The 115,343-nt window shown below is 54.2% G+C and carries 90 protein-coding genes, 8 pseudogenes and 1 riboswitch (2 of these 99 only partly in view); of the genes and pseudogenes, 60 read left to right on the top strand and 38 right to left on the bottom strand.

Translation table 11 applies throughout. The annotated features are described in order from the left end of the window. Together KRAC_RS09080 and KRAC_RS09075 are read left to right on the top strand one after the other, a co-directional pair. Positions 1-1,927 carry the 3' portion of a protein kinase domain-containing protein gene (locus KRAC_RS09080; protein WP_007906274.1) on the top strand. Its footprint begins 71 nt before the window's first position, so 1,927 of the gene's 1,998 nt are visible here — the last part of the coding sequence; its start codon lies off the left edge, out of view; the stop codon is at positions 1,925-1,927. A 114-nt stretch (positions 1,928-2,041) separates the two neighbouring features. Beyond that, positions 2,042-2,335, top strand: coding sequence for a hypothetical protein (locus tag KRAC_RS09075; RefSeq protein ID WP_007906272.1), 294 nt, complete (start codon positions 2,042-2,044; stop codon positions 2,333-2,335). 107 nt (positions 2,336-2,442) lie between these two features. Here the strand turns inward: KRAC_RS09075 and KRAC_RS09070 are convergent, their stop codons facing one another. Further along, positions 2,443-3,048 (bottom strand): YbjN domain-containing protein, encoded by a 606-nt coding sequence (locus tag KRAC_RS09070; RefSeq protein ID WP_007906270.1) that lies wholly within the window; start codon positions 3,046-3,048, stop codon positions 2,443-2,445. 505 nt (positions 3,049-3,553) lie between these two features. Here KRAC_RS09070 and KRAC_RS09065 point away from each other — a divergent pair. Beyond that, on the top strand, positions 3,554-4,585 hold the full coding sequence (locus KRAC_RS09065) for an aminopeptidase (protein ID WP_007906269.1): 1,032 nt from the start codon (positions 3,554-3,556) through the stop codon (positions 4,583-4,585). Between the two features lie 165 nt (positions 4,586-4,750). Continuing rightward, a complete protein-coding gene (locus tag KRAC_RS61150) occupies positions 4,751-6,505 on the top strand; it encodes a serine/threonine protein kinase (protein ID WP_007906267.1) in 1,755 nt (584 codons plus the stop codon). 69 nt (positions 6,506-6,574) lie between these two features. On the opposite strand, the gene KRAC_RS09055 is transcribed toward KRAC_RS61150, so the two are convergent. Further along, complete coding sequence (locus KRAC_RS09055) at positions 6,575-7,936, bottom strand: GNAT family N-acetyltransferase (protein WP_007906265.1); 1,362 nt, start codon at positions 7,934-7,936, stop codon at positions 6,575-6,577. Between the two features lie 266 nt (positions 7,937-8,202). Between KRAC_RS09055 and KRAC_RS09050 the strand changes: the two genes are divergently transcribed. The 7 genes from KRAC_RS09050 (at position 8,203) to KRAC_RS09020 (ending at position 14,275) form a co-directional block, all read left to right on the top strand. Further along, positions 8,203-8,466, top strand: coding sequence for a 4Fe-4S dicluster domain-containing protein (locus KRAC_RS09050; protein ID WP_007906263.1), 264 nt, complete (start codon positions 8,203-8,205; stop codon positions 8,464-8,466). Positions 8,467-8,663: 197 nt separating this feature from the next. Next, complete coding sequence (locus tag KRAC_RS09045; protein WP_007906262.1) at positions 8,664-9,362, top strand: hypothetical protein; 699 nt, start codon at positions 8,664-8,666, stop codon at positions 9,360-9,362. A 254-nt stretch (positions 9,363-9,616) separates the two neighbouring features. Continuing rightward, positions 9,617-9,841, top strand: coding sequence for a hypothetical protein (locus tag KRAC_RS09040; RefSeq protein ID WP_007906261.1), 225 nt, complete (start codon positions 9,617-9,619; stop codon positions 9,839-9,841). A gap of 244 nt (positions 9,842-10,085) precedes the next feature. Then, a complete protein-coding gene (locus KRAC_RS09035; protein ID WP_007906260.1) occupies positions 10,086-10,841 on the top strand; it encodes a Bax inhibitor-1/YccA family protein in 756 nt (251 codons plus the stop codon). A 538-nt stretch (positions 10,842-11,379) separates the two neighbouring features. Next, positions 11,380-11,736: a thioredoxin gene (gene trxA / locus KRAC_RS09030; protein ID WP_007906254.1), complete on the top strand. Its 357-nt coding sequence runs from the start codon at positions 11,380-11,382 to the stop codon at positions 11,734-11,736. 155 nt (positions 11,737-11,891) lie between these two features. Beyond that, positions 11,892-12,635: a GntR family transcriptional regulator gene (locus KRAC_RS09025; protein WP_007906252.1), complete on the top strand. Its 744-nt coding sequence runs from the start codon at positions 11,892-11,894 to the stop codon at positions 12,633-12,635. A gap of 182 nt (positions 12,636-12,817) precedes the next feature. Next, complete coding sequence (locus KRAC_RS09020) at positions 12,818-14,275, top strand: tetratricopeptide repeat protein (protein WP_083814568.1); 1,458 nt, start codon at positions 12,818-12,820, stop codon at positions 14,273-14,275. A gap of 104 nt (positions 14,276-14,379) precedes the next feature. Here KRAC_RS09020 and mntA read toward each other — a convergent pair whose 3' ends face one another. The 3 genes from mntA to KRAC_RS09005 all read right to left on the bottom strand — a co-directional run bounded on the left by mntA (position 14,380) and on the right by KRAC_RS09005 (position 16,173). Then, entirely contained in the window at positions 14,380-15,216 is an 837-nt protein-coding gene (gene mntA / locus KRAC_RS61145; protein ID WP_007906248.1) for a type VII toxin-antitoxin system MntA family adenylyltransferase antitoxin, read from the bottom strand. A 240-nt stretch (positions 15,217-15,456) separates the two neighbouring features. Continuing rightward, on the bottom strand, positions 15,457-15,870 hold the full coding sequence (locus KRAC_RS09010; protein WP_007906246.1) for a molybdenum cofactor biosynthesis protein MoaE: 414 nt from the start codon (positions 15,868-15,870) through the stop codon (positions 15,457-15,459). Positions 15,871-15,900: 30 nt separating this feature from the next. After that, a complete protein-coding gene (locus KRAC_RS09005) occupies positions 15,901-16,173 on the bottom strand; it encodes a MoaD/ThiS family protein (RefSeq protein ID WP_007906244.1) in 273 nt (90 codons plus the stop codon). Positions 16,174-16,574: 401 nt separating this feature from the next. On the opposite strand from KRAC_RS09005, the gene KRAC_RS09000 reads away from it, so the two are divergent. Beyond that, the gene (locus KRAC_RS09000; protein ID WP_007906243.1) at positions 16,575-17,534 is read left to right on the top strand and encodes an ABC transporter permease; all 960 of its coding nucleotides are present in this window, start codon (positions 16,575-16,577) and stop codon (positions 17,532-17,534) included. 113 nt (positions 17,535-17,647) lie between these two features. Here KRAC_RS09000 and KRAC_RS08995 read toward each other — a convergent pair whose 3' ends face one another. The 7 genes and pseudogenes from KRAC_RS08995 to KRAC_RS08965 all read right to left on the bottom strand — a co-directional run bounded on the left by KRAC_RS08995 (position 17,648) and on the right by KRAC_RS08965 (position 25,075). Then, entirely contained in the window at positions 17,648-19,150 is a 1,503-nt protein-coding gene (locus tag KRAC_RS08995; RefSeq protein ID WP_007906242.1) for a leucyl aminopeptidase, read from the bottom strand. 405 nt (positions 19,151-19,555) lie between these two features. Further along, a complete protein-coding gene (locus KRAC_RS79375) occupies positions 19,556-19,792 on the bottom strand; it encodes a transposase (RefSeq protein ID WP_420795794.1) in 237 nt (78 codons plus the stop codon). Further along, positions 19,792-21,029: pseudogene (iscB, locus tag KRAC_RS08985) on the bottom strand (RNA-guided endonuclease IscB). The gene KRAC_RS79375 and the pseudogene iscB (KRAC_RS08985) overlap by 1 nt, the downstream one beginning before the upstream one ends. 330 nt (positions 21,030-21,359) lie before the next feature. Further along, a complete protein-coding gene (locus tag KRAC_RS08980; protein WP_007906240.1) occupies positions 21,360-21,752 on the bottom strand; it encodes a response regulator in 393 nt (130 codons plus the stop codon). A gap of 58 nt (positions 21,753-21,810) precedes the next feature. Then, entirely contained in the window at positions 21,811-23,484 is a 1,674-nt protein-coding gene (locus KRAC_RS61135; protein ID WP_007906239.1) for a sensor histidine kinase, read from the bottom strand. A gap of 464 nt (positions 23,485-23,948) precedes the next feature. Beyond that, entirely contained in the window at positions 23,949-24,542 is a 594-nt protein-coding gene (locus tag KRAC_RS08970) for an anti-sigma factor family protein (RefSeq protein WP_007906237.1), read from the bottom strand. After that, positions 24,539-25,075 (bottom strand): RNA polymerase sigma factor, encoded by a 537-nt coding sequence (locus KRAC_RS08965; RefSeq protein ID WP_007906236.1) that lies wholly within the window; start codon positions 25,073-25,075, stop codon positions 24,539-24,541. Before KRAC_RS08965 ends, KRAC_RS08970 begins: the two co-directional genes overlap by 4 nt. Before the next feature lie 464 nt (positions 25,076-25,539). Between KRAC_RS08965 and mtnA the strand changes: the two genes are divergently transcribed. From mtnA to KRAC_RS08930, 7 genes are all read left to right on the top strand, one after another. Beyond that, positions 25,540-26,649 (top strand): S-methyl-5-thioribose-1-phosphate isomerase, encoded by a 1,110-nt coding sequence (mtnA, locus tag KRAC_RS08960; protein ID WP_007906235.1) that lies wholly within the window; start codon positions 25,540-25,542, stop codon positions 26,647-26,649. A 149-nt stretch (positions 26,650-26,798) separates the two neighbouring features. Further along, positions 26,799-27,425, top strand: coding sequence for an HD domain-containing protein (locus KRAC_RS08955; RefSeq protein ID WP_007906233.1), 627 nt, complete (start codon positions 26,799-26,801; stop codon positions 27,423-27,425). 55 nt (positions 27,426-27,480) lie between these two features. After that, entirely contained in the window at positions 27,481-28,419 is a 939-nt protein-coding gene (locus KRAC_RS08950; protein ID WP_007906232.1) for a PfkB family carbohydrate kinase, read from the top strand. Between the two features lie 90 nt (positions 28,420-28,509). Beyond that, positions 28,510-29,778, top strand: a complete 1,269-nt coding sequence (gene ahcY, locus KRAC_RS08945; RefSeq protein WP_007906230.1) for an adenosylhomocysteinase — start codon at positions 28,510-28,512, stop codon at positions 29,776-29,778. Positions 29,779-30,109: 331 nt separating this feature from the next. Then, a riboswitch (SAM riboswitch) is annotated at positions 30,110-30,250 on the top strand. A 275-nt stretch (positions 30,251-30,525) separates the two neighbouring features. Further along, positions 30,526-31,770 (top strand): methionine adenosyltransferase, encoded by a 1,245-nt coding sequence (gene metK, locus KRAC_RS08940; protein WP_007906226.1) that lies wholly within the window; start codon positions 30,526-30,528, stop codon positions 31,768-31,770. A gap of 276 nt (positions 31,771-32,046) precedes the next feature. Further along, complete coding sequence (locus tag KRAC_RS08935; protein WP_007906224.1) at positions 32,047-33,198, top strand: acyl-CoA dehydrogenase family protein; 1,152 nt, start codon at positions 32,047-32,049, stop codon at positions 33,196-33,198. Positions 33,199-33,365: 167 nt separating this feature from the next. After that, on the top strand, positions 33,366-33,965 hold the full coding sequence (locus KRAC_RS08930; RefSeq protein WP_007906222.1) for a DUF1003 domain-containing protein: 600 nt from the start codon (positions 33,366-33,368) through the stop codon (positions 33,963-33,965). Positions 33,966-34,056: 91 nt separating this feature from the next. On the opposite strand, the gene KRAC_RS08925 is transcribed toward KRAC_RS08930, so the two are convergent. Both KRAC_RS08925 and KRAC_RS61130 read right to left on the bottom strand, forming a co-directional pair. Then, positions 34,057-36,021: an anti-sigma factor family protein gene (locus KRAC_RS08925; protein ID WP_007906220.1), complete on the bottom strand. Its 1,965-nt coding sequence runs from the start codon at positions 36,019-36,021 to the stop codon at positions 34,057-34,059. Continuing rightward, positions 36,018-36,803, bottom strand: a complete 786-nt coding sequence (locus KRAC_RS61130; protein WP_052568108.1) for an RNA polymerase sigma factor — start codon at positions 36,801-36,803, stop codon at positions 36,018-36,020. The genes KRAC_RS08925 and KRAC_RS61130 overlap by 4 nt, the downstream gene beginning before the upstream one ends. A 535-nt stretch (positions 36,804-37,338) precedes the next feature. Here KRAC_RS61130 and holB point away from each other — a divergent pair. The 10 genes and pseudogenes from holB (at position 37,339) to KRAC_RS08875 (ending at position 48,571) form a co-directional block, all read left to right on the top strand. Continuing rightward, positions 37,339-38,370, top strand: coding sequence for a DNA polymerase III subunit delta' (gene holB, locus KRAC_RS08915; RefSeq protein WP_007906215.1), 1,032 nt, complete (start codon positions 37,339-37,341; stop codon positions 38,368-38,370). Positions 38,371-38,552: 182 nt separating this feature from the next. Beyond that, the gene (locus tag KRAC_RS08910; RefSeq protein ID WP_007906213.1) at positions 38,553-39,350 is read left to right on the top strand and encodes an enoyl-CoA hydratase/isomerase family protein; all 798 of its coding nucleotides are present in this window, start codon (positions 38,553-38,555) and stop codon (positions 39,348-39,350) included. A gap of 144 nt (positions 39,351-39,494) precedes the next feature. Beyond that, a complete protein-coding gene (locus KRAC_RS08905; RefSeq protein WP_007906211.1) occupies positions 39,495-40,505 on the top strand; it encodes an NAD-dependent epimerase/dehydratase family protein in 1,011 nt (336 codons plus the stop codon). A 250-nt stretch (positions 40,506-40,755) separates the two neighbouring features. Further along, positions 40,756-41,358: an IS607 family transposase gene (locus KRAC_RS08900; protein WP_007906200.1), complete on the top strand. Its 603-nt coding sequence runs from the start codon at positions 40,756-40,758 to the stop codon at positions 41,356-41,358. Between the two features lie 35 nt (positions 41,359-41,393). Next, positions 41,394-42,686 carry an RNA-guided endonuclease TnpB family protein gene (locus tag KRAC_RS61125; RefSeq protein WP_007906198.1) on the top strand — a complete coding sequence of 431 codons (1,293 nt, stop codon included), beginning with the start codon at positions 41,394-41,396 and terminating at the stop codon, positions 42,684-42,686. After that, positions 42,568-42,813, top strand: a pseudogene (locus KRAC_RS75710) (zinc ribbon domain-containing protein); the annotation flags it as partial. The gene KRAC_RS61125 and the pseudogene KRAC_RS75710, both read left to right, overlap by 119 nt. Positions 42,814-42,955: 142 nt before the next feature. Then, a complete protein-coding gene (locus KRAC_RS08890) occupies positions 42,956-43,885 on the top strand; it encodes a hypothetical protein (protein ID WP_007906197.1) in 930 nt (309 codons plus the stop codon). 597 nt (positions 43,886-44,482) lie between these two features. Then, a complete protein-coding gene (locus KRAC_RS08885) occupies positions 44,483-45,820 on the top strand; it encodes an alanine--tRNA ligase-related protein (protein ID WP_007906196.1) in 1,338 nt (445 codons plus the stop codon). A 329-nt stretch (positions 45,821-46,149) separates the two neighbouring features. Continuing rightward, positions 46,150-47,454: an NF041680 family putative transposase gene (locus KRAC_RS08880; RefSeq protein WP_007906195.1), complete on the top strand. Its 1,305-nt coding sequence runs from the start codon at positions 46,150-46,152 to the stop codon at positions 47,452-47,454. Positions 47,455-47,590: 136 nt separating this feature from the next. Beyond that, complete coding sequence (locus KRAC_RS08875; RefSeq protein ID WP_007906194.1) at positions 47,591-48,571, top strand: DMT family transporter; 981 nt, start codon at positions 47,591-47,593, stop codon at positions 48,569-48,571. A gap of 106 nt (positions 48,572-48,677) precedes the next feature. Here the strand turns inward: KRAC_RS08875 and KRAC_RS08870 are convergent, their stop codons facing one another. From KRAC_RS08870 to KRAC_RS08820, 10 genes and pseudogenes are all read right to left on the bottom strand, one after another. Then, a complete protein-coding gene (locus KRAC_RS08870) occupies positions 48,678-49,106 on the bottom strand; it encodes a thiol-disulfide oxidoreductase DCC family protein (protein WP_007906193.1) in 429 nt (142 codons plus the stop codon). A 112-nt stretch (positions 49,107-49,218) separates the two neighbouring features. Further along, the gene (locus KRAC_RS08865; protein ID WP_007906191.1) at positions 49,219-50,448 is read right to left on the bottom strand and encodes an aspartate aminotransferase family protein; all 1,230 of its coding nucleotides are present in this window, start codon (positions 50,446-50,448) and stop codon (positions 49,219-49,221) included. A gap of 88 nt (positions 50,449-50,536) precedes the next feature. Further along, a complete protein-coding gene (gene argJ / locus KRAC_RS08860; RefSeq protein ID WP_007906189.1) occupies positions 50,537-51,748 on the bottom strand; it encodes a bifunctional glutamate N-acetyltransferase/amino-acid acetyltransferase ArgJ in 1,212 nt (403 codons plus the stop codon). Positions 51,749-52,598: 850 nt separating this feature from the next. Beyond that, positions 52,599-54,569, bottom strand: a complete 1,971-nt coding sequence (gene ftsH / locus KRAC_RS08850) for an ATP-dependent zinc metalloprotease FtsH (RefSeq protein WP_007906187.1) — start codon at positions 54,567-54,569, stop codon at positions 52,599-52,601. A 457-nt stretch (positions 54,570-55,026) separates the two neighbouring features. Beyond that, on the bottom strand, positions 55,027-56,343 hold the full coding sequence (locus KRAC_RS08845; protein WP_007906182.1) for an RNA-guided endonuclease InsQ/TnpB family protein: 1,317 nt from the start codon (positions 56,341-56,343) through the stop codon (positions 55,027-55,029). A gap of 16 nt (positions 56,344-56,359) precedes the next feature. Further along, on the bottom strand, positions 56,360-56,932 hold the full coding sequence (locus KRAC_RS08840; RefSeq protein ID WP_007906180.1) for an IS607 family transposase: 573 nt from the start codon (positions 56,930-56,932) through the stop codon (positions 56,360-56,362). Positions 56,933-57,055: 123 nt separating this feature from the next. Beyond that, the gene (locus KRAC_RS08835; protein WP_420795784.1) at positions 57,056-57,583 is read right to left on the bottom strand and encodes a ComF family protein; all 528 of its coding nucleotides are present in this window, start codon (positions 57,581-57,583) and stop codon (positions 57,056-57,058) included. Next, positions 57,498-59,073 (bottom strand): annotated as a pseudogene (locus KRAC_RS61120) (nuclease/transposase family protein). Before KRAC_RS61120 ends, KRAC_RS08835 begins: the two are co-directional and overlap by 86 nt. Before the next feature lie 185 nt (positions 59,074-59,258). Continuing rightward, positions 59,259-60,638, bottom strand: coding sequence for an IS4 family transposase (locus tag KRAC_RS08825; protein WP_007906177.1), 1,380 nt, complete (start codon positions 60,636-60,638; stop codon positions 59,259-59,261). After that, the gene (locus tag KRAC_RS08820; RefSeq protein ID WP_007906176.1) at positions 60,635-61,063 is read right to left on the bottom strand and encodes a ComF family protein; all 429 of its coding nucleotides are present in this window, start codon (positions 61,061-61,063) and stop codon (positions 60,635-60,637) included. The genes KRAC_RS08825 and KRAC_RS08820 overlap by 4 nt, the downstream gene beginning before the upstream one ends. Before the next feature lie 163 nt (positions 61,064-61,226). On the opposite strand from KRAC_RS08820, the gene KRAC_RS08815 reads away from it, so the two are divergent. Next, positions 61,227-61,415 (top strand): hypothetical protein, encoded by a 189-nt coding sequence (locus KRAC_RS08815; RefSeq protein ID WP_007906175.1) that lies wholly within the window; start codon positions 61,227-61,229, stop codon positions 61,413-61,415. A 78-nt stretch (positions 61,416-61,493) separates the two neighbouring features. Here the strand turns inward: KRAC_RS08815 and lysS are convergent, their stop codons facing one another. The 3 genes from lysS to KRAC_RS08800 form a co-directional block, all read right to left on the bottom strand. Continuing rightward, positions 61,494-62,984, bottom strand: a complete 1,491-nt coding sequence (gene lysS / locus KRAC_RS08810; protein WP_040442182.1) for a lysine--tRNA ligase — start codon at positions 62,982-62,984, stop codon at positions 61,494-61,496. A gap of 483 nt (positions 62,985-63,467) precedes the next feature. Continuing rightward, on the bottom strand, positions 63,468-63,932 hold the full coding sequence (locus tag KRAC_RS08805; RefSeq protein WP_007906173.1) for a GreA/GreB family elongation factor: 465 nt from the start codon (positions 63,930-63,932) through the stop codon (positions 63,468-63,470). 49 nt (positions 63,933-63,981) lie between these two features. After that, complete coding sequence (locus KRAC_RS08800; protein WP_007906171.1) at positions 63,982-64,908, bottom strand: biotin--[acetyl-CoA-carboxylase] ligase; 927 nt, start codon at positions 64,906-64,908, stop codon at positions 63,982-63,984. Between the two features lie 769 nt (positions 64,909-65,677). On the opposite strand from KRAC_RS08800, the gene KRAC_RS08795 reads away from it, so the two are divergent. The 4 genes from KRAC_RS08795 (at position 65,678) to KRAC_RS08780 (ending at position 69,770) form a co-directional block, all read left to right on the top strand. Next, positions 65,678-65,920: a DUF433 domain-containing protein gene (locus tag KRAC_RS08795; RefSeq protein ID WP_007906169.1), complete on the top strand. Its 243-nt coding sequence runs from the start codon at positions 65,678-65,680 to the stop codon at positions 65,918-65,920. A 405-nt stretch (positions 65,921-66,325) separates the two neighbouring features. Next, positions 66,326-66,511, top strand: a complete 186-nt coding sequence (locus tag KRAC_RS08790) for a hypothetical protein (RefSeq protein WP_007906167.1) — start codon at positions 66,326-66,328, stop codon at positions 66,509-66,511. Positions 66,512-66,689: 178 nt separating this feature from the next. Next, entirely contained in the window at positions 66,690-69,188 is a 2,499-nt protein-coding gene (locus tag KRAC_RS08785; RefSeq protein ID WP_007906161.1) for a mannose-1-phosphate guanyltransferase, read from the top strand. 96 nt (positions 69,189-69,284) lie between these two features. Next, positions 69,285-69,770, top strand: coding sequence for an aminoacyl-tRNA deacylase (locus KRAC_RS08780; RefSeq protein WP_007906159.1), 486 nt, complete (start codon positions 69,285-69,287; stop codon positions 69,768-69,770). Positions 69,771-69,932: 162 nt separating this feature from the next. Here KRAC_RS08780 and KRAC_RS08775 read toward each other — a convergent pair whose 3' ends face one another. The 3 genes from KRAC_RS08775 to KRAC_RS65595 form a co-directional block, all read right to left on the bottom strand. Further along, a complete protein-coding gene (locus tag KRAC_RS08775; protein WP_007906157.1) occupies positions 69,933-71,027 on the bottom strand; it encodes a threonine aldolase family protein in 1,095 nt (364 codons plus the stop codon). 242 nt (positions 71,028-71,269) lie between these two features. Further along, complete coding sequence (locus KRAC_RS08770; RefSeq protein ID WP_007906155.1) at positions 71,270-72,256, bottom strand: NAD-dependent epimerase/dehydratase family protein; 987 nt, start codon at positions 72,254-72,256, stop codon at positions 71,270-71,272. A gap of 320 nt (positions 72,257-72,576) precedes the next feature. Further along, the gene (locus tag KRAC_RS65595; protein ID WP_007906152.1) at positions 72,577-72,780 is read right to left on the bottom strand and encodes a helix-turn-helix domain-containing protein; all 204 of its coding nucleotides are present in this window, start codon (positions 72,778-72,780) and stop codon (positions 72,577-72,579) included. A gap of 489 nt (positions 72,781-73,269) precedes the next feature. On the opposite strand from KRAC_RS65595, the gene polA reads away from it, so the two are divergent. The 12 genes and pseudogenes from polA (at position 73,270) to KRAC_RS65590 (ending at position 90,632) form a co-directional block, all read left to right on the top strand. After that, positions 73,270-76,395, top strand: coding sequence for a DNA polymerase I (polA, locus tag KRAC_RS61115; RefSeq protein ID WP_007906150.1), 3,126 nt, complete (start codon positions 73,270-73,272; stop codon positions 76,393-76,395). A gap of 35 nt (positions 76,396-76,430) precedes the next feature. Beyond that, positions 76,431-77,600: an LL-diaminopimelate aminotransferase gene (locus KRAC_RS08755; RefSeq protein WP_007906148.1), complete on the top strand. Its 1,170-nt coding sequence runs from the start codon at positions 76,431-76,433 to the stop codon at positions 77,598-77,600. Between the two features lie 296 nt (positions 77,601-77,896). Then, the gene (locus KRAC_RS08750; protein ID WP_007906146.1) at positions 77,897-78,535 is read left to right on the top strand and encodes an IS607 family transposase; all 639 of its coding nucleotides are present in this window, start codon (positions 77,897-77,899) and stop codon (positions 78,533-78,535) included. Then, a pseudogene (locus KRAC_RS08745) lies at positions 78,507-78,881 on the top strand (helix-turn-helix domain-containing protein); the annotation flags it as partial. The gene KRAC_RS08750 and the pseudogene KRAC_RS08745, both read left to right, overlap by 29 nt. A 1,312-nt stretch (positions 78,882-80,193) precedes the next feature. Beyond that, positions 80,194-80,982, top strand: a pseudogene (locus KRAC_RS08735) (RNA-guided endonuclease InsQ/TnpB family protein); the annotation flags it as partial. Positions 80,983-81,098: 116 nt separating this feature from the next. Next, positions 81,099-81,800, top strand: a complete 702-nt coding sequence (locus KRAC_RS08730) for a hypothetical protein (RefSeq protein ID WP_007906140.1) — start codon at positions 81,099-81,101, stop codon at positions 81,798-81,800. Positions 81,801-82,382: 582 nt separating this feature from the next. After that, positions 82,383-84,179, top strand: coding sequence for a group II intron reverse transcriptase/maturase (gene ltrA / locus KRAC_RS08725; RefSeq protein WP_007906138.1), 1,797 nt, complete (start codon positions 82,383-82,385; stop codon positions 84,177-84,179). Next, positions 84,172-84,294 (top strand): hypothetical protein, encoded by a 123-nt coding sequence (locus KRAC_RS78180; RefSeq protein WP_007906136.1) that lies wholly within the window; start codon positions 84,172-84,174, stop codon positions 84,292-84,294. The genes ltrA and KRAC_RS78180 overlap by 8 nt, the downstream gene beginning before the upstream one ends. A gap of 154 nt (positions 84,295-84,448) precedes the next feature. Then, positions 84,449-86,584 carry an amylo-alpha-1,6-glucosidase gene (locus KRAC_RS08720; RefSeq protein ID WP_007906134.1) on the top strand — a complete coding sequence of 712 codons (2,136 nt, stop codon included), beginning with the start codon at positions 84,449-84,451 and terminating at the stop codon, positions 86,582-86,584. Positions 86,585-86,750: 166 nt separating this feature from the next. Then, complete coding sequence (locus KRAC_RS08715; protein WP_007906132.1) at positions 86,751-87,425, top strand: response regulator transcription factor; 675 nt, start codon at positions 86,751-86,753, stop codon at positions 87,423-87,425. 1 nt (position 87,426) lies between these two features. After that, positions 87,427-88,962 (top strand): sensor histidine kinase, encoded by a 1,536-nt coding sequence (locus tag KRAC_RS08710; RefSeq protein ID WP_007906130.1) that lies wholly within the window; start codon positions 87,427-87,429, stop codon positions 88,960-88,962. Between the two features lie 136 nt (positions 88,963-89,098). Continuing rightward, positions 89,099-90,632, top strand: a pseudogene (locus tag KRAC_RS65590) (RNA-guided endonuclease TnpB family protein). 131 nt (positions 90,633-90,763) lie between these two features. Here KRAC_RS65590 and KRAC_RS61110 read toward each other — a convergent pair. Beyond that, positions 90,764-92,710: a protein kinase domain-containing protein gene (locus KRAC_RS61110; protein ID WP_007906129.1), complete on the bottom strand. Its 1,947-nt coding sequence runs from the start codon at positions 92,708-92,710 to the stop codon at positions 90,764-90,766. A 375-nt stretch (positions 92,711-93,085) separates the two neighbouring features. On the opposite strand from KRAC_RS61110, the gene KRAC_RS08690 reads away from it, so the two are divergent. Then, a complete protein-coding gene (locus KRAC_RS08690) occupies positions 93,086-94,087 on the top strand; it encodes a hypothetical protein (RefSeq protein ID WP_007906127.1) in 1,002 nt (333 codons plus the stop codon). Positions 94,088-94,232: 145 nt separating this feature from the next. On the opposite strand, the pseudogene KRAC_RS79370 reads toward KRAC_RS08690, so the two are convergent. Then, a pseudogene (locus KRAC_RS79370) lies at positions 94,233-94,373 on the bottom strand (transposase); the annotation flags it as partial. 120 nt (positions 94,374-94,493) lie between these two features. On the opposite strand from KRAC_RS79370, the gene KRAC_RS70985 reads away from it, so the two are divergent. Then, on the top strand, positions 94,494-94,703 hold the full coding sequence (locus tag KRAC_RS70985; RefSeq protein WP_040442175.1) for a hypothetical protein: 210 nt from the start codon (positions 94,494-94,496) through the stop codon (positions 94,701-94,703). Here KRAC_RS70985 and KRAC_RS08680 read toward each other — a convergent pair. From KRAC_RS08680 to KRAC_RS08665, 4 genes are all read right to left on the bottom strand, one after another. Next, entirely contained in the window at positions 94,694-95,989 is a 1,296-nt protein-coding gene (locus tag KRAC_RS08680; RefSeq protein ID WP_007906125.1) for an RNA-guided endonuclease InsQ/TnpB family protein, read from the bottom strand. The two genes, KRAC_RS70985 and KRAC_RS08680, sit on opposite strands and share 10 nt — an antisense overlap. After that, positions 95,949-96,578: an IS607 family transposase gene (locus KRAC_RS08675; RefSeq protein WP_007903817.1), complete on the bottom strand. Its 630-nt coding sequence runs from the start codon at positions 96,576-96,578 to the stop codon at positions 95,949-95,951. Before KRAC_RS08675 ends, KRAC_RS08680 begins: the two co-directional genes overlap by 41 nt. Before the next feature lie 111 nt (positions 96,579-96,689). Beyond that, positions 96,690-97,955 (bottom strand): RNA-guided endonuclease IscB, encoded by a 1,266-nt coding sequence (gene iscB / locus KRAC_RS08670; RefSeq protein ID WP_007906123.1) that lies wholly within the window; start codon positions 97,953-97,955, stop codon positions 96,690-96,692. Between the two features lie 344 nt (positions 97,956-98,299). Then, the gene (locus tag KRAC_RS08665) at positions 98,300-99,910 is read right to left on the bottom strand and encodes a class I adenylate-forming enzyme family protein (protein WP_007906121.1); all 1,611 of its coding nucleotides are present in this window, start codon (positions 99,908-99,910) and stop codon (positions 98,300-98,302) included. Between the two features lie 260 nt (positions 99,911-100,170). Here KRAC_RS08665 and KRAC_RS08660 point away from each other — a divergent pair, with 260 nt between their 5' ends. The 4 genes from KRAC_RS08660 to KRAC_RS70980 all read left to right on the top strand — a co-directional run bounded on the left by KRAC_RS08660 (position 100,171) and on the right by KRAC_RS70980 (position 105,458). Continuing rightward, a complete protein-coding gene (locus tag KRAC_RS08660; protein ID WP_007906119.1) occupies positions 100,171-101,757 on the top strand; it encodes a GxGYxYP domain-containing protein in 1,587 nt (528 codons plus the stop codon). Positions 101,758-101,772: 15 nt separating this feature from the next. Next, entirely contained in the window at positions 101,773-102,999 is a 1,227-nt protein-coding gene (locus KRAC_RS08655; protein ID WP_007906117.1) for a cytochrome P450, read from the top strand. A 96-nt stretch (positions 103,000-103,095) separates the two neighbouring features. Beyond that, positions 103,096-104,670, top strand: coding sequence for a zinc ribbon domain-containing protein (locus tag KRAC_RS08650; protein WP_007906116.1), 1,575 nt, complete (start codon positions 103,096-103,098; stop codon positions 104,668-104,670). Between the two features lie 341 nt (positions 104,671-105,011). Continuing rightward, positions 105,012-105,458 (top strand): hypothetical protein, encoded by a 447-nt coding sequence (locus KRAC_RS70980; protein WP_007906114.1) that lies wholly within the window; start codon positions 105,012-105,014, stop codon positions 105,456-105,458. Between the two features lie 81 nt (positions 105,459-105,539). Here KRAC_RS70980 and KRAC_RS08640 read toward each other — a convergent pair whose 3' ends face one another. Together KRAC_RS08640 and KRAC_RS75705 are read right to left on the bottom strand one after the other, a co-directional pair. Continuing rightward, positions 105,540-106,301: an HNH endonuclease gene (locus KRAC_RS08640; protein WP_244421989.1), complete on the bottom strand. Its 762-nt coding sequence runs from the start codon at positions 106,299-106,301 to the stop codon at positions 105,540-105,542. 9 nt (positions 106,302-106,310) lie between these two features. Beyond that, positions 106,311-106,415, bottom strand: a pseudogene (locus tag KRAC_RS75705) (RRXRR domain-containing protein); the annotation flags it as partial. Between the two features lie 1,054 nt (positions 106,416-107,469). Between KRAC_RS75705 and KRAC_RS78175 the strand changes: the two are divergent. The 8 genes from KRAC_RS78175 to KRAC_RS08595 all read left to right on the top strand — a co-directional run. Beyond that, positions 107,470-107,781: a hypothetical protein gene (locus KRAC_RS78175; protein WP_007906109.1), complete on the top strand. Its 312-nt coding sequence runs from the start codon at positions 107,470-107,472 to the stop codon at positions 107,779-107,781. A gap of 404 nt (positions 107,782-108,185) precedes the next feature. Further along, positions 108,186-108,539, top strand: coding sequence for a hypothetical protein (locus KRAC_RS08625; RefSeq protein WP_007906108.1), 354 nt, complete (start codon positions 108,186-108,188; stop codon positions 108,537-108,539). Positions 108,540-108,958: 419 nt separating this feature from the next. Continuing rightward, positions 108,959-109,528, top strand: a complete 570-nt coding sequence (locus KRAC_RS08620) for a hypothetical protein (RefSeq protein WP_007906107.1) — start codon at positions 108,959-108,961, stop codon at positions 109,526-109,528. A gap of 37 nt (positions 109,529-109,565) precedes the next feature. Next, positions 109,566-111,830 carry a peptidase domain-containing ABC transporter gene (locus KRAC_RS08615; protein WP_157506607.1) on the top strand — a complete coding sequence of 755 codons (2,265 nt, stop codon included), beginning with the start codon at positions 109,566-109,568 and terminating at the stop codon, positions 111,828-111,830. Positions 111,831-112,294: 464 nt separating this feature from the next. Further along, entirely contained in the window at positions 112,295-112,732 is a 438-nt protein-coding gene (locus KRAC_RS08610; protein WP_007906105.1) for a mersacidin/lichenicidin family type 2 lantibiotic, read from the top strand. 869 nt (positions 112,733-113,601) lie between these two features. Further along, positions 113,602-114,123, top strand: coding sequence for a mersacidin/lichenicidin family type 2 lantibiotic (locus KRAC_RS08605; protein ID WP_244421988.1), 522 nt, complete (start codon positions 113,602-113,604; stop codon positions 114,121-114,123). Between the two features lie 335 nt (positions 114,124-114,458). Further along, complete coding sequence (locus KRAC_RS08600) at positions 114,459-114,902, top strand: mersacidin/lichenicidin family type 2 lantibiotic (protein ID WP_007906103.1); 444 nt, start codon at positions 114,459-114,461, stop codon at positions 114,900-114,902. Between the two features lie 335 nt (positions 114,903-115,237). Beyond that, positions 115,238-115,343: the 5' end (the start) of a mersacidin/lichenicidin family type 2 lantibiotic gene (locus tag KRAC_RS08595; protein ID WP_007906102.1), read on the top strand. The gene runs 332 nt beyond the window's last position; only the first 106 of its 438 coding nucleotides appear in the window; the start codon lies at positions 115,238-115,240; the stop codon falls past the right edge of the window.

The raw sequence follows: 115,343 nt of genomic DNA, 5'->3' as shown, positions 1-115,343 counted from the left end.
ATTGGGGAAGGGGCGTTTGCAGGCTGTATACCTGGCGCGCCAGATCTCTACACAGGAGCATGTTGCACTCACACTTTTTATTATGCCAGAGCATTTTTCCTCTGAAGCGTGTGAGCGTTTTCAACAGCGCTTTGAGCGCGAGGCAGGTAAACTTCAGGGGCTTAAGCATCTACATATTCTGCCCGTATATGCGCATGGCATATACCAGGGCTATCCATATATGTTGACGCCGTATATGATGCATGGTTCGCTGGTAGATGTCATCAAGCGGAAAGAGCGCCCGGCATATACGGACGTGGCACAGATCCTTGGGCAGGTAGTTGCGGGACTCAGCTATGCACATCGACGTAATATTGTGCATGGGGCTCTCAAGCCTGCCAATATCGTTCAGAGTGCCCAGGAAACGATGCAGGTGGCTGGTTTCGGTTTGATGCATATCCAGCAGATGTATGGTATTGAAGAGTATAAGCATCCGTTCGCGCATCTCCTGAGCGTGGCTGGCACGTTTGTCACGCCACCGATATACCTTGCTCCGGAGGTTTTGCGCGGCGAGAAGGTTGATGTGCGCTCAGATATCTATGCATTGGGCGTGATCCTCTTTGAACTCCTGTGTGGGCGCGTCCCATTTGCTGGGAAGAAGCCAGCAGAGGTCTTGCAGCAGATGCAGCAGGAACCTCTCTCCTCGCTGCGTGGGTTCTGTCCTGATATGCCTATCGCGCTAGAACTTGTAGTGAAGCAGGCATTAGAACAAGAGCCGCAGCGTCGTTTTGCGCAAGTGGAAGAACTCGCCGAGGCCTTTTCCCAGGTCGCGCGCGGCTTGGGAAAGAGCGCCCGCCCGGCGCTGTATAAGAAGCCCCAACGCGAAGACGAGCAGCTACAGGATGAGCGAGACCCCTGGCAGCTCTTGCCTCCCATTATTACGGGTAAAAGTCCTGCGTTGCATATTTTCCCTGAGTCGCAGAAGCCACTGGCTGCGCCTCTTGCGCATATGTTACAGGAGGAGCAGGTTGCCCGCTCTGCCTCAGTGCTACAGCACGATGCTCTAGTGCTTCCGCAGTCTCCTCGAGCACAAAAAGTCATTCTTCCACCTCCCGACGCTGTCGTGCCCCAACAATATGTCGAGAGCGAAATTGATTTACCTCCAGACAGAGGAACGCGGTCAGGAGCGCAGGGAGGACGAACAGCGCCGCGACGTGCCGCGTCCTCCTATGAGCAACGAGTCCAAAGGCAGGAGGCGCAGGAATGGGAGCAACAGCTACCAGTATTACCTCCTCTGTCTTCTGGAAAGCGTGCCGATCCCTGGCTCTCCCTGGCTGATGGTGACGAATTTGAGTGGTCGCCTGATGTGCGTGGTCCACAGAGCGTAAAGCGTCCACTTGTTATTCCGCCTGAAACTGGTCGGCAGCGCTCTGGCTCACGCGTTGTAAATCGGAGACGTGTGCTAGCGTCGTTGGCCACGGGCGGCGTCGCGTTGGCGGGTCTGGCATTTGTGCTGCATCCAGCCTTGCCAGGAATCCAGGCACAGCCTGCTCCCAAGACTGGACAGGGCCAGACGGCAACCACGGGAACACAGCCACAACCTGGTTCTGGGGGCGCTCCGAAATCTGGAGCGGGAAATGTCGTCTCGCTGCCAGGAGTCAACCAGTTGCCAGCCAATGGCGCGCTTAACTTTACCAATCCCGTGGATCAGAAGGCGAGTATCCTGGTGCATATGACGGATGGGACATTTGTGGCTTTTGAGCGCGCCTGCACCCATGTGGGGGTGAGCGTCAACTATGACAAGGGGACACAGATGCTTGTGTGCCCAGCCCATGGTGCAGTTTTTGATCCTGCCAATGGCGGGGCGGTTGTCCAGGGGCCTGCCACCAAACCCCTTCCTAAGCTGGGTGTAAAGGTCAATGGCGATGGCACGCTTGTGATCTCGTAGCGACACCAGGGGTAGGGCACGGGTGACGTATGCTAGCTTGCTAACGGCTGTACAAGGCGCTACAATACAATTCTGTCTATTGTTGCTCCCTGGAGAGAAAAGGATCTGCGCTTCATGAATCCGATGCTGATTACATATCTCGGCCTCATCGTCGCACTGGCTATTTTAGGGTGGGGTGGGCTTGTGTTGTTGCGTTACTACCATAAACCACGCACGGGCACGCGCCAGCATACGCGGAAACTAGATGCATGGGTCCCCTTCAATCCGATCTCTTCCAGTGAGGAGGAGTACCTGGAAGCGATTGGCGAGGATAAAGAGGACTCATCCAGTCGCTTGCATGCGCGCGCGCGCCAAAATGGTCACTCGCAAAATGGTCACTATAATACGGAGCATAAGCAAACCCGCTAGCGATTAGCTTCTGCATAGAGAGGAACTAAGAGACGGAGACGAAAATAGAGCGCAGAGCCGATCCTGGCCTCTCCTGGGCGAGCGGTAGCAAATGGCCGCCTCAGTGTCTATTTACCCTGGCTCTCGAGTATGCGTGTGACCTCGGCAAGAATGTCCTCCACATTTAGGTCAGGCAGTTCTTCCGTGGTTGTCTGCTGAGAGGCATATTGCTCTGTATCGGTGCTCTCCTGACTTGACTGGAAGAATTCACGTTCACAGCCCTGGATGGCCTCCAGGATGGGTTGATTCTGCTGAATGATGCGGGGGAAGAGGCTATGATAAATACCCACTGTTTGCATGATGGCGCCAACTGCCAGCTGAAATTGCTCAAAGGAGAGATAGTGGGTGGCGAGAGGAATCGTTTCTTCCAGGCGCACCTCACCATCTTCGAGATCCACACCAAATTTTCCAATCGCGATACGATAGTTGACGGCCATCAATGCCTCCAGGCATTCCAGGCGCTTGCGCTGGGAGACGCGCATGAAGTGAGGCACGACCAGCATCAACTTGCGTAAATCATCGCGACGCTGTAGCCCGACGATTAAACGCCACTGGCCATGCTCACCGTGAAAGACCATCTCTAACAATTCCTGCTGCTCATCGATGCGAGTGATTTTCAGGCCCATGCGATTGAGATAGTCTATAAGTTGTGGAATGCCAAAGCTGTGTGACATGAGGTCTCTGCTCCTTCGTATTTCCATGTCCATATTATTGGAGAAATGCTGCTAGTTTGCGTTCTACTGAAGAAGGAGGGGATATAAGGATCGTCTCGTGACTGCCTCTCTTCTGCTGTGTTGCTGAGCAGCACCATGTGGTTGGGTTCTCACTGTCTATAGATGTAGATTCAGCTATTTGTCCAAGTATAACATATTGCTGTGCTCGTTTCAGGCAAAAAAGCAGCCTGGCGGAGCCGCTGAAAACTGGGAAATGAAGACTTGCATACGCTTTTGATGGAATATATACAGGCCAGATAGAAGTAATGTATGCTTATAGTACTGTTAGGTGTCCAGGGGGAAGGCTGATGTCATTGCCCGATTATAACCCTCTATAGAGGGCGTACCGATGGCTTTTCTTGCTCCAGAAAATGGAGAGGTAAAGCTAGAGAGCGACCCTGGTCATGTCCTACTTTGATGAAGACGAGAAGAACAGTAATGTATAGTGCTGAGTGGAGAAACTAGGATGAGTACTGAACAGCAACAGACGAATACGCATGCCGCCCTTGATGCTCGCTTGCAGCGTGGGGCGGAGAACGCGGTCAAGTGTATGGGGATCGGCGAGACAGATCGCGTCTTTATTATTACTGATGAGGCACGCCAGGCAATTGCGGACCGGATTGCCCAGGCGGCCCGCGCTCGCCACGCCCAGGTCGAAACCGTACTCCTGGAGCAGTTTGGCTCGCGCCCACTTACCGTATTTACCGACGAGTTTCGTCAGACGATCCAACAGGCGCAGCCGACAGTGACCTTCTATATCGCGACCGCGCAGCCGGGCGAGATTAGTTTTCGTATCCCTTTGCTACCATTCTTGCAGCAACTGGGGGTGCGTCATGGCCATATGATCGGCATCGACGAGCAGTTGATGATGGATGGGATGTGTGCTGATTACGACGAAGTCTTTGCCATGACAAACAAGGTCTACGCGATTGTCCGCGAAGCGAAACATATTCGCGTGACCTCGCCCAAGGGAACCGATGTCAGCGCGACCTTCCACCCTGAGTGGAAGTGGATACCCTGCCATGGGCGCTATACAACTCCTGGGACCTGGGGCAACCTGCCCGAGGGCGAGGTCTTTACCGCACCTGCCAGCGTGGATGGCGTGCTGGTCTGCGAAGTGCTGGGAGATTTCTTCTCGGAGAAATACGGGGTACTTGAGCAGCCATTGACCATTAAAGTGGAAAATGGGTATATTACAGAGATCAGCAGTGCGAATAAAACCCTGGCGCAGGAAGTGCATGATTATCTCTTCTCGACGCCTAATGGCAATCGTGCGGGCGAGTTCGCCATTGGTACTCTGACCAGCTTAAAGCGGTTGGTTGGTAACCTGTTGCAGGACGAGAAGATGCCAGGACTGCATGTGGCCTTCGGCAATCCGTATCCCGAGTTTACTGGCGCGGATTGGAATGCCAAGGTGCATGTCGACGTCATTCCTACTCAATGTACAATTGAGATCGATGGGCGCATCATCATGCGCGATGGAGTATTCACACTCTAGGTTGGTTTTCTGGTTCCTGGTAGGGGTGTAGTGGACCCTGGCAGTTTCAGACTAGCCAGGACACACCACATCCCTACCAGCTCACCTCTCGATGAGCAACTGAGCACTTCGACGGACTTCCCAGACCTGAGCCGCAGCTGGGAAGAATGAAAGAGGAGATGCCATATGGCCGTGGCAAGAGGGCAGCACCTCATTGGCAAAAAGCTTGGTTCATACAGGCTGGAGCAGGTACTGGGCTATGGGGGGTCGAGCGCGGTATTTCTCGCGCAACAGCTTGAGCCAGAGCGCAAGGTAGCAGTGAAAGTTTTCCTGCCGCGTCAGACGATGGATCGGCAGATGTTGCGCGAATATTACGACCGCTTTCTCCACGAAGCTGAGGCCGCCAGCGCACTCGATCACCCACATATTTTACCCATTTATGCCTATGGCGAGCAGGATGGGCTGCCTTATATCGTGATGCCGTATATTTCAGGAGGCACGCTTGCTCAGCATGTACAGAAGCGAGGTGCGCTTACATTACGCGAGGTGCGGAAGTATCTCTCTCAGATCGCCCAGTCCCTGGATTACGCGCACGCGCAGGGGCTTGTACATTGTGATGTCAAACCCGCGAACATTCTTTTGACAGATGATGGACAGGTGATGCTCTCTGACTTTGGCATTGCGCGCATCCAGGCTGCGCAGGCCCAGAGAGAGGGACACAGTGGGGAGGGGCGTAGCGAGATGCTGATGGGAACACCAGATTATATCTCGCCCGAGCAGGCAATGGGTCTGGCTGTGGATGGACGTTCAGACTTGTATTCTCTCGGTATCACCCTTTTTTATTTGCTCACGGCCCGGTTGCCCTTCAACGCTGACTCAACAATTGCCCTGGCGCTGCTGCATGTGCATGAAAAGCCTCTGTTGCCGGGAGCGGTGCGCAAGGATATTCCACCCTCAGTTGATCGTGTGCTGGCCAGGGCGTTGGCCAAGGTGCCGGAGGATCGCTATCAAAGTGCTACGGCGTTCAGCGAGGCGTTTGCAGACGCCCTGGCCCGGCAAGCACAGCCCAGGCGTTTACCTTTCTCCAGCTCTCCATCGGCGTCTGGGAGCGAAGGAAGCCCCCACAGGGTAAAAGTCGCGAACCATAGCAGCTTGATGCCCTCACTTCCTGGGCGTAGGCGTGCTCGTGCCTCCCGGCGCAAACTCTGGTTGGGAGGAGTCGCGCTCCTGCTCTTCATGATGAGCGCCATGGTGGCCTTAACGGGGGTACTCTCCGTACGCTGGATGGGTGGACATCTCGTGGCTCCGCCTATTGCTGCCAAAGGGGAGGTCCGAACGCCAGTGGTCTCCAGCCCAGACCTCTTCTCTGAGCACTCGGCATGGCCTTTGAGCCAATCGTTTTTCTTTGACAAGACGAGTGCGCGCTATCATGTAGTGAATACTTTACCGCAACAGATTCCCTTGATCTCACTGTATCAGCAGCAAGAGTTTAGCGATTTTCGCCTGGACATCGTGACTCAGGAGGTACGTACCCCTTCGTCCGCTGATGGCGGCGACTTTTATGGTCTTGTCCTGCGTGCCGACCCGGACCAGGCGCGTTATTATCTCTTTGAGGTTCTTACCTCGGATAATGGACAGTACATCTTCTTGCGTTACGATAGCACCGCCAGCCATCAGTGGACGACACTGGATTCAGGTCCGGCCCCCATGCTCAACATTGGAGTGGGAAAGCAGAACAAGCTCCATGTTGAGGCCTCTGGTTCGACCTTTCGTTTTATGATTAATGGCCAGAATGTAGGATCGGCGGTAACCGATAGTTTGCCAGGGGCTGCCCTGCTGACCAATGGTCAGATTGGCTTGTATGTGGAGGAGAAGGATACCGAGGTTGCCTTCTCGCAGTTACATGTCCTTTCACTGAAGAAGCAAAAGCCGCTGAACTAAGAATAATTGGGAATGGGATATGCCCTGGCAGCCTGCGGCTGCCAGGGCATATCCCATTCCCAATTATTCTTAGCCAAATACGAAAGAGGGGCGCGTGGGGAAGAGTACGCCAAGCAGCGCCTCGGCTTCATCGGCAACATTGGTATCTGGAAAGGCATAGCGCAGATCTTCTAACTTGCGATACCCAAAGAGTAGTTGCAGGAAGACCAGGGGGGCAAAGCTAGCGCTTGCGTTCGCTTCATAGGTGGGAACACGCCAGGGCGTGACCTGCTCAAGTTTTCCCGCCTTGAAGGTGAGCTGTACGCCATCGCGGTAGAAATTCAGTTTGAGGTCACCGCTATATCCCGCGAGAGCCGAGGCGGCAAGGCGACGCTCTAGAACTGGAGCCAGGCGGTAGAGAAAGGCTGGAAGATCATGTACCCGTACATACCAGGCGTATGGTTTGTTTATAACGGGTACCAGTTGTTTGCTGATTACGGTATAAAGTGGATGCGAGCCTCCCAGGCTGAGCGAGAGCTTTTGTAGTGGTCCAACGTTTGTCTGTGTCACAATGGCCTGTTCGCCCAGGGCTTTGAGTGCGTGCAAGAGCGAGGGCATGACTTGCTGTGCGTTAACACCTGGCGCGATATCCATGGCCCACACGGTGAACCTGGGTCCCCCACGACGTGCCATGGCGAAGACGTAGCCGAGGCGCTCCCCGGCTGGATCAAGAATAAGCTGCAAATCATTATGCACATTGAGTGGAACCTGGTGCCAGGCGTCAATGTGGTATTGCCAGAAGGCATCGGGAAGACTGTTCCAGACGATGCTATCGGCCTGGCGACGAGTATAGCAGTGCTGGATGAAGTCAATGTCTGCACGTGTAGCGCTCCGAAGCTGGCAAGTCTCTTGCCCGCCTGCTTTGAGTTGTGGCAGGAGCGCCAGGTTGATGGTACAACTTCCACCCAGGTCGAGCGCATACTCATAGCCGAATTGGCGGTAGAAATAGGGGATACCGGTAATGGCCTGTACGGGATGCCCCTCGGACTCGCTGCGTGCGTGCAGGAGCGCGAAGAGTTCGCGAATCAAGCCACGATTGCGATACTGGGGGTCGGACGCCACAATCTCAGGACGTCCCACCGGGAAGCGCAGGCCTTCGTATTCCCACTCATGCCGCCAGAGACACGCGCAGGCGACGACAGGATTCCCCTCTTTGTGGGTATCTTCAACGAGTCCAAAGTCATAGGAACTCATAAGAGGGTGATCGCCCTGCATGAGAGCGCGTGCGTACGCGCCCATATCTTCGTTTGGAGGCTCCTCGGCTTTGTCGCGGAAGACATGCGCTGCCAGTTGCGTGAGGCGCTCTGTATCGGCTGGCGTCGACCAGCGTAGCACCAGCCCATCCCCGAGCTCCTTGCGGTACGAGCTTGACGCGGCCGTTTGCGAATGCATGGTAAAATATCCCTTTTTAAAGTAACTATAAGCATGGAGGAGAGCCTCTGTCAAGGAGAATAGTGTGTAGCGTGAGGTGCGACTATGATCGCACCTCACGCTACACACTATTCTCCCGAGCGCCGCAGGCGTGAAGGCACTCAGAGAAAGGGATTGCATTTGACATCGCTTGCACAACCCTCTATACTGAAACAGACTAAAAATAGAACTTAGCCGCCTATGTTGGCTTTGGCTTGCATAGTAGGCCAAGAGGAGGATAGCTGGACATGGCTTATGTGATTACTCAGCCCTGCATTGGTGTCAGGGATGCATCCTGCGTCGATGTTTGTCCCGTTGACTGCATTCATCCCTCTTCTAACGAGCCTGGATATGAAGAAGCGGAGCAGCTCTTCATCAATCCTGATGAGTGCATCGATTGCGGCGCGTGTGAACCCGCTTGCCCGGTGACAGCCATCTTTGAAGAGTCGGCTGTTCCTGACGAGTGGAAGAGCTACATTAAGATCAACGCTGAGTTCTTCAATCGAGGTTAATACCCGCGCTGAAGCGGGATGGCATCACCATATCTTCGATTTGCGTATCTATGGGGCAAGCAACGTTTCGATAGACAGAGGAGCGAGCTTGCTCCCATTGTTGTCCGATATCTTTTTCATCTCTACGTGCTGTGATATAATACAGGTGCTACATTCTTTCAGTGTACACACTTATCTTCTGTATGGAGCGTACCCCAATGCCAATAACTCGACGTAGACGTGCTAATCCACCTGAACAGCCCGAGAATACTAACCAGAATCCCGCTGAGCAAGCAGAGAATGCTGCTGAGGCTGTGGAGACGCCCGCCACCGAGCAAACAAGTGAGAAGAAGTCAGCTCCCGCCGAGAATGGAACGGGTGGGGCAAGTGGTGAGGTCAATTACCCTCCTTACCAGCAGGCAGCGCCCAACCAGTCTACGGGCGTTGTGCCGCCTTTCAGCGGTGAGCATCGCTCCGAGTTTAGAGGGGATCGGCCAGAGTATCTGCCTGCAATGGAGTCTACGCCTCCTCCGGTTACGCGCCGCCCTACTTTCCGTCGCCCTCCTTTATCGTCCGCCAATGCGCTCAATGGCACGACCCAGCCGGTGATTCCTCAGACTCCGCCGCCTGCACCAGTGGTGACCCCACCCGCATTGCCGACGCCAACTCACGAGATCAATTTGCCGCTGGGGAACCTGCTACACCTGGCATATAACCCTAGCTATACTGGCTCAGACGAGGCGCGTAAGACGCTATTACAGAAACTGACGCAAGAGAGCAAAGCTGGTGGGCGCGCGCGCTGCTGGAGCTGTGGCTCTCTGGCGATTGTCTATGATAACTGGAATACGCGCAGTAAGAACTTTGGCGAGGTCGGTGTCGCGTTCTGCGAAATATGTGGTGTGTGGAGTGTAATGTAGCGGCTCGTTTTCTAGTGGTTGAAGTGAATGGTGGCGAATGTATGGGTGCCTTTCTACGTCTTCCTGGGCATGTTCCCCGACAAGATCGCGTATCCAGTTGAGGGATAGGGGCACAAGATGTGCCCCTATAGCATTCTTATGCATCATGGATAACTGTCATATGTATTGTCGTCTACCGTAGCCGTGTCGCGCAATATCATACTGGTATCGTACTGCTCTTTTTGCTTGCTTAGGACGATATGAGGGAGTGCCATATGACCATGGACCAGGATGTCCCGGTAACGTTTCTCTGTCCCCGTTGTAAAAGCCCGATGTATAAGCCAAATGGGAGCGTTTTATATTGGCATGCCGATACCAAGCATCCAGCTTGCAGTATCACAAATATACCCGACGCTGCGCCAGATGGACAGCCCGTACGTGAGCTAGAGGCACAGGGCACGAGCGGCAACGCCTTCCTGCCTCCGCAGGCATTGCGCTAGTTTTCTGGATGCCTATGTGGGTTCTCTTGCTGTACGCGCTCTGTTAGCCTGGTCTGTGGGCCGGTTTGGAGGGAAAGAGAAGCAACTTCGAGCCGTCTATGTACGTATATGCTAGTGAGTAGACGTGTAAAGGCGCGCAATAGAGATGTGTGCCCTGCCCCTGTATGCTGGCAAAGAGTACGTGCCGTATGCTCTAATAGAAGAGAGCGTGTGCTTTTGCTAGATTTGTCTGCGAGGTAGACTTATGTACAATCCAAGAAACAATAATCCGTACGGCAATCCCTTCGGGGGTGGCAACCGCCGTAGGAGCCGCTTTGATTCGCCTTATCAGTATCAAACGCTGCCCTATGGGTATAGCAATACATCGGCCCAGTCCAGCAGCCTGATGGCCAAAGTGCTCAATATGCTGGGTCTCTCGTTCCTGGTGGCCTCGATTGGCGCCTTTTTCGGCATTTCCATTAGTCTGTCAAGTGGAACGTCAATTCTGTTTGCCCTGCTGGGCCTGGTGGTGCTTATCGCGCTCCAGTTTCTTATTCAGCGACCCGGTATCAATCTCTTCCTGCTCTACAGCTTCACCTTCCTGGAGGGCCTGTCGCTGGCGCCCTTGCTGGGCTATTACCTGTATCACGCATCGGGTATTCTCTTTGAGGCTTTTGCCATCACAGCAGTAGCCTCGCTTGGACTGGGCATCTATGCCTGGACGACGAAGCGCGATTTCTCGCGCCTGGGAGACTATCTCTTCTGGGGCTTAATCCTGCTGATTGTCGCCAGCCTGATCGGCTTCTTCTTCCATTCGCCACTTTTCTATACCGTGATCGCCTTTGTGGGCGTGGCCATCTTCTCGGGCTTTGTGCTGTTCTATATTCAGCGCGCCAAGTATATGGCCGATACCACGCCAAACGCGATTGGCCTGACAATCTCCATCTTCTTGACGGTTCTAAATCTCTTCCTGTACATTCTGGAGATCCTCTCAATCTTCCAGCGTGGGAATAACCGGTAAGGGGCAGAAAAAAACAGGGGCGACGCATGTTGCGTCGCCCCTGTTTTTTTCTGCCCCTTACGCCCTGTGCCTATTTTTGGCGGGACGCTCCGAGGCGAGCGTAGCGAGACGAGGCAAGAGCGAGAAGAGGACTGGAAGGCCCTGACCTAGAGGCGATAGGGTTTCACTTTTTCCTGCTGAACACGTATACTGGTGGTAGGTTGTCGCGAGACGCGCAAGCTCATGGGAAAAACCTGGAATAGAATGAGGAAAGGTTTTGTTTTCCTGAGTAGCAGTCAAGAGTTACTGGTAGAAATGCCGCTTCGGCCATAAAAAACTGAGGCAAGGCGGAGAAGCCAGGGGTAGCCTTACAATATCACAATTTTGTGATGTTGTCGCAGTAGATGCGCGATTGTATCCGGTAAAAACTGATGGTAGCCAGCGTTTTTCTTGCGCCTGGCCCGCAAAAAATAAAGTGAAGAGAGAAAGGAGCGTGGCGTTTTCCCCTTCTAATTGGAAAGAGCGTTGGAAATGAGGGTTGACGTCGCAAAAAGAGAGTATGAGCACACATAGCAATCTCATTTATGTTGGCGACCAGGATTTTGAGGAGAAGGTGTTGAAGTCTTCAACACCTGTTATCGTGGACTTCTGGGCAGCCTGGTGTGGCCCCTGTCGCATGATCGCACCCCATTACGAGCGCCTGAGCGATGAGTACCAGGGGAAACTGGTATTCGCGAAGATGGATGTGGATGAGAACGGCAACGTGCCGCGCCAGTTTGGTGTGCAGGCGATCCCCACCCTGCTGGTCTTCAAAGGTGGTGAGATCATTGGCCGCATGGTCGGTGCTGCGCAGCCCGCGAAATTGAAGGCCGACATCGACCGCATCCTGGCGGAAAGTGGTGCTGCTACCGCATAAACCTATACCATAAATCTGGCCCCTTCGGGGGCCAGATTGCATTTTTGCCCGTATTACCACTCGACGCTTTCCTTTTTTTGTGATATTATTCTTCCCATACACATACAATACATATCTCATTTTTAACTGTTGTATGGACATAAGGGGAACCGTATATGCCAATTTTGGAACGATCAAATCCACTGCCACTGTATTATCAGCTAAAGGAAGTGCTTAAGCAGCAGATTCAGGCAGGCCATCTCGCGCCGCATACGGCGATACCATCGGAGCCAGAGCTGGTGGCGCAATATCATGTAAGCCGTGCGACCGTACGCCAGGCATTGACCGAACTGGTACATGAAGGGTTGTTGTATCGACAGCATGGGCGGGGCACATTTGTCTGTGAGCCACGCGTACAGCAGCGCGTCGCCAGTGAGTTGACTAGCTTCTCTGAGGAACTGCGCCGCCGTGGTCTGAAGCCTGGAGGCTTGCTTTTCGTCAGCGAACTGGTACGTGGCTCACAACAGGTGCGCGAGCAACTGCGCCTGAGTGATGAGGAGCAGGTGGTGCGCCTGGAGCGCCTGCGCACGGCCAATGATGAGCCAGTAGCGTATGAAGTGAACTATCTGCCCTATCCTCGTTCATCCAACCTCTACCAGCGTGCGAAAGAGGCGGGAGATGGTTCTCTCTATCACTTGATGTCAACCGAAGGACTTGTCCCCTACATGGTTGAACACGCCTTTAAAGGTGATCTGCCTTCGAAGCGTGAGGCTGAATTGCTGCGTATTAAAGAGAGTGAGTGTGGTATGCGCTCAGCCTGCACGACCTTTGATGAGACGGGAGCGCCCATTGCTTTTACCGAGGCGTTTTATCCCAGCGACCGTTTCGAATATCGTTTGACTTTGCGCGTTACCAAGTAAACCCATTATTGCTGGGCATGGACCATACCTTGTATCCCGATTGGCACGGCTGTTACAGTATGTTGAGGTGGGTGCGCCTACTTATAACAGAAGTAGAGCATGTGTGATCTGGTAGCGTTGTTGTGGCATGATGTATGTGGACTTTTTTGTCTGCAGTGCAATAATGAGAAGTAAAAGAGAGAATGATGGATAACGAGCAAGATACACAAAACTCCGGGTCGGGCAATAATACCTTTCCGCTGCACTTTGTCAGCCGCGAGGAGATGCGCGAGCCTGATCCGGCGGATGGGCAGGCCTGGACTGACCGCGGCAATAACGCCGCGGCCAACGAAGACTATGAGACCGCTGCGGAATGCTTTGAGCGTGCCGTGGCGGCTGATCCTGAGGATGCGCGTGCGCGTTACAATCTCGCCCTGGCGCAGCAGTACCTCGGCGATACAGAGTTGGCAATTGCCGGATATCGTCGGGCTATTGATCTCGATCCAAACCTGATCGATTCCTATATCAATCTGGGCAACCTTTATGGCGAGATTGGCATGTATGAGGAGTCGTTGGAGACGTTCCAGCAGGGCCTGGAACTGGATCCCCAGAGCGACGAACTCTATTTGAGCGTAGGTGATACCTACAGGTTGCAAAACCTCTATCGTGATGCTATTCAGGCCTATCGGCAGGCCCTGATGCTCAATCCAGATAATACGCTGGCGGCTGACAATCTGCGTGACGTGCGCGAGCGCGTGAACGACCAGTACCGGCGTATGATGGAGCAGGAGCGCCGCATCGATGAGGATCCCGCCGATCCCACGCGCTATGCGGAACTGGCAAGCATTCAGCTTGATATGCATCGCTATGACGAGGCACTTTCGCTGGCCAATCAGATGATCGCGCTTGACCCCCAGGGGCGTGCTGGCTACGATATGCTCGCGGCAGTGTACGAGCAGATGGGTGATGCCGAGCAGGCGGCAGAGATCTATCAGCGTATCGCGAACCAGTACCCAGAGGATCCCGACGCATGGGAGAAACTGGGTTTCTGGCGCTCCTTACAAGACCGCACAAATGAGGCTATCGTCGCGTATGAGCGCGCAGTTGAACTAGATGCGCAGCGCACAACGGCACGCTTCAGCCTGGCGGAGGCTTACCTGGAGGCGGATCGCTATGCCGACGCGCTCCCCATCTACCAGAACATGGTGGATACAGGCAAGGGTCTGTTGCAGGATGACGATCTCGCAGCCGCCTTCGCGGGCCTGGCGGAGGCCTACAACTCGCTGGGGCGCCATGATGAGGCGATGCGTGTGTCTCATCAGTTGCTGGAGCGCTTTGAGGACGACCCGGAAGGGTACTATCAGCTCGCTGTGGCCTATGATGGTTTGAATCGCCCCAATGATGCGATTGAAAATTATCTCAACGCCATTGATGCCGATCCTTTGAATGCCGATTACTATAACGACCTGGCAGACACCCTGCTGACGGAGAAGCGCTACGACGAGGCCCTGGAGTATGTGCAGCAAGCCATCGCCATGGATCCCTCGCTCACAGTAGCCTATGAGACGCTGGCCCAGGTCTACGACGCACTTGGACGCGGCGACGAGGCTGAGGAGGCCCGCATCCAGGCCCGGGAACTACGTTCCGCGACCGGGGCCTAGCGGTTCCAAACCATAAAAGAAATGAAGCGTCCTGAAATCCTACGGCTTCCAGGACGCTTCATTTCTTTTAGCCAGGCGCGAGGTTAGAGATTATAGGCTATAGATTATAGGCTAGCCTCGATTGCGGTGCTGAACTCCTCGAGTGTCTCCAGGCGATACTGGAGATGCTCGTAGACCAGCTCTCGTGTTTGAGGCGAGGTCGTGCGAAGCAGCTCTTCGCGCAGATTAGTGAGCAACTCCAGGCGAAAGGCTAGCGTGCGTGGGATAAGCTGCTGCGCCGCGAGGCTGCTGAGTAGATTATGGAAATCATCAGGTTTGGGCCGCCCCATTGCGGTCACGAAGACGCTACAGATGTAGAGGTAATTCTCGATTGCCTGCTGGAGGTAGCGCTCGGCCAGTCCATAGAGGCGATGATCGTTTAAGAATGTCTCGCGTGGTTCGGCCTGCAAGTTGCGTAGAATGCGGATAGCCTCCCTAAGTTTTGCGAGTGGTGGACGGATAAGTTCAGGATCGACAGGCTGGCGTGCGGGGCCACGTAAGCGACGGCTAAGCGCTTGATTCTGCATCTCGTCAAATTTCTTAAAGTCGAGGTAGGCCATGACGGCGCGCGACTCGAAGAGGATTCGCTGGCGCTCATCGCGGCTGAAGAGAATCTGACCATGTTTGATGATCTGAGACTTTAAGAGGAGAGAAGCCTTGTTGAGAATGACGACATCTATACTCTCGGACTCCAGGCGCTTGGCCAGCTCGCTGAAGAAGTAGAGCTGGTAGTCGAGAAACTGATCGGCTTTGACCTGGTCCATGAGCAGAATGGCGATATCAACATCACTGAGCTGACCAAAGGAGGCACGATTGGAGAGCGAACCCGTCAGGTAGGCGGCATTAACGGGATTCTGCGCAAAGAGCTGAGTCAATTGAGTCTGTTTTTCGAATAAGTTCATCAACGATCTCCAAGTTTCATCCGGGGACCTGTCTCAGGTCGTTGGCGAACACGGCAAGGAGGCTTTTTTAATGAAATCCTTGAACTCTCTGAACTCTTCATTGTTAATTGTAAGGGAGTGTTTCTTTACTTAAAATATACCATAAAAAAGGCGCTTTGGGGGATATATGCCAGGAAGAAACACTCTGGATGAAGGAAGATCGATGGGGCGATGTGGAGAGGAATGGGTAGAAGGTTGGGGCTAACCTTCTACCCATTCCTCTCCAGTGGTGGCGACCTCTTTTTTCCAGATAGGGACGCTGGCTTTGAGCGTATCGATGATATAGCGGCAGGCATCGAAGGCTTCGGCGCGGTGAGGGCTGGCGACAACGATAATCACGCTGGCCTCTCCGATTTCCAGGCGTCCAAAGCGATGTGCAACGGCGACACGCTCGACTCCCCAGCGCTGTTCTGCCTCCGCAATAATTTCCTGAATGCGTTGGCGTGCCATCTCTTCATAGGCCTCATATTCCAGGTGGCGTACCTGTTTCCCGCGCGCATGGTCGCGTACAACCCCTTCGAAGACGACGATGCCGCCTGCGCTGGGATGGCTGACCGCGGCGACAAGCGCGTCACGCTCAAGGGGCGCATGGGTTAGTTGGATAATAGGCTCCATACATCTCTCCTGATATTTCTGATGGATTGCTTACGACGCGCCATTGTCTTGTGGCTCGCTCCCGCCACCCATAGGCGGAATAAAGACCAGCTCGTCGTTCTCATGCAATGCTGTCTCTGGCGGGACATAGGCGCGATTGAGCGCGCAGAGGCAGCGCTCCAGGATGTCCTGTAAACGCGGATAGCGCGTCACCAGGTCTTTTTTGATCTCAGCGATGCTCGTTCCATCGGCTATATCCAGTAGCTCGTCGCTCTGGCCTGTAACCTCGCGTAAGGAGGCAAAATAGCGAATGCGAATTTTCATGGCTCTCAGTATAGCACAAAAGAAGGGTAAGGTGTGTGCGTGGAAAACGGCCCGCAGGGCCGTTTTCCACGCACACACCTTACCCTTCGGATCGCTGCGCGAGCCGAGACAAACGCCAGAGGAGATGAAGGATGACTTTCTGCTAGAAGTGGTGATGTTTGTTCTGCTATGAGACGTAGTATATATAAATTGAAAGAACCAGCCTGATAGAATAGTAGCAATCTACAAGCAACAATTGTTTTTAGTAGGAAATGTTTGGCTATTTCCCTCAATTTCTCTTGCCAGAACGTAGAAAATCTGGTAAATATAGTGGATGGCAGCAAATAGAAATATTTGAGAAATTGTAGGCCATCGCCCGACACCTCTGTCAAAGTACTTTCCTCCGCGAAAAGGAGTACAACATGGTTCAATTTCTTGTGAAGCGGCTCATTGGGTTTCTCTTCGTCGTTCTCTGCGTCTCGTTTATTACCTTCATTCTAGGTTATCTTGCTCCTGGCGACCCCATCCGGGCGCTGTTGGGTCAGCACCAGGATCCCGTTCTTTATGCGGCCTTAAAACATCAGTATGGCCTGGATCAGCCATGGTACCAGCAATATTGGCGCTTTTTAACTGGCGCCGTTCACCTGGACTTTGGGTATTCTTTCCATACCCAGGGACGCCCCGTCTCTGAACTGATTCTTCAGGGTATCCCCTACTCGTCTGAATTGGGCTTCTGGGGGACTGTACTTACCCTGGTGCTTGGTATTCCGGTTGGTATCGTCAGCGCCCTGAAGGCCAATAAATGGGTTGATACCCTGTTAATGAGTATCGCCCTGGTATGTTGGGCATTGCCGACATTTATTGTTGCCATTTTCGCCCAGGTAGGCATTGTCTGGTTCGACAAATGGACCGGTGCCCAGTGGCCGGTGGCAAACTGGGGCCAACTCTGGCAGTACGGGCCTGATGATATCAAGTATAAGCTTTTCCCCATTCTCATTTTTGCGCTTGTCGGTTTTGCGTTCTACGCACGTTATTCACGTACAACGCTCCTGGAGACCCTGCGCCAGGATTATGTGCGTACCGCTCGTGCGAAGGGCCTGGCTGAGCGTGTCGTCGTTTATCGCCATGCCTTCCGCAATGCCCTGATCCCGCTGGTGACCTCGATTGGCCTGGCATTTGGCCTGGTTATTGCTGGCGCGTTCTTTATTGAGCAGATCTTCAATATCCCTGGTGTCGCCTCAACTGGCTTGCAGGCCATTAACGACCGTGATTATCCAGTCATTCAAGCTTCAGTGTTGCTGGTTGCGGCCTGTGTCGTTCTGGGCAACCTCATCTCTGACTTGCTCTACACCGTCGTTGATCCACGCATTAAACTCGATTAGTGAAGGATCAGACGCGTACCTGAAATGTCAGATACAGAAAGAGGCCCTCGCTCCCTGACGCATATGAAGGGAGCGAGGGCCTCTTTCTGTATCTGATGTGGCGTATAAAGCGCCTAGCGTGCGTTTCTGAGGGCCAGTTCTGTCAGGGTGCGGACACCGAAGCCTGTGCCGCCTTTCTCCATGTTTTTGGCGTTCTCAGAGAAGGCCGTGCCTGCAATATCCAGGTGCGCCCACTTCGCGCCGTTGCCCACAAAATGTTCGAGGATCTTGGCCGCCGTCACAGAGGAGGCGCCGCGACCACCCGTCTGTTTGACGTCAGCGATATCGCTCTTGACCAGTTCGCCATATTCCTCGTCGAGGGGCATGGCCCAGTATTTCTCACCCACGGCCTGGCCTGCCGCAATGATCTCCTGCTGTAGACCCTCATCATTGCTGAAGAGGCCCGACATGACGTTACCGAGCGCAACGACGATACCACCTGTGAGCGTTGCCAGGTCGATGATTGGTGAATGACCCTCCTGTGAAGCATAGGAGAGCGCATCGGCCAGAATGAGGCGCCCCTCGGCATCGGTATTGAGAATCTCAATAGTTTTGCCGTTCATGAGACGTAATACGTCGCCTGGACGGAAGGCGCTTCCACTGGGCATATTTTCGCAGGTGGGCACGAAGGCCGTGACATTGGTTTTCGGCTTGAGCGCGGCGATGGCCTGCATGGCACCGATAACGGCGGCGGCGCCACCCATGTCGCTCTTCATCGTCTCCATGCTGCCAGCGGGCTTAAGGGAGAGGCCACCACTATCGAAGGTGATACCCTTGCCGACGAGGGCCAGACCTTTCTCCTGGCTCTCAGGGGCGCCACGGTAGCGCAGAATGATGAAGTGTGGTGGTTCGACACTGCCCTGGGTGACTCCAAGGATGCCGCCCATGCCTAGAGATTCAATCTTCGCCTGGTCGAAGACCTCGCACTCCAGACCGTATTGTTGCGCCATGGCGCTGGCCCGGTTGGCAAGCTCGGTGGGGGTCAGGACGCGTGGAGGCTCGTTGACGAGATCGCGGGCAAAGTTAGTGGCTTCCGCGAAGATCTTGCCCTTCTGCACACCCTCTTCGACGGCGGTTTTATTACTCTCGGACGTTTGTAGCTGAACGTCTTTGAGCTTGCGCTCCCCGTTCTGATTCTGCTGGTACTTGCGGAACGCGTAGGCACCGAGGAAAATGCCCTCCGTCAGAGCCTGCGCGGTCTCAGCGACAGCGGAACTCTCTGCCAGGGCCAGGGTCGCGCTGCGGGCATTGGTGCTATGTAGGTGACGGATAATGCTGGCGCCAATTTTGCGTAGCGCCTGTGGCTCGACCTTCTCTACTGCGCCAAGACCAACAACCAGGATGCGCTTAGCTGCCAGCTTCCCCAGCGTGTGGATGGAGAGCAGTTCACCTGTGTTGCCCTTGAACTCTTCGTTTGTGCCACACTCGCTAATGACGCCGCCCAGAGCCTGATCAATGGCCTGTCCGGCGGAGGAGAGCTGGATGCCCTTTGCCTCACCAGCGGCACGCGTGGCCGTGATGACGAGGACATCGCTTGAGATTTCGTTTACGGATTGGGTTGTTACACGAAGATCCATACAAACACCTTCTAGAAACCTTCTCGTCGCTTGACACGGGTTCTGGCACCTGGTTCGTGAGACGGGAAGATTGCCTTCTCTGCTATCGCTACTGTTCAAGGCTGAACCGGGCGATAGAGGACAAATAAACACCGCGGCTAAGATTGTCGCGTATGTATGGGATGGGTACACTCTGTATGATATTGCAGTTTACCTGCTTTCCGCAAGGTCAAAGCGCTTATTTTTATTATTTATACGGGGAACGGCGAGAAAACCACGAGGTCTTCAGCCTCGTGGATGAACGCCGCTCCTTCCTCCTATCCCTGGCTTTCAATGTACTGGCGAATAGTCTCCTGCTTGCATTCCCGATGGTGCAGCAGAAGTACCCATCACTCCAGAATGTCCTCTCTTTCCAAAATTGCCCTTTTAACGCATTGCGCATGCCTTTGCCAACGTTGCATGGTCGAGATGTGTTTCCGTCTGCCGACGATGGCCAGCGGTGCGCATCCGAGGTTCGCTTTTCACCAAACAGTGAATATGATCTTGATCCACTTCAAGTGCCTCAAAAGAAACCTCTGAGCGAGCTGCAATTTCCTCAAATACCTGTTTTTCCTCATTTCCAGAGAAGAGAAGCAGCTTTTTCCGGTATTTGCACACGAACATCAGATGAGAGAGCATGAGGAACCTGGCATGATGCTTTGACAGGTCATCCATGAGGATCGCGCACTCACTCTCTTCATCTTCTCAAACTTGGGAATGGGTTTCAAATCGACCTTTTTCCCGTCTATCATCATCAAAATAGCATAACCAGTAGACATACGGCCTTTGATAAAGTATTCCTGACCTCGATAACGCACTTTGTCGCATTTGCGCGCATCCCTGGATTTTTCCTGTCGGGATCCGTTGCTCGCTTCGCTTTCCTTTGGTTTGCTGATACTCTCCATCTGGAATGCATTTCTTGACAAACACCGTTTGTATCTGGAAAACAGGCCGATTTCCGCGTGTCGCAATCATGGCCGCGTCAAAACAATGTTCTTTGGGCAAACCCGCAAGCAATCGATGTTCTTTCGTCACGAAGCCCCAGGTTTCTTCCGCCTCAACCAGTTTCAACAATTGCACGCGGATGCTATTCATCTGGGTCGCGTGCAGCAAATCCCCTTTTTTCTTTCCGGTGCGCTTGAGGGTAATAGTCCCAGCGTGAAGGGCATCATGACAGGTCTTGCAGAGCGTCAAGAGCTTGCTTTCCTCATCGCTTCCGTGTTGGCTACGAAAGATGATGTGATGCACCTCGAGCCGTTGATCCTTGGATTTCCCCTGGCAGTGTTGACAGGTGTAGCCATCCCGTGTGAGCACATAGGCTTTGGTATTGGCAAAGCCGTAATTGATACCCTTCTGATAGAGCCACTTCTTTCGCACTACCTCCGGGTTTTTGAGCGCATGCGGGTCAAAGGTAGCTGTTTCCAGCACAATGGACGAGATCGGCAAGAAGGAGTGCGCAAAGTGGATTTCTCGCAGATGGGCGTCGATCTTGCTTCTCATGGTCGGGGAGAAGCGTCCAGTCTTGATGGAATTCCTTCGATGTAACCAGCGCGCAGGCCGATAGCGTGTCTTTCGGTTGCGGCGATCTCGACGATGGGTGGCTCGTTCTTTCATCGTCGTGGCAATATCATTGCGCACTTCCACTTCAGAAAGATACAAGATGCTGCCCTGTTCATCCGCGACAGCCGAACCAATCACCGCACTCCCGGTATCCACTCCCAAGGTCAAGGGTTGGGTGTAGGTACGCTCTGGCTGTGCGGACGACTTTGGCCTTTCCCTCTTTGAGCAACAAACGGGCAATCGCAGCAGAGCAAGGCATAAGCGGCGTCCTATCTGGTGAGAGGACATAGACCATGTTCAGACGATTCCTTTCGGAAAAATGCTCCGGCAAGCGCCGGGTGATGCGTATCCCTGCACTGTGACCATGCAGGGAATCCGACCTCATCTCGACAGTGTTCAAAAGGCTTTTTGCACCTGGATCACCGGGCCTTTCCTCAGCCCTACTTAAACCCAGGCGACAGAGCAGCGGTCTGATGCGTCAACCGCAGGTGTCATGACCTTTCAAACGGTCTCATCATTTCTGATGAGGAGTCTGGTGAACTTGAGCTTGCGAAAAAGCTCCCAAACCGCAGACCCGACGACTTCCGAAGAAGCCGCTGCGTCTTCAGCTCAGTGGTAGTTCACTCTCTCTTCAGGGAAGCAGGCGCCCAACAATTTCAAGCAGCTGGCGTGGCTTGAAAGGCTTGGTCAGGTACTCTGTGCATCCGATTTCGCGGGCAGCCTCCCCCTCGTCATGTAGGGCGTAGGCGGTAACCGCGATAATGGGTATTTGCTGCATGCCGGGCCGAGAGCGTATGAGCTGGGTGGTGCGATAGCCATCCAGTACGGGCATGGAGAGATCAGTCAGGATGAGATCGGCGTGTTCGCGATCAAGAATGGAGAGAGCCTCGCGTCCATTGGAGGCCGAGATACAACGATAGCCACGTGTCGATAACACGCGCTCAATCAAGATGCGGTTCGAGATCTCATTTTCAATAATGAGGATGGTACGTTGTGGCGTGGCTGGTGGTGTACTTTCAAACATCACTATCTACCCCCTTACTAACTTGTAGTCTGCTAACGGTTTGGATCTTGTACTGATTTTATGCCAATGGACGCTGCGCTTCGGGCGTGCGTGTAGACGGGCTAATGGATGCGGCGACGGGCAAGGTAAAGGCAAAGGTTGATCCTCGGCCAGGAATACTCTCGACGGCTATTTCTCCGCCCTGTAACTCGATCAGTTTTCGCGCAATAGTCAGGCCCAGGCCAGTACCGCCAAAGCGGCGCGTTGTACTTCCATCGGCCTGGCGAAACGCTTCAAAGATATATCCCAGGGCGGCAGGCGAGATGCCAATACCAGTGTCATGTACTGAGATCAGGACCTGGGCGCGTTCGGGCATATGCTGGCAGTGGATTGTCACGCCTCCTTTTTCGGTAAACTTTAAGGCATTTGAAACCAGGTTGAGTACGATCTGGCGCAGGCGATGGCTGTCCGCAAGCACTTTGGGAACCTGGGGGTCGCACTCCAGGTTGAGATACAGGTCTTTATTGAGCGCCATGGGCTTGAGTTGATTGACGACTTCGCTCAGGCTAACGCTCAGCTCAAGGGCCTCCGGTTTCATCTCGATGCGGTCGGCCTCAATTTTTGAGAGGTCAAGCATATCGTCGACCAGGTGTGAGAGGTCTTCGGCGCGCCGGACCATAAATTGAATGTGTTCTTCCTGTTCTGAGCTTAGCTCACCCTCGACATAGCCCTCCAGCAGTAGGGCGCCATAGCTAATAATACTATGCAGGGGCGTGCGTAACTCATGTGTCACATTGGCCAGAAATTGTGACTTTAAGTGATTAGCCTGTTCCAGGGCTGCGTTTTTCTCCTTGAGTTCGGAGAAGAGCAGCGTATTCTGGATAGCCATTGAAGCCTGAATAGAGGCTGAGCTGAGCAGGAAGGTTTCATGGTTACGAATAGGTCGTGGCTCCTGCGCATAGAGCATTATTGCGCCAATTGCCTGATCCTGGAGCAAGAGCGGGACCGCGATCACAGAATGGTACCCCATCTCAAGTGCCAGCTCGGCCCAATGCTCCTGGCTCTCCTGATAGACGAGCGTAACATCCTCGCCATAGGTGATTTTCTGACTCTGGATAACCAGGTGTGCCAGGAGCATATCCAGCTCGCGCAGGGCTGAGCCTGGAATGGGAGTCTGGTTTGCCTCTATTCCCCCTGATGAGGGGAACGGAGACGCGAAAGCGCTATTTGTGTTGGTCTCTGGCATGTTATATGCTACGCTACCACGCGCGGGCAAGGCGGCCATCTTTGTCGTGACGGCAAGCGTAATATCGCGATTCGGGTCGGCGTAGACGCTAATATTTTTGGCCTGGGCAAAGCGTATGCCATTGAATGGAGTCATGCCTGCGCTAGCTTGCGCCCGTGCATCGTTCTCTGTTGTTGGACGCTCCCAGTGGGCAACAGCCCAGGGCACAGGCATCTCACGGCCATAGAGCAGCAACGCGATATGGGTAGACTGCATAATGGTTCCCAGGCGTGAGACAATCTCACCAAGGAGCGGCTCAAGATGCAGTGTCGAAATAAAAGCATCATTCATGAGCAGGAGGTGGTTCATTTGCTCGACGATGGCTTGGTTTTCATGTGCTAGCGACTGGGTAAATTGGCTGAAGGCATGTTCTGCTTCGAATGCACCATGTGGACTTGAGGCCGGAGCTGATGTTGATCGTTGTTCATTTATTAACTTTGTCTTGAATAATCTTGATAGAAAACGCATGCGACCCCTTCTAACACCGCGAAAAGCAAGGAGAGGACGGGGTGCCAGCTCGTCCTCCCCTTACCACGTGTACGCAAATCTGCACACACGAAGCTCCAGGAAGGTGCGCGTGCAGACCCCATGGGGAAAAGGTCTCACGGAAAAGTAGATGTACGCTACAAGCTGCTCGTCGAGGTGGATCTGCTTGCTCACGCACACCCCGCTCTCCATCCCAGGCCTATGTATTATAACGTATAAGAACGCAAATAGTTATCACTTTTAAGGTCAAATTTCTGTTTCTACAGAAATTTGTTGAAAATAGTAATTAAAGAGGGTGAAAAACGTAAAAAAACAGAAAAATATCTTTTACAGGTTTGCACGTTTCAAGATAACGTCAGCCTTTCCCTTCAGGAACCTTGTTTGCCAAATGCAGGAAGGAAAAAAACAAAGAGAATGTAGGGTCCCGGACGTCGAAAACAAGCCATTTAAATGAAGTGGCTCAGTACGGGCGTCCATAGATAAATGCCAATGAGAAGGCCTGCGAGAAAGGAGAGAAAGAGTGCCCCAAGAAACAGCAGCAAGGTGAGTGGATGGCCTTGTTGGGTCCCAGGTTTCGAGGAAGCCTGTGGTTGTAAGTGGGAAGGCGTGATGGGTTGCAGAGGGCGGATGACTGGTGGGAGCGCGACTTTATCGGTATTGACCTCGCGCTCATCGTTGGCTCGTCGTGTTGTGACAGGGGGGAAATGGTCGCGCCCTCCCTGTAAGGCGACGAGGTGTGGACGCCCTGCCCTGGCGAAGCGAGGGAGAGACGTTGCGGTGGTATTCTGTGTATGTGAAGATGCGTATGCGCCACTGGACACCTGGCGGGAGGGCGAGGTGAAGATGTGTGCATAGAGTGAGGCATCTGGTGCGACGCGCGGGATGCGGGCAAGTAGAGTATCAAAATAGCGAAAATCCGCAAGTGCCTCACTACAGGAGCGGCAATATTGAAGGTGGCTGGTTATCTGTTGATAGATATCGGTTGCGAGCTGTGCGTCAAGGTAGGGGCTGAGAAGTTCCTTGACCTGCTCGCATTTCATTTTGCCGCTCCTCCCTGTTCCAAGGACCGATAATGCTCTCGAAAGGACTGACGCGCGCGCGATAGGTACATTTTTACGCCGCTCTCAGCGATGTTGAGGGTGTGTGCGATCTCGCTATAGGAGAACCCCTCCTGTGTATAGAGGATGAGGGCCGCCCTATATTGTTGAGGCATACGGCGAAGCGCGGCACGTACCAACTCAGTGGTGCCATAAATTTCCTGTGGATCCGCGCTCTCAACATCGGCTGGTTCATGATCGAGATCTTGCCAGGGTAACCAGGCAATCAACTTGCGGCGACGGAGCGCATCATAAGCGGTATTCGTCGCGATACGATAGAGCCAGGCCGACAATTTGAGATTAGAATCCATTTTAGGAAGGGCGCGAAAGGCCTTCAAGAACGTGTCTTGCGTTAGATCGTCGGCCTGTTCGCGGTCACCCACTAAATGATAGACATAGTTATAAATAGCTGTCTTATATTCGTCGTAGATTTGCTCAAAGGACCAAGTACATTCCTTTGTTTCCACCCGGGCCATGCGTTGTTATCCCTTCGATGGCTACAAATTATCACCTTGTCCGTTCCAAGCAAGAGATAAGCATCCATAAATGGGCAACATAACACGACCAGGCGCGTACACCTGTCGGGATGGCTTCATCCTTCTGTCTAGTGGAACGGACAACTACTGCAATCAGTAACATGTTTAAAGTCGTCTTAAGAGACTTGCAGTTATGCTATGTTTCGTCTATCATGGTAGCATACTTTAGGGTATTTCCTGCTATTTTTGCATGATGGTGTAGTACTATTGGGCGGACAATGCTTACTTGCTTTCCCCTCTCGTTACATTAAGGGAGCTTCTAGGCTTTTGCCAAACAGGCTTTTGCCAACACTGAGGCTGGGGGATGTGTTTAGAGGGCGTGTGTTCCCTCTTTTCGATACCCGGCAACGCTCCCTGGTGTCTAGTGTCCAGCTAATATCTTGAAGGAGGCTTGTGCCCTCATTATGAAGAGTCAAATCCAGTGCCAACAGGTACGGACGGTCTGGTGGGAGGAGGATGAGCAGGGAGTTGCTGTCTGCCTGGTGGATCAGAGTCGCTTACCGTTGCAGGTGAACGTACTGCGTTTGCGCCATGAGCATGAGGTGGCCGAGGCGATTGTATCCTTAAAGGTGCGGGGCGCGCCTGCGATTGGAGTGACGGCGGCTTTAGGGATGGCGCTGGCGGCTCAACGCCTGTGGCGGGAGCAGGGTGAGCGCATGCTCTTACATGAGGCCTATGCCGCACTGGGCGAGGCCAAGCGACTCCTGGGGACAACGCGCCCGACCGCTGTCAATCTCTTTTGGGCGCTGGAACGCATGCAGGATTGCGCTCGGCGTGCTTCTGATGAGCTACAGGTCAAGACCCTGCGGCAATTAGCTCAACTGTTGCAGCTAGAGGCGCTCCAAATTGCGGCTGAGGATGCGGCTTCTTGCAAGCGTATGGGCGAGCTGGGTGCGCAATTTATTCAGGATGGGGATACGCTGCTAACACATTGCAATGCAGGCGCCCTGGCAACCAGTGGTATGGGATCGGGGCTTGCGCCTATCTATATTGCGCAGCAACAAGGCAAGCATGTGCATGTGTTTGTGGATGAAACCCGGCCCGTGTTGCAGGGGGCACGTCTGACGGCCTGGGAATTGCAGCAAGCGGGGGTTCCTTTAACGTTGATTACTGACAATATGGCGGGCCATTTTATGCGGCATGGGGGGATCAAGGCGGTCTTTGTCGGGGCTGATCGTATCGCCGCGAACGGGGATGTGGCAAATAAAATAGGCACATATAGCGTGGCTGTCCTGGCTCATGCCCACCACATCCCGTTCTACGTCGTCGCGCCCTTCTCGACGGTTGATTTGACGCTTGCATCCGGTGAGCTGATCCCGATTGAGCAGCGGAACGCGGAAGAGGTTACGAGCATACGCGGTGAGCGGGTGGCGCCCTGGGACGTCACGGTTGCTAATCCCGCGTTTGATGTTACTCCTCATGAATATATAACGGCACTCATTACTGATTGCGGTGTGGCGCGCGCTCCCTTTACAACTTCACTGGGGGAAATGATGTCCAGCAAATCCGAGTAAGAACCGGGTGGCGCATGCGCTCTTTTCCGCGAACATGAGCAATGATACTGCTGCATGCCAGCAGGTACAGCGTATCTTCCCACCTGGGAAGCATAGATCAGAGCACAATCAAAGGCGATACGTAATTTGACTATAGGGAGGTTCTGCAGATGGAAACCGATATTGTACATACGACCGCACAGTATGTGGAAGAGGTGTTGGGGAGCGAGGGATTGCGCTATGCCAGCGCGGTAGTCGCTAATTGTAAAATGCTCGCCCTCCAGTTGGAGGCACAAGAAGATGCGGCGCCTATCGATATGGAGGCGCTGGTTGTATCGGCATATTTGCATGACATCTCTAACGTTGCGCATGGCTTTGTGGATCACCATCGCAAGTCAGCAGATATGGCTCTCTCTTTCTTGCAGCGCGAACAGGCTCCTGATGCCCTGGCGCAAAAGGTGGAACAGATCATTCTAACGCACACTTTGCAGACGAGCGATACCCAGCCGTACGTTCCTGTGGAGGCTCGTCTTCTCTATGATGCCGACAAATTGGGGCGCTTGAGTGGGTTAGCTGTTGTAACCTCGCTAATTGAGTTTGGCGCGCGCTATCCCAATCGCGCGGTGAATGGCGATGTCCTGGCTGCGGTCTTGCGGCATGTTGAAGAGCGCTTTATTGAACTCTACCAGTCCTTGCAGACTGACCCAGCCCGTGACATGGCGCAGGAGAAGTTTCACCGCACACTGGCCTTTCTCGATGGTGTGATTGAGCACTTGAGTGATGCTACGCCTGTATAGAAAAACGTGGTACAATCCCCTCTGATGAAGAAAACTCTTTTGGAGGCTGTAAGTAGTGTCGATTCTTGTTGTGGGTTCTGTGGCCTTAGATGCTATTGAGACCCCTTTTCAGAAGGCCGATCGCGTCCTGGGTGGCGCGGCTTCCTTTTTCGCGACGGCGGCATCGCTCTATGACGAAGTCAACATGGTCGCTATCGTTGGCAGTGATTTTCCCCGCGAGCATTTAGAATTCTGGCAACGCCATCATATCGATCTCAGTGGCTTGCAGATACAGGAGGGCAAGACGTTTTCCTGGGGTGGGCGCTATCACCTGGATATGAACCATCGCGATACACTCTACACTGAACTGGGTGTGTACGCGGATTTCCACCCGGTCGTTCCAGAGACCTATCGTCAGAGTCCCCTGCTTTTCCTGGCAAACATCCAGCCCTCCCTGCAATTGGAGGTTTTAGAACAGGCACCCAATGCGCGCCTGACCGTGCTAGATACGATGGAGCTATGGATTACGGCCGCGCGCCAGGAGTTGACCGAGATCATCAAGCGCGTCGATGTCCTGCTTATGAGTGAGGAAGAGGTACGCCAGTATACCGAGCAGGCGAGCATCCTTGCGGGCGCACGCCAGTTGCTGGATATGGGCTTGAAATACCTGGTGGTGAAATTGGGAAGCTATGGCGCGCTCCTCTTTGGCGCGGATGCAACCTACTTCAGCGCTCCAGCCTATCCTCTCGAAGAGGTCATCGATCCAACAGGAGCAGGCGATGCCTTTGCGGGTGGCCTTCTTGGCTATCTCTCTACGGTCGAGCCTGGTTCCAATGGTGCCTATAGCGCGGAAGATATGAAGCGTGCAGTGGTCCATGGCAACATTATTGGCTCCTTTGCGTGCAGTGACTTTAGTATCAATGGTCTGCGCGAATTGTCGATAGCGGATATCAAGCAGCGTTATAACGAGCTTGTGACCTACTCGCATTTTGATCCACACTGGAACGTGCGCTAAGAACCTGTACCTGGCTCTCTGCCAATCGAAGCGATTTGTTGTACAATACTATTCAGTTTTGCTGTTGTTTAAGAAGGGAACATTTATAGAATGGCTATTTCAACGCGTGGTGATGTAAAGGATCTCTCGCTGTCTGCTCGCGGTAAGGACCGCATCGAGTGGGCCGCGGAAGATATGCCGGTACTGCGCCTGATCCGCGAGCGCTTTATCAAAGATCAGCCGCTGAAAGGCGTGCGCATGTCTGGCTGCTTGCATATCACAACTGAGACCGCGAACCTGGCGATTACGCTCAAGGCTGGTGGTGCCGACCTGGTACTGTGCGCCTCCAACCCGCTTTCGACGCAGGATGATGTCGCAGCCGCCCTGGTAAGCGAGTACGGTATTCCCACTTATGCTATCAAGGGCGAGGATGATGAGACCTACTATCGTCATATCAATGCGGCGCTTGATCACAAGCCGAACATGACCATGGATGATGGTTGTGACCTGGTCTCGATCCTGCACACCTCGCGTAGCGAGCTGGTAGAAAATGTGGTCGCGGGCCTGGAAGAGACAACTACGGGTGTCATTCGCCTGAAGAGCATGGAAAAGGCAGAGGTGCTACGCTTCCCCGTGCTGGCCGTCAATGACTCTGATACCAAGCATATGTTCGACAACCGCTATGGTACGGGCCAGAGCACACTAGATGCCATTATTCGCTCGACCAATAGGCTGCTCGCGGGTCGTACCCTGGTCGTCTTTGGTTATGGCTGGTGTGGTCGCGGTGTCGCGTCGCGTGGTCATGGCCTGGGCGCGAACGTGGTCGTCTGCGAAGTCGATCCTACACGCGCGCTTGAGGCTGTTATGGATGGCTACCGCGTCATGCCTGGGGTCGAGGCTGCCGCGATCGGTGACATCCTCGTGACGGTCACCGGCGACATCAACGTGATCGACCAGGATCACCTGGAGCATATGAAGAACGGCGTGTTGATTGCAAACTCCGGCCACTTCAATGATGAGATTAACATCCCCGCGCTAGAGAAGCTGGCGACCAACAAGCGCCGCGTACGTGACTTCGTTGATGAGTACACTTACAGCGATGGCCGCCGCGTTTATCTATTGGCTGAGGGTCGCCTCGTCAACCTCTCCGCCGCCGAGGGTCATCCTGCGAGCGTGATGGATATGAGCTTTGCCAACCAGGCCCTTGGTGCCGAGTATATGCTCAAGCTGGCCAAGGACCTTGAGCCTCGCGTCTACACCATCCCGGCTGATATCGATAAAGAGATCGCCCGGTTGAAGCTCCAGTCGATGGGGATTCGCATCGACACGCTGACCTCTGAGCAAGAGAAGTATCTCAACTCCTGGGAGTCAGGCACCTAATCTCTACAGGTTCTTAAGAATACATTGGATGGGCGTGTGGCGCGGGCAATCTGCTCGCACCACACGCCCATCCTCTACTCTCTCTTAGCCGCGCCTGTAGTGCTTGGGGTAAGGGGGGGTGGGAAATGGGGCCTGCGGCCCCATTTCCCACCCCCCCTTACCCCAGGGCGAGCTTGCGAGCCGAGGCAAGAACTGGAGAGCCCTTTGCTATCTCTTGTGTAGTTGACAATGGATGAATCTTTGACGTAGAATAAAACCAATAAAAAGCGCTCAGGCAGCATTCTGCTGAAGCGCTGTACTTCGAAAATGAAACAAAATACGCATGAGATCGCTCTCATCAAGAGAGGTGGAGGGACACGGCCCGACGAAGCCCGGCAACCCGCTTAACTTGTTTTGTATTCATGAGTAATGAGGCAAGACGAGGGAGAAGGGTGCCAATTCCGGCGGACTTTTTATAGCCGCAAGATGAGGGGAATGAGCATAAATGCCATACCCCTGCTAAGCAAGGGTTTTTTTTATGCCTACAATTCGCTAAGATCTTATTCCGAACCCCAATGCCACTCGCGTGGCTAGCGCTTCACGCTCAGGGTTTTCGGAGAAGAAGTAAGGCAAGAGAAAATATCCCGCGTCGCTCCTCGCGCCCACAGGCGTGACCCTGGTTGCATTCCATTCCACCTGTTTCTGGCGTACGTTCATGTAGATGAACCTTGTTGTAAGAGAGGAAGGTGCCAACCTTTGAGTAATTTTATGGAGAGCCCAAAGTCGTTTTTTACCAGTGAGTCGGTCACAGAGGGGCACCCAGATAAATTGTGTGACCAGATTTCTGATGCCATCCTGGATGCGATTATCGCGCAGGATCCCCTAGCACGCGTAGCGTGTGAGACGGCAACGACGACTGGCCTGGTGTTGGTGGCAGGTGAGATTTCGACCTCTGCCTGGGTGGATATGCCCGCACTTGTAAGGAAAACAATCGAGCAAATTGGCTACATTAATGCAGACTATGGTTTCGATTATCGCACCTGTGGCGTCGTAACATCAATTGGCAAGCAGTCTCCCGACATTGATATGGGCGTGAGCGCGTCGCTAGAGGCGCGCGATGTCCAGTTGCATCTCAGCGATGATGAACTGGAGCGCGTTGGCGCAGGCGACCAGGGCATGATGATTGGTTTCGCCTGTAACGAGACGCCTGAGTATATGCCTATGCCAATCAGCTTGGCGCATAAGTTGACGCGCCAGCTCTCGCAGGTCCGTCGCAAGTCCTGGGGCGGCAATGGCCCGATGACCTATTTGCGCCCGGACGGCAAGGCACAGGTCACCATCCAGTATGAGCATGGCAAGCCTGTGCGTGTAGATACCATCGTCGTTTCAACGCAGCACGCCGAGTATGTGGATCGCGAACAGATCCAGCAGGATGTAACCGATCATATTATCAAGCCGGTGATTCCTGAGCACCTGCTTGACTCAAGGACCAAGATCTTTGTGAACCCCACGGGGCGTTTTGTGCTGGGTGGACCGATGGGCGACGCTGGCCTGACGGGGCGTAAGATTATCGTGGACACCTATGGCGGCATGGCGCGTCATGGTGGCGGTGCCTTCAGTGGCAAAGATCCCACGAAGGTCGACCGTTCGGCAGCCTATGCCACGCGCCACATCGCGAAGAATATTGTGGCCGCTGGCCTGGCTGATCGCCTCGAACTCCAGGTCTCGTACGCCATCGGCGTCGCGCGTCCGCTCTCCCTCTTTGTCGAGACCTTTGGTACTGGCAAGGTATCGGACGAAGAGATCATTCGCCTGATCAATGAGCACTTCGACCTGCGCCCGGCGGGCATCATCCAGGACCTACGCCTGCGCCGGCCCATCTATCAGCCTACCGCGGCCTTTGGTCACTTTGGGCGAACCGACATCGATGCGCCCTGGGAAGAGCTGAACAAAGTTCCCATGCTGCGCAAGGGCGTGGGCGCCAACATCGAGAGCGACAAAGCCTTCTCATAAGCTACCTGGTATCTAAAAAGAGAAGGCAAGAATGCGTGCGGGATGATGATCCCGCACGCATTCTTGCCTTCTCTTCTTTTTTGGTAGGGGATAGTGGCCTGGTGGGTGGGCGTATGCCCACCCACCAGGCCACTATCCCCTACCTCCGAGCGCCGCAGGCGCGAAGTAGATGGGGTGAAAGCAACAACGCTTTGCTGAAATCGGATATAATATGTTCTTGGTAGAGATTGTTACGCTTTACCTAAAGGCAACTTGTTGCAAGAAAGGAAAAACGGTATGGACTTTACACTCAACGACGAGCAGATAGCCATACGTGATACTTGTCGCGAATTCGCAGAGCAGGAGATTAAGCCGCGCGCGGAGGAGATGGATGCCACTGGCCAGTTCCCTTATGACCTGGTTGGCAAGATGGGGCAATTGGGCCTGCTGGGACTGCCATTTCCTGAGGAGTATGGTGGCGCGGGCGCGGATTTTCTCTCGTACTGTCTAGCTATAGAAGAGATCTCGCGTGGTGATGTCTCGGTGGGCATTACCATGGAGGCGCACACCTCTCTAGGGGCGACCCCGTTTTATCTCTTTGGCAGTGAGGAACAGAAGCAGCGCTATCTGCTCCCTCTCGCTACTGGTGAACGGCTCTGGGCCTTTGGCCTCACGGAAGCAGAGGCTGGCTCTGACTCGGGCGGGACGCGCACGCGTGCTGTGCTCAAGGAGGATGGCCAGTGGCATATCAATGGCTCCAAAGTCTTTATTACCAATGCCGGAACCAATATAACGGGCGGCGTGACGATTACGGCAGTGACGGGTCAACGTCCAGATGGGCGCAAAGAAATCACCAACTTGATTGTACCAAAGGGTACGCCTGGCTATGTCATCGGGAATCCATATAAGAAGATGGGATGGAAGGCCTCGGATACCCGCCCGCTTTCTTTTGAGGAGTGTATGGTTCCCGAAGAGAATATTCTGGGGAAGCGTGGTGATGGCTTCAAACAATTTATGCAAATCCTGGATGCGGGGCGCGTCGCGATTGCGGCCCTCTCCGTTGGCCTGGCCCAGGCCTGCCTGGATGAGGCGTTGAGTTACGCCAGAGAGCGCAAGCAGTTTGGCAAGTCGATTAGTACATACCAGGCCATTCAGTTTAAGCTTGCCGACATGGATATGGAGATTGAACTGGCACGCCTGATGTACTATAAAGCCGCGTGGCTGCATATGCAAGGGAAGCCCTATCGGCGCGAGGCCTCAATGGCCAAGCTCTTTGCGTCCGAGACGGCCAAGCGCGCGGCAGACCAGGCGGTACAGATCCATGGCGGCTATGGCTTTATGGATGAATATCCTGTGTCTCGCTACTGGCGCAGCGTCAAGATCAACGAGATTGGCGAGGGCACAAGCGAGGTGCAGCGTATGCTGATCGCCAAGGAGCTTGGCTGCTAGTTGGGAAACGTTGTCTACCTGGAAGAGAAAACGCAGGATGGCCTCCTCGGCAATTGCTGGGGAGGCCATCCTGCTGTCCCAATTTCATGTCTCTTTAAAGTTCATGAAGTAGGGTATGCAATGGGAGGGCGAAGGGGTGGACAAAAAAACGAAAAAGGAGTTTCTTGATGAGCATCACACCCGCTTTGAATGAAAAAGAGGCTCACCACAAGAGCCTGGGACAGTTGAGGTTTCCTCGTTTCGACCATAAGCAGCACGGGCCTGTTGTCAATGTGAATGAGGCAGCCGATCAAAATTTGACTGTTGGGCAAAAAGTGGCTGACACTGTTGCGGCCAACATGGGTAGCTGGCGTTTTATTATTATTCAGAGTCTTATTCTTCTGGTCTGGATTCTCTTTAATAGTGTGCAAGCATATTTCGGCCGCTTTGACCCTTATCCATTCATTCTGTTGAATCTGGCGCTCTCATTCCAAGCAGCGTTCGCCGCGCCATTTATCATGATCTCACAAAATCGGCAGGCTGAAAAGGATAGGCTTACTGCCCAGAATGACTACATTACTGATAGCAAAGGCGAGGAGGAGATCAGGAATATTATGGAGCACCTGGACCACCAGGACAGCTTAATTCTCCAGGTTGTGCAGAGCTTGCAGGACCAGAACAAGCGTTTAGAGGCCCAGCATCAGCAAATGTTGAGCTACTTGAGCAAAATCGATCCTCAACTGGCGCAGGAAGCCATGAAGAATATCACGCCAGACGCGGATAAATAAAGGTGGAACGAAAAGTTAAGAGGGCGTAAGGAACGTAAAGAAGAAAGGCGAGAGGAAATTTCCTCTCGCCTTTCTTGGTGCATTAAGCCGTCTAGTTGTTGGGGGAGACGATCTTCGTGGGCCAGTTAAAGGTCTTAAAGGTGACCGTATTGGCTGGCTGAGTCGTGTTCGCATTGGCGTCGGGAGGAATCAGCCACACAGTGGTATCTCCATGGATGGAGAGGAAGAGTGTGTTGGCTGGAATCTGGGTTCCCACTCCCACGGGGGTGTTAGTCAGAACATCGAACATATTAATGCTCTTGTTCTTGTTCTGCCAGAGTAAGAAGCGGTTGCCACCCTGGAGAGCCATGGACTGGCCTTCATCGCCAAATTGTTGGGGCGCCAGCGTGGTGTCACTGAGCTGATAGCCAAAGAGTGTTCCCTGGACCATGGCATCGGCCTGTAATGGATAGGCATTGGGATCGCTCTTTGCGATCAGGGGCGCCTGGGTTGGTTGCGTGATAGGTGTTTCGTCCTGGCCTGTGGTCACAGAAGGGGTGAGCACAGGGGTGCTTTTCGCCGCGGAAGGCGTAAGCGAGGCCACTGGCGTCTGTGCGTCTGTCGTAATAATAGGTGACGGCTTGTTTGTTTGATTTGAGGCATCCAGGGGGAGCGTGCTCAGCATAAAGAGCGTGTCGCCCACTACATGTGGATGGAAGGAGGCTTCATCGTTTTTAAACAGCGAACGTACCGTCTCGATATGCGGCGCCCAGCGGCCATGCTCTGGCGCGGCCTCCTCTTCCTGGCTCTGCCAGATATTGCCATGCAAGACATTATCGTTCGTGGCCCACTCTTCTCCCCAGTAGATGCTTCTGCCATCGCTGCTTGCGGTGGGAGACGTCAGAACATGGCCCGCATTGACATGGGCCAGCTCCTCGGACGTTGGCGCCTGCTGAGCATCGAGTTGGTAGCGTGTCAGATGGGAGGTACCCTGATTATCAAGCCAGGAGACCAGCAGGTCATTCTGATAGGTGCTGGTTCCCTGGAGGGGCGAGTTTACCCATGCCGGAACCGTATTCTGGTCATACAGGCCCTTGAGGAGGGTAATGGGCCGGTTGGCGCTAGCCTCGTTCTTTTCACCTGGGAGGCTCTTGTTGTCAGTTTTAGTATCTCCTGAACCCACGTAGAGAGCGTCGAGGCTCCAGGTGCGTGTGAGCGAGCTATTCTGCGTATCTAGAGGCTTGCCCGTGGTGGTTTTAGGTTTATCCAGTTGTAACCAGATGAGCCAGTTCTGGACGTTCTCAAGCAGATAGATGTTACTCGTTGTCGGTTTGTCCAGCAGCGGTACCGGTGTGATAGATGGGTCGTTGTTTGTGTTGAGGTGGACCTGTTCGAGCATCCATTCGGGCTCGCTACCATCTTGATAGGCGCTGAAGTACATAGTATTGCGGTCCGCGAGCGCGCTGACGACATGCGGGTAGGACGTCTGTACCGCAACACTGGCAACGGAGATATTTGTACCTCCAGTCACATAGGCTGGCCCCCCAGGAGACCCTCCAGGTTTCCCATTATTCATTTGTGCCATGAGCACCAGGGACGAAATACCACCCGCCATAATCAGCATCAGCACAGCGGCGGCGAGACCAACGATCGTGGTTGGTCCCATACGTGCTAGGCGTGGACGCTTGCGTGTAATAGCAATAACAGGAAGGGGACCGGTTTCCGCTGACGAAAAGGTGGTAAGTGGCTCCAGGTGTTTTTCCTCGGCGACGATATCTTTGAGATAGGGCTTGAGGAAAGCAGGTGTCGGTGTTGAGAGTTCTGAAGATGTTGCACGCTGAATATAGCGCGTATGCTCAGCAGCGAGCGCGCGCATGAGTTTAGCATGTGCCTCCGGCGCTGGGGACAATGTAGGTAGAGAGCGAACACTTGCACCGATAAAGTCGCTCTGTTGCTGAATCTGGCGACAGGCAGAGCAAATCTCCAGGTGAGCATCTAGCTCTGGGAGGATTGCCGCCCGCTCCTTTTGTATATCTCGATAATTAGCGAGGAGTTCTCGCGCTCTATTGCAGTTCAATCTTCACCGACCTCTTTTTTGTACAATGCGATAAACCGTTCCCGTGCTCGCATCAGGCGCATCTTAACCGCAGATGCACTGATATTGAGCACTTCAGCAATCTCTGCACAAGATAGGCCGTCGTTCTCGTATAGCCAGAGGCAAGAAGAGTATTTAGGAGGCAGTTGATTGAATACACGCTCCACAAGCTCGCGATCAGCAACGCGATTTTCGAACTTCCCGCCATCGTAGCCATTGCGCTCATAGGCGGTACTGACCGCTGTTGCCCGCGCCTCATGTACCTGCTCATCGCCCGCGTAGCTCTCTCCACCCGAGTTCCCGTTGTCTGAGACAACGCCAGCGCCAATGCCGCGATCTTCATTAAAGAGCGACAGTGGAAGCCAGGAAATCAGGCGGCGCCTGCGCAGAGTATCAGTGGTCGTATTTGACGCGATACGGTATAGCCAGGCAGAAAGTGCCCCTGGCTGTACTTGTGTGCCTCCTAATAATGCCCTGTATGCCTTGACGAAAACGTCTTGTGCCAGGTCGTAGGCTTGCTCCCGGTTGCCAATGAGGTGGTAGATATAGTTCGTAATAGGCCCTTGATATCGTTGAAAGATATCCTCGAAGTCCTCTACGCTCACATGCTCGCTTGTTTGTACCTGTGGCTGCTGTTCTTCGTCAGCAGGTTCAGGTTCTGGCGCCTGTGGGCGAACTTCTTGTGTTTCGAGGGCCTGTTGCTCTACCTCATCCTGACTGGCTGATGTGGATCCTCCAGGAGAGCCTCGGCGTTCCTCTTCCATAGAAGAACGCAGACTGCTATTTGTATTGTACAAACGGATAGGGAGATCCATTGGTTACATCGACCTTATCAGTTTTGCAGAAGTTTTAAATCTGATTGTGTTGTGTGTCTGTGAAGTTTTTGCATATAGTAAGTAGCATAGCATATGCTGTCTAGAAAACGCTGTGGCCTGGTACACAGGAAACCCGCGAAGCTGACAAACCGCTACCCTATACACTTATACGCCAGGCCTGGCGGATTGGTTGTAAACGAGGAGTTGGAATCTGTTTGTATCGCCCTGGTCCTTGTTCTGCGTTACCCATGAGATTTAGTATAGCATACAAACCCTCAAAGCCCTCTCCCGTGGTACCCAGGTCACAACCTGAGCAGCTTCAGTATCTGCTTTCGTGCCTGCGTAGCTTAGGATAAGGGGTGACAGCTTTTGCACCTGTGGCCCTCCGGGTAACGTGTGTCAGGTGGCGGGTGGGCTTCGCCCACCCGCCACCTGACACACCTATTATCTTGCGTAGTGGCGTGCTTTTTGGTACCATGGGAGCATGATAACTGAGCAAGGACAGTCGCAACAAGGCTGGAATATTATCGGCCACGAACACAGTATCGATATCTTGCGCCGCCTGCTGGCGTCGCAGCAGGTTCGTCATGCCTACCTCTTCTCCGGTCCCCCACGTATTGGTAAGTCGCTCCTGGCGCATCGCTTTGCGCAGACCTTGCTCTGTACGGGTGGTCCAGACCCTCGTGTGTCTCCGCTCAACCCCTGTAATACCTGCCTGGCGTGCCGCAAGGTGCTGCATAGCAATCATCCAGATGTGCACGTTGTGACCAGGGCTCCCGATAAGCAATTTATCGTCATTGAGCAGATTCGTGCTTTGCAGAACGACTCGTCGCGGCGCACGCTGGAGGGGCGACGAAACGTCTTCCTCATACCCGACGCTCACCAGATGAATGTGCAGGCGGCAAATTGTTTGCTCAAGACGCTGGAGGAGCCAGAGCCAGACGTGGTACTTCTCCTGACCGTGCCGGAACCAGGTCTACTATTGCCCACGATTATCTCGCGTGTGCAACAGTTGCCCATGCAACTCCTGACCACAACGAAGATCCGCCAGGCGCTTGTGGAGGACTGGGAGGCCGATCCTAAGGAGGCCGACCTGGTAGCCGCCCTGGCTGCCGGGCGTATGGGTTGGGCCGTGCAGGCCATTGAGGATGAAGAGATGATGGAGGAGCGCAAGGCCCAATTAGAGGGGCTGGCCAAGCTCCCAACACTTAATAGAGTGCAGCGCTTTGACTTCGTGCAGCGCCTGGCCAGTGATAGCGAACGTGCTCGTGAGATGCTCGAACTCTTCCTGCTCTGGTGGCGTGACCTGGTGCTGGCAAGCAATAACTGCCTCGACCTGACCGTCAATGTCGATATGCGCGACCTTCTCAAGACGCAGGCCAGCAAAATTCTCCCCAATCAGGCGCAGCAGATGGTGCGCTCGATCCTGAAGACCCTGGAAGCACTTGAGCAGAATGTGAATACGCGCATGGCCCTTGAAGTTTTAATGCTGGATATGCCTACAATAAAGGGATAGTCAGAGAGAGTGTAGGGGCCGAGCTGGCTTGGACTCTGTGGCCCGTGTGCAGGTTTCTAGGCGCAGGGAGGTCGCTACACTCGGAGTCCATGCCAGCATGGACCCTACAAACTATTTCGCGGACACACCATGAAATGTTTATGTCACCAGTTTCACATACCACAAAGATGAGGAGTGGACGCATGCGAAGTGATTTCCAGCACCTGGTAACGCAAACCTCAGAGCATATTTCAACCATTACGATGAATCGACCCGAAGTATTGAATGCCTTCAATGAACGCATGCTCGCCGAGCTAAACGAGGCTGTCGCCGAGGCTGCGCAAGATGAGGATATCCGCTGTGTGATCCTGAAGGGAGCCGGGCGTGGTTTTGGCTCGGGTCAGGACCTGAGCGAGTTCTCTTCGGCCGATGGCAGCGAGGAGCCGTTGGAGGTTAGCAAGCATCTGGGCAAGTATCACCAGTTGATTCGCACCTTGCAGAAGATGGCGAAGCCGACCATTGCCTCGGTACATGGGGTTGCCGCTGGTATCTCGTGCAATATTACCCTGGCCTGTGACCTGCGTATCGCCGCCGATAACGCGCGTTTCATCCAGGCATTTGCTCGTATCGGCCTGGTGCCTGATGGCGGTGGTGGCTACTTTCTGCCACGCCTGGTAGGTATTGGCAAGGCCCTGGAGATGGCAATGCTGGCGGATGAAGTGAGCGGACCAGAGGCCGAGCGCCTGGGCCTGGTGAACAAGTGCGTACCCGCTGCCGAGCTGGAACAGGCAACCTTGCAGGTCGCGCAACGCCTGGCGTATGGCCCTACGCGTGCCTATGGCTTGATCAAGCAGCTTATGTACCAGGGCCTGGATAGCGACCTGGCCTCGTCCCTCAAACTGGAGGGCGAACTGCAAGGTCGCGCGATCACCACGGAAGATCACAGAGAAGCCATTCGCGCCTTCTTTGAGAAGCGCGCTCCTAAATATCAGGGGAAATAGGCTTTACAAAAATATGCTGGTAGCATAGGTCATTCATCAACCTATGCTACCAGCATATTTTTGCCCTGTTCAGTGAGCTTCTGGACGGCTATGCTAGAGAGCAAGGATATTGCTTGAAATAATGAAGGAGTAGGAGCGAATGGAATGAAGCTTTTATTATTAGGGGGAACCGCTTTTCTGGGGCGGCATATTGTTGAGTCTGCCCTGGCACGTGGGCACGAGGTTACTATTTTTCACCGAGGCAAGACGCGGCCAGGTCTCTTTCCCCAGGTGGAGGAGATTTTAGGAGACCGCGAGCATGATTTGCACCTGCTTGCGGGTCGCAAGTGGGACGCGGTTATTGATACCTGCGGCTATGTGCCACGCATCGTACGTGCCTCCGCGCAGGCACTGGCTGGCTCAGTTGAGCACTATACTTTTGTCGCCAGTATTAACGTGTACGGCGACTTTAAAGAGAAGGGCATCGATGAGCAGTATCCACTGGCAACCTTAGAAGATCCAGGCATTGAAGAGGTCACGGGCGAGACCTATGGCCCGCTCAAGGCCCTGTGTGAGCAGGAGGTTGAGCAGGCCTTTCCTGGCAAGGCCTTGCTAGTGCGCCCCGGTTTGATTGTGGGACCCTGGGATGCCTCCAATCGTTTTACTTATTGGCCCTATCGCCTGGCCCAGGGGGGCGAGGTCCTGGCACCAGACCACCGGGATATGCCCTTGCAGTGGATTGACGTGCGCGACCTGGCGGAGTGGATGGTGCGCATGTCTGAAACCAGGCAGACGGGCGCCTTCAACGCCATTGGCCCGCAAGAGCCACAGCCTTTGGGCGAGGTGCTAGAGCGTTGTCGGGTCGCGTTGAATAACGAGGCGCATTTTACCTGGGTCGCGGAAGATTTTCTGGAGAAACAGGAGATCCAGCCATGGATGCAACTCCCGCTCTGGATACCAGGCGAAGATGGCGATGTCTTCTGTACCGTGAAGAACGCGAAAGCCGTTTCCACTGGCATGACCTTCCGCTCCCTGGAGGAGACTGCACGCGACACCCTGGCCTGGATTCATAGTCAGCAGCCCGAAGGGACATTGGGCAAGACGCTCTCCCCAGAGCGCGAGCGAGAGGTACTCTCTGCCTGGCATGATCATGTGAAGGCCCGGGCGGGTGAGTAGGCCTGTCAATCGTTAGCCGCCAGGACCTACCCTTCTAGGGATTTGCAATTCTAGATGGCACAGGAGACTTCCATTTTCTCAAGGTTAAGGGGTGTGTGCGTGAAAAACGGTCTTGCCGTTTTTCACGCACACACCCCTTAACCCAAAGGCGAGCGGAGCGAGCCGAGGTAAGCGTTGCTCTATGCTCTATAATTGGGGGTTGAAAATATTTTAGAGCACATTGACTAATATGGATATTTCATGATAATATATGGACATGAAGTTAAGTCAGTATGCCAAAAAAGCTGGAGTCACCTATAAAACCGCCTGGCGGTGGTATAAAGCCGGGACGCTCGATGCCTACCAAACGCCCACAGGGACGGTGATCGTGCGCGATCCGGTGGTGGAGAAGCCCGAGACGGGGCGCATCGCCTTGTATGCGCGAGTGTCCTCTGCTGATCAAAAAAGCGATCTCGAGCGCCAGGTGCAACGCCTGCGCGACTACGCGGCGGCCCGTGGCTACCCAGTGGCCAAAGAAGTCGTCGAAATTGCATCGGGCCTCAACGACAACCGCCCGAAATTCCTCAAGCTGCTGGCCGACCCAAGTATTGGCACCATTCTTGTCGAACGCCGCGATCGTGGCACCCGTTTTGGGTGGAGGTATCTCACAACGCTGCTCCAAGCCCAGGGACGCCGCATCGAAGCCATCTTTCCCCATGAGACGCAGGACGATCTCGTCGATGACGTTGTCAGCCTCATTACCAGTATGGCGGCCCGGATGTACGGCAGGCGCGGCTCTCGGCACAGAGCCGAACGCATCAAGCAGTGCGTGGAATCTGTCATGAAAGAGGAGCGGACCGAGGAGTGCGTTTGATGAGGCGTTCTTAAGAGGCAGGCGGGACCGGATCGATGCTGATTACACGCGGCTATCGCACGCAATTAGATCTCAATCACCAACAAATCACCCTCTGCAAACAGCATGCAGGCGCAGCGCGCTGGTCCTGGAATTGGGGGCTCAGACGCAAGCAAGAGGTCTATCAGCAGGAGAAACGCTGGATCAGTGCGATGGAACTGCACCGGGAATTGAACACGCTCAAGCAAACCGAGATTCCCTGGATGTACGAGGTGTCAAAAGCCGCGCCGCAGGAGGCGTTACGCGATCTGGATCAAGCCTACAGGAACTTTTTCCGCCGCTGTGACCTCAAGAAAGAAGGCAAGTGGAGAGGCAAGCTGGGGTTCCCCAAGCCGAAGACCAAACGGAAAGGAGTGGGCAGTTTCCGGCTGACAGGCAGCATTCATATCTATGAGCAAGCCATTGAACTGCCGCGCTTCGGACGGCTGCGCCTGCACGAGTGTGGCTATTTGCCTACCGGCGGCGTCGCTGTGCTCTCGGCCACGGTCAGTGAAAAGGCAGGGCGCTGTTTTGTCTCGGTGCAGGTGAGTGAGCAGGTGCCCGATCCCCCACAGGCAGCTGGTCCGCCGATCGGCGTAGATACCGGGATCAAAACCCTGGCCCAATGCTCCGATGGGCGTGCCATTGCCAACCCCAAAGCCCTCACATCCGAACTCAAGCGGATCAAGCGGCTGCATCGCTGGCTCTCCCGGAAACAGAACGGGAGCAAGAACCGCGCCAAAGCCCGTCAAAAATTAGCGCGCAAGTATGCCCGCGTCGCTTATGTGCGCGAGGATGCTCTCCACAAAGGCACGAGCCAGCTCACCCGCGCCCAACTTCCTCCAGAAGAACGTGAAATCCGCAAAGCTGAGATTGCTGCTACGTTGCCAGAGCCGAGAGCCAAGGTGAAGCCAAAGCGTGGCAAGCGATCAAAGAAGGAGTCGCCCCCAGAGCCCCTGCCGAAAACCATTGCGAACAAGGTCAAAGCCAAGCAGATGAAAAAACTGCTGCGCCAGGCTCGCGCCTTGGATGCCCAGAGGCGTCCTGCCGTGGTCGTGCTTGAAGACCTCCATGTGGCAGGGATGCGCACTGAACCACAAGCTGGCTCTGGCAATCAGCGATGTCGGATTAGGCGAGTTCAAGCGGCAAATGGGCTACAAAACGTTCTGGCAAGGAGAAAACCTGCTGTGGGCAGATCGCTGGTTTGCTTCCACCAAACTGTGCTCTGGCTGCAACCATATCAAAGAAGAGATAGACCTTTCAGAGCGCATCTATGTCTGCGAGCATCCGGCCTGTGGGCTGGTGATTGATCGCGACCTCAATGCCGCGCTGAACCTGGCAGCGCTGGCGATCTTGTATCTGAGCGGCCAGCCAGGTCCCTACCGGGAGTTCCTCGGGAAGGGTGAAACGCCTGTCGGAGAGGGCAGCTCTGGCTGATCCGTCGTGAGATGGTTCAGTGAAACTGCCCTCGGTGAAGCAGGAACCGATCCGGGTGAATGTGGCTTGTCCATATTTGTCCAAGTGTCGGAGAACGGTAGAATTCGAGCATCATCTCAAGTGGAGAGGTAGAGGGACAATAGTGCGGATAGAGAATCTTTCTTATAGCAATGCGCAAACGCAGGGGCCAGAGCGACGAGAATGGTTGCGTACCCATGCAGCGCAGCATCTAGAGCAGTGCGAGGCTATGTATCAGCTTGCGTTGCATCGGCGCTCCGCCAGTACTTCCGCTAGCATCGCTGTGTTGGGGGCGGGCGGCTGTACTGAGGTGCCCCTGGTATCGTTATGCCGGGGCGCCGATGAACTCGTGCTGGCTGACCTCGATCTGGCGGGGATGCGGCGCGCCTGCGATGAACAACTGAAGAGTCCAGGCCAGCGCCGCAGGATGCGCCTGGTCGAGTGCGATCTGAGCGGACAGGTGAGCGGCCAGTTGCTGCGCCACACCCGTCGCAGGCGCTGGGATGAGCTGTTTAAACAGGGGAGTAGTGCGGTCTTTGACGCTGCAGCCCAGTGTCTGGAAGAGTGTCCCGTGCTTGACCCACCTGTGATTGATGACCTGGGCAGCGCGCAATATGGCCTCGTCGTAAGCTCACTGGTCATGTCGCAGCTATTTAGTTATCCCATTCTTGATTTGTTGGACGCGATTCAAGCCGTAGCACCTGATCTACTTGGCGAGCAGGAACGCCATCGACGCTACCAGGAGGCCGCGCAAGCCTTCCGCCTGCGCGTCATCAACGCTCACCTGCACCTGCTTCGCTCTCTGCTGGACCAGGATGGCTTGATATTGCTGCTGAGCGATGTGCGTGGCTTTGCCTTTAACGTCTACGGAACCGATCACGATGCCAGCCATCGCAGAGATATTCCCCTTGTTCCACGTGGCTTCTTTGACCTTGTACAAGAGCAGTTTACGGTCCTGGAGGAGCGGCATTGGGAATGGATTACCGATCTTCCCGAGAACGAGCGTCTGGGGCGCGGCTATGAGGTCGTAGGCTATCTTCTGCGCCAGTGTTAAGAACAAAGTTTTGCAAAGCTTGACTTTCTTCTAGATCATCCGTATACTTGACATATAACATACAATTTGCTGTGATACAGAAATCGTCGCGAGGGACGAAATCAGCGGACAGCCAAAAAGACCAGCGAGATGGGGAGAGTGCAAGCCCGTCGCTTTGGATGGACCTGGTAGGCCCCCCTCAGGCTCTCAAATGAGCCACGATGCGGAACAAACACTCATGGACGTGTTCTTGCTGAACGCGGTAATGGGTAAGTAATTCTAGCCGGTCGCCCTCCGTTACCATGGGGCAAGGCATCGAAGAGCCAGCCTGTGTGCTTGATTCTTGCAAAGGCGGTTTGCTTCCGTGCCTGTAGAGTGGAGAAGCTTTGCCCGGTCTTGTTGGCTTGGCGGAGGTTTTCAATTCAGGTGGTACCACGGGCTTGCTAAAGCTTAGCAATAGATAGAACAGCCCGCCCTGAGCGTTTATGCTTGGGGCGGGCTTTTTGTATGCGCGAAAACATCGTCTCCGAGCTAAAACGCTTCCATTTGAGAGCAATCGATCCCGTATTGGCGAGCCGTAGATACTAGTACGTAAATACAAAAGGAGATGGATACATCATGACGACAGTGTTTAGTTCTTCTCAGATCGTTGAGCGCTACCTGAGTTACTTTCGTGGGCATGGGCATTATGAGTTGCCTTCCACCCCCCTCGCGGTGCCTGGTAACAGCACGTCCTTTATTATCGCGGGTATGCAGCCGCTGCTTCCCTATCTGCGAGCGGAGACCTTGCCTCCCTCGCCGCGTCTTAGCTCGGTGCAGCGCTGTCTGCGGACTGATGATGTCGAGGCGGTAGGCAGTAATGACCGTAAGATGAGCGCGTTTTTGATGCTTGGCAACTGGTCGATAGGAGAGTACTGGAAGCGTGAAGCGATAGAGATGGCGCTGGAGGTCCTGTTACAGCATTTGGAGGTAGAGCGAGAGCGGCTCTGGGTAACCGTCTATGCGGGCGACGAACCTCTGGGGTTGCCCGGCGACGATGAGGCGATCAGCGAGTGGTTGCGCGTGGGCATGCCCAGTGAGCGGATTGTATCCCTGGGGAGTGAGGATAATCTCTGGACGATGGGTGAGGGTCCTGGCCCCTGTGGTCCCAGCTCGGAGATCTTCGTGGATCGTGGTATGGAACTGGGGTGTGGGCGCGCGACCTGCCGTCCTGGATGTGACTGTGAGCGCTTTATGGAGGTCTGGAACCTGGTCTTTATGCAGTATGAGCGGCACGCGGATGGCTCGCTTACCACGCTGCCCCAGAGGAATATCGACACCGGGATGGGCCTGGAACGTATAGCGACGATCTTGCAGGGGGCTGAGTCTGTCTTCTCCACAGATGTGTTTCTGCCTGCGCTAGAGCGCTTACGCGAACTGGTGCCCGAGCAAGAAGGCGAGGTGAGGCGCACGCGACGAATGATTGTTGACCACATGCGCGCGGTGCTCCTGGCGGGCCTGGTGGATGTGCGGCCCGGGCGCGATGGGCGTAGCTCTGTGGTACGCAGGCTTATTCGCCGCGCGGCGTGCCAGGGGCGTGTGCTGGGACTGGAGCAGCCCTTCCTTGGCGAGCTATTGTCGCCCCTGGCGGAAGGGCATGGCTCACTGCTCATGCCGCAGGAGCACTCCCAGGTGCAAGGACTGGTGCAGGTTGTGACCAACGAAGAGCGCATGTTTTCACGGGTACTCACTCAGGGATTGAGCCTGCTGGAGCACGTTGAGGCGAACGAGCGAGGCTATGTCGATGGGCGGGTTCTGTTCCAGCTGCACGCGGAGCGCGGCTTCCCGGCGGACCTGGCGGCGGAGATTCTCGTGGAGCGAGGACTCTCCATCGATTGGCAGCGCTACGAACAGGCGCGCCAGCAGCACAGCCAGGTGAGTCGCGTAAGCGTGAAGACACATTTCCAGTCTTCCTGATGATTGTTTGTCGCTTGCTATATGTTGTGCCAGACGAATTTGCCAATTGCCTCTACCAAAATGATCTTAAGTTGTATTGTAGTGCGTCAAGGTAATAGAGGAGTGCATGTTACCAAGGGCTGGAGGTGACATGTGCTCTCTCTTTTATTGCAGAGAATAATTGGCACCCTAGCATATGTTACCTATACTGTAGATAGATATCGATGAATACAATAATATATTGGAGTTTGGATAACCTAAGAAAAAAGGCAGCCTTGATTGCCAAGAGCCGCCACATCACGTAATGTTCTTTCAACAAGAAAAAACAACAAGAAATGAGCATTACGTGAATGTACTTTAACACATTGATCGATTTTCGTCAGCAGGCCTACGCGTGCTTTGAGCGTGGAGCCGATGCGTTGTTCAATCTCTGTGATGCTTTGCTGAGTGAACCTCAAGCTCGCTCGCTGGTGGAATTGTCGCAATCGCCTTGCTTCCAACGCCGCTGGTCGAGTCTCTATCAAGGATTGAGCACTGGCAAGATCAATGAAGCGGCCTTGCGCACGGTCTGCATCCAGGCGTTCTTGCAGCAGCGAGCGGGCGAGGACCCCATCTGCATCAGTGTCGATAGCAGTAGTGTGCCTCGTCCTGAAGCAGAGACCAGCCCAGATCGTGGCATCATCTACGTCCCCAACATGCCTCGTGCCAGCAAACCAGTGAGTGTGGGATGGCAGTTTTCGACAGTGATGCTCTTGCCCACTTCCCCTGGCAGTTGGGTGGGTATTTTGGACCAACGGCGCATCCGCACCGATCAAACGGCCATCGAGGTGGCCATTACCCAACTGCGCGAGGTCGTTCCTCAGCTCAAGCGTCGGGTGATCATCCTGGCTGATCGCTGGTATGCCACTGCTGACTTCTTGCGTGCTTCTCACCAGTTGGGCTGCCAGGTGCTCATTCGCCTCAAGCGCAACCGCAAGCTCTATCGCAAGCTGGTGCGCAAAAGCTCGAAAGGTCGGATCCCCTTGGATGGACCACTGCTGCAAGGCAGTCGACCAGAGACGCTGGAGGGAGCCGAGAGCAGCTTCAGTGGAACTGATGAGAAGGATGGGGCCATCAGTATTACCCGTTGGAGTGGATTGCACTTCAAGCAAGGTCGTGACGTCGAGGTCTGTGCCGTTCGCGTGGTACGCGAAGGAGCCAAAGACACCAAGCGCGATCCGCGTGAGAGCTGGTTTGTTCAGCTTTCGGCTGAGATGCCTTTGCGAGAGATTGCTCCAACGTATGCCTCTCGCTTTTCTCATGAGCACGGCTATCGTTTCATGAAGCAAGACTTGCTCTGGACTCAGGCCCATGTCCGAACGCCTGAGCAATTTGAGCGCTGGAGTCTGTTGGTGGCTTTGGCCTTGAATCAATTGGTATTGGCTCGTCAGCTTGGACAAGCCGTGTATCGGCCCTGGGAACCGATGCAACGTCCACTGACCCCCCGACAGGTTCGTCGGACGATGCCCTCCCTTTTGGTGCAGTTTGGAACCCCAGCTCGGACGTGCCAACCACGAGGAAATTCGCCAGGACGAGCCTGTGGGTTTCACCCGCAGCCTGCTCCACGCTATGGCGTGGTTCTCAAAAGCAAGCGCAAAGCTAAAACCAAGGGCTAATCTCTCGACGAGAGTCGTCAATGTGAGCATGTTTTCCTTTTTGCAGAACTTGCGTTGCAAGTTCTCACAAGTCCTGTTTATCTAAACAGCAATAATATAAAAAGGTTCTGTTTCTTGAAGGAGTTTTATTAAAATTATGTCGCGCCTACATCCATCTTCTCAGACTATGCAGCGTCGTTCGCCTCGGGATGTGCCCTCTCTCGTCGCGCTATCGCTGACGCTTGTGCTCTGGGCCTCGGCCTTCGCGGGTATTCGCGCGGGTTTGACGGGGTATAGCGCCGGAGCATTGATCTTATTGCGTTTTTTGATCGCTTCAGGGGCTTTGCTTATATATGCGCTGGTCACGCGCATGCGTATGCCTGATAGGCGTGATATCCCGGCAATGATCCTGCTGGGGTTTATTGGTATTACTGTGTACCAACTGGGCCTCACGTATGGCGAGACGAGCGTTTCGGCGGGGACCGCGGGCCTCTTAATTGCTACTGTCCCCTGTTTCACGGTCATCCTGGCGACGGTGTTCCTGGGAGAGCACTTCTCTGTGTGGGGCTGGGTTGGCCTGTTGGTCAGCTTTACAGGTGTCACCTTGATTTCGTTGAATGGCAATGGCGGGCTACATTTTACTCCAGGTGCCTTGCTTATCCTGCTTGCATCCTTCTCTGAGAGCGTTTATTTTGTGGTTCAGAAGCGTTATCTACGCAAATATAGTGGGTTGGAACTGGCGACGTATAACCTCTGGGGTGGCACACTCTTTATGCTGATCTTCCTTCCCACTCTCTGGCAGGAGTTGCCGCATGCCCCGCTGGGGGCGACGCTGGCTATTGTGTTTCTGGGCCTGTTTCCCGCGGCTGTCGCCAATCTCGTGTGGACCTTTGCTCTCTCGCGTACGAGTGCCTCAGCTGCCATAAGTTTCCTCAATATCTCACCCGTGTTCTCGCTCATCATTGCCTGGCTCTGGTTGAGAGAGGTGCCATCCGCTCTCGCGCTGGGTGGCGGCCTGGTCGTTATTCTGGGTGTCTTGCTGATTAACCTTAAGGGAAAGGTGAGTGTGCGAGCGGAACAGCCTGCCGAGCTCGCTGAGGCAGAAGTACCATCCCAGGAGATATCCGCCAGCTTGTAGAGTCCATGCTGGCATGGACTCCGAGCGAAGCGACTTTCAAGCAGCAAGATATCGGCCTATGGGCAAAGAGTCCATGCCAGCATGGACCCTACAAGTTGGTGAATATTTATTGCGTCGCACCGCATTGCGCGCCGGGTCGCTGGCAGTAGGGGGTCACGCCGGGAAAGTGGCTACGATTGCGGGCGACCCAGGCATAGAGTGTATTCGCAATATGCGCGAAAGGGGGAAGCTGGTAGAGAGTGTTGAAGAGAGGAAGAATCAGGATGGCATCGAGAATAGAGCTGGCAGCATGCGCGCCCGCGAACTTATGACCATCCGGCATGATGATCCATACGGCCTGCTCACATTGCGCGATGGTTAATCCGTGCTGCTCTGGCAGGCCGGGTTGCTGAAAGGGCGCGAAGCGAAAGGTGTCGCGCCAATCACAGCGCTGAATCGTCTGGACGGTTGCGGTGCAGAAATCGCAACTGCCATCGAAAATGACCAGCAGTTTCTCCTGCGCCCCGGTCATGGGAAGCTCCTCAACGGTTGGCATGGTCTCTTCCTTTGGTGTACATAGCTTTCTGTGGCTTTTTCTCCTATTGTAGCGCAAGAAGAGAGGACCCTGCCAGCGCAGGGTCCTCTCTTCTGGTCTCTTAAAGCGGTTTTTACTGTTGAGCGGCAGGAAGCTTGGAGACCTCCTCCAGGGAGCGGTCCAGGATCGCGTGAGCCTCGTCGAGATCGGACTCGGTGAGGATCAACGGGGGGACCATGCGTAGAGTTGAGCCGCCCAGGGCGTTGAGCAGCAGGCCGTGCTCTAGCGCTCGCTCCGCAATCGTGCCTGCCAGGTCGTGTTTGACATTGACGGCGCGCATCAGGCCGATGCCGCGTGGGCTATCGATGATGTGCGGATATTTCGCGCTGAGGTCCTGGAACTTCTTGTCCCAGTAGGCTCCCATCTTCGTCGCGTTCTCAAGCAGGTTCTGCTCTTTGATGGTCTTGATGGTTGCGACACCTGCGGCACAGGCGATGGGATTGCCGCCGAAGGTTGTCCCGTGATCGCCATAGGCGAAGACGTCGGTGCGGGGGCCGGTCAGCATCCCACCAATAGGAACACCGCCTGCCAGGCCCTTGGCCATAGTAACGATATCCGGCTTGATATCGTAGTGCTCCCAGCTGAAGTATTTGCCGGTGCGACCCGCGCCGGCCTGCACTTCATCGCAGATCAGGACCAGGTTCTGCTCGTCGCACCACTGGCGCAGTCCCTGGAGAAACTCCTTGCTGGCGGGCCAGATGCCGCCCTCGCCTTGAACGGCCTCAACCAGGATCGCGACCGTCTTGGCGCTGGTGGCCGCTTTGACCGCGTCCAGGTCGTTGAAAGGTACCTGCTTAAAACCATCGGGCAGGGGCGCCCAGGTGGCCTGATAGGCCGCCTGGCCGGTCGCGGCGGTGGTGGCCAGTGTGCGACCATGGAAGCTGCGCTCCATGCTGATGATCTCAAAGGCCCCATCGCGGTGGAGGCGGCCATACTTACGCGCCAGCTTGATCGCGCCCTCGTTGGCCTCAGCTCCGCTGTTGGAGAAGAAGGAGCGCATGCCACCGCTCAGCTCGGCGAGCTGTTCTGCCAGTTCGATCTGGCGTATGTTGTAGTAGAGGTTAGAGACGTGAACGAGCTGCGTGACCTGTTCTTGTACGGCTTGAATAATAGCTGGATGGCAGTGTCCCAGGATGTTGACGGCGATACCAGCGACAAAATCAATGTACTCTTTCCCCTCGCTGTCCCAGACACGTGCGCCCTGGCCACGTACAAGCGTGATAGGGAGGCGCTTGAAGGTACCCTGATAATATTTCTGTTCGAGGGCAGCCCAATCTCGTTTCTGCAACTCCGTCGTTGTCATAGCTTTTCTCCTTATGACTTATTCCTTATGCGAAAACCAACGCCGCGCTCGCGGCTAGCGCTAACGCGCTCAGGTTTTCGAGAGGCACTTAGCGTGTGTACAAAGAATTTTCGTCAATATAGCCGTGGGTGAGGTCGCAGCCCCAGGCTGTGGCCTCGCCGTTGCCCAGGTGCAGGTCGATGGTAATCAGAACCTCGTCACCGGCCATGGCGGCATGCGCCTGGTCCTGATCATAATCTATCGCCATGCCTTTAGCGGCGATCTGGGTCTCGCCAATAAAGATATCAAAGGCATTCTGGTCAAACTCGCAGCCGCTGGAGCCAGCTGCAGCCGCGATACGACCCCAGTTGGGATCGCCACCCGCGAGCGCGCACTGCCAGAGCGGTGACCTGGTCAGGGAGCGTGCCGCCAGGACCGCGTCAGCCTTATCACGCGCGCCGCGTACGTGGATGGTTTGTAGCTTGGTCGCGCCCTCGCCATCACGTGCCATCTCGCGTGCCAGGTAGCATGTGATGTAGCGTAACGCCTGGCGGAAAGTCTCCGCGTCGGGATGTTGCGCGTTGAGTGGGGTATTGCCGGCCAGGCCATTGGCGAAGATCAAACACGTATCGTTGGTCGACATGTCGCCATCCACCGAGACCATGTTATAACTATCGTTGACCGCGTCTCGCAACTCCTGTTGCAGCCATGCGCGTTCTACCGCCACGTCGGTAGTCAGGTAGCTCAGCATAGTTGCCATATTGGGGCGAATCATGCCTGCTCCCTTGGTGACGCCACCCAGGCGAACGGCCTGGCCCTCGATCTCGAACTCAAGCGCGAGGCGCTTGGGGCGAGTATCGGTGGTCATGATCGCCTCGGCAAAGGCGTCGCCGTATTCGCTGCTCAACTCGATCTGTGGGATGCCTGCTTCAAGCTTCTCCATAGGCAATTGGCGTCCAATGATGCCTGTTGAGGAGCAGAAGATGAGTTCTGGGGCGAGTCCGAGTTTGGTTGCGGCAAGTTCAGTCATACGATAGGCATTGTGTAAGCCTTGCTCACCCGTGGCGCAGTTGGCATTGCCGCTGTTGACGACAACCGCCTGCCCCTGGCCGTCTTGTAAGCGCTCCTGGCAGAGCAAGACGGGCGCTGCGCGCAGGTTGTGGGTCGTAAAGACACCGCCAACAGTGCAGGGAACATCTGAGACGAGGATCGCAAGGTCCTTAATGCCAGCGTCAGACTTGATACCACAAGCGGTCGTACCGGCGCGGAAGCCCTGGGGAGCGGTAACGCAGTGATCAATTTCATGAAATAGTTCTGCCACGAAAGCATCTCCTTCTACTGAAGAACATTGTTGACCTGAGATAGGTGCCGTTTGGGCTCCATGCCAGGCCTGAATTCAAGGCTGTCAGAAAAAAGGGGCATAGTTGTCCCTGGGAGGTGTCGACAGCAAGAAATGCGCGGAGGGCCAGTGTATGAATCCTGGCGTGCAGTCGTGGTCTGGGTAGAATGCGCCTGTGTGTTGTTTCCCACCGTGTGAAACTCCTTCAAATGTGGACTAACTTCCTGGAAGGAACTGAGAGCCAATGGCTTTCCTCTGTTGCCCCTTCCGTAAACAGTTGAAGGGACGAGAGTAAAAGGAAAGGCTCCTTTTCACACCCGTGGTGCCACCCTACTTGTCTTTCGCTTCGAAGCGGCAAAAAGCTACGATGGAGAAGCTTCCTGCCCTACGTCGTTGTAGCGAAGATGAAAGACCACTTTTTCTGGTTCTCTGCTGCGTGGTAACCAGCCACCCAACCTACTTATTCCCTGTAACGGAGCCGCATTACCAGCATGATACAGGCAATTTTCTTCGGTCAGCCGCTCGCGAAGGCGTTCGAGAAGTGCATCTCCGTTCCGAACTTCCACTCTATTTCGGATCGCTGTTGGCCGCTACTCCTGTACTTTTTTCGTTCAGCGCGGGACAGGCTTGTCGTCTTTATTGACAGACTACTAATTTATGATATCAGGCTGGGATATGTAATGTCAATGGAAAACGTGTAAGTAGGGTTTCGTGTTTTGCAAATGTCAGCTTTCGCGCCTGCGGCGCTCAAGAGTAAATGGTTGTGTCTCACGTCACGACCATTTACTCGTAGAGGGCGTAAGCCCCAGCCACCTACTATATGCGAGGTTTGTTAATATATGTCGGATTTCTCGCCGTTGAGGGGGAGGCGAGGGGTGATGAGCGGCATCTCCAGGTGAGTGGAAGGTAACTCCTCTGGTATGCCTGCGAGAATGGAGGGGGTATCATACTGGCCTTCGTTGATTGGCTGATTGAAGAGTGACTCAAAGAGTGGTCCCTCCAGAGTCTCCTCCTTGATCAGGCGCTCACTAATCATGATAAGGCGCGTCTTGTTTTGCTGCAAGATGATTTGAGCCCTGCCAAAGGCCTCGTGGATAATGCGATGAATCTCCTCATCGACCTCGCGTGCCGTTTGCTCGCTATAGTTGCGTTGCTCGCCAAAGTCGCGCCCGAGGAAGACAAGCTCGTCTTTATGTCCAAGCGCCATGGGGCCGATGCGATTACTCATGCCATACTCGGTGACCATGGAGCGGGCGATCTTAGTAACGCGCTCAATATCGTTGGAGGCCCCAGTTGTGACCGCGCCAAAGATAAGGAACTCGGCTACATGACCACCCAGAGCATAGGCCAGCATATCTTCAAACTGGGGCTTGCTCCAGAGATAGCGGTCCTCGGTGGGGAGGAGCATGGTGAAGCCGCCTGCCTGGCCGCGGGCCACAATCGATACTTTATGTACCGGGTCGCAGTTGGGCAGCATACGCGCGACGAGGGCATGCCCAACCTCGTGATAGGCAGTGATTGCTTTCTCGCGTTCGCTAATAATACGGCTCTTGCGTGCCGGACCCGCCACGACGCGGTCAGTGGCCTCCTCTAGCTCGCTCATGCCAACGCTGTGCCTATTGCGGCGCGCAGCCAGGATCGCGGCCTCATTGAGGACATTGGCCAGGTCGGCGCCGGAGAAGCCGGGCGTCTGACGCGCGAGGGTCTCCAGAGAGATGTCGCTCTCCAGGGGCTTCCCTTTGGCGTGAACCTGGAGGATCGCGATACGCCCGCGAATATCGGGGCGATCAAGCACGATCTGGCGGTCGAAGCGTCCAGGGCGCAGGAGCGCGGGATCAAGCACGTCGGGGCGATTGGTCGCGGCAATGACGATCACGTTAGTGTTATTATCAAAGCCGTCCATCTCGACCAGGATCTGGTTGAGCGTCTGCTCGCGCTCATCGTGAGAGCCACCCAGGCCCGCGCCACGCTGGCGACCAACGGCGTCAATCTCATCGACGAAAACAATGCAGGGGCTGTTGCGCTTGGCCTGCTCAAAGAGGTCACGCACGCGGCTGGCGCCGACACCAACAAACATTTCTACAAATTCTGATCCACTAATACTGAAAAAGGGGACGCCTGCTTCTCCTGCGACGGCACGAGAGATGAGCGTTTTGCCTGTACCTGGAGGGCCAACCAGTAAGAGTCCTTTGGGGATGCGTGCGCCAAGGGCGGCGAACTTCTCGGGATATTTGAGGAATTCTACGATTTCTTGAAGCTCTTGCTTGGCCTCCTCCACGCCTGCGACATCGGTAAAGGTGACCGAGGGCTTATTGCCCATAAACATCCTGGCCCGGCTTTTACCAAATGACATGGTCTGGTTATTGCTTCCCTGGGCCTGGCGAATGAGCACAAAAAATAGGACGGCGAGGATCAGGAACGGAATTAGCCCTACCAGGCTCCCCAGCCAGTTCCAGACCTGGCTCGGCGTTTCATAGCGCAGGAGTAAAAGGCGATTGTTGACATAGTCAATGCCATTATCTTTGAGTACGCGAGTGGCATCGAAGCTCTCATTAATACTGGCTGTCTCTCTTGGCGCATCTGGTTGGGTGCCACGAATGAGCGTGAGAGTGTTGCTATCGACGCTCAGCGTATCCGTCTGATTTTTCGCGATGTCTTCTTTGACGTGTTGGAGTATCGTTGAGACATTAACCGTTTTGCTTCCGGTTTGTGGCCGAAGGATGATAAGGCCCAGGAGGGAAATCGCTATAATCGCCAGAAGCCAGAGAATACCCGTTCTGAGCCATCTCCTGTTACTTGGCATTCAGGCGCCTCTCTCTAGTATGTATCGGAAGATAAGCAATCAACGAACTACCTCTCTACTTCTATCGATAAGCAAATGATGTTACCGAATATATAATGATTGTCTCTTGTGTGCTTTATTATAACACACACGGTTATCGATCTCGTGCAGTACATCTTTTATAAAAGCTGTGACTCTGGGTAGTAGTTCTGGCTCGATATACTTTGCCGCTTCTTTTTCGCTTCGGGTGGTCGCCACACGAAAACCGATGCGTCCCGCTAGCGCGTCAATATGGCGCATTTCGCGATCAGGTATTGCCGCTGCTACCTTTCTCATACTCGAACGGGTGCAAACACCCCCGAGCGGTCAGTTGTTCCTGTTTCTTCACCGACAGCCATCGCACGAGAACCTTTGGATCAGCCCTCTCGTTTCGGTCTCACACCGGCTCCACAGGCATTTAACGTCACGGTCGTAGCCACTACCCAGGACGGCCAACGTTGGGCGCTGCTCGTTGGCGAAGCGTTTCCATGGCGAACCAGGCCAGGTTCAAAGCGGCGTTCAAATCCCGGTCGATCACCAGCCCACAGAGCTGGCACCCATAGGTGCGGTGTTTGAGCGGCATGCGTTTCTTGACATGCCCGCAGCACGAACAGCGTTTGGTCGAAGCAAACCAGCGCGAGGCGATGAAGAGATCGCCCCCGGCATTGGCGACCTTGGTCTTCAAGAACTGCAACAGTTGCCCCATCGCTGCATCGGCCACGGCACGCGACAGCTTCCGGTTGGCCATCATCCCCAGGATGTTGAGGTCTTCGATGCCGATGGCCCCACAGGTTCGCGCCAGTTCGGTTGTGAACTTGTGCTGGACATCCCGCCGGATGTTGGCGATCTGCTGATGCTTGCGCGCCACCTTGAGTCGTTGCTTCTCATAGTTCTTACTGAACACGGTTCGCTTGGTTTGAGGGTCTTTCGTCTTCTGTTTCTTTGACAGCTTGCGTTGCAGCTTGCCGAGTTTCTTGAGATGGAGCGCCAATGGCCTTTGGTTCTCAAGCCTGCGTCCATCGCTCACCACAGCAGCTTGCTTCAAGCCCACATCCACCCCCACCACTGGTTCGGGAGCTTTGGGACGCTCCCGTGTGATGTCTACTTGAACGGAGACGTACCAGTGGCCCGCTTCACAGCAGACCGTCGCCCCCAGAATCTTGACGCGTTCGCACACGACGTGCTTGCGCCTGTTGCGCTTCTTTGTGGGAATGGTGGCCGCTCCATTTTCGACGAAGCGCAGCTTTTCTGCCAAATTGACCGTTCCGAGCGTGCGCAGCAGCTTGCCTCGGTCCTTCTTCGTTTGGCGTTGATCGAGGATGAAGCGACCAAGCCCGGGGATCGAGATCCAGTGACTGCCAACAGTGAATTTGTCGTTGGAGAGATAAAACGAGTCGTGCGACTTCCCCTTTTTCTTGTACTGCGGGTAGTTGGCTCTGCCTGCAAAGAAGTTGTCATACGCTTTTTTGAGGTCGTCGAAGGCACCCTCCACCACACATTTCGTGACGTCATAGGTCCATGGGTACTCGTGTGCTCGAATCGCATTGAAGTGCGCCTTCAGCGCAAGGGCAGTGGGTGATTTGAGCACGCGCTGCTCTTCGGGAACGGTTTCCTGCTCAGCTTTGTACGCCTGATACTGCTTCTCCCACTGCTCCCGTCCCCAGTTGTAGATAAATCGCCTCGTGCCACAGGCTCGTTTGAGATACTCCACCTGCTCAGCGGTGGGATGCATCCTGATCTTGTGTGCAGTTTTCATCCTTGAGCACCTTTTCTCACGCTTTGCGGTCGTTCCGCAGGCCATGCCATCTCGATGAAAAACAGTGGAGAACGCTCAGGACATCTTGGACAAGCTCTTGCTCTGGAGAGAGCGTCTCTGCGTTCATCACGACCAATTCCGTGTGGTGGGTCTCGCACAGATGCTTGAGCAGAGCAAAGCCAAAGCGCGCCAGCCGATCCTGGTGAGCAATGAGCACACGCTCCACTTCTCCCGCCACAATGGCATCCACCAGAGCCAGAAACTGTTTGCGCTCAACATCGAGACCCCCACCGATCTCCATCATCCAGTCGTCCACCACCAGCGGCTTGCAGGCCGCGTCGCTCGAAAGCGCTGCCCGTTGGTTCCGCACGTCCGGCCGTTGAGCAGGACTCGACACCCGGCAAGAGGCGATCGTTCGGCGAGCAGCTGGCGGCTTCGGAAGGTTGAGCGCCATGGCCAGATCAGCCTCATCATAGTAGCGACGCCCGGAAAGCGTTCGTTTGGCTTTGAGCTTGCCTTCTCGGTCCCAGCGCCGCACTGTTTTCACGCTGACACCCACCTGCTTGGCAAACTGTGCGACTGAGTACATAGACTCATTCTCACTCACGTTCGCACATGTTGCCAATATCTGGTATGTATCTCCTTTCGTCGCAGGTTGTGGACTGTGTACGATAGGGAGCGCCCTGTGTGAGGCCTATGTCCGGTGTGAGGCCTATGTCCGGTGCCAGGCCGAGGCAAGCACCAGTCCAGTGACCGAGCGAGCGCCAGCGGCGAAGAGCGGACGCGCGCATGCATCCAGGGTTGCACCTGTCGTGCAAACGTCATCAATGATAAGAATTTTACGGTTCGCAACGCCTGGGGTTGCAGCCGTAGAGACATAGAGAAATGCTCCCATCATATTCTGCTGGCGTGACCTGCCTGTAAGGGAGACCTGGGCCTGTGTTGGCCGCTGGCGAATCAGTTCTTCATTTACAGGAACGCCGGTCAATCGGGAGCAGACGCGTGCCAGCAGGAGGGCCTGATTGAAGCCGCGCAGACGCTGGCGTGCCGGATGGAGCGGGACAGGAAGCAAGACATCGGCCTCTAGTTGAAAGCGTTGATACGTCTGGGCCACTGAGACCTCCCCGGCATGAATGCGCGGGGGTTCCTGTTGCTCACCCAACGCTTCCGTTCTCCCCCGAAAGGGAGAGCGGCTCTTGGTGGGGATAGGCAGGACTTTCGAGCCGACGCGCTCTCGCACGGGCAGCTTTGCCAGAAGCCACCACGCCCATGCTTGGGGGCAAGACATGCCCTTCATTCGCACGTTGGTGCAGACCCTCCATCACGGCTCGCAGGCGCGGCTCCGCACCTTCCCAGTCCGACTGGGTGACAGAGGGGATGGTCTGTTGGGGTTCCAGGTGAGAAAGCCGCGAAGGCCGAGTACAGATCGCGTTGTACCGGTCCACAGCCGCAGGGGCAGTGGTGCCAGCGCTGCGATCTGGGCTTCTTGACGTAGGCTCCGCAGGCATGACAATATTGACTCAATTTCGTCTTGAAGGCAGAGACCTCGCTCAGGGTGCCGCCAGTTTTTGCAACTATGCGGGTCAGATGTGCTACAAACATCCCTGGGGCGCGAAGGCCGATGCTTCTCCCATACTGCTTCTGCCATGCCACAAACGACGTTTTTTCGAGGATGATCATGTTGCCAGCCTTCACGATGTCGTGGGCCAGTTTGCCATGCAGACTCTTGCGGTGGGCGGCTAGTTTTCTCTCCGCAGTGGCATGCTGCCTGCGGGTGTGCTTGTACCGCTGACTCTCTTTCCACCACAAGCGCTTCTTGCCAGATTTCTTGACGCGTCCCAACTCATCATAGTGCTCGGGATTGTTGGCACGGCGTTGCCGCTCCATTTGACGCTGGAGGCGTCGTTTCTTGCGAGCATTTGGGGCGAGTTGCTCACAAAAGGTCACGAGCTGGGCGTTTCCCTCACGTGGGACGATGGCGAGCGTCTGGGGGCCGATATCGAGGCCAATGGTCTGGGTGCCACTCTTCTCATGCGTTTTCTTAACGCAGGCGTGCCCCTCGACGATAAGCTGCACATAGTAGCGGTTGCCTGACACGTCGGCTCCCTGAGCCTGTGGAGAGGAGGCTTTGCGACGGACCAGGCGCACATACTTGATCTTGTGGCGCAATCCATGCTGGATCACCGGGTCCAGCCAGTTGATGATGGCAGGGATGACCTGCTGGTTCCAGATGAGAAAGCCACCATCACCTGCGTTGGGGTCAAGCACGAATCGCAGGCCGACATCGTTGCGCTTGCCTTCCACGCTATCGATGCCACGCCCCTTGCTGCGAAAACGCACCCGTTTGGCTTTGCCGACACAGACGCGATTGACGGCTTGATAGGCTCGGGTGGCCAGGGTTTGCGCCATGGCGGCATCAATGTGGTTAGCAAGCCACGAGACGCGGGCCGTCCTGGCGAAGGCATGCAGTTCGTATTCGGAAAAGTGATGTTTTTTGCGCAGCTGAGAGAAGGCCTGGGCTCGTTCTTCTCGCCTGGAGCGAGGGATGGCGCGTGCACGCGCCCAGGCGGGGTCATGCCTCATCTGCTGGAGCCGTGTGTTGCCTTCAGAGAGCAGCGCATTATAGAGACAGCGTGCTGCTTCCAGATGCGCACGCAGCTGTCGTTCACTGCTCCAATCGACCTGGAGGGGCAATTCGATGAGAAATGTCGGCGTCTTGGCTCGCTTCATCTGGGCTGATTGACCTTCCTTTGATGCTATGAGCATATTCTACATCAAAAAAGCGGCATGTCAAGATGAAAAAGGGGAAACGATGAGCAAGAATGAGCATCACAAGCGGCTACCTCCCATCCAAGCCTCCCAAAAAGGAAGAGCGATTCATCCCCCACTTAAAAGACCTGTCTTTTACCCACATTTTACAAACGGAGGTGAAAAGCCAAATGAGCGCCCTCAAGCAGTGCCTGCAAGTGGAGCCAGCCCTTCCAAAGGGTTTCCCAGCCAGGAGGCCCGTCACCTCGACGCGCCAAGTACCCTCCCATGCGCGCAATCTCTGTCCAGAAGGTCTCAACCGTCATGGTGGAAGGCAAGAGACCGACGTGAGCAGCCAGGATCGTGAGCGTTTCTGGCTCGATGACCTCATGGGCCGGGCTTTCTGGCGCTTGACGGGAGAGATCACGCACTTGCAACAAACGCACGGCGAGAGGAGAGAGCATTCCCAGCAAGCGGATCAGGCGCTCGGCGCTTTGGACTTGCCGCTCTTCGATACGACATCCCGTTTTGAGGCAATGGTGATAGTCCTCCACCCGCCAGCGAGCGCGATACCACTCGACCCGTTGCCAGGCTTGCTCACAAGTTGTCCCGACCAGAGAGGTCAACAGAATCCATTCGAGCAGCTCTTCGCCTTTTGGAGCCCCTTCTTCCCACACCCGAATGACCCAGACAGGCAAGGGAGGAAGTTTGTTGAGACGGCTATCATTGCGCGGTGGCAGCAGTTCAAGAGAGGTCCACGACAGATACAACGTGGTAGAACGAGCCTGGTGCCCATGCCGAGCGGGAAGATCAAACGGACGCACGTCCGAACTTGGCTGCGAACGGACCTGCTCAAAGAGATACCCGAGCGTTCCCTCCTGGGTTTGAACACGCCGATCTTGCGTCGCACGCACAACAAAGTGCGTATCGATGCTTCGGCAAACGTGCAGGAACTCAAAGATATCGGCTCCACGATCTGCTACCTGCACCCGCACACTCGATGCGGGAGAGGGTCCAATGTGCTGGACACATTGGTGCCAGATATCGGTTTCTTTCTCGCGCCTGCACCGCTGCGCTCGAGTTTCGCCTTTGGGTGCAGGAATGCGAATGAAGGGACATTGATAGGCACACCCCAGCACCGCCCGGCTGTCCGGTTCAACGGCCAGGACGGTTTGCAGGTACATCCCACGCCCATTCCCATTGCCGATTTCTCCCAAGCCGCTCATCTTGCGCCGATGGCTCAAATCCAGGTCCGTCGTATCCTGTACCAGCAACACAAGTGGCAAGGTATCCATGCGCAGGCGTGTCTGTTGCCAATGGGGTTGCATCAGCGCATCAAAGGTGACATTGGGTTCATCAAGCAGTCGATACACGGCTTTTGCATCTTTCCAGGTCTGCGCCTGGGCTGGCAGCGAGGCTGCGGGCTCCTCGGCCATGTGAGCCGCTGTCGTCACGGCCCGCCTCGTGCGGCGCATGTCTTTCAGTTGCGTCTGTCCAAAGGTAGCTTCTGCCCATTGCTCTGGGTCCAGAATCTCTTGCGTTTTCATCTCTCCATTCTATACGATTGTAAATTGTGGGTAAAAGACAGGGATAAATCACAGGGGCTTTCTCGCTCGGTTTTCTGTAAGGTACCCAGGCGCTCTGCCAGGCGTGTCTCTCCATCATATTTCAGCGTTTTGATGCAGGCGCGCAGTGGATCAGCATAGGGGCCAAATGCGTAAATGTCATGCATATGTCCCCGAGGTGGATAGAGCAGGCAGGCGTTTGGTCCACCTCGCTGTGTGCAGAGGGGGCAGGGAGGATGCGTTGGTAATGCCTGGGCCTGGAGTCGGGCCTGGCAGCGTGGGCAGAGAACATGTCCACGCCGCTGGCAGGAGGCGCAACGCGGAGGAAAGAGCACATCCAGCCCCTCTCGCCCAAGCGTCTTCAACGTCGCTAGCAGGGGGGAAGCATATGAAAAGGGCGCAGGCATAGTATTCCACCTCCAACATCCAATACCATCATCTTTTTTAATCAAAACGCCTTTTTAGACTCTCTTTTATTACAGCACTATGTATTAGACGAAGAATGAGCTCAGTTTTCGCTGATCGCTATGGTAAAAGAGGAATGCCGTCTATGCTCTAAGGAGGAATCACGTGAGGTACGCTGTGACGTATCGTCTCACTCATCCAGCCTACTTTCCTACGACCTCGATGGCGCAGATCGAGGCGCATACGCATGCCGAATTAGAGCGTAAACTTGCCAAAATCGTTTCTAAGTGGAAGGGACTGGGGTATAAGATTCGTGTGACGGGCGTGCGGCAGGAGGAGCGGACACTTGAGTAGACACATCGATGGTGTGGTGCAGTAGTAGCCGCTACTTGCGTACGCAAGTAGCGGCTACTACTGCACCACACCACTTATTTAGTCCTCGACCATCTGCTCTTCCGCCGTTTTGCGCATGGTAGGGAAGAGAATAACGTCGCGAATGGACTCCTGGTCTGCCATGAACATGGCGAGGCGGTCAACGCCGATGCCGACGCCGCCCGTGGGAGGCATGCCGATCTCAAGCGCCTCCAGGAAGTCTTCGTCCAGCACCTGGGCCTCCTCGTCGCCCTGGCTCTTCTGCTTCATTTGATCTTCAAAGCGCGCGCGCTGATCCAGGGGATCATTGAGCTCTGTGAAGGAGTTGCCAGTCTCCAGGCCGCCGATGAATGGCTGGAAGCGTTCTACCAGGCCGCTATGGGTGCGGTGGCGTTTGGTGAGCGGCGAGACATCCAGCGGATAGTCAATCAAGAAGATGGCCTGTTGTAGTTCTGGAATGCCCTTACGGAGCATCTCGCCTTTCAGATCATCGATGAGGCGACCCCTGCCCAGTTTGGGATCCACGATATAGCCTTTGGCGTGCATCTCGGCGGCCAGGCTCTCGCGATCAGGTAAGGCATTGATGTCGATGCCTGTGTATTTGTGGATGGCCTCTAGTAGGGGAATGCGTGGCCAGGGGGGCGTCAGGTCGATCTCGGTTCCCTGGTAGGTGACGCGGGTTGTGCCCTTTACCTCTTGCGCGATGTAGGCGATCATCTCCTCTACCAGTTTCATCATATCGTTGTAGTCCGCGTAGGCCTGGTAGCACTCCATCATGGTGAATTCGGGGTTATGGCTGCGATCAATACCCTCATTGCGGAAGTTGCGCCCGATCTCATAGACGCGCTCAAAGCCACCTACGATCAGGCGTTTGAGGTAGAGTTCAATCGCGATACGCAGGTAGAGGTCGCGGTCAAGCGTGTTGTGATGCGTGATAAATGGGCGAGCCGTGGCGCCACCATAGAGGGGCTGTAAGATTGGCGTCTCAAACTCTAGGTAGCCCTGGCCCTCCAGGAAGCGGCGCATGGCGCTGATCACCCGGCTACGGGTCTCGAAGACTGTTTTGACTTCCTCGCCATTGGCGATGAGATCGAGATAGCGTTTGCGCTGGCGAAGCTCTTTGTCTTCAAGCCCATGATATTTCTCTGGCAAAGGCTGCAAGCCCTTGCCAATGACGCGCCAGCCTTTCACATGGAGGGTGCGCTCTCCGGTGCGCGTCACAAAGAGGAAGCCTCGTGCTTCGATAAAATCGCCCAGGTCGAGCAGTTTAAGAACGCGATAGCTCTCCTCACCCAGGTCATTAATGCGGAAGTAGACCTGGAGCGCGCCGGTGCCGTCCTCAATCTTGGCGAAGGCGGCTTTCCCCATTTCGCGTAGGAGGCGCACGCGACCGACAATGGCGAAATCTCCCTCGGGTCCGGCGTATTCATCAAAGTGGGTGAGCACATTCTCAATGGTATGGGTACGCTCTACGCTATTGGGATAGGGGTCGATGCCCTGCTCCCGCAGGGCATTGAGGCGTTGGATGCGTATCTCCCTTTCTTCTGGCATGCTGTTCTTCTTTCCCTTCAACATAATTTTCCAGCGTGTATCGGTGGCATGCTTTCTCCACACAGCCCATTATAACGCTCATAGGCGGTCATGTGAGGATGAGGTCGATGTGTGGAGTGAGGCATGAATAGCTCGAGGTGCTAAGTCCCGAGTATTGTAACATTGTTTGCTGCCACTGAACAGTGGCAGCAGAAAAACGGCGTTTTCTAAATCTCATTTGACGTTTGCCCTGGCTCGCTGCGCCATCCTTCGAGTAGTGTGTGCGCGTGAAAAACGGCAAAGCCGTTTTTCACGCGCACACACTACCCTGAGCGCCGCAGGCGCGAAGAGTTTCCTGAGAATGGGAAAACCATAAAAAATCCCTTGATGGCTCGTATGGAAACGTTGTACGAGCCATCAAGGGATGAGCAATTGTTTTTAGGGGATCACCGGGGCTGATCTGGGTTTATTAATCGTATGATGGTTGGGGTGGCGCGTGAAGCTTTATTCAATGCGCGAAATCGTGTACTCTTTGACCCCGCCTGGCGTTGAGACGATGACATGATCGCCGGCCTTGTGCCCGAGCAATGCTCTTCCGACGGGCGACTCGTTAGAAATACGCCCGGCACTGGGACTGGCTTCAAAGGCGCCGACGATGGTATAGCAGTAATCGCGTCCTTCACTCGATCTCAGATGGACGATTGAGCCGAGGGAGACTTCATCGGTGCGTGCATTGTTGATGAGCTTGGCCCTGGTGACCAGGTGTTCTAGCTCCAGGATGCGTGATTCCAGCAGCGCCTGCTCTTTTTTGGCATCATCATAAGCCGCATTGTCAATGACATCGCCAGATTCCTTGGCATCGTGAAGGTACTGTGCAACCTTTGCACGGCCCTCGGTGCGCAAATTGTCCAGCTGGCTCAAGGCACGCTGTAGACCATCATTTGTGAGGAATACGTCCTGTGTCTCCATCTTTTTTTTCCCCTCATGTCTACGGTTAAGGAACTCCCTTAACCAGGTATCAGCACTCATCTGGAAGTGTATATCCTACATCTCCCCAGCTAATGCTGACAAGTTCACCCGAATGACTGCGAAGCAACAGAGCTCCCCCGTCATCCACGTCCTCAGCAACGCCGCTGAGGGTACGATCTCCCTGGCGTACCGTTATGGTACGTCCCAGGGTTGACAACTGGCTACGCCAGGTCTCGCGTAGCAGTTGAGCCATAGACAGTTGAGAGCCCACGGTATCTCTCTCCTCTTGAAGGGGGAGATAGTAGCGCTCAATAGCGTGAAGCATGGCCGCAATGAGCCGTTCTCGGCTCACCGGGTAACCACATGCCTCTTCCAGTGTGGTCGCTCGCGCAACTGTCTTGCCGGCTGGCTGCTCGCTCTCCTGAGCGTTTTGAACGGAGCTTGCGCTCTGTTCACGATGGACATCTATCAGGTGTGCAATGGGATCGATGTGACCCTTCACATTGACACCTATCCCGATGACGGCAACCAGGTGACCAGATTGATCATGGCTGGTCTCGATGAGAATGCCAGCAACTTTTTGGTCGCCAATCAGAACATCGTTTGGCCATTTGATGGTAGCTTGTATGTTGCAGGTAGCCTGAATCGCTTCAACCAGCGCCAGGGGGGCCAGCATCATGAGCAAGTAGGGTGGAAAGTGCGGGCGGAGTATGGTAGAGGAGAGAATATTACATCCCTCGACATCTACCCAGCTACGACCGAGGCGACCTCTGCCAGCAGTTTGTTGTTCCGTGAGAACTACTGTGCCTTCTGCTATCCCTTCACGGGCAAATTGCATTGCCCTTGTATTGGTTGAATCAATAACGGGTATATAGATTATGTGATCGCCTTTGCCGAAGTTGTGAGTCTCTAACAGCCCTTGCAGTGCCTCGAGATTGAGGCGATCAAAAACGGCGTGTGCTTGTTGTCTTTCCAAAGTTTCCGCGTCCGCTTCTCTCTATCTACCTATCTACCTTTGTGTTGACATAACCTTGTGGGTTATTCGACAAGCCCGCTTCTATCGACTGAGCTGTTCCATGTCTCTTGACGAGACGGGCCGGGGTAACAACTATAGGGTGTCATCCTACAATGCGAGGGTCTGAGATCCCCCTACCTTCAAATGAAGGTAAACCAGGCGCGACACGAAGGTGCCTCTGCGCTAGCAGGAGATGGGGCAGGTAGGTAGAAATGTCGTTCATTCCTGCCAGTGGTTGCTCACAACCCATTTCTCATATACGCTCGAAAAAAGAGGAATGCTCATTGGCGATGCCTCTTTCCCTGGGAGGGGGTGTGGACCGTGAACGGTCATATAGCCAGTCGATTTGCTAGTGAATTACACCCACCACCCTTCAATGGAAGGTATTGTACCAGAGGATTTTAAGCGCTGTCAAGATTTTTCTGAAAACTCACTCATAACGAGGATGAGCTTGATTGGCTGAGTCGGCATGAGAAGTACGTTTAGTAGCGGCATCCTGATGTGAATTTTTCGTGAATTCAACCGGGCTTTTCTTTACAAGATTTTAACTTACTACTTCTCCGAAAGCCTGAGCGCGCTTGTCCCCGAATGGGGAAGCGCTAGTCACCCCCATTCGGGGGCAGGCACGAGTGACGTTGGGTTTCGGAATAAGATCTTGAGCGGATGAGTATAGTAGGTGCTGTGGTATGCTGAGAAGGAATGGCACCGCGGCATCGAGAAAGGATGAGTTATGACCATTGAGCGTACCACGCATCCATATATTATACGCAATACCGCCATTTATGCCGGCGAGCCAATTATTGAGGGAACACGCACAACCGTTCGCCATGTCATTCTGCTGTTTCAAAGTGGACAGGATCCAGAGGAGATCGCTGATAGTCAGCATTTGAGCCTGGCCCAGGTCTATGACGCCATCAGTTATTTTTATGATCACGAAGAAGAGATTCGGCACTACATTTCACATGGCGAATAGTGGACAGATGAAGGGCCGTGATAGCCTGTACCCGTTCACATATTTGCGTGCGCCACTTCTATGTTATACACTATACTCTGTATAGTAGCGTAAAAATGGTAGGGGGCCTGTTACAAGGGGAGGGGCAACGCTACATCGCTCGATCTTCCACATCGTTTACTTATCCATGTTCATTGTCTGCGTCAGGCACATCTCTCAAAGAGAGTAGCTTATAGTCCCTGGATACCAACAGGGTTGTACGCGTTGTGTGCCTGCATGGGAAGGCAAAGGGGCCTGTCGAAGACACCGATTGTCTGCTGGTTTAGATCTGTCTGTCTCCGTTTCTTGCGACGTCACGGTGTTAACTAGTAGCACATATCCCCGAACTACAGGTAGTTAGACGAGTTGCAAAAGGAGGACTTGCGGATGAAACAACAGCAATATGTCGATCTGCTGGTTGATGCCCTCCTGGATGAGGGTTTTACATTGGATGAATCATTAAAGTTGATTCAATTGCAGGAAAAGTATGAAGAGCAGATACTAATTGAAGAAACAAATCATCACCGTTTTGTACGCTGGTTAGTGGAACACGGGCGTTTGAGTGATTGGTAACAACTTGCGACGAGTTTTAGGCATGTTGTACAATAAAAAGAGCGGAGCAGATGGGACGGCGTGGCTATGCTACGCCGTCCTTCCTTCATAATTTCTTCTTTAAATTGAATAACGTTAAACTTTTTTTGTTGGTCTGTGAAGGCAACCGGGAGAGTTGCCTTTGGCAAGGGAGGCCTCTATGAAAGCGGTTGTAATGGCCGGGGGAGAAGGATCGAGGCTACGACCATTGACGATTCAACGTCCCAAGCCTATGGTACCGATTGCTGGGAAACCAGTAATGGAGCATATTCTGAATCTGTTGAAGCGTCATGGTATTACCGAGGTCGTTGTTACTGTTCAGTATCTGGCGAGCAATATAGAAGACTACTTTGGAAACGGTTCTCAGTTTGGTATGCGCATCACCTATTCGCGTGAGAATGAGCCGCTGGGAACCGCTGGTAGTGTGAAGAACGCCGAGGACCAGTTAACAGAGCCGTTTCTGGTGATCAGTGGCGATGCCTTGACTGATTACGACCTGGCGGAAGTCATTAAGTACCACAACGAGAAAAAGTCTCTGGCAACGCTCCTGCTTGCGCATGTGCACAATCCCCTTGAATACGGTGTCATCATTACCAATGAGGACGGGCACATTACCCAGTTTCTGGAGAAGCCAAGTTGGGGCGAGGTCTTTAGCGATACAATCAATACGGGCATCTATGTGCTCGACCCCAAGATTTTCACCTACTTCGAGAAGAATAAGCAGTTTGACTTTAGCCAGGAACTCTTCCCCATGATGCTCAAGCAGGGCGATCCCATTTATGGATACGTTGCCCCCAAGGGCTACTGGTGCGATGTCGGTAACCTGAGCGAATATATGCGCGCGAACGCGGAAGCCTTGCAAGGCCTGGTTGACATCGATATTCCCGCGAAAAATATTGGCGGCAATATCTGGTGTGAGGAGGGGGTCGAGATCGCTTCCGATGCCCAGCTCTATGGACCAATCTACCTGGCTCATGAGTGTAAGGTGAAGCCAGGGGCTATTATTCATGGTCCAAGCACAATTGGGCATTATTCCATCATTGATGAGCGCGCCCAGGTGGATCGCAGCATCGTCTGGAACAATTCCTACATTGGTGAGCGCTCTGAACTGCGTGGCGCCATTGTTGGTTCCTCGACCAGCGTCAAAGGGAAGGCTGTCATGTTTGAGGGGTCGGTCATCGGCGACAACTCAAGCATTCAGGAAGGCGCGATTATTCAGCCAAATGTAAAGATCTGGCCGGATAAAGAGATTGAGGCCGGGGCGGTGATCAATACCAGTATTATCTGGGGATCACAGGGGCGCCGTAGCCTCTTTAGCCGCCATGGTGTGACCGGGTTGGTCAATATCGATATTACGCCTGAGTTCGCGACTCGCCTTGGCGCGGCCTATGGCGCGACCCTGCCTCGCGGTTCAGCCGTTGGCCTCAACCGGGACGATCACCGTACTTCGCGTATGATCAAGCGCGGCATCAATGCGGGCCTTCCCTCGGCGGGTGTCGATGTCAATGATATCAACCAGGTTCCTTTGCCAGTGGCGCGCTACTTTATTCGCAACACCGATGCGGTTGGCGGTGTTCACGTTCGGGTCTCACCCTATGATCCACGCGCAGTAGATATCAAGCTTTTCGATCAGAATGGCCTCGATATCAATAAGACGACCGAGCGCAAGATTGAGAATCTCTTCTTCCGCGAGGACTATCGCCGTGTCTACCTGGACGAAATCGGCGCTATTGAGGTTCTCAGCAATGCCGAGGTCACTGGCCGCTACCTTGAGGGCTTTAATAGTATTGTGGATTACGAGGCTGTACGCAAGCGCAAATTCCAGCTCGTGGTGGATTACGCGCATAGTAGCACTATACAACTCTTGCCCCAGATTTTCAATAAACTGGGCTGTGAAGTAATCGTGCTCAATACCACCACCGATGATTCGAGCACCGGTCCCGTGGATGACGAGGGACGTAGTATGCAGCGTCTGGCTGCTGTAACCTCGGCCCTGAACACGGACATGGGCATTCGTATTGACGCGGGTGGTGAGCGTATCTCGCTCGTCGATGATCGCGGTCGCGTGCTGGATGGGATGAAGATGCTGGCGGTGATGGCCAGTCTCTACCTGCGCGCACATCGCGGTGGAACGGTTGCCGTACCTGTGACGGCACCCAGCGCCTTGCAGCATATTGCCAAGCGTTATGATGGCTACATTCAGCACACCAAGGTGCTCTCACACGCTTTGATGACGGCGGCCAGCCGTGAGGGTGTGGTGATGGTTGGTGATGGCCGGGGCGGATTTGTCTTCCCTGCGCTTCAGCCTGCCTTTGATGGTATGCTGGCGATTGCCAAGCTGCTCGAACTGCTCTCCACCTTTGATATGCGCCTCTCCGAGGTCGTAGATGATCTGCCGTCGTACTACATGAGCACGACGCACGTCACCTGTCCCTGGGAGCATAAGGGCAAGGTCATGCGTATCTTGAGCGAGCAGTATCGTGAGCGCCGCGCCAAGCCCATTGATGGCATTAAGATCGACCTGGGAAGTGAGTGGGTCCTGGTCTTGCCGGACGCGGATAACCCCCTCTTCCATGTTGTTGCCGAGTCGGTCTCATCTGAGCAGGCTCAGGCCCTGGCGGAAAAATATGCGCGGGTCGTCACTGGTCTTCAGCAGTAGCCATACAGGTTTTGGCAGAGGTTATCATGAGGGGCTGTTCTACCGCTTCAGGGGAGAATGGCTCCTTCTGTTTTTATGCAAGGAGTTTCGCAGGCAATGGCAAAGGGAGTTCGTACCCAGGCGATGCGTGCCCTGGACGCAAAAAAAGTTGCTTACACTGTACATACCTTCGATGACAGCATTCGAGACGCCCAGCAGGTGGCGCAAACGCTGGGCCTGCCGCCTGAGCAAGTATTTAAGACGCTGGTATTGCTGCGCGAAGACGACTTACTGGGGCGCCCATTCCTGCTCATGGTGCCAGCCAATTGCGAGGTTGACCTACGCCTGGTGGCACGAGAACTGGACCTCAAGGGGGTGCGCATGGCCAGCCATATGCAGGCCGAGAAACTGACGGGTCTGAAGGTTGGGGGTATCTCGGCCCTGGCTCTACTGCAAAAGCCGTTTCCGGTCTATCTTGATCGTAGCGCACAGGCGTTTGAGGAAATTCTTGTCAGTGGTGGGCAGCGCGGAGTTGATCTACAACTCCGCGTCGCGGACCTGCTCCAGGTCACTGGTGCACAATGGCTCAATGCCACGCAGTAAACGGCGCGGCGCTGCTCAAGCACGTGCCTACATATGATGGTATGCTGGGCGTCGTGACCGGCGCGGCGCTGCTCAAGTACGCGCTTACATATCATAGCATGGAGCATCTCGTATCATTATATGTAGACGCGTGCTTGAGCAGCGTTGGGCCATGCTCGCATTCTAATAGGCTCCGGTGTGCGAGCCTGTGGTGCCAGTGTAGGCCAGTATCTTGCCACGGACGAGGCGCCCGACCGCTTGAATGGTCTCGTCGATATCCTGCTCGGTAATGCCCAGGTGCGTGACGGCGCGTACTAGCATGGGACCCATGGCGCTAAAGCGAATGCCCACCTCCTGTTTGACCAGTGCCACAAACTGGGCCGCGTCAAGCCCTGTCTCAGTCACATCGAAGAGCACAATATTGGTCTCGACCTCTTTGGGATTTAAGAAGAGCCTGGGCAGTTTCGCCAGGCCACGCGCCAGGCGCTGGGCGTTCTGGTGGTCCTCTGCCAGGCGCTCGACATGGTGTTCTAGAGCATAGACACCCGCGGCCGCGATGATTCCCGCCTGGCGCATAGCCCCTCCAAAGAGTTGCTTATAGCGCCATGCCTCGTTGATGAACTCGTGGGAGCCAGCCAGCACACCGCCTACAGGGGCACCCAGTCCCTTGCTCAGGTCGATCCAGAGGCTATCAAATGCGCGTGCGTATTCATGGGCGGGAATGCCAGTGGCCACAACCGCGTTGAGCAGGCGGGCGCCATCCATATGCGTTGCTAACCCATGCTGGTGTGCGCTCTCGCAGACCTCGCGGATGGTTTCGAGCGGCCAGCAACGGCCGCCGCCGAGGTTCGCCGTCTGCTCGACGGAGATGAGGCGGCTGCGTGGATTATAGCGATCTTGTTTGCGCAGCCCCTCCTCCAGTTGTTGCGCGCTAAAGACGCCGCGCTCACCCTCCAGGGGGCGAACAAGAATGCCTTTCAGGGGGGTGGGGCCGCCACTCTCAAAGTGCAGGGGATGGGCGGTCTTATCCATCAGGATCTCGTCGCCGGGCTGGCAGTGAACGGCATAGGCTGCCTGGTTGCACATGGTACCAGAGGGGAGGTAGAGGGCCGCCTCCTTGCCAAGAAGCTGCGCGACCATGTCCTGCAAGCGATGAACCGTGGGATCTTCTCCCAATTGCTCATCGCCTACCTCGGCCTCGCACATATAGCGACGCATCTCAGGCGTGGGTTTCGTCACGGTGTCGCTGTAAAGGTCTATAGTAATAGGCGTGTCCATGAGGTTATGTGTGGCTCCTGAATAGCTTATATATCTGTTCGTCTTACAGAATTTTTACCGTATCTATATTTTTGATTTCTATTTTAAATATATATCACACTGGCGATGCTTAGGAGTCAAGAAAAGGTGGAGAAATAGATCGAAGTGGCTAGTAGCCTCAAAAGTGTGGAGTTGAAAAAGGCAGACGGCCCAGTGTTGGGTCACCTGCCTTTTGCCACTTCTCTGCAAGAGAGGATGTCGCCTTAAACATGTGCCAGAGAGGAGTGTCTGCTGACTTGCGCGAATTGAGGTTGCTGGTTTAATGAGTCCTGGGCCTGCTGCTGTACGCGTAGGAGGTGCGTAATGCCCTCCTGGAGTGAGACTCTGGGCTGCCAGTCAAGGACCTGGCGAGCGCGCGTGTTATCAAGTACGATGGCGGAATCCTCGGCCAGTGCGCCTGAGATGTAGACTGGCTCGATATCACTACCGAGGGCCTGGGCGGCCAGCAGGTATAACTGTTTGAGGGTATAGCCTTCACCACGACTGATGTGCAGCGTCTGGTTATTGCCGCGCGTCAGGACTTGCAGATTCGCCTGCATGACGTCATCAATAGCGATGTGGTCGTGCATGCTCTCTCCTGTGCCGCGAATGATGGGGCGCCGTCCCTCACTGAGCATATGCAGGAAATAATTGAGCGGGTGTGGATTATTGACTTTCCCATTGCCGCCATAGACATCGGCGTAGCGGAGAATGGTGTGAGTTAAGCCGTGCTGCTGGCCATAGTAACGAACATACCATTCTCCCGCGGCCCGGCTAATATCGGCGGGTTGGCGTGGTTGTAGCGGGGTCTCCTCGCTGAGCGGGAGGTGCTCCTCGCCGACTGGTCCATAGAGCGTATTGCCGCCCGAGGCGAAGATAAACTTGCGTACAGAGGCATTCACACAGCTGTCGAGCACATGCAGCAGCCCGCGAATGTGGGTATCTGCGTCCAGAAGCGATTGTGCCAGTGGCACTTCATACAGATGTTGATTGACGTGATGACTGACCACATCGGGGCGCTCGTTCGCTAAAATAGCGCGGAGTTTTTCGTCGCGAATATCTATTTGATAAAAGCGGGCGCGCGGGTCAACCGCGTTTACTGAACCATTGTTAAGATTATCAATGACAATAACATCATGTCCAGCATCAAGATATGCTGTTGTAAGATGGCTACCTAAAAATCCTGCTCCACCCGTGATTGCAATTTTCATAGAAAAAGATCCCTTCTCCTCCTGAGACATTGAAGTATTGCCTACCACTTGTAGCGTTGGTATGATAACGCTCTCCCTGTATTCAGTGTATCCCTTGTATGTATAGACTAAATTCAATAGGTGCTCTTAAAATGGATCTATCACTGGTCGATTGGTATGGAGAAAAATTACATTGTGGATAGAGAGCGGCGAAAGGCGGGTTGATCTTGTTGAGGTAATGTGGGAGAAAAAAGAAGAACGGAGGCATCAACTATGCCTCCGTTGCGTGTTGTTCGGCATGGGTAAATGTGTGGATTAAATGCGATGACGTACTAACGACATTACTCGATAGGCACTGAGCTGTTAAGCAGTTGATCGAGCGTTGATTTCTTGATGCGGTATGCCTGGCGTTTCCCACGATGGGGCAGGGTGATCGCTTCTAACGCTCCACTCTTGATCCAACGGCGCACTGTTGTGTCGTCTACACGCAGGCGGCGAGCTACTTCGCGAACGGTCAACAGCTCTTCTCTTGCGTCTTCTACCATTATGCCATCTCCTATGTTAATCTGGCGCGCTCCTTCAGCGAGTGCACTACTTTTCTGAAAAACGCCTTTGTTTTCCTCAAGCCCTCCGCCAGGAGGCTGATGGTGGGTATTACCATCAAGGGCTGTCAAACATCGCTGCACTGACAGTTGCTGTAAGAGTCCTAGCATGGTACTCTATTGTTTTCAAGTTGTCTGTCTCTCTCCTTGCGTAACTGACGACGCAACGAAACTACATACAACACTGCCTGCCAGCTAACTATACTATACATATTGGCGCAAACCCAGTAAAATACAGCAGTAGCACACTGGCACCATAAGAAGTATGCCGGGCCTGCTTCAAAAGTCTCTATCCCCTAGAAGCTGGCTTGTTTGGCTGGTTTGGCGCGAATATATGGCACAAAACAAAAACGGCTCTTTCCAGTTTCGCGCCTGTAAGAAAGAATAGTTAGAGAGGCAACAAACGATGTTGAGAGAGTTGGGGTCCTCAAGATGACACAAGCAAACAAGCGAAAGAAGCTCGTACTGATCGATGGCCACGCCATTATTCACCGCGCCTTTCACGCGGTGCCTGAAGATCTTTCCACGAGTAGCGGCGAGCCAGTCAATGCGACCTTTGGCTTCACCTCGATGCTGATGAAGGCATTATTGGAGGAGCGACCAGACTATATAGCGGTGACCTTTGACCGTCCGACGCCGACGTTTCGGCATGAGCAATACGCACCGTATAAGGCGCATCGGCCAACGCTCCCCGATAATATGCGCCCTCAATTTTCGCGTATTCGTGAGGTGGTGCAGGCCTTTGGCATTGAGATCTACGAAAAAGATGGCTATGAGGCCGACGATGTGCTGGGAACCCTCTCCGTGCAGGCGAAGGCGCAGGGAGTTGATACCATTATCTACACCGGGGATATGGATACTCTGCAACTGGTCAATGAACAGGTGTTAGTGAAGGTTGCCAAGCGCGGTATTTCTGAAGTCGTGGAGTACGATGAGAAGGAAGTCCAGGCGCGTTATGGCTTCGCTCCTCACCAGTTGATCGACTATAAGGGCCTGGTTGGTGACAAGTCAGATAATATTCCAGGTGTGGCGGGAATCGGCGCCAAGACGGCTACGCGCTTGATTGTTGAGTATGGCAACCTGGAAAATATTCTCGCCCATGCCAGTGAGCTGAAGCCCAAGGAGCAGAAATTATTGCAGGAGGGCGAGGAGCAGGGGCGCCAGAGCAAGTTTCTGGCGACCATCGTGCTCGATGCGCCCGTCTCTCTGGACCTTGAAGCGTGCCGCATGACGCATGTGGACAGCGAGCGTATCTTAACCCTCTTTCGCCAACTTGAGTTTCGCAACCAGGTTGAGCGCGTCTTCGCGCTCTTCCGTCAGCTAGGCGTCAGTGTGACCTCTGAGGGTGATTCGAGGCTTCAGCCGCTTGAAGAGCTGGATGCGCGCTCCGCCAGTGAGTCCACTGCTGGAGATGAGCGTGAGCGCCTGCTTTTAGCACCACCGCTGGGTATCGTCCCCATCTTGCCTCTGCCGCAACCACCGGGGCGTGAGGAGGTAGCTCCCGAGTATGTAGCCACAGCGCCTGCCTCTACGGGGGAAGCCAGGGTTGCGACAGAGCCAAGAGCACTTCCTGAGACTCAGGAGGAGCAGCAGGATGGCCCCATGCAGTTAAGCCTCTTCGATACGCCAGAGCCGCGTGCGGAGGTTGCGCGCAAGTTGCGCCTACCAGGACCTGCATTGGTCGAGACCTCGCTCTTCTTTGAAGAAAGCAATGTGCAGTCGCCGACGAGCACCATGATCATTAACTCTGAGGAAGGGTTAGATGTACTGGTGAAGAGTTTGCGTGACGCGGGCCACTTTGCCTTTGATACTGAGACAACCTCTGAGGATCAGCGCAAGGCCGACCTGGTTGGCCTGTCGTTTGCGATGGCCCCTGGCGAGGCGTACTATATTCCCGTTGGGCATACCACCACCGTCGATGGGCAGGAACCAGGAACTCAGTTGCCGTTGTCGCATGTTCTAGTGCAGCTCAAGCCCATCTTTGAAGATGCAAGCATTGGCAAGTACATGCATAACGCGAAGTATGATATAGCCGTCATGCTGCGTTACGGCATCCAGGTGGAGGGACTCAGCTTTGATAGCATGCTCGCCGCCTACCTGATTGAGCCTGGACGCCGTGGTCTGGGCCTGAAAGAACAAGCCTTTCAACGCCTGAGCATTCTCATGACACCCATCACGGAGCTGATCGGCAGTGGCAGTAAGATAATTAGTATGGCGCAGGTTCCCATTCGCCGTGCCGCTGACTACGCGGGTAGCGATGCCGATATGACTTTGCGCCTGGTTGTTCCCTTGCATAAAGATCTGCAAAAGCATAATTTGCTCGATCTGTTCTATCGTCTTGAGATGCCTTTGATCAAGGTGCTGATGCAGATGGAACTCTATGGTGTCGCGCTTGATGCCGAGTTTTTGCACGAGTTTGGCGAACAGCTAAATGAGCAACTACGGAAGGCTGAGCAGACCATCTATGATGCAGTGGGACATCACTTTAACGTCAACTCGCCTAAGCAACTGGGCGAAGTGCTCTTTGTCGAATTGAAGCTGCCCGCGGGAAAGAAGACCAAGACTGGCTATTCTGTGAGCGCGGACGTGATCGAGAACTTGCGTGGCATGCACCCTGCTATTGATTCATTGCTGGAGTACCGCCAGCTCAGCAAGCTCAAGTCGACCTACATTGATGGTTTGCAGACCCTGATGGATCGCCAGACGGGGCGTGTCTATACCTCGTTCAACCAGACGATTGCCTCCAGTGGGCGCCTCTCCTCCAGTAATCCAAACCTGCAAAATATTCCCGTGCGTACTGAGCTTGGCCGCCAGATTCGGCGCGCCTTTATTGCGGATCCCAGCTATGTCCTGCTGACAGCTGACTATTCGCAGATCGAACTGCGCATTCTGGCTAACATTACAAATGAGCCCCGGTTGGTGGAGGCCTTTAACCAGGGCGAGGACATTCATACCATTACTGCGGCCTCCCTCTTTAGTGTGCCAGTGGAGGAGGTGACCCGAGATCAGCGGCGTCTGGCGAAAACGGTGGTGTATGCCGTGCTCTATGGGCAGTCGGCCTATGGTCTCTCCCAGGTAACGGGGATGCGTCCCGGCGATGCGGCTGACTTTATTAAGCGCTATCATGAGACCTTCCCCAATATCAAGGTCTACGTGGAGAGTACGCTGGAGCAGGCGCGCCGGCAGGGGTATGTCAATACCTGCTTTGGGCGCAAGCGTTTTATCCCGGATATGCGTGTGCTCTCGCATGTCGAGCGCCAGGCGCTGGAGCGTGAGGCAGTCAACATGCCTATACAGGGGTCGAACGCCGACCTGATTAAGGTTGCCATGTTGCGCTTGCAGCATGCCTTCCTGCAAAATGGCATGAAGACACGTATGATCTTGCAGGTGCATGACGAGCTTGTCTTTGAGGTGCCCGTCGAGGAGTTGGAGCGCGCGAAGCGGATCGTGAAGGCGGTTATGGAAGGGATTGGAGCGTTATTGGTGCCTCAGAAGGTGCCGATAAAAGTAGATATGAAGTCTGGAAAGAACTGGTTTGCCGCCGAACCTGTGGTATAACAGAGAGAAAAGATCCATCCTACGAGGAGTACATTTTGGTACAGCTATCTCATCTTATTGAAAACTTGCCGCCGTTTCACTTTGCTGATGCAAAGCGTCGTATCGCGGAGAAGACCGCGCAGGGCGTGGATGTCGTCAATCTCTCGGTAGGCGATCCTGACCTCCCGGCTCCTCCCCAGGTCGTTGAGCGCCTTTGTGCCGAGATGCGCGTGGCGGAGAACCATCGCTATCCCGAGTATCGGGGTATGCAGGAGCTACACGAGGCCATCGCCAACTGGTTCCAGCGTCGCTTTGGCGTGGAACTGGAGCCGCAGAAGGAGATTATGCCCCTGATCGGCTCGAAAGAGGGCCTGGTCTATGCCGCCTCCTGTGTGCTTAACGCTGGTGATATCGCACTCGCCCCCGATCCCTACTATCCCGTGTATATCTCGGCGAGCGCGAGCGTCGGCGCGCAGACATATCTGCTGCCTCTGCGGGAGGAAAATGGTTTTCTCCCAGACTTGCAGAGTATCCCGAGCGATGTCCTGGCGAAGGCGAGGCTGCTCTGGCTGAACTATCCTAATAATCCAACCGCCGCCAGTGCCCCACGTTCATTCTTTGAGCAGGCAGTAGCCTTCGCGCGCCAGCATAACCTGGCCATTGTACATGATATGGCCTATGCCGAGGTCTATTATGACAACCACGAGCGCCCGCTCAGCCTGCTCGAAATTCCGGGTGCCAAAGAGGTCACGGTCGAGCTGCACTCCCTCAGCAAGACCTATAACATGGCTGGTTTTCGTATAGGCATGATGGTCGGTAACCCAACGCTGGTAGATGCGGTGGCGCGCTTGAAAAGTAACGTGGATAGCGGCATCTTCCGTCCCGTCCAGTACGCTGCTATTGAAGCGTTAAACCTGCCCGAAGACTGGATTCTGGAGCGCAACGTCATTTATAAGCGGCGTCGCGATGCGCTGGTGCAGGGGTGGAATGCGCTTGGTTTGCGTGCCCCACTCAATCAAGCGGGCCTGTATGTCTGGGCGAGTGTGCCTCAGGGCTTTACCTCGAAACAATTTGCGGACTGGCTCTTTGAGAAGGCAGGCGTATTCCTGACACCTGGGACGAATTTTGGTCCCTCGGGCGAAGGCTATGTACGTATCTCGCTGACCGCCCCCGAGGAGCGTATCCAACTGGCCCTGGAGCGCATCCAGCGGGCTTTTTCCTCATAGTGCAAGCGTTTTTAGATTTGGAGTGTGCGTAGCCCTGGCAGCCTGTGGCTGCCAGGGCTACGCACACTCCAAATCTATTTCTCTTTTTTCATGAAGGCTGCATAATATTGGTGTTAAAAACGTTTCCAAGAAATCATTCGAGATATTGACAACTGGAGAGGTCTCTGGTAGAGTTTCGTTAGAAAGAATGTTCTTCTCTCAAGCAATGAGAGAGGCTCGTCGGCTCGAAGGACGTGTTGTTGGAAAGAGAATTTAATAGTATTGAAAAAGGGACAAAGATGTGTTAAAATGTATATATGGAGCATACATATTCGCCAAAACAATTTGGAAAACTGATTGGAAAATCGGTCAACACCTTGCAGAAATGGGATCGCAAGGGGATTTTGCCCGCGTTTCGTAGCCCCACCAATCGGCGCTACTATACCCATGAGCAATATTTACAGTATCGCGGGCTGATCTCCTCCAAGCAAGGGAACGTGCTGGCGTATGCTCGTGTGTCCTCCCCCTCCCAAAGGAAAGACCTCGCTTTCCAGAAGGAGGCGCTTCGTGCCTACTGCCTGGAACATGGGGTGAACGTCGATGAATGGGTGGAGGATATTGGGTCTGCACTCGACTACCAACGCAAAGGCTTCAATCACGTCGTTGAGCGCATCGAACTCGGGCAGGTTCGCCGTCTGATTATCGCCTCCCAGGACCGCTTTGTCCGCTTTGGCTACGACTGGTTTGAAGCGCTCTGTCAACGTCATGGAACCCAGATCACGGTTCTGGGTGGCGAGTCCTTTTCCCCTGAAGAAGAACTGGTAAGCGATTTGCTTGCCATGGTCACCGCGTTCTCAGCGCGCTTACCCGGCTTACGTTCCCACAAAAACGCGCTTCGGGCGGCTGCTCTGGGAAAGGAGATCAGGGATGATCAAGGCCCACAAGGTACGCCTTAACCCCACACAAGAGCAACAAGGGTATTTTGCCAAAGCCGCGGGAACAGCACGGTTCGTCTGGAATTGGGCGCTGGCCGAGTGGAATCGGCAATATGAAGCTGGGGAGAAACCAACGGCGTTGAAGCTCAAGAAGCAGTTCAATACGATCAGGCGAGAACACTTCCCCTGGACCTGGGAGGTCACGAAGAATGCCTCCGATCAGTCCTTCCTCGATTTGGGGAAGGCGTTTACCGCCTTCTTCGAAGGCAAGGCTCGTCGCCCTCGCTTCAAGAGCAAGAAGCGCAGCAAACCGAGCTTCTACCTTGCCAACGATCAATTCGAGTTGGGAGATCACCGTATGTGGATAGTGCGCCGTGTCAGTGCAGAGAGTAATACCTGTCACAGACAGGAGAGGTCGAGAGTGAAAACCTCTAGGACAAGAGCTAACCCGGAGGGGAAACCCAAAGGCGACTGTAGCATGCTCATAAAGCGAGAAATATCAGAAGGCATGTATGATAGAGTCTCGCAAGTCCTGTGTGCATGAAGCCCCGCTAGGGGGAGAGGCGAAACTGGCCAATTGTTGAACCTACGTTTCCGTGCGATGAAATGCGCATCCATCCCACCATGCCCAAAGGGATGACACTGAGAATACATCATAGGGGATCCAGATGATGGAAACACTCTCTCCAGTGAGCAGCGGGTAATGAACCCGATAGGAAACAAACGGGCACCTAAACACACTCAACGTTCTCTTTGCGCAAAAGCGGGATCGCCTAAAAGACGCGAGTCTCATGGCGACGGAGTTGCCATAGTAGTGCGCCTTTGTGTCACAAATGTCTCTCTTACCCGTCGGGGTAAGCTCACTAGAGCAAGGTGAGTAACACAGCGACTTACTCGCTCTCTTACGAGAGCGGGGACACCTTCACCCGAAAGGCGTGAGGGGAAAATAGCATGTCGTGCAAAATGCTGGTGAAGCTCCAGTCCCAGGAGCCAGAGGGAAGTCAAGTGAAGCTGTATATGGTGAAGTCTTGATTGGCTGAATCCAAGTCACGGCGGAAATGCGGCAGCCCACAGGAACGGGATAATCGCCTGTGTCCAACGTGCAGGGGAACGGTACTATTTTCTCTGCAAGCTCTCGTTGGAGCCAGCCCTCACGGAGAGGGAAATGACGAAATGGGCACCTACGTACAGACTGAGACATTTGATGGAACTGAGGGATTGCCTAAACTCCGTAAGGAGCAGGGTAACGGAGCGGCCATAGGAGTTTCCCCATGTGGGAGACAAAGGGTCGCAGGAGGCCAGACTCAAAAGTGGCGGTTGACATGGATGTGTCATAAGACCGCTATGGGAGCGGTGTTGAAAAGACACGGGCCTCTGGAGAGCTTCATGCATCGAAAGGGTGCACGTTAAGTTCGGAGGGGAGGGGTTGATGCTCCCGAGTAATCGGGACTTGGCCTCTTACCCTACCTCAAAGGCTTGGAGTAATGTCCGAGACATGGGGAAGGGCAACAGGTTATATGGGAGCGGAAAGGCAAGGGACGCGAAATGCGAAGAGCCAAACCTGAAAACTCCCAGAAGCTGGAGAGCCGGATGCTACGGAAACGGGCATGTCCGGTTCGGTGGGGGGCCGAGGGAAAAGGGCTGCCACAAGGCAATACCTCGCCCGCGGCCTACCCAACCCCAAGCTCGGCTGGGTGAATATGGCCGAGAACCTGCGTTTCACCGGCAAGGTGACCGGCGCACGCATCACGAAAACGGCAGATTGGTGGTTTGTGTCCATCCAGGTCGAAATGCCTGCTGCTGCTCCGCAGAAGAAACCAGCCGCTGTTGGTATCGATGTCGGACTCAACCGATTGGCCACCTTGAGTACGGGAGAGGGAGTCGAGAACCAAGCCTTCCTCAAAACGGCGCTCTCAAAGCTGCGTCAGGCCAACAAACGGCTGCACCGTCGCAAACCCGGCAGCAAAAATCGAGAGAAAGCGCGCAGACAGGTGGCACGGCTACACTATCGCATCACCTGCCTGCGAGATGATGTGCTTCACAAGCTGACCATCCGTCTCGCAAACGGTTACGGGATGATTGGCATTGAGGACCTCAATCTCAAAGGATTGCTCAAGAACCGCACGCTTGCTCGTTCCTTCTCAGATGCGGCTTTAGGCAAACTGCTCTCGCTGTTGACGAGCAAAATAGCGCAGCGAGGCGGGCAGGTAATCAAGGTAGACCGCTTCTTTGCTTCCAGTAAGACGTGCCACGGTTGCGGGTGGAAGTGGGAAGACATGGAGCTCTCTGACCGAGTGTTCCTCTGTCAGAACACGGACTGCGCCTACGCTCAATTTGAGCAGGATCGAGATTATAACGCCTCTCTCAATATCTTGCAGGAAGCCCTCCGCTTGATCGGGCTCATTGATCAAGTCGCCACCGGTACTGGCTCGGACGATGGCGTAAACTTGCCTGTGGACGCGGGGTAAGACCAAAAAGGCTCCGGCCTTGAGGCTCCTATGGATGAAACAGGAACAACAAAAGGTGTAGCAGAGCGATGCTTGCATACGTTTTACTACATTAATTGGAGCAGGGGAGGTACAAGGTGCAGTTGGTCGAACGACATCTCATTCGTCATCAGGATGCACGCTTTGCCGTCATTGATCGGGCGGCCTTTGCCTCCAAGAACCTCTATAACCAGGCCAATTACCAGATCCGGCAAGCCTTCATTCACGAGGGAACCTACCTGCCCTACGCTGCCATCTTCCATCGCTTGAAACACCATGAGGCCTATTGTGCCCTGCCTCGAAAGTCAGCAATGCCATCCTCATTCAACTTCACCACAATTGGGGCAGCTTTTTTGCGCGTAATGGAGGCCTACCGCGAAGATCCCTCCGCCATCACGGGACGCCCCAAGATCCCTGGCTATCAAGACAAGACCAAGGGCCGTTTCCTGCTCATCTACGAGAAAAAAGCCCTGGGCAAGAGGGTATTCAAGCGCACGGGCAAGCTGGTCCCATCAGGACTTCCCATCGAGATCGCGACTCAAATCACCTGGGAGGCCATTGCGCAGGTTCGCATCGTTCCACGCGCTGACGGCTACATGCTGGAGGTCGTCTATGAGCAGGAGATCCAACCGGCTGCGGTCACCTCACAGCTTCGAGTAGCCGTAGATGTGGGTGTCAATGTGCTCGCAGCCATCACCAGCGACAAACCTGGTTTTGTGCCTCGTCTGGTGAGTGGCAAACCCCTCAAAAGCCTCAATCAGTGCTACGTGCGATCCGTTCAGCCGAAACTTGCTGGATAAGTAAGGGGAAGGCTGGCAAGACATTGATCAATGTCTTGATAACTGATTATCTGACGTGAGGTGCAATTCCTCACCTGTGAAGTGAGCACGGAAAGACGATGCCCTACGGTAGCGACTGGTCCTCAATCCGTAAAGCGGGTATCCAGGAGAGGAAACTGCTAGTCTGAAGCAGACCCATCTCCGAGTCAGGCGGCTATAGTTAGCAGTTCATTCAACAGAATGAATAACGCGAATGTGCAACGGAACCATCGTTAGGTTGAACAAGTCAAACAGGCTGATAGACTTGACCAAAAGGTAAGGTACCAATCTGCGAAACAATGGAGAAAGTGAAAGGGTAGTGTAGTGATACCCTGCCTCACTCACTAGCGTACCCGGTGGATAGCACAAACCTACGGCAGCGCAAAACAGATAATCGGAACGGAGTAACTCGAAGGTACGCTCTCATTGGAGGTCGATACGATGAGCAGGAAACCATCCGCAAGCTGCCTCCGAGAAGGATTGCCTAAAAAGCCAATGCCTGGGGTAATGCCCAGGATATGCTGACGTAGGCACGGTAACATGGAATGAAGAGAAACGAGTAGTATGGTGAAAACGAAGGCACCCAAGATCAAGCTACCACCTGACCCTGAGAGTGAAAGTTGGAACAAGCTGCCCTGGCGCAAGCTCGAGCAGCATGTTTACCGCCTACAAAAGCGCATCTTCAAAGCCGAGAGCCGTGGCAACACAAGAGCAGTCCACAAACTACAGAAACTTCTGATGAAATCCAGAGCGACAAGGCTTTTAGCGGTTCGACGAGTGACCCAAGACAACCAGGGAAAACGCACAGCAGGCATTGACGGAGTAAAATCAGTCAAACCGGCCCAGCGTTTCACTCTGGCTGAACAAATCCACCCCAAGCAATGGTCTCAATACAAACCCCAACCAGTGCGAAGGATCTATATTCCCAAGCCTGGAAAGGATGAGAAAAGACCCTTGGGGATTCCCATCATGCGAGATCGCTCGCACCAGTGCCTCGTAAAGTTCGCTTTAGAGCCACAATGGGAAGCCAAATTTGAACCCAATAGCTTTGGTTTCCGCCCTGGACGTTCCTGTCATGATGCAATTCAAACCATTCACACCAATATCTGCACACAGGCAAAGTATGTCCTGGATGCCGATATTAAAGGAGCATTTGATCATATTGATCATCAGGCACTTCTCGCCAAACTCGACACCTATCCCGCAGTAAGGCTGCTTGTGAAAGCTTGGCTCAAAGCGGGAATCATTGATAATGGCATATTTGACGAGACCCGGAAAGGAACCCCGCAGGGGGGAGTCATCTCACCATTACTTATGAATATCGCGCTTCATGGTATGGAAACGGACTTGATAGCGGCCTACCGGTGGAAGGAGGGACGACCCAAATTTGTCCGCTACGCCGATGATCTGGTGGTTTTCCATCCCAAGCTCGAAGGCGTCGAAAAAGCAAAAGAAATCCTTTCGGAATGGTTACAGCGCATTGGACTAGAACTCAAGCCGAGCAAGACACGGATCACGCACACCTTGATGGAATATCAGGGAAAAACGGGATTTGATTTCCTTGGTTTCACCATACGCCAGTATCCGATGGGGAAAACACACATCGGAAAGCGGCCTAATGGTCAACCACTTGGCTTCAAGACACTCATCAGACCCAGTAAGGAAGCGATTGCGCACCATGTGAAAGAAACGCATCGTCTGGTAGCAGAGCACCGGAGCATGAAACAGGAAAAGCTCATTAAAGAGTTGAACCCGGTCATTTACGGATGGGCAAACTACTACCGAAGCATCTGTGCAAGAAGGGCATTCAAGCACTGCGACATGGTACTTTTTCGACAATTGGAAAGATGGGCGAATCGCAGGCACCCAAACAAAAATCGACACTGGATTATGCAAAAGTATTGGAAAGTGGATGAAGGAAAGGGATGGATCTTCCGAACCCCCGACCTACAACTACGAAACCACCAACAAACATACATCCGGCGTCATGTAAAAGTGAAAGGAACTGCCAGCCCATATGACGGAAATCTTCTTTACTGGAGCCAGCGACTCAAGAAACACCCGCTTCTTAACGGAGTTAAAGCAAAACTTTTACAGAAGCAAGAGGGAAAATGCCGTTGGTGTGGACTGTACTTCAAAGATGAAGACCTCATAGAGATCGATCACATTACCCCGAAAAGTGAAGGAGGCGGAGAGGAATTGAGCAACAAGTTCGCTCTCCATCGTCATTGCCACGACGAGCGCCACTCGAAAAAGGCCAACGGTACCTACGACAAAGGCCATGTTACTGAGGAGCCGTGTGACGGGAAACTGTCAAGCACGGTTTTGAAGACGAGTAGGAGTGGTGACACTCATGCTTAGTTTTAACAACAAACACCGGGCCAAGCAGCAGCAACGCCTCGTGCATGAGAACCGATACACCTCGCGCCAGTTGGATCGTGTATGTTGCTGGACGTTGCGGTTTGAAGCGTGCTAAACTTCCATAGGATGCAAAAAATTTCACTTTACTCGAGCAACTTGTATTACATGCTATATATTTCTATATGCTTTTTGTTTATTCGCGCTATATATCAATACCATAGGGAGAGTACACACATACACGCTTGTGGGTAAGTAAGGAGCGTTGACTAATGATTCTGGATCATAAATCTGTTGAGGCTTCTCAACAGCAGGGACCAGATGCATGGCATCTGCGTGTTGGGCACGATATTTGTGGTGATGTACAGCAGGCGCTTAATCATGAGTGGTTGGTGACTAATGGTCTGGGAGGGTACGCAGCCGGTTCGATTTGCGGCGCAACGACCCGCAGCTATCATGGTTTGCTCGTGGCTGCGCTTCAGCCGCCCGTGGCGCGCACTGTTTTTGTAAGCAAGGTCGATGAAGAGATCACATTGCCAGGCGGCGAGGTGCTCAAACTAGGCGTTAACGAGTATCACGACAAGGTGGTTGATCCTCAAGGGTATCAGTATTTGCAAGAAGTGGTGCTGGATGGAGATGTTCCTTGTTTCCGTTATCGTCTCACGGAGCAGTTGGAACTGGTCAAGCGTGTCTGGATGGAGTATGGGCAGAATACAACCTACATTCAGTACACCCTTGAAGGAGCGGGCAGTGAGATAGCTGATGAGAGCCTGACGCTGACACTGGTGCCGTTTTGTCTCTCGCGTGACTATCACGCTTCGACGCAAGGCTCCGACGATTGGCATTTTATTGTGGATAGCCAGCATAATCGCTGTCGTATTCGTGCCTATAATGAGGCGCCAGTCTATCACCTGGTCGCGGGCCCTTCGGCATTTTTCTCTCCCACGGGCCTCTGGTACTGGCGTGTGTTGCATCGGCGGGAGAGCGAGCGTGGTATGCTGGATCAGGAAGATGTATATCAGCCAGGAATTTTCCGCATGCCCATTACGACGGGTATGCGCGTTACCTTTGTCCTGAGTGCCGAGCAGAATCTTCCCTCTGACTTGGGCGGACCACGCCATGAAGAACTGGTCACGGCGGCGCTGGTTCGCCACCAGCGCCGTGTGCGCCAGCTTCTCTCCGTGGCTGAGCGCACCGTGGATAACCTGGAAGAGCGCGATCCAGTGCGGGCGCGTCTGGTTGTGGCCGCCGATCAGTTTATTGTTGCGCGCCCAAATTATGCGCAGGCAAAGGTCTCCCGCCAACCATTGCGCCTCGCTCCAGATCGCAAGACGATCATCGCGGGCTACCCCTGGTTTACAGATTGGGGACGCGATAGCATGATTTCACTGCCTGGCTTGTTGCTGGCAACCGGTCGGTATAGCGAGGCTCGTGGATTGCTCAAGGCCTTTGCCTCCTACACACATGAGGGCTTGATCCCCAATAGTTTCCCCGATCAAGGCGAGCACCCCGCGTACAATACCATGGATGCCACCCTCTGGATGTTTCACGCGCTTGGGTTGTACCTACAAGCCACCGATGACTGGTCACTCCTCAAGGAGCTTTTCCCAGTACTTCAAGAGATTATTGTCCACCATGAGCAGGGAACGCTCTTCAATATTGGGATGGATGCGATAGATGGTCTCCTGCATGGAGGAACGGACGGGGTTCAGCTCACCTGGATGGACGCGAAGGTTGATGGTTGGGTCGTCACGCCGCGACGAGGCAAGCCAGTAGAGATAAACGCGCTCTGGTATGCCACCTTAACGAAGATGGAGGCCTGGGCCGTGCGCCTCTCGACGGATGCCTCGCACTATAGTCAATTGCGTACCCTGGTGCGACAGCATTTTGCCAGGCGTTTCTGGTATGCAGAGGGTGGCTATCTCTACGACGTGGTCGATGTTGATGGGAACGCGGGCCAGACGGATGCTTCGCTTCGCCCCAATCAGTTATTCGCGGTCTCCCTCTGCCGGGACCTGCTTTCGGGGGCGCAATGCGCCAGCATCTTGCAGCAAGTTGAGCAGCATTTGCTTACCCCTTTGGGGCTACGCTCGCTCAGTCCAACCGATCCCGCGTATCATCAGCACTTTAGCGGAAATCGCTGGCAGCGTGATAGCGCATACCACCAGGGAACTGTCTGGCAGTGGTTGCTTGGTCCCTTTATCGATGTGCATTTTCGTGTGCATAAGGATCGAGACCAGTTGCGTAGCTTGCTCTTGACTGCTCTGGACCAACTCTGGCAGAATTGTCTAGGGACCATTAGTGAGGTAGCTGAACCAGAACCACCCTATGTCGTGGGCGGGTGTGTGGCCCAGGCCTGGAGCGTGGCGGAGTTCTTGCGTTGCTGGCTACTCTTGCAAGAAAAGTAGCCCGGGACTTCCCGGACAGGGACTTCTGGCAGGAGGCTCCTGGCTTTTCATGTTCTTCTAATGTCTCCAGTTTATAGTGTAGATATCGTGTTGGCTACCTATGCCGCAGGAGTCGTGGTGGAGGTAACCAACATGATGCGGCTTTCAACGTACGAGGTACGGTTTTATGCGTATCCTGATTATAGAGGATGATCCCCGTCTGGGTCCGAGTTTGAAGAAGGGCCTCGAAGGTAGCCATCATGCGGTCGATTTGTTAGCCGATGGCGAAGATGCGGTGTTTATGGCTACCTCCATTCCTTATGACCTGGTCATACTCGATATCCTGCTTCCCGGTTTAAGTGGTTTTGAAGTCTGCCGTCAGTTGCGTGAACAGGGCAAGACGATGCCTATTTTGTTGCTGACCGCGCTGGGCGAGGTGGAGCATCGCGTCAAAGGGTTAGACCTGGGGGCAGATGATTATCTCACCAAGCCCTTTGCATTTAGCGAGCTTGAGGCGCGTGTACGAGCCCTTCTGCGCCGAGGTGGACCCGTCTCATCTGCAACATTACAATTTATGGATATTACGCTTGATACCAGGACGCACGAGGTCAAACGCGCAGAGCGTCTGATTCCCCTGGGAAACAAAGAGTATGCTCTCCTTGAGTTTTTTATGCGCCATCCGCACCAGGTGTTGAGTAGATCGATGATTGTCGAGCATGTCTGGGATGGCGACACCGAACATCTCTCCAATGTTATTGATGTCTATATTCGCTATCTCCGGCGCAAGCTCTGCAATGAGAATGAACCAAACGTCATTCAGACGATACGTGGCTCTGGTTATCAGCTCAAGGAACCATTATAATATGCGAATGCGTCGGCCACAGCTCTTTCCCCCCGGACTGCGTGTACAATTGACTCTCTGGTATATTGCCGTTTCCGCTACGCTGGTGATTTTGTGTGCTACGGCCTTCTATATGATAGTCAAGATTCAATTGGAGACGAATTTTGATACCGCGTTGCGCCTGCGAACACAACAAATCGCTCAGGCATTGGTCGTCTCACAAGGACGCATGAATACCTCGGATATTGCGGGGCAGATGTCGCAGTTAGGCGCAACCGCTGCCTATATCGATACGCATCCTGGCCAGAGTAAGCGCACTTTTCAACAGGAGAAAGACGTTTCGCCAGGCGATTTCTTTGTGCGCGTATTAGATGCGCACGCACAGACACTCTATGCGACCACAGATATGCGTCAACTGGCGTTAAATGCGACAAGTGTCCATGATCCGCTTCACGGAGTCCCCTGGCGTGGAACTGTTTATGATGCCGATGGTCGCCAGGTGCGGGTGTACTGTACGATGCTCGTCTGGCAGAACCAGATCATTGGCGTTATTCAGGTTGGGCAGTCGTTAGAGAGCCTGAATGAGCAGCTACAAACAGTCCTGTATATCCTCATTGGTATCTGTTCAGTCTTATTACTTGTGTGTGGCCTCTGTAGCTACTGGTTCTCGGCGCGAGCATTTAGGCCGATTCATCATCTTGCGCGGACCGCGCGTATGATCAATGCCCAGGATCTACAGAAACGTGTGCCTCTACCCCGGGCCAGAGATGAGGTCTATGACCTGGCAGTACTCTTTAACCAGATGATAGGACGTCTTGAACGCGCCTTTGAGCATCAGCGTCGCTTTGTTGCCGATGCCTCGCATGAACTGCGCACACCGGTGGCCGTGATTCGTAATATGACAGAGGTCGCGCTCTCTCGTTCCGAGAAGACGGAAGAGTATATTATGGCCCTGGAGGGCATCAACGAGGAGACCGAGCGCCTGGGAAGGCTTATTAATGATCTTCTGGCCCTGGCGCGTGCCGATGAACAGAAGATGCAACTCGATTATGAGCCTGTGCGCCTGGATTTTCTGGCGGCTGATGCGATTGAGAGCATGGAACCCCTGGCTCAGGAGCGCCAGGTAAGCCTGGCGAGCGGCCTTCTACAGGCGGCTACGGTCATGGGCGATGCCGCGCGCCTGATTCAGATTATTCTGAGCTTGCTTGACAATGCCCTCAAATATACGAATAGTGGTGGAAAGGTGACGGTATCGGTTGAGATATATGAGGACCTGGCACAGTTGCGTGTTCAGGACACCGGCATAGGTATATCACCTGAAGAGAGGCAACATATCTTTGAGCGCTTTTATCGCGCCGATCCCGCGCGTTCAAAGGCGCTTGGCGGTTATGGCCTGGGCCTCTCTATTGTGGAACTGCTAGTGCGTTTGCAGCATGGCACTGTCTCGGTCGAGAGTGAGCCTGGCGAGGGAGCACTGTTTATTATCACCTTCCCGCTGGCCTCAGAGGCTGCCATGACAGGAGAGGGCTTTAGCCTGCCGCAAGCCACGGTTCTTTAGACCGTGGTGAGGCGTGTTCTTGGGCTTGAGCCCTTGCAAAATAGAGTACTATATAGAACGGATGTTTGACAATTTCAAATCAGTCTGGTACTCTCTAAGAGAGATACAATATATTTTGCGCAAGGAGGTACTGAACATGGCAAAAGCCACGAAAACCATCAGGCAGGCGTTACACTATCCACCGCAGTATGCTGCCTACTTCGCGGCAAACCAGTCCCTCTTCAATCTGGTTGTGGCCTTTTATTTTGAAGTCATCCAGGCACACGAAGGTCTTCTTGCCCTCAAAAATAAGGACGCCCTCACGGCCCTGGAGAAACTCACGCATACAACGGAGTCCAACCCCAATCCGATCATGCCACTCACCGATCTCGCGCCAGATATCCCTGCTCTGTTCCGACGCGCTGCTATCAATGCCGCGCTCGGCTCAGCTCGCTCCTTCTTCTCCTCTCTCAAAACATGGCGAGCACGTAAGGAGAAACACGAAGCCAAACAAACGAAGAAGGGCAAGAGGAGGCCGTTCAGGGTGCGGCCACCAGTCCCGCCCCGATCATGGAAGAAGTCAGCTCCCTTCTACGCAAGCCTTTGGCGCGAGCGTTGTACCCGTTCTATTATGCTCAAAGTCTGGACCGGCTCGTGCTGGTCCTGGCTCAAACTACACACGCTCGGTCGCGATCTCCCTGATGATGATCTGATGGGCAGTCCGCAACTCGTCCGCAAGGGAGATCGCTGGTGGTTGCATCCCCCTCTCGAAAAGACCTTCGAGGCGCCCGCAAAAGTCATAGAGCAACTCACCGCCGCCCAGACACGTCTCTGCGCGGTGGACCTCAATCTTGATCATCACGTAGCTGTGTGCAGCGTCCAGACCGTTGACGGCACCATCCTGGCTACTTCCTTCATCGGGAATGGCACAGCGGTATCGGGCACAAGGCGCGCAACTGCTTGGACGTATTGCGCGCAACCGATCACAGACTGGCATCATTGCCGAGAACGAACAGGACAATGCCGACCTCTGGGCCAAAATCAGGCACGTTGACGAATAGATCGCGCACCTGGTGAGCAGCCGCATTGTCCAGTTCGCCACCAAGCACGAGGCGAGTATTCTCGTCTTCGAGCATCTAGGCAACCTGCGACCAGAGCAGGGCACGTATTCGCGTCGGGGCAATACGAAACGGGCCTACTGGATGAAGGGCCGCATGTTCCGCTACGCAAAGTACAAGGCGTGGAATGGAGGCGGTATCATCACGGCCCGTGTGAATCCGCGCAATACGAGCCGGCAATGCCATCGTTGTCATGGCCTGGTCGTGCGCTACAACCAGGGACAACCCCAGGAGGACTATACTCCCGGCACCGCCCTCTGCTTCTGCCCACAGTGCCAGATGCGCGACCATGCCGACAGAAATGCCAGCCTGAGAGTCGGGCAGCGCTTGATCGAGCGTACGCAAGCCCCTTTGAAGGAAAAGCCTCATGCTCTGACGCGACGTGCGAAGAGGGAGCCGAAAGGCTCAGGTGTTGGGATCTCCCAGGATGCCAAACGCCAGATGGGACCATCTATCCCTGCGGCAAGGCGTGGAGATCATGCCAACGGGCCTGGCACCGCCCAGAGAGGAAGGCGCCGGATGGGCGCGCCCCTCTCAGATATTGCGTCCCAACTACGGATTCACTTTGAGTAGTGGCTACGCCACCTATCTCACGAATCCGACTACGGCACAGTGTCAGAAGCTGCTCGGCTTTAGCCGACGCGGAGTGTCACAGGCTTATAGAAGTTTCTCTCTGAGGCTTCTCTCTGCGCGTAGGCTCTCAGTTAGAGCACGTGCACGACAATCGCGCTTGCGTTCCCTTCGCCCCCGGCATTATTGGCTTCTTGTACCAGCAGGCGTGCTATCTCTTCGGTACGAGGGCGTTGGCGTAAAATGTCTTCAATTCGCTTCTCAGGTAGCATATGCCAGACCCCATCGGTACACAGAATGAGCAGATCGCCAGGTTCCAGGGCGCGCTGAGAACAGTCAACAGTCACCATGGCATTTTGGCCCAGTGTACGGTAGTGTTGATGGCGTTTGGCGCTGGCGCGCACTTCATCTGCCTGGAGCAGTCCGGCATCAACAAGATTGGCGGCGATGGTATGGTCGTGGGTCGCACATTGTAAACCCTGTCGCTGGCTAAAATGATAAACACGGCTGTCGCCCACGTTGGCGACATAGAGTCGCTCTCTATAGAGCAGGGCTACCGCCAGGGTTGTGGCCATCGTCGCGTCATAGTCTGCGTTACAATGGTAGACGACGCGGTTGGCCTGCCGCACTGCGTCGGTGAGCCACTGCTCTAGAATTTTCTCGCTCATGGGCAATGCCTGGCGCTGACCTGAGAAGGTGGCACCTGTGTCTCCAGGTGTGCGTGGAGCATTAATGGGTGTGCCGCGAGAGTGCGAGCGTGTGGTATCTGCCAGTAAGGGGACAAGCGTATCGGCGACGGTCTCAACGGCCAGTCGACTGGCTTCATGCCCTAATGCAGGCTTCCCCTGTGGTCCGAGAAGACCATCCGCAATAGCAAAGATGGCGAAGGGGTGTGGTGATGGCTGTACATTCACGCAGAGTCCTTGGAGGAGCAGGAGCATATCCTCGTTCTCCTGGGCCTTGCGCCCCCTATCGCTTTCATAGCTGGCCTCGCACTGCGCCCCAAGCGTGGGCATTGTCTCGTCCAGTCCATGCCCACAGTGACGACAGAAGCGAGAGCTGCTGCGGTTCTCTCTCCCGCACTGTGGACAGGGATTTTCGGGCATAACGGTTCGCGTGATCACGTTCGAGCTATGCGAGACGAGTGTGAGATCGGCGATGGTCGGCTCTGAGGAGATCGTGTTTGTCGCCAGAGCTGCCCGCACAGCCGCTGCGAAGTCGCCAGCGCTTTGATAGCGTTTGCGTGGATCGAGATCCATGGCGCGAAGAATGCACGCGTCAACCTCTGGTGGCAGTGCTTGATTGAGTTTGCTGGGCGCGGGAATTTCGGTGGCGTGTGTCTTGATTACTGCCTGCACGGGCAAAAGGCCCGTAAATATCTGGTAGGCGACCACACCCATCGAATAAATATCGCTGGTGGGTTCCGCTTTGCCCTGATCCTGCTCAGGCGCGATATAGTGTTCTGTGCCTAGAGAGAGGCCGCGCTGTGTTATCGGTTTCTCCTGTTGCATGGCACGGGCGATGCCAAAGTCGGCCAGGATGAGATGCCCATCATCCTGTGAAATAAGTAAATTGGAGGGCTTAATATCGCGGTGTACGATCTGCTGCGGATGCGCATGAATTGTATCGATGGCAGCAGCCATATCGTCCATGTAGCTCAGGGCCTGCTGTGTCGGTAGGGGAAGCTCAGGTTTGAGCAAGGCCTTGAGTGTCCCGCCTGTGATAAGCGACATTTCCAGGTAGAGGAGAGGCCCATCCTGCCCAAAGTTATGAACCGACACAATATTTTTGTGCTTGAGCTGATGGGCATAGCGCGCCTCGCGTCGAAAGCGCTCGATCGCGGTTTGCGGATCCATGATACTATTTTTGAGCGAGAGGACCTTGAGCGCGACCTGACTCATTTCGAAGGTGTCGCTGGCACGGTAGACCACACCCATCCCTCCCATGCCTATGAGCGTCTCGATGCGGTAACGGCCCGCTACCAGGGCTTCAGGCAGCAGACATTGGCAGAATGGATTGGTGCATTGTAGCGTGCCAGGCGGATAATCAATCTGGCAACGTGGATTTAGACAACGTGGCATACAAACTCTCTTCTTCCAGGAATGGCGTTTCTTCCCAAGTGTATGAGAGATTCTCTCCTGCTGTCAATATCGACAAAGTTGTATGAAATATGTAGTGTTTGGCAGCGTTCCCTTGATTGTGTTTCTCCCCTGGCAAAGGATGGTGCTGAGACAAGAAGTAGCCAGACAGCACGATCTTCTGCCTGACAAATCTAATAATGCCTGCATTTCTCTAATGAGTATACGACAGAAGTGCTTGAATGTTGTAGCCATAGGTAGGATGACTCGAGTTTGCCACAATCTATGAAGAACGGTATAATCTGTCAAGATATTGATATGGAAAGGGCTGTATATCTCCCTCCATGTCTGTTAGAGCTTAAAGGATAACACGATTCTATGCTGCAAACACTCCCACTCGTCCTATACATAATCATGATCGAATTGACGATTGGCTCCGTGAGTGTGCTGGTCTTTCTCGATTGGCGCAACGAGGTCAAACGTGGTTTTCTGGTCTCCTACGCTTTTATCTATCTCGCCCTTGCTGGACTGACGTATTTGTTTCAGCAAAACTTCGCCACCGGTGAACTGCTCAATACCTATCGCTCCCTGGATCATAGCTGGACAGGCTGGCAGACCCTGCCGTTGCTCCTCTTCTTTGTGTTGCTGATTCCTTACACGCTCTTTCTCTTACTGGATAAGAAAGCCGGTGTGGATGGGAAAGTGGAGTATGAGAAGGCTGAAGACGAGGCCCAGAAAGAGGGGAAACCCGTTCCACGCCGTTCGATACTGCGTGGATTACGCCTCTTAAGCGGTGTGGCTACGGTCATTGCGGGCCTGGTGACACTCCTGGTACTGGGGATGATCTTCCGCCCGCTGGCGGGGAGCATCGCAGGTGGTGCCTTTACCGTCGCGGGTTTCTACGCGGCGGCCTTTGCCCTGGGTGGCGTGATGACCGCCATGTGGCTGGGCCACTGGTACCTGGTCACGCCAGCGCTCTCAGAGCGACCACTGCTGTTCTCTACCAGCGTTGTCTTACTGGCTATTATCGCGCAGATTATCTTCTTGCCACTGACCGGCCCAACCACGTCGCATGCGAACCAGGCCTCTTCCAGCCAGCCAGCCGTGGTAGCCTCAACACCCACGCCTGCGCCAACTCAGGCCTCCTCTAGCCAGGTGAAGCCTGCTGGCCAGCCGGTCATTACTCCTCTGGATACAGGTGCGATTAGCTTGCTACGTATCCTGGTGAGCTTTGTGCTCCCCCTGATCCTGGGTGGTCTCTCCTGGAAGCTCGTTCGTGATCGCTCGTTCCAGTCGGCAACGGGTATGCTCTACCTGGTGGTGGTGCTCACCCTGGCGGGTGAGATTATGGCGCGTGGTCTCTTCTTGATGGGCCTCTAATCTCCGCTAGTATTAACTTCACTTCTTGCTTGGGAGTGTGTGCATGGGCAGCCCTAGGCTGCCCATGCACACACTCCCAACTAATTTATAAATGGTCTGCGTGAAAACCACGCACGTCTTCAGCTTCGTGGATGAAACGCCGACTTCACCTTTGACCCTCAATGGACTGGCGGATCGCTTCCTGGCTTGCGTTGCCAATTGTGCAACTAACGTATCCGTCACTCCAGAATGTCCTCCCCTTCAAAAAGTGTCTTCTCAATTCCTGTTGGTGTATCCTCCAAAGTTGAACAGTCGATTCTTGCTTTCACCTGCGCACCATCGCCAGAGGGACTATCCCTGGTCCGCTTTTGACCAGACAGGGAAAAGGATCCTGGTTCACTTCCATCGTCTCACAGGAAACATCTGAGTGTATAGCAAGATCCTTGACTCTGCTACCTTTCTCATACTCGAACGTGAGCGAACCCACCCTCAAGCGGTCAGTTCTTCCTGCTTCATCGTCGATAGCCAGCGCACGGGAACCTTTGGATCAGCCCTCCCGTTTCGGTCTCACATCAACTCCCCAGGCATTTTACGTCCGGCGGTAGCCACTCTCCAGGACGGCCAGCTTTACGCGTGAAGCTGGCGAAGCTGTTGTGTTGCCAACCACAGGAGATTCAAGGCGGCATTGAGATCCCGGTCGATGACCAGCCCACAGGCCACGCACTCATAGGTGCGGTGTTTGAGCGGCATGCGCTTTTTGACCTGCCCACAGCACGAACAGCGTTTGGTCGAGGGGAACCAGCGCGAGGCGATGAAGAGCTCGCCCCCAGCGTTGGCCACTTTGGTCTTGAGGAACTGCAAGAGTTGCCCCATCGCGGCATCAGCCACGGCACGCGAGAGCTTCCGGTTGGCCATCATCCCCAGGATGTTGAGGTCTTCGATGCCGATGGCCCCACCGGTTCGCGCCAGTTCGGTCGTGAACTTGTGCTGCACATCCCGCCGGATGTTGGCGATCTGCTGATGCTTGCGCGCGACCTTGAGTCGTTGCTTCTCATGCTGCTTGCTGAACACGGTTCGCTTGGTTTGAGGGTCTTTCGTCTTCTGTTTCTTTGACAGCTTGCGTTGCAGCTTGCCGAGTTTCTTGAGATGGAGCGCCAATGGCCTTTGGTTCTCAAGCCTGCGTCCATCGCTCACCACAGCAGCTTGCTTCAAGCCTACATCCACCCCCACCACTGGTTCGGGAGCGTTGAGGCGCTCCCGCGTGATGTCTACTTGAACGGAGACGTACCAGTGGCCCGCCTCACAGCTGACGGTCCCCCCCAGAATTTTGACTCGTTCGCACACGACGTGCTTGCGTTGGTTGCGCTTCTTCCTGGGTGTGGTGGCTTTCCCCTTTTCGACGAAGCGCAGTTTTTCGGCGAGGTTCACCGTCCCCAGTTTGCGTAAGAGCTTGCCTCGGTCCTTCTTCGTTTGGCGTTGATCGAGGATGAAGCGACCAAGCCCGGGGATCGAGATCCAATGGCTTCCCAAGGTGAATTTGTCGTTGGAGAGATAAAACGACTCGTGCGACTTCCCCTTTTTCTTGTACTGCGGGTAGTTCGCTCGGCCTGCAAAGAAGTTGTCATACGCTTTCTTGAGGTCGTCGAAGGCACCCTCCACCACACATTTCGTGACGTCATAGGTCCATGGGTACTCGTGTTCTCGAATCGCATTGAAGTGCGCCTTCAGCGCAAGGGCATGTGGCGGTTTGAGCAGGCGCTGCTCTTGGGGAACGGTTTCCTGCTCGGCTTTGTACGCCTGATACTGCTTCTCCCATTGTTCCCGTCCCCAGTTGTAGATAAAGCGCCTCGTGCCACAGGCTCGTTTGAGATACTCCACCTGTTCAGGGGTGGGGTTCATCCGGATCTTGTGCGCGGTTTTCATCCTTGAGCGCTTTCTCTAAGGCTTTGCGGTAATTCCTGAGGCCGTACAAGCGTGAACTAAAACCGTGGACAATACTCATCAAGTCCTGCACTACCTCTTGTTCGGGCGAGAGCGTCTCGGTGTTCATCACGACCAATTCCGTGCGGTGCGTCTCGCACAGATGCTTGAGCAGAGCAAAGCCAAAGCGAGCCAGCCGATCCTGATGGGCGATGAGCAGGCACGAAACCTCTCCCTCGACAATGGCGTCTACGAGCCTGAGAAACTGTGTGCGCTCAAAATTGAGGCCGCCCCCGATTTCCATGATCCACTCATCCACCACCAGCTGCTTGGAGACTGCATAACGCTCTAAGGCGGCCCGTTGGTTCTGTAAATCCGGTCGTTGAGCAGGGCTCGACACCCGGCAATAGGCCACCATTCGGCGGATGGCTGGCCGTTGAGGAAGGTTGAGCGCCGTAGCCAGATCGGCCTCATCATAGTAGCGCCGCCCAGAAAGGGTTCGTTTCGCTTTGAGACGGCCTTCCCGATCCCAGCGCTGCAAGGTTTTCACGCTGACACCCACCTGCTTGGCAAATTGTGCGATTGAGTACATATAATGATTTTAATTCACTTTCGTTCACTTTGTCAATACCTAGTACACATCTCCTTTTTGCCTCATCACCAGAGCGTGTTACAAGGCGTTTTCGAGACGTGCAGACAAAAATCATCTGAGAGAGAATGAGGAATGTGGCATGGTCCTTTGTGTCATCATCCATGAGGAACGCGCACTCACTCGCTTCATCTTGTCAAACTTGGGGATGGGTTTCAATGCGACTTTGTTTCCAGAAAGATCCATCAAGATGGCATATCCGGTCGACATTCTGCCTTTGATAAAGTACTCCTGGCCCAGGTAACGCACCTTGTCAAACTTCCGAAACCCCATGATTTTGCCTGTCGCGATTCTCTGTTCACTGCGCACTCCCTTTGTTTGTTGGTAATCGCCATCACAGACACAGCGTTTTGAGAGGATGCTCGTGGTGCAGAAGGTTGGTTTCACCCCTCTCGTCGCGATCATCGTTGCATCAAAGATATGCTCTTTGGGCAGCCCTGCCAGAAGACGATGCTCTTTGGTGACAAAGCCCCAGGTTTCCTCGGCCTCAACACGCTTGAGCAACTGGACGCGGATGCTGTTCATCTGCGTGGCATGGAGCAATTTCCCCTTTTTCTTCCCGGTTTTCTTGAGCGTGATGGTTCCTGCATGCAGGCTATCATGACAGGTTTTACAGAGTGTCACTAAATTGGTTTCCTCATCACTGCCGTTCTGGCTGCGGAAGACGAGGTGATGCACTTCAAGCTGTTGGTCTTTCGACGCGCCCGTGCACTGTTGGCAGGTGTAATCATCCCGTGTGAGCACAAACGCTCTGGTATTGGCAAAACCATAGTTGATGCCCTTCTGATAGAGCCACTTCTTGTGGAGGACTTCAGGGTTTTTGAGGGCATGAGGATCAAACGTTCCTGTTTCCAGCACGATTGATTGAATAGGTAACAGTGACTGAACAAAGCGGATTTCTCGCAGATGAGCGTCGATCTTGCTCGTCATGGTCGGAGAAAAGCGATCCTGTTTGCGGGAATGCTTGCGGTTGAGAAAGTGGGCAGGGCGGTATCTGGTTTTGCGTGTACGACGGGTGCGACGCTTCATGGCTCTCTCTTTCATGGTGGTAGCGATATCGTTGCGCAGTTCCACTTCAGAGAGATAGAGCACACTCCCCTGTTCATCGGCCACCGCCGAACCTACGACGGAACTGCCCGTATCCACTCCCAGAGTCAGTGGTTGGGTGCAGATGGTTTCTGGCCTGCTGATCAGCTTGATCGTGAACGGGGTCCGTCTCATCACTTTGGCCTTCCTCTCTTTGAGCAGGAGACGAGCGATGGCTGGTGCGCAAGGCATCAGTGGTTGTCGCTCTGGTGAAAGGACATACACGATATTCATGATCAATGTTCCTTTCGGAAAAATGCTCTGCTGTTGCCAGCAGGTGGTGCGTATCTCCTGGCTGCCGTGCCACCTTCAGGTAGTGACCACCAGGAGAATCCGGCTTCATCTCGACAATGTTCAAGAGGCTTTTTACGCCGAGAGCACCAGCCCTTACCTCAAGCCTACTTAACTCTCAGCGACAGAGCAGCGGTCTGATGCGTCAACCGCAGGTGTCATGACCAATCGAACGCCGTTCCCATTTCTGGAAACGAGTCTGGTGAACTCAGGCTCCCGAAGAAGCTACAGAACCACGTCTTCAGTGGCTTCTTCGGAAGTCACTGAAGACGTGGTTCTGTGGTAGTTCACTCTTGTGCGAGCTTGAGCGCCTTTTCGCGCTCTTTTAGTTCGCGGCGTAGAATTTTGCCTGAAGCGGTTTTCGGCAAGGCATCAATCTGTTCGATGAAGTGGAAACGCTTGTAGCCAGCCAGTTTGCCATTGGCGAAGGTCATGATCTCATCAGGTGTGGCGTTTTGTCCCGGGCGTAAGACGACAAAACCCTTGATCAGCTCACCTGCCTCATCGTCTGGTACGCCAATGACCGCTGAGTCCATGACCGCGGGATGCTCCATCAGCAGGGATTCCAGTTCCGCGGGCGCGACGCCAAAGCCTTTGTACTTGATCATCTCCTTCTTGCGATCCACAATGTAGGTATAGCCCTCGGCATCCAGGTAGCCTACATCGCCTGTATAGAGCCAGCCATCGCGTAGTACCCGCGCCGTCTCCTCTGGCGCCTTCCAGTAGCCCTTCATGACTTGGGGGCCGCGAATGACGATCTCGCCTGTCTCGCCCAGGGGTAACTCTCGCTCGCCAGTCTCAATGTCCATGATCTTGATCTCTGTATTATGGACAGGAAGTCCGACGCTCTCTGTGCGCACCAGGGCTGGATCTTTGGGTTGGGAGTGCGTCAGGGGAGAGGTTTCGGTGAGGCCATAACCCTGGACGACATTGATGCCGGTCTTCTCTTTCAGGCGGCGTGTGGGGTCCATAGGCAGCGGGGCTGCCCCCGAGAAGATATACTTGACGCTCTTCATTTTGCCCAGGTCGATGGGCGCGTTCGCCAGTGCCAGCACGATAGGTGGTACCGCGAAGTAGTAGGTGACGTTGTGCCTCTCACAGAGTTCAAGCGACTGAACCAGGTCGAAGCGTTCCATCTGCACCTGCGTCGCGCCACAGGCGAGGAAACCTCCCATAAGCATCACACCATAAATATGGTAGAAGGGTAAGAAGATGAGCGCGACATCATTGGGATTCGTCTGGAGTGCAGTCGTAAACTGGAGATTATTTGTTGTCATATTGCGATGGGTGAGCATGGTTCCCTTGGGAAGGCCCGTGGTGCCGGAGGAATAGGGGAGGGCCAGCAGATCATCGCTAGTGATATCGGTATGCTTCTGATAGGTTGGCGCGGAATTTCTAATGAGCTGGCTGAGTGGAATGGCCTCGGGCAGGCTTTCAGGGGCCTGGCTTCCAGTGACGAAGATGTGCTTGAGGTGCGGAAGTTTGGTGTTATTGAGTGCAAGCTGCAAGATTGGTACAAGCTCGCGTTGCACCAGGATGGCGGAGGCCTCTGAGTTCTCTAGCTGATACGCAACTTCGCGCTCTTTATACGCGGGATTCATAGGGCTTACGACCAGGCCCAGTGTCGCGGCCGCGATAAATGTAACTGTGTATTCGGGGCGGTTAGTAGTGAAGAGACAAATGCGCTCACCTTTGCGTAAGCCTAACTCATGCATTCCATTGGCAACGCTATTGACCATAGAGACCACTTCGCGGTAGGTGAAGTAGAGGTCATGGTAGATAATCGCTGTTCGTTCCGGGTATTGTTCTGCGGTTTTTCTTAGCAAGTGATCATAGGGGACATCAGGAAATTCAACGGGCGGACGAAAGAGTTCGGGAGCAACCATCTTGGTAAGCATGACATGGCATCCTTTCGCTGCAACTCAGCACTGAGCAACGATCAAAGTCGTGAAAGGTTCCTATCTCTAGATACTGATCCTAGCCGCAAGGCTATCTGCTCTGCAAGTAGAATAACATTAATCTGGTAGGAGAATCAAGAAATGATGGGTAGGGTTTAATTTGCAAGCTCTTTTGGTTTATACTTAAGAATGATACTTGCCGTGTTTGTCGTAACTTCGCTTAAAGGCGTAAGTGGCAGAGGTGAAGAGGAGAAGCTAGCGTGCAAAAATATACAGTGCGCCTCAATGAGAGTTTGATGCAGTTGCGTTCTTTATTTCAGGCACCTCAGAGTCTCGCGATCTATGATATCTCCTCTGCTTCGCTCGAGGTAAGACAGGCAATATCAACGCTGACGGGCCTGATAAACCGTTCACAACCTGAAATCTACCTGATCTACAATCATGACGACCGCTTCTGGCTCGAACAGATTCCTGACTCTCTGCCACGCCACAGTATGAACTCAAGTGGTAATGACGCCCTGGGTGCTTTGATCCAGGAATATCGCACACGCATTCAGGGGATTATCATTTATGATCCCTCACAGCAGGACACTATCAACCTGGCGACAACCATCGCGGGCCTGCGCGATGGTTTTGTGACCACTCCTGAACTGGCGGCTTCTCTTCAGCAGCAGTATCATCTTCCTGTTATCGATGACCTGCGTAACTACCAGTGGCGTTCGCGTCTGCACATGTATCGCTGGGCGCAACAGAACTTCTTGCGCGATACCAACAATCTCTTATTGGCTGGTCTGACTCCGGAGGGCCTGACGCCCTTGCGCTCGCTCCTCGTCGCGACACGTGCCTTTGTCTACTGGCTGGAGGCGCGTAAATATGTGCCAGAACCCCAGGTGGACTGGCTCTCTGAGCGGGCGTTGTTTAAAGAGATCCTGGCTACTTATCCCGCGGGCGCGCTGCACCTGGGCTGGTTCGCTGATGAGGGGGGCGGTGTGCAATTGACCTCGCAGCATGCCTTGCCTGTGTATGCCTCCGATTACTATCAAAACCTGGAGGTCTGGTTGTCGTTGCCCATGGCCGATATGCCTTTGCCAGTCGCTCCAGCTGTGCAGACCATCAAAGTGCCAGAGAAGAAAACGTATCTCTCTTTTACCATGAGCGATGGAGATAATATTCAGTATTGCCAGCATCGCTTGTTGCAACTCTGGCGTGATAACGTGCGTGGCTCTTTGCCGCTGGGCTGGACCATCTCGCCCGCGCTACCCTACTTCGCGCCGTCCCTGGCGAAGTATTACCTGGAGAGCGCTACGGCGAATGATGAGTTGATAGCGGCCCCCAGTGGGGCGGGATATATATATCCCTCGCGCTGGCCCAAGCAGCACTTGCAGGCCTTCCTCGAGGATACAGATGAGATGATGCGCGCCCTGGGTTTATCAACCTTGCAGGTGCTGGATACCGACTGCTTGCAGGGGCTGGGCCTGCTTCCATTTAGTCTGACCGCAATGGGATTTATCAGTAAACGGCTCCAGCGTACATTTGCCGATATGCTTGCTTCTGGAGCCTTGCGAGGCATGCTCAGTGGTTCTGGTGCCTTCTGGGCGAACTGGCATATGGCGAGCCAGGTACCCTGGTACCAGAACCTGGGCCTGGCGATGAGTGTTGAGCAGACAGTACGCTTGATTACTGCCACTGCGAAGATTCGCTGCCAGCGTCCACTCTTCCTCAATGTCTATGTCCTGGCCTGGCGCATGTCACCCTCAACGCTTTTAGAGGTCATGGCCCGCCTGGGTGACGAATATGAACTGGTGTTGCCGCGAGATCTCCTGTCCATGCTCGCCCAGACCTTGTAACAGGGAAGCCTTTTAATGCAAAATGATACCTATTTTTCATCCCTTGCCTGGTATCGGCATATGCGAGAGCATGCGCCTGTCACGTATAGCGAGCAGCATCAGCAATGGATGGTGTTTCGCTATGACGACGTCAAGCGGGTACTCTCCGATTATGAGACCTTTTCCTCCGAGGTCGAGTCTGAGGGGCATACGCTCACGCCGATGGACGTAAGCCTGGTGGCGCTGGATCCGCCGTGCCATCGCCATCTCCGCGCGCTGGTAACCCAGGCTTTTACGCCTCGTACTGTGACCCAGGCGACCGCTCGTATTGAGCAACTGGTTAAAGACCTGCTAGAGAAGCACATGGGTCGCGGTGAGATGGATATTATTGATGACCTGGCCTATCCACTCACGGTAACCATTATAGCTGAAATCCTGGGTGTGCCTGTCTCTGACCAGGAGCGCTTTCGCCACTGGTCTGACCTCCTGGCTGGCGTGACTCCTTTTGATGGCAGCGATTTTACGGGGGAGATGAGCGTATATTTCTCGCGCCTACTTGATGAGCGTCGTCGTGAGCCACGGGAGGACCTGATCTCCAGCCTGCTTGCAGCCCAGGTGGGAGGAGAGCACCTCTCTACGCTTGAGCTGTTAGGTTTTTGTATTCTCTTGCTGGTGGCAGGCAATGTTACAACCACGCACCTGCTGGGCAACGCCTTTCTCTGCTTTGATGAGTTTCCTCGTCTTCTTGAGGTTCTGGCGCGAGACGGAACACTACTTCCAGGCGCCATCGAAGAAGTTCTGCGTTATCGCTCGCCCTTGCGCTTCATGTTCCGCGTAGCCAAAAAGGATACCCATTTAGGTGGGCAGTCTATTCACGCAGGACAATGGATCAGTGCTTACATCGCATCCGCCAATCATGATGAAGCCGTTTTCTCGCATCCAGAGCGCTTTGACATCACCAGAACGCCCAATCCCAATCTCTCCTTCGGCCATGGTGTGCACTACTGCCTGGGTGCGCCGCTGGCGCGCCTGGAAACGCGAATAGTACTAGAGGTCATGCTCCGGCGTTTCTCCTCGATTCAAAGGCGCCCAGGAAGCATGCTAGAGCCGCTTGACCCCCAGGGTTTTATGCAAGGTGCCAAGCACTTCCCCATCGTTTTTACAGAAAGTCGAGCGGTTCATCCCCGGTCATTGCATGCGGGGATGAACCGCCGTTCCTTTAAAAGCGGAGAGGAGAGGGAAATGCAGTCACCCAAGGCTTGACGGGAAACGCTCGTCATGGTATCATTAGAACGTATATTCTACAAAGAAGTTGGATGTGAGCGAAGCATCAGCACATCTCTGGAGAGGCAGAGCACCATGAAGCGAACGAAGACGCCAACTTTTCTCCTCGAATTGCCTCTCCAAGTCGATTGGAGCCAGGAACGCTGTTTGCGCGCGCACCTGGAAGCCGCTCGCTGTCTGTATAACGCTGTGCTTTCTGAGGCAAACAAGCGGCTCAGGCGTATGCGCAACGACCCGGCATGGGCAAAAGCACGTGCACTTCCTCGCTCACACTCCCAAGCACGCGCACAGGCTTTCTCAGCCTTGCGCAACACCTACCACTTCTCAGAATACGAGATGCACGACTATGTAAAGTCTGCTCGCATCTCGTGGATCGCCGACCACATCGAGAGTACGATGGCCCAGACGCTCGCCACACGGGCCTATCAAGCCACCAATCGCGTCTGTGTCGGGAAGGCGAAACGGGTTCGGTTTCGCAGCAAGGAACGCGGCATTGATAGCGTGGAGGGCAAGCGCAACGATGTCGGGATGCGCTTCGTGCTCGATCCCAACGCTGGAGATGGCGGCTTCCTCATCTGGAACGAGCAGGTCATTCCCGCTCTCATTGACTGGCGTGATCCAGTCATCCAGCATGGGCTGCGCCACACGATCAAGTATGTGCGCCTGGTCAGACGCCGTGCATCCTCACCACAAGCTCACGGAGCCGATCACGATGGCTACCGCTATTGTGTGCAACTGATCTTAGAGGGCCACGCGTTCATCAAACCTAAACACACGCAGCAAGGTTCTGACAGCATCGGCCTGGATATCGGACCCAGCACACTAGCCATTGTCCCGCGCACTGGCAAAGCCGACCTGGTCACGTTCTGCGAGGAACTGGCCCCCGATACCCGAAAAAAACGACGATTGCAGCGCAAGATGGACCGGCAAAGACGCGCCAACAATCCAGAAAACTACGACGAGAAAGGGCGCGTCAAAAAACAGGGCAAGACCCGCCTGCGCTGGCGCGAGAGCAAGCGATACCAGGCGACCAGGCGACAGCACGCCAACACCGAACGCAGGCTCGCTGCCCACCGCAAGAGCTTGCATGGGAATCTTGCGCATACCATCGCGCAGATGGGCAACACGATCACTCTAGAAAAGACGTCGTTCAAAGGATGGCAGAAGCAGTATGGTCGAAGCGTCGGACTTCGCGCACCAGGGATGTTTGTAGCGCATCTGGCCCGCATAGTTGCGAAAACTGGCGGCACCCTGGTAGAAGTCTCTGCCTACAAAACCAAACTGAGTCAGTATTGCCATCACTGTGGGCGGTACGTAAAGAAATCCAGGTCGCAGCGGTGGCATTCCTGCGACTGCGGGTTGGGGCCGGTGCAGCGCGATCTGTACTCGGCCTTCCTGCTGGCCCACCTGGACCCGGAACAAACCATCCCCTCGGTCACCCAGCCTGTCTGGGAAGGTGCGGAGCCGCGCCTGCGAGCCGTGATGGAGGGGCTGCGACAACGTGCAAATGAGGGGCATGTCTTGCCCCGAAGCATGGGCCTGCTGGCTTCTGACAAAGCTGCCCGTGCCCGAGCGCGTCGGCTCAAAAGTCCTGCCTATCCCCACCAAGAGCCGCTCTCCTTTTCGGGGGAGAACGGAAGCGTTGGGTGAGCAACAGGAACCCTCGCGCATTCATGCCGGGGAGGTCTCAGCCCTCGTTAGCCTCATTGCGATTCCGCCTTTATTGTTGAGAATAGCGTACCTGAACAATTCGTGAAAAAAAATTGGTTTTGTGTTGATGGGTTTGAATAACTTTCTATCAGATAGGGATAACCTGAATAGTGACGGAGGGAAAATAGGTTGCTTGATGGAACACTGTTCATAAAGAGCGCTTTATTCTCTCTAAGGGTTATGTCTCTTTTTGAGAATTGGTTGTAATTTATAAGCTTGACCAAACAATCAGATCTGATCACTTAACACGATCTTTGTCTGATGAAGAAAGGAACCCTGGTATGAGGTGTGATAGTGCGCAGTATTGGGATGAAGATCCGGAAACCGTGAGGCTCAGAGATACTATCGGTAGTTTTGAGCTAGACGAAGCCGAACTTCAACAAGTTTCTGGTATGGGTGGCGATACTAGCGGAGGCTATGGCAACGGCTATGGTAACGGCTATGGCGGCTATGGCAACGGCTATGGCAACGGCTATGGCAACGGCTATGGAGGTTATGGCAACGGCTATGGAGGTTATGGTAACGGCTATGGCGGCTATGGCAACGGCTATGGCGGCTATGGCAACGGCTATGGAGGTTATGGCAACGGCTATGGAGGCGGCTATGGTGGCTTTGGAGGCGGCTATGGTGGCTTTGGAGGCGGCTTTGGAGGTGGCCGTGGTGGCTTTGGTGGGCACAAAGGTATCGGGGGCGGCGGCAAAGGCCACAGAGGGGGTTGCGGCTGCTAGAAAAAGCTGATCGTCGGGGAAAGGTTGTTCCAGCACATTTACTCCTACGTCAGCAAAACGCCGGCGCGGAGGCTCCGGCGTTCACGCCTGGGGAGGAAGCGCCGCCTCTCCCTGCCCGTAGGCATAGCCATCTTTTTGGTGCAATGGTGTACAATAGCAAGCGTGAATGCCTTCGACCATGCCGTAAGGGTGGCCCATGAGTTTAAAGTACCTGTCGGTTTTGATCGCAACGCGTCCCACGTAGGTGCCGATCTTCTTCCCTTTCGTCACCCTGGCGCGGACCAGATCTCCGGTGCGAAAGCCCTGCACGCGGCTCGACCCTTTGGCTCGTCCGACCGGAAACCCATGCTTATCGACGTTGACCATGCGTCTCGCTTGCCGACCCGTCGCCTCGATGATCCAGGGACGAACGTGCTGGACCTCAAGACGTGCTGGCGTCGAGCGTCCGCAGCAAGCGGCATCGATCCAGTGCCTCTTGGGAAGGTCCCGGCTCGCTCGGTTCCACTTGGTGAGGCCGCCAGAACCGGTTTCTAGCGGCGTCCCCAGCGCCTTGAGGTGCGCGTACAGCGCCCATCTCGTGCTGTTGACCGCGGCAGCGTCTCTCATGGGCGCTTTGCGCTGTGCCTGGATCCGCGCGAGCACTTCCGGCCGATCGGCCAGGAACGCTTCGAGCGCTTGATCGGCCTTGCTCTGATTACAGCGGTGGCATGCGATCACCAGATTGGCGATCCGGTCGCTGCCCCCGCGGCTCTGGGGAAGCACATGATCAATCTCGAGAGGGACTCCGCTGCCCTGGAAGTAGGCGCACTGATACTCCCATTTCGCTAGCAGATACTGGCGCACTTCGGTTCCTCACAGGGTGCCGCGCTGGTAGTCCACCCCCTCGATCGCGGGGTTTTGCAGCAGCGCCAGGTCAAAACGCACCAGTTCCAAAGAGAGCGCACCAACCGGACACCAGCGGGCAAGCCGCCAACCTGTTTAACATGGGGATTGGAGAGCATCCGGCTGGAAAAGCTACCGAATGGTCCGAACGTGGGCACCTCCAGACAACGGCTCCTTGGTGCTCGCACCAAGGGGGCTGGTCAGCATCGGGTCCTGTCCCAGACCGCACGGAGCGGCTTCGGACAAGCCCCCAGGTTCACCTGTGGGGTCGCTGACCACAAGAGATGAGAAAAAGAACCCTCCGAACCAGGCTAGAAGTGAGAACAGAAATACCTGGTTTGTGACACGCCGCCGGCGGTTTTCAAACCGCGCAGCTGCTTGTGGCACTCCTACGTACGCGACCCTCTGAGTGGATGTCGCATGGGAACGATTTGGCGAGGTTCGTAGTGGGTGAGCAATACCCAAAGAGGCGCTTGTCACCTCAGGTGTCTCTTCCCCCCTTCCGGGGGCGCGGCTGCGCGATGCCCTGCGCGACCACGGCTCCATGCCCTGTGCCAAGAATGGATGGTTCTTCTGCGCGTTGGGTGGCCCGGGAGCCGTGCCCACCTCCCGCTTTCGCGGACCTCTCTGCCTGCAGAGGAGCGTGAGGCTTTTCCTGGTGACGATGTTGGGATCCAACGAAAACACGTGTATGTCTGCATATGGCTCATGCAGAGTATAGCACAAATAGAACGTAAGTTCAATCTCTCCGGGAAGGGAAGGAGCGGCCAGCAAAGGCTGAAGCCCGCGAAAAACCCGCCTCACCGCTGGGGCTGCAAGTCCCAGCGGTGAGGCGGTGAGTTCTTCTCTGCCAAAGGAGGGTTTTTGTTATTGAAGTAGGGCGAAGATATAACGTTAAAGAGACTAATAAGCATATTTAATGCTCATGCATATCATTTTGCTATCTATAAGTAATATGAATAGTGAAGGCAGTTGAAGTGCGTAAAATAGTAAAGTTTGCAAGCCTGATCAACTTCCAACAAAAAAAGATAGTGTAAGGCGGTTACTGTTGTTTGTAAACTCTGCTAGATGTATTTCGAGTTGCTGTGATAAAAATTTTTAGCATACACAGAGGAAAGGTTCTAACTGTATGAAGTGGAACATTTTTGGCTCAAAGAGCAATAAGGCCCAGGACGTGATTGCTGATGAGATGGTCGAATTAAGCGACAGCGACCTGGAGATGGTCGATGGTAGCAGTGGCTTTGGAGGCGGCGGCTTTGGAGGCGGCGGCTTTGGAGGCGGCTATGGCGGCTTTGGAGGCGGCGGCTTTGGAGGCGGCTATGGCGGCTTTGGAGGCGGCTTTAAAAAGCTTTTCAAGGGCTTTGGCCACTTTGGTAAAGGTTATGGCGGCTTTGGAGGCGGCTATGGCGGCTTTGGAGGCGGCGGCTTTGGGTGTTTCTAAGTAATAATTAGTTGTAGCGATGCTTCAATGGGAGAGTAGACATTGTATAGCGTCTAACTCTCCCATTATAGGCTGGCGCAATAGGTTGTTCTATGGAATTTGGACCTTTCTGCAAGAGGAGGCGGTTTAAATAAATAGAATAATTTGCTTGTATGCATAAATTAAAGCGAATACTTTTTTGAACTGTAAATAAAAAATTTGGTTACTTTGTCTAATAAATATAATATAGATAGGTAGCCTATGTGGAGAGAAAAAGTGGATAATTGCGAGGTCTGGCTATATATCTCCACGAATATGATGAAGAGGTTGAAGCGGGAGAGGTTGTCGTTACAGCTTCGTTTCCCTTTTCTTAAAAAAAGGTTACCACGGATACTTCAGGTTGAAACAGAGAAAGGAACATATACATGATGTCACATGAGTATCATACAGGGAACGACCACGAAGCGCTTGCTAATGAAATCGAGCTGAATGATGAGCTGTTGACTATGATCAATGGCGGAGTGGATGGTCTAGGTGGAATGGGAGGCGGAGCGGATGCTCTAGGTGGAATGGGAGGCGGAGCGGATGCTCTAGGTGGAATGGGGGGCGGAGCGGATGCTCTAGGTGGAATGGGAGGCGGAGCGGATGCTCTCGCAGGTGGCGCGCCAGGAGGAGCGGCTGGTCTTGCAGGTGGCGCGCCAGGAGGAATGGATGGCCTCGGGAGCTTTTCTAAATTGCTATCATCTCTGCCTTTACTTGGCGGCGGTGGCTTGCTTTAAAACGAGCTATTGAATATTTCAGTGTGCCATAAAGTCTATGGCACACTGATGTCTATCAACAGAAAGTAACCTAATGTACTCTCGAGCATTCGTTTCCGTTGCGTAATGTATGTGAGATGAACTTCATGTTCAGTTGCTAACTCGTTGAATGTCTTCTGCCCTTTGATTTGCCTCTAAGGCCACCTTCGTTTTCTCTTCCTCACTGTAGTGCTCCCGTTGAACAGACGCCGCTTTCCTCCTCTGGACGTTTCACTCCATCGCTTCATTCTATCTTGTTTCTCTGTCCAGACTCTGGGGATGTTATAGAGAAATACATCTCTCACTTTCCGAGTCAATCATTATCAAGTGATTTGGGAAAGTTATTATAATGCATTTAGTAGATTTAATTTTGTAGTGGTAGCATAGAAAATTAAATGCCTATGTTGAATCCTAACCATCCTGTCTTCCGTAGAAACGCGCTTCAACACTACTTACAAGGCCAGGAGAAAGATACCGTACCGCAATTTATCAATGCTCCGCTGGCGCTTGTGATGTGGCTCTTATTGGCCATAGTGGTAGTGACGTGTATCGTGTCCTGGTACCAGGAGATCCCTTTATATAATGCTGGGGCGGGCATTGTTCTTAAGCAAGCAAAGTCGGATCAAAGCAATGTTGTGGTTTTTGTGCCCTGGTCACCGGCATTGCAGCCGCGTGTGGGACAAACTGTCTCGCTGAGTGTAGGAGGGGCTGGTAGCCAGCAAATAACAGGCACTATCGCGCAGGTGAATCTAAAGTCTCAGAGCCCCGCTACACTATGTCAGCAATATGAGCTGATGGCTGGCTGTAGTCTACTGGTCAGACAACCCTCGATTGCCATACTGATTCAGGCACAGGCACTACCAACCGAAAGATATGCCGGAGCAATTGTTCTTGCCAACGTGCAGACAGGATCACAGCGGATGCTTGCGTTCTTTCCTGGGTTAGAGCGGCTAGCTGGAAAGTCAGGTTAAGAATATGGTCAAAGAGCTCCAAGCAAAAGACGAAACGATGAAATTGCCAAAGGGGCCAGGTGGTAAAGGAAAAGAAAAGCCTGTCGAGAAACGCTCTGCGGGCTTCACTTTCCCTCGCTTGTTCAAGCGTCGCATTGCTCCGATATTGCAGGTAAGTGAAATTGAATGTGGTTTAACTTGCCTGGCAATGATTCTTAGCTACTACGGGCGCAAAACAACGCTGACGGAACTGCGTTCCCGTATGGGTGTTGGGCGCGATGGCCTCTCGGCCTTAACAATCGTCAAGGCCGCGCGTCACTATGACTTGAGGGTACGCGCTGTTTCCTTGCAGAAGAATGATTTGCGTGCGGTGAGCTTGCCCGCTATCGTACATTGGGAGTTCAATCATTTTCTGATTGTAGAGCGCTGGACGAAGAAGTATGTCGAGGTCGTGGATCCCGCTCGGGGACGTCAACGCCTCAGTATGGAGGAGTTCGATCAGGGCTTTACCGGCGTGGTTATTATGCTTGAGCCCAAGGCCAACTTTGATCGCCAGGGCCAGGCTCCCCCCTTAACCCTGGTTCAATACCTGACAGTATTCATTAAGCAGATTCCGGGCTTCCTACTTCAGATACTTCTGGCCTCGCTCTTCCTACAGGCAATGGGGCTGATCCAGCCAGTTCTTACCAAGATCATCATGGATCAAATCATCCCTTTTAAATTAGCAAGCCTGATGGAGATCCTCGCGATCGGCATGATTCTGCTCGTTTTGGCCCAGATCTTGATCTCGCTCTTACGTGAATGGTTGCTTGTATACTTAAGAGCGCGTCTAGATACGCATATGATGCTCGGCCTCTTTGAACATTTAATGACGTTACCTTATAGCTTCTTTCAACAGCGCTCAACTGGTGACCTTCTGAGCCGATTAGGCGCTAACAGCGTTATCCGCGATATGCTCAGTAGTCAACTCATTTCTACTGTTTTAGACGGGGGAATGGTGATTACGTATCTCTTTATCCTTCTCTGGCAATCACCCGTGTTCCTCGGTTTGGCCCTGCTTATCGGTGGCATTGAAATTGCCTTTGTAATCGGGACCTATCCTGTAATGCGAGATATGTCCAGGCAGATGCTCACGGCACAGGGGCGCTCACAGGGCTATCTGACGGAAGCTGTCAATGGTATCTCGACCCTCAAGGCTGCTGGCGCAGAAGATAGAGCCGTGGATCGTTTGACCAACCTGTTCTTTGCTCAATTGAACATTTCAACGCGCAGCAGTTACTTTTCGGCAGTCTTTGGGACTGTCAAAACCATCTTGCAATCGCTCTCGTCACTGGCTCTGCTCTGGGTAGGAACCATGCAGGTGCTTAATGGCTCAATGTCTCTGGGCACGATGCTCGCTCTCAATACACTTGTGGGGGCTTTCCTGGCTCCTCTGATCTCACTTGTGGGCAGCGCGCAGCAGTTACAGAGTATTCAGGCGAATTTTGAGCGTCTCTCAGATATCATTGCCAGTCCTCCTGAGCAAAACAAACAGGTCGTTGTTATGCCTCCCAGGCTGACAGGGCAAATTCACTTGGAGAATGTGAGCTTCCGTTATGCTGAGGGGGCGCCCGAAGTGTTGCGTAATATCAACCTGAGTATCAGACCCGGGCAGAAAGTTGCCATCGTTGGACGTACAGGAAGCGGAAAAAGTACCCTGGGCAAGTTGGTCCTCGGGCTAAACCTGCCAACTGATGGGATGATTGTCTACGACGGCATGCCGCTACAATATCTGAACTATCAAGAGGTGCGCCGCCAGTTTGGCGTGGTGCTTCAGGAGTCAACCCTCTTTAGTGGGACAATTGCGCACAATATTCGCCTGAATAATCCCAACCTGACGATGGATGAGGTGATCAGGGCCGCGCGTTTAGCGGCTCTGCACGATGATATCGTGAAAATGCCTATGGGGTATGAGACGCATGTTGGCGAAGGGGGAAGTGCTTTATCGGGGGGACAACGTCAGCGCCTGTCTATCGCCCGCGCCATCGCCCATAGACCCTCTATTCTGCTCTTTGATGAAGCTACCAGTGCGCTCGATATCGCGACAGAGCAGCGTGTTGCCAGCAATATGTATGCCCTCTCATGTACGCAGATCATTATTGCCCATCGCCTGAGCACGATCTGTACCGCTGACTTAATCCTGGTCTTAGATAACGGTACTATTGTCGAGCAGGGGACACATGACCAGCTTGTACAGCGTGGGGGCTTCTACGCTGGCCTGATTCTCTATCAGATTGAACGCGAGGATACACGGCCGATGACGGCACTCACGATAAAAGGCTAAACGTCAAATCAAAACTTGCACATAGGATTTTTGGTTGATTGTACAGAAGAAATGGCAGGAGGGCCAGAGCAAACGCTCTGGCCCTCCCGTTGTATGCAAGATGATTGAGTATTGAGAAGAGGCGACGGAAAGAGCCAGCCAGTAGGGGCAAGATAGTAGTTCTCTGACAAAAAACGGAAGGGCGCAAAGTGAAAGCGCAGAGCCATTCTAAGATATGCATAGGCTGAATATAAAGAGGAAGCGTATTTTAATCTATAGTAAATATCGTTTTGCATGATAAATATAATAAAGATAGGTATTCCACTGGCAGAGTGAAGGACAATGAATAGTGAGGAATGCATTCTTGTCTTTCACAATGTTGAAAGAGGTGAAGTAGAATAGAGTCCTTCAAGAGGACTGGCTCTGCTTCAGCTGCAGGGGTGCCGTAAATAATCAGGTTGAAACCAAGAAAGGAACATACACAAATGCAGTATGATATGACCCGCGCGTGGAAAGACGAAGAGTATCGCGAGAGCCTGGACGAGTCGATTGAAAGCCCGGTAGCCGAGCTGAGCGAGGCCGAACTGGAGCAGATCACCGGGACCGGCGGTTACGGTGGCGGCGCTGGTGGCGGTATCGGCGTTGGCGGTGGTGTGGAGAAGTACGGCGTTAGCGCTTTCGGCGTCAAAGGCAACTCCTACTTCTGCGGCAACTACTCGTATCGACCCCGCACCAACCTGAACCTCGGAGATAGCCGTACCGATGAGGGTCAGAGCAGCAGCACCGGCAAAATAGAGGGAGACGAAGAATCTCTCATTAGCGCCCTGAGTACCAACACGCGCAATGAGCGCAACAATCGCTTCGATTTTTCGTGCAGTATCTCGGGTGGCTTCGGTGGATTCTGTCTCTTCGGCGGAAAATAGAGCACACCAGTAGCGCTATTTTAGACAGAAGCAAGCATAAGAGAGTCAGGGCATATGCCCTGACTCTCTTGCATGTGGAAACGCGTGCCGTGAGAAGCCGATATGATCGGGCACTACGCAGATACCATGTTGTTTGTGACACTCCGCCAACGGTTGAAACCGTACGGCTTCTTCGTGCACTCCTTCGTAGTCGGTGCTGTGAGTCGATGTAGCGTGGCTACAACTCGTTCAACCCCGTAGTGGGAGAGGAATACGCTCAAGCTCTGATCTACACATCAGATATCTTGAAGGGCGGTGCCCTGCCCGTTCACGCTCTCATGCCTTGCTTTGCCGTTGTGTAGCCCTGCGAAGCTTTTGACAGCTTGGAGAGAGTGAACACCTTTTTCTTTCGAGAACTGCTGTTGCCAGCAGTGGGAGGCTTTTCTTCTGCATGTTCTTCGTGCTCGCAACACTTCCTAAAGCCGTACCGGGGTCGTGCCTTCGTTGCTGCATTTGCTTATTATAACAGGAGAACGTTTGTTCGTCAAGTGCAAGGCTAAAGCCACAAACGCCTCACCACTGCCGTTGAAACGGCGTGGCTTGCGGCGGGCTAAAGCCCATATCGTCACGCCTCGCAAAACGTGCTCCTAGCCCCGCCCTGGTTCGCTTGTGGAAAGAGTGTATAGAGGTTTTCCACACGCGAAGACCTGGATAGTTATCTAACATGAAAGAGTAGTATTAAAATAATGGAGAATATGGTTTCTTTAATTTATAATAAATGCTATTTTGTATATTAAGTATAATAGCAACAGGTAGCCCACTTGGCAGGTGAGAGATGGAACATGTAGAAAGGCTTCATCTTGCGCCGGGAAGAAGAGAAGGGGAGTAGCGTGCTTCAAGGAGACGCGCTCCAGGTTCTCGAAAGGGGTGCCGTAATAATCAGGTTGAAACCAAGAAAGGAACATACACAAATGCAGTATGATATGACCCGCGCGTGGAAAGACGAAGAGTACCGCGAGAGCCTGGACGAGTCGATTGAAAGCCCGGTAGCCGAGCTGAGCGAGGCCGAGCTGGAGCAGATTACCGGGACCGGCGGCTACGGTGGCGGCGGTGCTGGCGGTATCGGCGTTGGCGGTGGTGTGGAGAAGTACGGCACCAGCGCTTTCGGCGTCGTTGGCAACTCCTACTTCTGCGGCAACTACTCGTATCGGCCCCGCACTAATGTGAACCTTGGCGACCAGCGCCGTAATGAGGGTCAGAGCAGCCTCCTCGGCAAAATAGAGGGGGGAGACGAAGAATCTCTCGTTACCGCCCTGGGCACCAACACGCGCACTACCCGCAACGATCGCTTCGATTTTGGGTGCAGCATCTCAAGCGGCTTCGGTGGGAACTGCATCTTCGGTGGAAACTAGGGCTACGCGAGTAGCGCTATTTTAGGTGGAAGCAAGCACAAGAGGGTCAGGGCATATGCCCTGACCCTCTTGCACGTGGAGTCGGGCGAACGGGGCGAGTGCGAAGGTCGGGGAAAGAGGGGCATATTGTCATATATACTAAATATCGTTTTACATCTTAAGTATAATAGCAATAGGTAGCCCGCTTGTCAGGTGAAAGGTGAAGCAGGTGGAAAAGCCTCATCTTGCGCCGGGAAGAAGAGAAGTGGAGCAGCGTGCTTCAAAGGGACGCGCTCCAGGTTCTCGAAAGGGGTGCCGTAACAATCAGGTTGAAACCAAGAAAGGAACATACACAAATGCAGTATGATATGACCCGCGCGTGGAAAGACGAAGAGTATCGCGAGAGCCTGGACGAGTCGATTGAAAGCCCGGTAGCCGAGCTGAGCGAGGCCGAACTGGAGCAGATCACGGGCACGGGCGCTGGTGGCTACGGTGGCGCTGGCGGTGGTATCGGCTACGGTGGCGGTGTGTCTGAGGGTTATCGCTCTGCTGGCGGCATTGTCGCCAACTCCTACTACTGTGGCAACTTCTCCATTCGCCCCCGCACCAACCTGAATCTCGGAGATCGCCGTACCGATGAGGGTCAGAGCAGCCTCCTCGGCAAAATAGAGGGGGGAGACGAAGAATCTCTCGTTACCGCCCTGAGTACCAACACGCGCGATACGCGCACCAATCGCTTCGACTTTTCGTGCAGCATCTCAAGCGGCTTCAATGGGAACTGCATCTTCGGTGGAAACTAGAGCTACGCGAGTAGCGCTATTTTAGGCGGAAGCAAGCACAAGAGGGTCAGGGCATATGCCCTGACCCTCTTGCACGTGGAGTCGGGCGAACGGGGCGAGTGCGAAGGTCGGGGAAAGAGGGGCATATTGTCATATATACTAAATATCGTTTTACATCTTAAGTATAATAGCAATAGGTAGCCCGCTTGTCAGGTGGAAGGTGAATCAGGTGGAAAAGCCTCATCTTGCGCCGGGAAGAAGAGAAGGGGAGCAGCGTGCTTCAAAGGGACGCGCTCCAGGTTCTCTCGCGGGGTGCCGTAACAATCAGGTTGAAACCAAGAAAGGAACATACACAAATGCAGTATGATATGACCCGCGCGTGGAAAGACGAAGAGTACCGCGAGAGCCTGGACGAGTCGATTGAAAGCCCGGTAGCCGAGCTGAGCGAGGCCGAACTGGAGC

This window comes from Ktedonobacter racemifer DSM 44963 (genome assembly GCF_000178855.1).
Lineage (GTDB): Bacteria > Chloroflexota > Ktedonobacteria > Ktedonobacterales > Ktedonobacteraceae > Ktedonobacter > Ktedonobacter racemifer.
This window is presented reverse-complemented; position numbering and strand designations above follow the sequence as displayed.

What these genes read in the sequence shown, in the direction of transcription:
- KRAC_RS09055 (WP_007906265.1), bottom strand. Translation starts at nt 7,936, where the DNA reads ATGCATTCGCAAACGGCCGCGTCAAGCTCGTACCGCAAGGAGCTCGGG.
- KRAC_RS08820 (WP_007906176.1), bottom strand. Translation starts at nt 61,063, where the DNA reads ATGCCTGCGCCCTTTTCATATGCTTCCCCCCTGCTAGCGACGTTGAAG.
- KRAC_RS09050 (WP_007906263.1), top strand. Translation starts at nt 8,203, where the DNA reads ATGGCTTATGTGATTACTCAGCCCTGCATTGGTGTCAGGGATGCATCC.
- KRAC_RS09020 (WP_083814568.1), top strand. Translation starts at nt 12,818, where the DNA reads ATGATGGATAACGAGCAAGATACACAAAACTCCGGGTCGGGCAATAAT.
- KRAC_RS09045 (WP_007906262.1), top strand. Translation starts at nt 8,664, where the DNA reads ATGCCAATAACTCGACGTAGACGTGCTAATCCACCTGAACAGCCCGAG.
- KRAC_RS08720 (WP_007906134.1), top strand. Translation starts at nt 84,449, where the DNA reads ATGATTCTGGATCATAAATCTGTTGAGGCTTCTCAACAGCAGGGACCA.
- ltrA (WP_007906138.1), top strand. Translation starts at nt 82,383, where the DNA reads ATGGTGAAAACGAAGGCACCCAAGATCAAGCTACCACCTGACCCTGAG.
- KRAC_RS08680 (WP_007906125.1), bottom strand. Translation starts at nt 95,989, where the DNA reads ATGAAAACCGCGCACAAGATCCGGATGAACCCCACCCCTGAACAGGTG.
- mntA (WP_007906248.1), bottom strand. Translation starts at nt 15,216, where the DNA reads ATGAACTTATTCGAAAAACAGACTCAATTGACTCAGCTCTTTGCGCAG.
- KRAC_RS61110 (WP_007906129.1), bottom strand. Translation starts at nt 92,710, where the DNA reads ATGCCACGTTGTCTAAATCCACGTTGCCAGATTGATTATCCGCCTGGC.
- KRAC_RS78175 (WP_007906109.1), top strand. Translation starts at nt 107,470, where the DNA reads ATGAAGTGGAACATTTTTGGCTCAAAGAGCAATAAGGCCCAGGACGTG.
- holB (WP_007906215.1), top strand. Translation starts at nt 37,339, where the DNA reads ATGATAACTGAGCAAGGACAGTCGCAACAAGGCTGGAATATTATCGGC.
- KRAC_RS08675 (WP_007903817.1), bottom strand. Translation starts at nt 96,578, where the DNA reads ATGTACTCAATCGCACAATTTGCCAAGCAGGTGGGTGTCAGCGTGAAA.
- KRAC_RS09075 (WP_007906272.1), top strand. Translation starts at nt 2,042, where the DNA reads ATGAATCCGATGCTGATTACATATCTCGGCCTCATCGTCGCACTGGCT.
- KRAC_RS08710 (WP_007906130.1), top strand. Translation starts at nt 87,427, where the DNA reads ATGCGAATGCGTCGGCCACAGCTCTTTCCCCCCGGACTGCGTGTACAA.
- KRAC_RS70980 (WP_007906114.1), top strand. Translation starts at nt 105,012, where the DNA reads ATGAGGTGTGATAGTGCGCAGTATTGGGATGAAGATCCGGAAACCGTG.
- KRAC_RS08790 (WP_007906167.1), top strand. Translation starts at nt 66,326, where the DNA reads ATGAAACAACAGCAATATGTCGATCTGCTGGTTGATGCCCTCCTGGAT.
- KRAC_RS65595 (WP_007906152.1), bottom strand. Translation starts at nt 72,780, where the DNA reads ATGGTAGAAGACGCAAGAGAAGAGCTGTTGACCGTTCGCGAAGTAGCT.
- KRAC_RS08690 (WP_007906127.1), top strand. Translation starts at nt 93,086, where the DNA reads ATGCTGCAAACACTCCCACTCGTCCTATACATAATCATGATCGAATTG.
- ahcY (WP_007906230.1), top strand. Translation starts at nt 28,510, where the DNA reads ATGGCTATTTCAACGCGTGGTGATGTAAAGGATCTCTCGCTGTCTGCT.
- polA (WP_007906150.1), top strand. Translation starts at nt 73,270, where the DNA reads ATGACACAAGCAAACAAGCGAAAGAAGCTCGTACTGATCGATGGCCAC.
- KRAC_RS79375 (WP_420795794.1), bottom strand. Translation starts at nt 19,792, where the DNA reads ATGTTCGTGTGCAAATACCGGAAAAAGCTGCTTCTCTTCTCTGGAAAT.
- ftsH (WP_007906187.1), bottom strand. Translation starts at nt 54,569, where the DNA reads ATGCCAAGTAACAGGAGATGGCTCAGAACGGGTATTCTCTGGCTTCTG.
- KRAC_RS08980 (WP_007906240.1), bottom strand. Translation starts at nt 21,752, where the DNA reads ATGTTTGAAAGTACACCACCAGCCACGCCACAACGTACCATCCTCATT.
- KRAC_RS08805 (WP_007906173.1), bottom strand. Translation starts at nt 63,932, where the DNA reads ATGGAGACACAGGACGTATTCCTCACAAATGATGGTCTACAGCGTGCC.
- KRAC_RS08650 (WP_007906116.1), top strand. Translation starts at nt 103,096, where the DNA reads ATGAAGCGAACGAAGACGCCAACTTTTCTCCTCGAATTGCCTCTCCAA.
- KRAC_RS08840 (WP_007906180.1), bottom strand. Translation starts at nt 56,932, where the DNA reads ATGTACTCAGTCGCACAGTTTGCCAAGCAGGTGGGTGTCAGCGTGAAA.
- KRAC_RS08665 (WP_007906121.1), bottom strand. Translation starts at nt 99,910, where the DNA reads ATGCTTACCAAGATGGTTGCTCCCGAACTCTTTCGTCCGCCCGTTGAA.
- KRAC_RS08910 (WP_007906213.1), top strand. Translation starts at nt 38,553, where the DNA reads ATGCGAAGTGATTTCCAGCACCTGGTAACGCAAACCTCAGAGCATATT.
- KRAC_RS08610 (WP_007906105.1), top strand. Translation starts at nt 112,295, where the DNA reads ATGCAGTATGATATGACCCGCGCGTGGAAAGACGAAGAGTATCGCGAG.
- KRAC_RS61130 (WP_052568108.1), bottom strand. Translation starts at nt 36,803, where the DNA reads ATGGAAGAGGAACGCCGAGGCTCTCCTGGAGGATCCACATCAGCCAGT.
- KRAC_RS08970 (WP_007906237.1), bottom strand. Translation starts at nt 24,542, where the DNA reads ATGAAATGCGAGCAGGTCAAGGAACTTCTCAGCCCCTACCTTGACGCA.
- KRAC_RS09025 (WP_007906252.1), top strand. Translation starts at nt 11,892, where the DNA reads ATGCCAATTTTGGAACGATCAAATCCACTGCCACTGTATTATCAGCTA.
- KRAC_RS09035 (WP_007906260.1), top strand. Translation starts at nt 10,086, where the DNA reads ATGTACAATCCAAGAAACAATAATCCGTACGGCAATCCCTTCGGGGGT.
- KRAC_RS08655 (WP_007906117.1), top strand. Translation starts at nt 101,773, where the DNA reads ATGCAAAATGATACCTATTTTTCATCCCTTGCCTGGTATCGGCATATG.
- KRAC_RS08620 (WP_007906107.1), top strand. Translation starts at nt 108,959, where the DNA reads ATGTTGAATCCTAACCATCCTGTCTTCCGTAGAAACGCGCTTCAACAC.
- KRAC_RS09070 (WP_007906270.1), bottom strand. Translation starts at nt 3,048, where the DNA reads ATGTCACACAGCTTTGGCATTCCACAACTTATAGACTATCTCAATCGC.
- KRAC_RS08615 (WP_157506607.1), top strand. Translation starts at nt 109,566, where the DNA reads ATGAAATTGCCAAAGGGGCCAGGTGGTAAAGGAAAAGAAAAGCCTGTC.
- metK (WP_007906226.1), top strand. Translation starts at nt 30,526, where the DNA reads ATGGAGAGCCCAAAGTCGTTTTTTACCAGTGAGTCGGTCACAGAGGGG.
- iscB (WP_007906123.1), bottom strand. Translation starts at nt 97,955, where the DNA reads ATGAATATCGTGTATGTCCTTTCACCAGAGCGACAACCACTGATGCCT.
- KRAC_RS08795 (WP_007906169.1), top strand. Translation starts at nt 65,678, where the DNA reads ATGACCATTGAGCGTACCACGCATCCATATATTATACGCAATACCGCC.
- KRAC_RS08750 (WP_007906146.1), top strand. Translation starts at nt 77,897, where the DNA reads ATGGAGCATACATATTCGCCAAAACAATTTGGAAAACTGATTGGAAAA.
- KRAC_RS09010 (WP_007906246.1), bottom strand. Translation starts at nt 15,870, where the DNA reads ATGGAGCCTATTATCCAACTAACCCATGCGCCCCTTGAGCGTGACGCG.
- mtnA (WP_007906235.1), top strand. Translation starts at nt 25,540, where the DNA reads ATGAAGAGTCAAATCCAGTGCCAACAGGTACGGACGGTCTGGTGGGAG.
- KRAC_RS08785 (WP_007906161.1), top strand. Translation starts at nt 66,690, where the DNA reads ATGAAAGCGGTTGTAATGGCCGGGGGAGAAGGATCGAGGCTACGACCA.
- KRAC_RS08935 (WP_007906224.1), top strand. Translation starts at nt 32,047, where the DNA reads ATGGACTTTACACTCAACGACGAGCAGATAGCCATACGTGATACTTGT.
- KRAC_RS08875 (WP_007906194.1), top strand. Translation starts at nt 47,591, where the DNA reads ATGTCGCGCCTACATCCATCTTCTCAGACTATGCAGCGTCGTTCGCCT.
- KRAC_RS09040 (WP_007906261.1), top strand. Translation starts at nt 9,617, where the DNA reads ATGACCATGGACCAGGATGTCCCGGTAACGTTTCTCTGTCCCCGTTGT.
- KRAC_RS61125 (WP_007906198.1), top strand. Translation starts at nt 41,394, where the DNA reads ATGCTGATTACACGCGGCTATCGCACGCAATTAGATCTCAATCACCAA.
- KRAC_RS09005 (WP_007906244.1), bottom strand. Translation starts at nt 16,173, where the DNA reads ATGAAAATTCGCATTCGCTATTTTGCCTCCTTACGCGAGGTTACAGGC.
- KRAC_RS08715 (WP_007906132.1), top strand. Translation starts at nt 86,751, where the DNA reads ATGCGTATCCTGATTATAGAGGATGATCCCCGTCTGGGTCCGAGTTTG.
- KRAC_RS08880 (WP_007906195.1), top strand. Translation starts at nt 46,150, where the DNA reads ATGTACTTTAACACATTGATCGATTTTCGTCAGCAGGCCTACGCGTGC.
- trxA (WP_007906254.1), top strand. Translation starts at nt 11,380, where the DNA reads ATGAGCACACATAGCAATCTCATTTATGTTGGCGACCAGGATTTTGAG.
- KRAC_RS08775 (WP_007906157.1), bottom strand. Translation starts at nt 71,027, where the DNA reads ATGGACACGCCTATTACTATAGACCTTTACAGCGACACCGTGACGAAA.
- KRAC_RS08995 (WP_007906242.1), bottom strand. Translation starts at nt 19,150, where the DNA reads ATGGATCTTCGTGTAACAACCCAATCCGTAAACGAAATCTCAAGCGAT.
- KRAC_RS61135 (WP_007906239.1), bottom strand. Translation starts at nt 23,484, where the DNA reads ATGCGTTTTCTATCAAGATTATTCAAGACAAAGTTAATAAATGAACAA.
- KRAC_RS08955 (WP_007906233.1), top strand. Translation starts at nt 26,799, where the DNA reads ATGGAAACCGATATTGTACATACGACCGCACAGTATGTGGAAGAGGTG.
- KRAC_RS08770 (WP_007906155.1), bottom strand. Translation starts at nt 72,256, where the DNA reads ATGAAAATTGCAATCACGGGTGGAGCAGGATTTTTAGGTAGCCATCTT.
- KRAC_RS08600 (WP_007906103.1), top strand. Translation starts at nt 114,459, where the DNA reads ATGCAGTATGATATGACCCGCGCGTGGAAAGACGAAGAGTATCGCGAG.
- lysS (WP_040442182.1), bottom strand. Translation starts at nt 62,984, where the DNA reads ATGCCAGAAGAAAGGGAGATACGCATCCAACGCCTCAATGCCCTGCGG.
- KRAC_RS08870 (WP_007906193.1), bottom strand. Translation starts at nt 49,106, where the DNA reads ATGCCAACCGTTGAGGAGCTTCCCATGACCGGGGCGCAGGAGAAACTG.
- KRAC_RS61150 (WP_007906267.1), top strand. Translation starts at nt 4,751, where the DNA reads ATGGCCGTGGCAAGAGGGCAGCACCTCATTGGCAAAAAGCTTGGTTCA.
- KRAC_RS08845 (WP_007906182.1), bottom strand. Translation starts at nt 56,343, where the DNA reads ATGAAAACTGCACACAAGATCAGGATGCATCCCACCGCTGAGCAGGTG.
- KRAC_RS08625 (WP_007906108.1), top strand. Translation starts at nt 108,186, where the DNA reads ATGATGTCACATGAGTATCATACAGGGAACGACCACGAAGCGCTTGCT.
- KRAC_RS08930 (WP_007906222.1), top strand. Translation starts at nt 33,366, where the DNA reads ATGAGCATCACACCCGCTTTGAATGAAAAAGAGGCTCACCACAAGAGC.
- KRAC_RS08780 (WP_007906159.1), top strand. Translation starts at nt 69,285, where the DNA reads ATGGCAAAGGGAGTTCGTACCCAGGCGATGCGTGCCCTGGACGCAAAA.
- KRAC_RS08900 (WP_007906200.1), top strand. Translation starts at nt 40,756, where the DNA reads ATGGACATGAAGTTAAGTCAGTATGCCAAAAAAGCTGGAGTCACCTAT.
- KRAC_RS08825 (WP_007906177.1), bottom strand. Translation starts at nt 60,638, where the DNA reads ATGAAAACGCAAGAGATTCTGGACCCAGAGCAATGGGCAGAAGCTACC.
- KRAC_RS08865 (WP_007906191.1), bottom strand. Translation starts at nt 50,448, where the DNA reads ATGACAACGACGGAGTTGCAGAAACGAGATTGGGCTGCCCTCGAACAG.
- KRAC_RS08965 (WP_007906236.1), bottom strand. Translation starts at nt 25,075, where the DNA reads ATGGCCCGGGTGGAAACAAAGGAATGTACTTGGTCCTTTGAGCAAATC.
- KRAC_RS08905 (WP_007906211.1), top strand. Translation starts at nt 39,495, where the DNA reads ATGAAGCTTTTATTATTAGGGGGAACCGCTTTTCTGGGGCGGCATATT.
- KRAC_RS78180 (WP_007906136.1), top strand. Translation starts at nt 84,172, where the DNA reads ATGCTTAGTTTTAACAACAAACACCGGGCCAAGCAGCAGCAACGCCTC.
- KRAC_RS09000 (WP_007906243.1), top strand. Translation starts at nt 16,575, where the DNA reads ATGGTTCAATTTCTTGTGAAGCGGCTCATTGGGTTTCTCTTCGTCGTT.
- KRAC_RS08885 (WP_007906196.1), top strand. Translation starts at nt 44,483, where the DNA reads ATGACGACAGTGTTTAGTTCTTCTCAGATCGTTGAGCGCTACCTGAGT.
- KRAC_RS09065 (WP_007906269.1), top strand. Translation starts at nt 3,554, where the DNA reads ATGAGTACTGAACAGCAACAGACGAATACGCATGCCGCCCTTGATGCT.